Source organism: Chromohalobacter sp. 296-RDG, assembly GCF_029889885.1.
In the GTDB taxonomy this organism is placed as follows: Bacteria; Pseudomonadota; Gammaproteobacteria; order Pseudomonadales; family Halomonadaceae; genus Chromohalobacter.
The window spans coordinates 1-87,207 of record NZ_JARANY010000010.1 but is presented as its reverse complement, the minus strand read 5'-3'; the positions used below and the strand labels follow the sequence as shown (position 1 = coordinate 87,207).

86 protein-coding genes and 1 tRNA gene are annotated in these 87,207 nt (G+C 59.2%); 33 read left to right on the top strand and 54 right to left on the bottom strand.

What is annotated here, in order from left to right; all coding sequences use genetic code 11:
- Positions 1–91: transfer RNA gene (locus OP495_RS06385), tRNA-Ser, on the bottom strand.
- A 171-nt stretch (positions 92–262) separates the two neighbouring features.
- Here OP495_RS06385 and OP495_RS06380 point away from each other — a divergent pair.
- The 6 genes from OP495_RS06380 to OP495_RS06355 all read left to right on the top strand — a co-directional run bounded on the left by OP495_RS06380 (position 263) and on the right by OP495_RS06355 (position 3,581).
- Positions 263–934, top strand: coding sequence for a Bax inhibitor-1/YccA family protein (locus tag OP495_RS06380; RefSeq protein ID WP_280562025.1), 672 nt, complete (start codon positions 263–265; stop codon positions 932–934).
- A 552-nt stretch (positions 935–1,486) separates the two neighbouring features.
- The gene (gene tusD, locus OP495_RS06375; RefSeq protein ID WP_280562024.1) at positions 1,487–1,879 is read left to right on the top strand and encodes a sulfurtransferase complex subunit TusD; all 393 of its coding nucleotides are present in this window, start codon (positions 1,487–1,489) and stop codon (positions 1,877–1,879) included.
- Between the two features lie 36 nt (positions 1,880–1,915).
- Positions 1,916–2,296: a sulfurtransferase complex subunit TusC gene (tusC, locus tag OP495_RS06370; protein ID WP_280562023.1), complete on the top strand. Its 381-nt coding sequence runs from the start codon at positions 1,916–1,918 to the stop codon at positions 2,294–2,296.
- Between the two features lie 53 nt (positions 2,297–2,349).
- A complete protein-coding gene (gene tusB, locus OP495_RS06365; RefSeq protein ID WP_280567924.1) occupies positions 2,350–2,640 on the top strand; it encodes a sulfurtransferase complex subunit TusB in 291 nt (96 codons plus the stop codon).
- Complete coding sequence (locus OP495_RS06360; protein WP_280562021.1) at positions 2,640–2,993, top strand: TusE/DsrC/DsvC family sulfur relay protein; 354 nt, start codon at positions 2,640–2,642, stop codon at positions 2,991–2,993. The genes tusB and OP495_RS06360 overlap by 1 nt, the downstream gene beginning before the upstream one ends.
- A 33-nt stretch (positions 2,994–3,026) precedes the next feature.
- A complete protein-coding gene (locus OP495_RS06355; RefSeq protein WP_280562020.1) occupies positions 3,027–3,581 on the top strand; it encodes an ACP phosphodiesterase in 555 nt (184 codons plus the stop codon).
- 19 nt (positions 3,582–3,600) lie between these two features.
- Here OP495_RS06355 and glp read toward each other — a convergent pair whose 3' ends face one another.
- From glp to OP495_RS06340, 3 genes are read right to left on the bottom strand one after another with little or no spacing between them, the layout of a single operon-like run.
- Complete coding sequence (gene glp / locus OP495_RS06350; RefSeq protein WP_280567922.1) at positions 3,601–4,791, bottom strand: gephyrin-like molybdotransferase Glp; 1,191 nt, start codon at positions 4,789–4,791, stop codon at positions 3,601–3,603.
- A complete protein-coding gene (gene moaB / locus OP495_RS06345) occupies positions 4,784–5,308 on the bottom strand; it encodes a molybdenum cofactor biosynthesis protein B (RefSeq protein ID WP_280567920.1) in 525 nt (174 codons plus the stop codon). Before moaB ends, glp begins: the two co-directional genes overlap by 8 nt.
- Complete coding sequence (locus tag OP495_RS06340; RefSeq protein ID WP_280562015.1) at positions 5,305–5,625, bottom strand: DUF1244 domain-containing protein; 321 nt, start codon at positions 5,623–5,625, stop codon at positions 5,305–5,307. The genes moaB and OP495_RS06340 overlap by 4 nt, the downstream gene beginning before the upstream one ends.
- A gap of 266 nt (positions 5,626–5,891) precedes the next feature.
- On the opposite strand from OP495_RS06340, the gene OP495_RS06335 reads away from it, so the two are divergent.
- Positions 5,892–7,322, top strand: a complete 1,431-nt coding sequence (locus tag OP495_RS06335) for an APC family permease (RefSeq protein WP_280567918.1) — start codon at positions 5,892–5,894, stop codon at positions 7,320–7,322.
- 91 nt (positions 7,323–7,413) lie between these two features.
- Here the strand turns inward: OP495_RS06335 and OP495_RS06330 are convergent, their stop codons facing one another.
- A complete protein-coding gene (locus OP495_RS06330) occupies positions 7,414–8,046 on the bottom strand; it encodes an XRE family transcriptional regulator (RefSeq protein ID WP_280562013.1) in 633 nt (210 codons plus the stop codon).
- A gap of 82 nt (positions 8,047–8,128) precedes the next feature.
- Entirely contained in the window at positions 8,129–9,067 is a 939-nt protein-coding gene (locus tag OP495_RS06325; protein ID WP_280567915.1) for a histone deacetylase family protein, read from the bottom strand.
- 199 nt (positions 9,068–9,266) lie between these two features.
- Between OP495_RS06325 and OP495_RS06320 the strand changes: the two genes are divergently transcribed.
- The 4 genes from OP495_RS06320 to OP495_RS06305 all read left to right on the top strand — a co-directional run bounded on the left by OP495_RS06320 (position 9,267) and on the right by OP495_RS06305 (position 15,397).
- Positions 9,267–12,014 (top strand): bifunctional acetate--CoA ligase family protein/GNAT family N-acetyltransferase, encoded by a 2,748-nt coding sequence (locus tag OP495_RS06320; RefSeq protein ID WP_280567908.1) that lies wholly within the window; start codon positions 9,267–9,269, stop codon positions 12,012–12,014.
- Positions 12,015–12,355: 341 nt separating this feature from the next.
- A complete protein-coding gene (locus OP495_RS06315; RefSeq protein WP_280562010.1) occupies positions 12,356–13,564 on the top strand; it encodes a glycine betaine/L-proline ABC transporter ATP-binding protein in 1,209 nt (402 codons plus the stop codon).
- Positions 13,564–14,409, top strand: coding sequence for a proline/glycine betaine ABC transporter permease (locus OP495_RS06310; protein WP_280562008.1), 846 nt, complete (start codon positions 13,564–13,566; stop codon positions 14,407–14,409). Before OP495_RS06315 ends, OP495_RS06310 begins: the two co-directional genes overlap by 1 nt.
- Positions 14,410–14,512: 103 nt before the next feature.
- Positions 14,513–15,397, top strand: a complete 885-nt coding sequence (locus OP495_RS06305; RefSeq protein ID WP_280562007.1) for a glycine betaine ABC transporter substrate-binding protein — start codon at positions 14,513–14,515, stop codon at positions 15,395–15,397.
- 118 nt (positions 15,398–15,515) lie between these two features.
- Here OP495_RS06305 and pdxH read toward each other — a convergent pair whose 3' ends face one another.
- From pdxH to arsC, 6 genes are read right to left on the bottom strand one after another with little or no spacing between them, the layout of a single operon-like run.
- On the bottom strand, positions 15,516–16,163 hold the full coding sequence (gene pdxH / locus OP495_RS06300; RefSeq protein ID WP_280567906.1) for a pyridoxamine 5'-phosphate oxidase: 648 nt from the start codon (positions 16,161–16,163) through the stop codon (positions 15,516–15,518).
- Complete coding sequence (locus OP495_RS06295) at positions 16,160–16,351, bottom strand: hypothetical protein (protein WP_280562005.1); 192 nt, start codon at positions 16,349–16,351, stop codon at positions 16,160–16,162. Before OP495_RS06295 ends, pdxH begins: the two co-directional genes overlap by 4 nt.
- 26 nt (positions 16,352–16,377) lie before the next feature.
- Positions 16,378–17,646, bottom strand: a complete 1,269-nt coding sequence (locus OP495_RS06290; protein ID WP_280562004.1) for a hypothetical protein — start codon at positions 17,644–17,646, stop codon at positions 16,378–16,380.
- 3 nt (positions 17,647–17,649) lie between these two features.
- Entirely contained in the window at positions 17,650–18,045 is a 396-nt protein-coding gene (locus OP495_RS06285; protein WP_280562003.1) for a DUF2069 domain-containing protein, read from the bottom strand.
- On the bottom strand, positions 18,042–18,671 hold the full coding sequence (gene wrbA, locus OP495_RS06280; RefSeq protein ID WP_280567904.1) for an NAD(P)H:quinone oxidoreductase: 630 nt from the start codon (positions 18,669–18,671) through the stop codon (positions 18,042–18,044). The genes OP495_RS06285 and wrbA overlap by 4 nt, the downstream gene beginning before the upstream one ends.
- 27 nt (positions 18,672–18,698) lie before the next feature.
- A complete protein-coding gene (gene arsC, locus OP495_RS06275) occupies positions 18,699–19,046 on the bottom strand; it encodes an arsenate reductase (glutaredoxin) (protein ID WP_280567902.1) in 348 nt (115 codons plus the stop codon).
- A 63-nt stretch (positions 19,047–19,109) separates the two neighbouring features.
- Between arsC and OP495_RS06270 the strand changes: the two genes are divergently transcribed.
- Positions 19,110–20,330, top strand: coding sequence for a YihY family inner membrane protein (locus OP495_RS06270; protein WP_280567900.1), 1,221 nt, complete (start codon positions 19,110–19,112; stop codon positions 20,328–20,330).
- A gap of 73 nt (positions 20,331–20,403) precedes the next feature.
- On the opposite strand, the gene OP495_RS06265 is transcribed toward OP495_RS06270, so the two are convergent.
- On the bottom strand, positions 20,404–20,826 hold the full coding sequence (locus tag OP495_RS06265; protein WP_280567898.1) for a gamma-glutamylcyclotransferase: 423 nt from the start codon (positions 20,824–20,826) through the stop codon (positions 20,404–20,406).
- A 157-nt stretch (positions 20,827–20,983) separates the two neighbouring features.
- Here OP495_RS06265 and smrA point away from each other — a divergent pair, with 157 nt between their 5' ends.
- Positions 20,984–21,577, top strand: coding sequence for a DNA endonuclease SmrA (smrA, locus tag OP495_RS06260; protein WP_280567895.1), 594 nt, complete (start codon positions 20,984–20,986; stop codon positions 21,575–21,577).
- A gap of 114 nt (positions 21,578–21,691) precedes the next feature.
- Here smrA and OP495_RS06255 read toward each other — a convergent pair whose 3' ends face one another.
- The 3 genes from OP495_RS06255 to metH all read right to left on the bottom strand — a co-directional run bounded on the left by OP495_RS06255 (position 21,692) and on the right by metH (position 27,705).
- Positions 21,692–22,189, bottom strand: a complete 498-nt coding sequence (locus tag OP495_RS06255; RefSeq protein ID WP_280561995.1) for a DUF934 domain-containing protein — start codon at positions 22,187–22,189, stop codon at positions 21,692–21,694.
- A complete protein-coding gene (locus OP495_RS06250; protein ID WP_280567892.1) occupies positions 22,182–23,834 on the bottom strand; it encodes a nitrite/sulfite reductase in 1,653 nt (550 codons plus the stop codon). Before OP495_RS06250 ends, OP495_RS06255 begins: the two co-directional genes overlap by 8 nt.
- 133 nt (positions 23,835–23,967) lie before the next feature.
- The gene (metH, locus tag OP495_RS06245; RefSeq protein WP_280567889.1) at positions 23,968–27,705 is read right to left on the bottom strand and encodes a methionine synthase; all 3,738 of its coding nucleotides are present in this window, start codon (positions 27,703–27,705) and stop codon (positions 23,968–23,970) included.
- Between the two features lie 215 nt (positions 27,706–27,920).
- On the opposite strand from metH, the gene nfuA reads away from it, so the two are divergent.
- Positions 27,921–28,511, top strand: a complete 591-nt coding sequence (gene nfuA, locus OP495_RS06240) for a Fe-S biogenesis protein NfuA (RefSeq protein ID WP_280561989.1) — start codon at positions 27,921–27,923, stop codon at positions 28,509–28,511.
- 118 nt (positions 28,512–28,629) lie between these two features.
- On the opposite strand, the gene OP495_RS06235 is transcribed toward nfuA, so the two are convergent.
- Complete coding sequence (locus OP495_RS06235) at positions 28,630–29,595, bottom strand: DNA-binding protein (RefSeq protein ID WP_280561986.1); 966 nt, start codon at positions 29,593–29,595, stop codon at positions 28,630–28,632.
- 304 nt (positions 29,596–29,899) lie between these two features.
- Here OP495_RS06235 and OP495_RS06230 point away from each other — a divergent pair, with 304 nt between their 5' ends.
- Positions 29,900–31,030: a site-specific integrase gene (locus tag OP495_RS06230; protein WP_280567927.1), complete on the top strand. Its 1,131-nt coding sequence runs from the start codon at positions 29,900–29,902 to the stop codon at positions 31,028–31,030.
- 27 nt (positions 31,031–31,057) lie between these two features.
- The gene (locus OP495_RS06225) at positions 31,058–31,468 is read left to right on the top strand and encodes a SufE family protein (protein ID WP_280561985.1); all 411 of its coding nucleotides are present in this window, start codon (positions 31,058–31,060) and stop codon (positions 31,466–31,468) included.
- 39 nt (positions 31,469–31,507) lie between these two features.
- On the opposite strand, the gene yidD is transcribed toward OP495_RS06225, so the two are convergent.
- The 10 genes from yidD to gorA all read right to left on the bottom strand — a co-directional run bounded on the left by yidD (position 31,508) and on the right by gorA (position 40,541).
- Positions 31,508–31,795, bottom strand: a complete 288-nt coding sequence (gene yidD, locus OP495_RS06220; protein WP_280567887.1) for a membrane protein insertion efficiency factor YidD — start codon at positions 31,793–31,795, stop codon at positions 31,508–31,510.
- Positions 31,796–31,800: 5 nt separating this feature from the next.
- Positions 31,801–32,241, bottom strand: a complete 441-nt coding sequence (hisI, locus tag OP495_RS06215) for a phosphoribosyl-AMP cyclohydrolase (protein ID WP_280561983.1) — start codon at positions 32,239–32,241, stop codon at positions 31,801–31,803.
- Positions 32,242–32,269: 28 nt separating this feature from the next.
- A complete protein-coding gene (locus OP495_RS06210) occupies positions 32,270–32,719 on the bottom strand; it encodes a transcriptional repressor (RefSeq protein WP_280562372.1) in 450 nt (149 codons plus the stop codon).
- A gap of 84 nt (positions 32,720–32,803) precedes the next feature.
- Complete coding sequence (locus tag OP495_RS06205) at positions 32,804–33,766, bottom strand: alpha-L-glutamate ligase-like protein (protein ID WP_280561982.1); 963 nt, start codon at positions 33,764–33,766, stop codon at positions 32,804–32,806.
- Between the two features lies 1 nt (position 33,767).
- Positions 33,768–35,276 carry an inactive transglutaminase family protein gene (locus OP495_RS06200; RefSeq protein ID WP_280567885.1) on the bottom strand — a complete coding sequence of 503 codons (1,509 nt, stop codon included), beginning with the start codon at positions 35,274–35,276 and terminating at the stop codon, positions 33,768–33,770.
- Between the two features lie 81 nt (positions 35,277–35,357).
- Positions 35,358–36,191: an ATP-dependent zinc protease gene (locus OP495_RS06195; RefSeq protein ID WP_280567882.1), complete on the bottom strand. Its 834-nt coding sequence runs from the start codon at positions 36,189–36,191 to the stop codon at positions 35,358–35,360.
- A 326-nt stretch (positions 36,192–36,517) separates the two neighbouring features.
- A complete protein-coding gene (locus OP495_RS06190) occupies positions 36,518–36,913 on the bottom strand; it encodes an ectoine synthase (protein WP_280561975.1) in 396 nt (131 codons plus the stop codon).
- Between the two features lie 113 nt (positions 36,914–37,026).
- The gene (gene ectB / locus OP495_RS06185; RefSeq protein WP_280567880.1) at positions 37,027–38,298 is read right to left on the bottom strand and encodes a diaminobutyrate--2-oxoglutarate transaminase; all 1,272 of its coding nucleotides are present in this window, start codon (positions 38,296–38,298) and stop codon (positions 37,027–37,029) included.
- Between the two features lie 20 nt (positions 38,299–38,318).
- On the bottom strand, positions 38,319–38,897 hold the full coding sequence (ectA, locus tag OP495_RS06180) for a diaminobutyrate acetyltransferase (RefSeq protein ID WP_280561971.1): 579 nt from the start codon (positions 38,895–38,897) through the stop codon (positions 38,319–38,321).
- Positions 38,898–39,176: 279 nt separating this feature from the next.
- Positions 39,177–40,541 (bottom strand): glutathione-disulfide reductase, encoded by a 1,365-nt coding sequence (gene gorA / locus OP495_RS06175; RefSeq protein ID WP_280567878.1) that lies wholly within the window; start codon positions 40,539–40,541, stop codon positions 39,177–39,179.
- A gap of 129 nt (positions 40,542–40,670) precedes the next feature.
- On the opposite strand from gorA, the gene can reads away from it, so the two are divergent.
- The 8 genes from can to OP495_RS06135 all read left to right on the top strand — a co-directional run bounded on the left by can (position 40,671) and on the right by OP495_RS06135 (position 49,374).
- Positions 40,671–41,309, top strand: coding sequence for a carbonate dehydratase (can, locus tag OP495_RS06170; protein WP_280567875.1), 639 nt, complete (start codon positions 40,671–40,673; stop codon positions 41,307–41,309).
- Positions 41,310–41,457: 148 nt separating this feature from the next.
- The gene (locus tag OP495_RS06165; protein ID WP_280567872.1) at positions 41,458–43,044 is read left to right on the top strand and encodes an ABC transporter substrate-binding protein; all 1,587 of its coding nucleotides are present in this window, start codon (positions 41,458–41,460) and stop codon (positions 43,042–43,044) included.
- Between the two features lie 121 nt (positions 43,045–43,165).
- Positions 43,166–44,215 carry an ABC transporter permease gene (locus OP495_RS06160; RefSeq protein WP_280561965.1) on the top strand — a complete coding sequence of 350 codons (1,050 nt, stop codon included), beginning with the start codon at positions 43,166–43,168 and terminating at the stop codon, positions 44,213–44,215.
- On the top strand, positions 44,212–45,153 hold the full coding sequence (locus tag OP495_RS06155) for an ABC transporter permease (RefSeq protein WP_280561963.1): 942 nt from the start codon (positions 44,212–44,214) through the stop codon (positions 45,151–45,153). Before OP495_RS06160 ends, OP495_RS06155 begins: the two co-directional genes overlap by 4 nt.
- Before the next feature lie 5 nt (positions 45,154–45,158).
- A complete protein-coding gene (locus OP495_RS06150; RefSeq protein WP_280567869.1) occupies positions 45,159–46,160 on the top strand; it encodes an ABC transporter ATP-binding protein in 1,002 nt (333 codons plus the stop codon).
- Positions 46,157–47,221: an oligopeptide/dipeptide ABC transporter ATP-binding protein gene (locus OP495_RS06145; RefSeq protein WP_280567866.1), complete on the top strand. Its 1,065-nt coding sequence runs from the start codon at positions 46,157–46,159 to the stop codon at positions 47,219–47,221. The genes OP495_RS06150 and OP495_RS06145 overlap by 4 nt, the downstream gene beginning before the upstream one ends.
- 111 nt (positions 47,222–47,332) lie before the next feature.
- On the top strand, positions 47,333–48,250 hold the full coding sequence (locus tag OP495_RS06140) for a LysR family transcriptional regulator (RefSeq protein ID WP_280561957.1): 918 nt from the start codon (positions 47,333–47,335) through the stop codon (positions 48,248–48,250).
- Positions 48,251–48,345: 95 nt separating this feature from the next.
- Positions 48,346–49,374, top strand: coding sequence for a hydrolase (locus OP495_RS06135; RefSeq protein ID WP_280567863.1), 1,029 nt, complete (start codon positions 48,346–48,348; stop codon positions 49,372–49,374).
- Between the two features lie 46 nt (positions 49,375–49,420).
- Here OP495_RS06135 and msrA read toward each other — a convergent pair whose 3' ends face one another.
- Positions 49,421–50,056, bottom strand: a complete 636-nt coding sequence (gene msrA / locus OP495_RS06130) for a peptide-methionine (S)-S-oxide reductase MsrA (RefSeq protein ID WP_280561952.1) — start codon at positions 50,054–50,056, stop codon at positions 49,421–49,423.
- 14 nt (positions 50,057–50,070) lie between these two features.
- Between msrA and OP495_RS06125 the strand changes: the two genes are divergently transcribed.
- Positions 50,071–50,550 (top strand): YchJ family metal-binding protein, encoded by a 480-nt coding sequence (locus OP495_RS06125; RefSeq protein ID WP_280567860.1) that lies wholly within the window; start codon positions 50,071–50,073, stop codon positions 50,548–50,550.
- Here the strand turns inward: OP495_RS06125 and OP495_RS06120 are convergent.
- The 3 genes from OP495_RS06120 to OP495_RS06110 form a co-directional block, all read right to left on the bottom strand.
- Complete coding sequence (locus tag OP495_RS06120; RefSeq protein WP_280567857.1) at positions 50,519–54,562, bottom strand: translocation/assembly module TamB domain-containing protein; 4,044 nt, start codon at positions 54,560–54,562, stop codon at positions 50,519–50,521. The genes OP495_RS06125 and OP495_RS06120 overlap by 32 nt on opposite strands.
- Positions 54,526–56,352, bottom strand: coding sequence for an autotransporter assembly complex family protein (locus tag OP495_RS06115; protein ID WP_280567855.1), 1,827 nt, complete (start codon positions 56,350–56,352; stop codon positions 54,526–54,528). The genes OP495_RS06120 and OP495_RS06115 overlap by 37 nt, the downstream gene beginning before the upstream one ends.
- Before the next feature lie 135 nt (positions 56,353–56,487).
- A complete protein-coding gene (locus OP495_RS06110; protein ID WP_280567854.1) occupies positions 56,488–57,300 on the bottom strand; it encodes a hypothetical protein in 813 nt (270 codons plus the stop codon).
- Between the two features lie 157 nt (positions 57,301–57,457).
- Between OP495_RS06110 and OP495_RS06105 the strand changes: the two genes are divergently transcribed.
- Positions 57,458–58,039 (top strand): Fe-Mn family superoxide dismutase, encoded by a 582-nt coding sequence (locus OP495_RS06105; protein WP_280561939.1) that lies wholly within the window; start codon positions 57,458–57,460, stop codon positions 58,037–58,039.
- Between the two features lie 70 nt (positions 58,040–58,109).
- Here OP495_RS06105 and OP495_RS06100 read toward each other — a convergent pair whose 3' ends face one another.
- The gene (locus OP495_RS06100) at positions 58,110–59,402 is read right to left on the bottom strand and encodes a nucleotide sugar dehydrogenase (RefSeq protein WP_280567853.1); all 1,293 of its coding nucleotides are present in this window, start codon (positions 59,400–59,402) and stop codon (positions 58,110–58,112) included.
- 4 nt (positions 59,403–59,406) lie between these two features.
- Positions 59,407–60,294: a UTP--glucose-1-phosphate uridylyltransferase GalU gene (gene galU, locus OP495_RS06095; protein ID WP_280561937.1), complete on the bottom strand. Its 888-nt coding sequence runs from the start codon at positions 60,292–60,294 to the stop codon at positions 59,407–59,409.
- A gap of 280 nt (positions 60,295–60,574) precedes the next feature.
- Here galU and ubiG point away from each other — a divergent pair, with 280 nt between their 5' ends.
- Both ubiG and OP495_RS06085 read left to right on the top strand, forming a co-directional pair.
- Positions 60,575–61,312, top strand: coding sequence for a bifunctional 2-polyprenyl-6-hydroxyphenol methylase/3-demethylubiquinol 3-O-methyltransferase UbiG (ubiG, locus tag OP495_RS06090; RefSeq protein ID WP_280567852.1), 738 nt, complete (start codon positions 60,575–60,577; stop codon positions 61,310–61,312).
- Positions 61,309–61,998 (top strand): HAD-IA family hydrolase, encoded by a 690-nt coding sequence (locus OP495_RS06085; protein WP_280567850.1) that lies wholly within the window; start codon positions 61,309–61,311, stop codon positions 61,996–61,998. The genes ubiG and OP495_RS06085 overlap by 4 nt, the downstream gene beginning before the upstream one ends.
- A gap of 85 nt (positions 61,999–62,083) precedes the next feature.
- Here OP495_RS06085 and ybgF read toward each other — a convergent pair whose 3' ends face one another.
- The 13 genes from ybgF to OP495_RS06020 form a co-directional block, all read right to left on the bottom strand.
- Positions 62,084–62,890, bottom strand: a complete 807-nt coding sequence (ybgF, locus tag OP495_RS06080) for a tol-pal system protein YbgF (protein ID WP_280567847.1) — start codon at positions 62,888–62,890, stop codon at positions 62,084–62,086.
- A gap of 18 nt (positions 62,891–62,908) precedes the next feature.
- Positions 62,909–63,442 (bottom strand): peptidoglycan-associated lipoprotein Pal, encoded by a 534-nt coding sequence (pal, locus tag OP495_RS06075; RefSeq protein WP_280561931.1) that lies wholly within the window; start codon positions 63,440–63,442, stop codon positions 62,909–62,911.
- Positions 63,443–63,483: 41 nt separating this feature from the next.
- Complete coding sequence (gene tolB, locus OP495_RS06070; protein WP_280567845.1) at positions 63,484–64,770, bottom strand: Tol-Pal system beta propeller repeat protein TolB; 1,287 nt, start codon at positions 64,768–64,770, stop codon at positions 63,484–63,486.
- Positions 64,767–65,864: a cell envelope integrity protein TolA gene (tolA, locus tag OP495_RS06065; protein ID WP_280567842.1), complete on the bottom strand. Its 1,098-nt coding sequence runs from the start codon at positions 65,862–65,864 to the stop codon at positions 64,767–64,769. Before tolA ends, tolB begins: the two co-directional genes overlap by 4 nt.
- Positions 65,865–65,873: 9 nt before the next feature.
- Positions 65,874–66,314 carry a protein TolR gene (gene tolR / locus OP495_RS06060; RefSeq protein WP_280561927.1) on the bottom strand — a complete coding sequence of 147 codons (441 nt, stop codon included), beginning with the start codon at positions 66,312–66,314 and terminating at the stop codon, positions 65,874–65,876.
- Between the two features lie 10 nt (positions 66,315–66,324).
- Positions 66,325–67,014 carry a protein TolQ gene (gene tolQ, locus OP495_RS06055; protein ID WP_280561926.1) on the bottom strand — a complete coding sequence of 230 codons (690 nt, stop codon included), beginning with the start codon at positions 67,012–67,014 and terminating at the stop codon, positions 66,325–66,327.
- A 39-nt stretch (positions 67,015–67,053) separates the two neighbouring features.
- Complete coding sequence (gene ybgC / locus OP495_RS06050) at positions 67,054–67,449, bottom strand: tol-pal system-associated acyl-CoA thioesterase (protein ID WP_280561925.1); 396 nt, start codon at positions 67,447–67,449, stop codon at positions 67,054–67,056.
- A complete protein-coding gene (gene ruvB, locus OP495_RS06045) occupies positions 67,446–68,501 on the bottom strand; it encodes a Holliday junction branch migration DNA helicase RuvB (RefSeq protein ID WP_280561924.1) in 1,056 nt (351 codons plus the stop codon). The genes ybgC and ruvB overlap by 4 nt, the downstream gene beginning before the upstream one ends.
- Positions 68,502–68,510: 9 nt before the next feature.
- Positions 68,511–69,125, bottom strand: a complete 615-nt coding sequence (gene ruvA / locus OP495_RS06040) for a Holliday junction branch migration protein RuvA (RefSeq protein WP_280561922.1) — start codon at positions 69,123–69,125, stop codon at positions 68,511–68,513.
- 80 nt (positions 69,126–69,205) lie between these two features.
- Positions 69,206–69,745, bottom strand: coding sequence for a crossover junction endodeoxyribonuclease RuvC (ruvC, locus tag OP495_RS06035; protein ID WP_280567840.1), 540 nt, complete (start codon positions 69,743–69,745; stop codon positions 69,206–69,208).
- A gap of 43 nt (positions 69,746–69,788) precedes the next feature.
- A complete protein-coding gene (locus OP495_RS06030; protein WP_280567838.1) occupies positions 69,789–70,538 on the bottom strand; it encodes a YebC/PmpR family DNA-binding transcriptional regulator in 750 nt (249 codons plus the stop codon).
- A 102-nt stretch (positions 70,539–70,640) separates the two neighbouring features.
- Positions 70,641–72,425, bottom strand: coding sequence for an aspartate--tRNA ligase (gene aspS / locus OP495_RS06025; protein ID WP_280567835.1), 1,785 nt, complete (start codon positions 72,423–72,425; stop codon positions 70,641–70,643).
- A 66-nt stretch (positions 72,426–72,491) separates the two neighbouring features.
- Positions 72,492–72,749 carry a zinc ribbon domain-containing protein gene (locus OP495_RS06020; RefSeq protein ID WP_280567833.1) on the bottom strand — a complete coding sequence of 86 codons (258 nt, stop codon included), beginning with the start codon at positions 72,747–72,749 and terminating at the stop codon, positions 72,492–72,494.
- Between the two features lie 215 nt (positions 72,750–72,964).
- Here OP495_RS06020 and OP495_RS06015 point away from each other — a divergent pair, with 215 nt between their 5' ends.
- From OP495_RS06015 to OP495_RS06005, 3 genes are read left to right on the top strand one after another with little or no spacing between them, the layout of a single operon-like run.
- Positions 72,965–73,906, top strand: a complete 942-nt coding sequence (locus tag OP495_RS06015; RefSeq protein ID WP_280567832.1) for a D-2-hydroxyacid dehydrogenase — start codon at positions 72,965–72,967, stop codon at positions 73,904–73,906.
- Positions 73,907–73,934: 28 nt separating this feature from the next.
- The gene (locus OP495_RS06010) at positions 73,935–74,855 is read left to right on the top strand and encodes a ribokinase (RefSeq protein WP_280567829.1); all 921 of its coding nucleotides are present in this window, start codon (positions 73,935–73,937) and stop codon (positions 74,853–74,855) included.
- Positions 74,856–74,909: 54 nt separating this feature from the next.
- Positions 74,910–75,854 (top strand): nucleoside hydrolase, encoded by a 945-nt coding sequence (locus tag OP495_RS06005; RefSeq protein WP_280567828.1) that lies wholly within the window; start codon positions 74,910–74,912, stop codon positions 75,852–75,854.
- A gap of 51 nt (positions 75,855–75,905) precedes the next feature.
- On the opposite strand, the gene yccX is transcribed toward OP495_RS06005, so the two are convergent.
- Positions 75,906–76,178, bottom strand: coding sequence for an acylphosphatase (gene yccX / locus OP495_RS06000; RefSeq protein WP_280567827.1), 273 nt, complete (start codon positions 76,176–76,178; stop codon positions 75,906–75,908).
- A gap of 46 nt (positions 76,179–76,224) precedes the next feature.
- Positions 76,225–77,157 carry a YihY/virulence factor BrkB family protein gene (locus tag OP495_RS05995; protein WP_280567825.1) on the bottom strand — a complete coding sequence of 311 codons (933 nt, stop codon included), beginning with the start codon at positions 77,155–77,157 and terminating at the stop codon, positions 76,225–76,227.
- Between the two features lie 114 nt (positions 77,158–77,271).
- Between OP495_RS05995 and OP495_RS05990 the strand changes: the two genes are divergently transcribed.
- Positions 77,272–78,375 carry a bifunctional nicotinamide-nucleotide adenylyltransferase/Nudix hydroxylase gene (locus OP495_RS05990; RefSeq protein ID WP_280567824.1) on the top strand — a complete coding sequence of 368 codons (1,104 nt, stop codon included), beginning with the start codon at positions 77,272–77,274 and terminating at the stop codon, positions 78,373–78,375.
- Between the two features lie 20 nt (positions 78,376–78,395).
- Here OP495_RS05990 and OP495_RS05985 read toward each other — a convergent pair whose 3' ends face one another.
- From OP495_RS05985 to OP495_RS05970, 4 genes are all read right to left on the bottom strand, one after another.
- Entirely contained in the window at positions 78,396–79,313 is a 918-nt protein-coding gene (locus OP495_RS05985; RefSeq protein WP_280561911.1) for a LysR substrate-binding domain-containing protein, read from the bottom strand.
- Between the two features lie 78 nt (positions 79,314–79,391).
- Positions 79,392–80,816 carry a cardiolipin synthase gene (gene cls, locus OP495_RS05980; protein ID WP_280561910.1) on the bottom strand — a complete coding sequence of 475 codons (1,425 nt, stop codon included), beginning with the start codon at positions 80,814–80,816 and terminating at the stop codon, positions 79,392–79,394.
- Positions 80,817–81,124: 308 nt separating this feature from the next.
- On the bottom strand, positions 81,125–83,155 hold the full coding sequence (gene uvrB, locus OP495_RS05975) for an excinuclease ABC subunit UvrB (protein WP_280561908.1): 2,031 nt from the start codon (positions 83,153–83,155) through the stop codon (positions 81,125–81,127).
- A 117-nt stretch (positions 83,156–83,272) separates the two neighbouring features.
- On the bottom strand, positions 83,273–83,464 hold the full coding sequence (locus OP495_RS05970; protein ID WP_280561907.1) for a hypothetical protein: 192 nt from the start codon (positions 83,462–83,464) through the stop codon (positions 83,273–83,275).
- 158 nt (positions 83,465–83,622) lie between these two features.
- Here OP495_RS05970 and OP495_RS05965 point away from each other — a divergent pair, with 158 nt between their 5' ends.
- Complete coding sequence (locus OP495_RS05965) at positions 83,623–84,669, top strand: folate-binding protein (RefSeq protein WP_280567823.1); 1,047 nt, start codon at positions 83,623–83,625, stop codon at positions 84,667–84,669.
- On the opposite strand, the gene OP495_RS05960 is transcribed toward OP495_RS05965, so the two are convergent.
- Both OP495_RS05960 and OP495_RS05955 read right to left on the bottom strand, forming a co-directional pair.
- Positions 84,660–85,439 (bottom strand): TatD family hydrolase, encoded by a 780-nt coding sequence (locus tag OP495_RS05960; RefSeq protein ID WP_280567822.1) that lies wholly within the window; start codon positions 85,437–85,439, stop codon positions 84,660–84,662. The genes OP495_RS05965 and OP495_RS05960 overlap by 10 nt on opposite strands.
- Positions 85,440–85,477: 38 nt before the next feature.
- Entirely contained in the window at positions 85,478–87,067 is a 1,590-nt protein-coding gene (locus tag OP495_RS05955; RefSeq protein WP_280561903.1) for a peptide chain release factor 3, read from the bottom strand.
- Positions 87,068–87,207 lie beyond the last annotated feature (140 nt).

Genomic DNA, 87,207 nt, shown 5'->3' with positions numbered 1-87,207 from the left:
TGGCGGAGGGACAGGGATTCGAACCCTGGGAAGGCTACAAACCTTCGCCGGTTTTCAAGACCGGTGCATTCAACCGCTCTGCCATCCCTCCGGCTCACGGCGTTGTATACTACCAGCATTCATCGAGTCGTCAAGACTTTTTGTGCTTTCAATGAGTTAAAACAACGCCAGTGCGTTGAATATCCATCTTGCAGTGGGAACTCAAGCGGGGCATCCTAGGTCTTACCTTATAGTTTTCAGCGCCACCGAGGAGAGAAATCCCATGGCATATCGTACTTCTCAGGTTTCTGATCAGCAGACGCGATCGGAAATAAGTACCAACAAGGTGTTGCGCAACACCTATATGCTCCTGGCCATGACGCTGTTGTTCTCCGCTGTGACGGCGGGAACCGCAATGGCCATGGGCATCGGGCAGATGAATATCTTCATCTTCATGATTGGCGCCTACGGCTTGATGTTCCTGGTTCACAAGACCGCGAATTCGGCGGCAGGCATCTTGTCGATCTTCGCCTTCACGGGCTTCATGGGTTTCACGTTGGGTCCGATGTTGAGCCTCTACCTGTCATTGCCCAATGGAGCGCAATTGGTGATGACCGCGTTGGGGATGACGGGCGCGACGTTCATCGGGCTGTCGGCCGTGGCCTTGATTACCCGCAAGGATTTCAGCTTCCTGGGTAACTTCATGATCGCCGGGGCGATCGTGCTGGTGCTGGCGATGGTTGCGGCGATGATTTTCAATATCACCGCGCTGGCGCTGGCAGTCTCCGCAGGCTTCGTGCTGTTTTCTTCGGCTGCGATTCTGTATCAGACCAGCGAGATCATCCACCGCGCGGGGGAAACCAACTACATCTTGGCGACCATTACCCTGTTCGTGTCGATCTACAATATTTTTGTCAGCCTGTTGTCTATTCTGGGCTTCATGTCTAACGACTGATATGGCTAGTGGCGCTGCGGCGCCTGGCTGTCGAAGGCCCGCACCCTGGAGGTGCGGGCCTTTTGCGTAGGGTATCAGCCTATTTCTCACTTGGGCGTCGGGCCCGAGAGGACCGCTCCATCGCTATGAGTGATCGACAGTATCGCTGGCGGGCGTTTGGTCGGGGAAAGCAGGGCAACGGCCATGATCGTAACCTCCACGAATCAGCAGATGTGCCGGTACATTACGACACAGACACTTTCAATTTAGCCGGATTTCGTAACGGTTGAAGAGGATTCGCACAAACCGTGACGGCGCTCATATTAGTCGCTTCTGTGGCGGTGTGACATAAAAAAAGCCGCCTAGAAAGGCGGCCAAGGTTGGGGATATCAACAGATCGTATCGCTAGCTAAAGATATGCTATAAATTAGCTTGTTAAAAATATACTCGCTAACGTAGTTGCCGTCAATGATCGTTTGATGGCATGGCATGTGGCGCATCCATGATTTGCCTGACCTCGTCACGTCGAGGACAATAGCGTCATACACCGCGTCAGTGACGGGAGACTCTTCGATGCGTTACGCCTTACTCGTGCTAGGAGGCCCGTATAGCCATCAGGCAGCGCACTCTGCGTTGCGTTTCGCGCATGCCGCTATCGCACGGGGGCATCGTGTCGAGACGGTGTTCTTCTATCACGATGGGGTTTATAACGCCTCACATCTCGCGGCGCCGCCACAGGATGAGCCACACCTCGTCGATGCCTGGTGTGATTTGCAGCGTACGCAGGGAACCGCCTTGCAGGTCTGCGTGGCAGCGGCGTTGCGCCGTGGCTTGCTGGATGCCCGTGAGGCCGAGCGTCATGGCAAGAGCGGGGCGAGTCTCGAGCCTCCCTTCGAATTGACGGGGCTGGGGCAGTTGCTCGACATCGGCCAGACGCACGAGCGGCTGATTACCTTCGCGCCCTGAATTTGGCGTCGCTCATTCATGTCACGGGGAACTGTCATGTCCGAGATAACCGAGGCACCGCATGGCGATCTTCTGGTGATGTTGCGCCATGCGCCGCACGGCGGTTTATGGCTACGCGAGGCTCTCGATCTAGCATTGGTGGGGGCGGCTTTCGGTCAGTCCGTCTCGTTGTTGCTGATGGGGGACGGCGTCTGGGCATTGCTCCAGGGCCAAGGCCCGGGTCCGTTGGGACAGAAGGGCTCCCAAAGCACCTTCGAGATGCTGGAGATGTACGATATCGAGCGCTTGTATGTCGATGTCGACTCGCTCGAGGCACGTGGGCTGACCCGCGATGATCTGCTCTTGCCGGTGATTGGAGTGTCGACGCCGGAACTGTCGACGGTGCTTGCCGGTCACCGTCAAATCTTCAATTTCTGAACGCTGCCCGTACTGGACGCTAGCTGGGAAGCGCTGTTAGGAGACACCTGCGAATGTTGTTGCACTTGCTCAATCGTGCCCCGAGTTCGAGCTCCGTTCATCAGGACGTATTGCGCGCGATGAGGGAGGAAGATGGGTTGATGCTGATCGAAGATGGCGTGTTTGGCGCGGTGAGTGCACAGGTACAACATTTTCCAGGTCTGGAAGGACGCCTGTTCGCCTTGCGTGAGGATCTAGAATCGCGCGGTCTGGCGGGGCGTTGCGATGCCCGCGTGATCATCGTCGACATGGACGGTTTCGTGGCGCTGACGGAGGACGCGCAACGCACGGTGAGCTGGTTCTGATGGCGACCACGCAAGCGACACGCTATATCGCGGTAGAAGGCCGTGACATCGGGCTCGACCCCGAAGGGTTCGTGGTCGAACTGACGGCCTGGACACCGGCCGTGGCCGAGGCGCTGGCTGCCGAAGAGGGGCGCGAGCTGACGCCTGAACACTGGGAGGTTCTCGAGGTTCTGCGAGCCTTCTATGCGCGTTATGAGAACGCCCCGGCGATGCGGCCTCTGGTCAAGGCCGTCAGCCAGGCGCTGGGGCCTGATAAAGGGCGCTCCCTGCACTTGATGCGGTTGTTTCCCGATAGTCCGGCCAAGGTGGGGGCGCGCCTGGCGGGATTGCCCAAGCCGACCAACTGTCTCTAAGCACTGTCTTCACAAACTGTTTCTAGGCCTTCGATGAACTTTCTTGCGCATGCCTGGCTGGTACGTGGTGGCAACGACGCCTTTCTGTACGGCAATTTGATCGCCGATGGCGTCAAGGGCGACCCCGATGGCGATTGGGCGGCGGATATCGCGCGCGGTATTCGCCATCACCGTCGCGTGGATGCCTGGGTCGACGACCACGTCGTGATCCGTAGCGTGCGAGAACGCGCACCGCGTCCCCAGCGGCGTGTGGTGGGCATTGCTCTGGATCTGGTGTGGGACCATTTCGTGGCGCGCGATCATGCCGACGTCGCCTTGATTACGCGTTGCTACCGGGTGCTCCAGGCTCAGGGGCGAGCCCCTAACCGCTTGGCGCCCATGATTCCCGCCCTGATCGAAGACGACTGGCTGAGTCGTTACGCCGACTTCGACTTCACCTGCCAGGCGATCGCGGGCCTCGGACGCCGTTTGCGTGGCCCCAATCGTCTGGCGGAGTTGGTGCCTTGGTTGCGCACCGACTACCCCGCATTAGAGCACGACTTCCATGTTCTCTGGCCAGCGCTCAATCAGGCGTTGAGTGCTGACTAGGCCCTCGTTTTCAGTGACATTAATCCGTTAGCCATAGGCATTCCACACGCTCGCCTTCATCGAGAGTGGTGTGTTCGGGTACGACCGCGAGGGCATCGGCCTCGAGGCAGGAGGACAGCACGGCCGAGTTCTGGTCGGCGAAGGCGTGGGCGACGATGCCATCGGTAGTGAACTCGAGCCCCACACGCATGTAGTGGCGACGTGCTTGCGTGTGTGTGGTGAAAGCCGCGCGCGCCCACAGGCGAGGCAGCGTGGCCATGCGTGGGCAGCCCAGCAGGGCGCCCATGAGGGGGCGGAGATACACCCAGGCGCCGACGAAGCATGAAACGGGGTTGCCGGGCAGGCCTACCAGTCGCGCCTGGCCGATGCGCCCCAGTGCCAATGGCTTGCCGGGGCGCATGGCCAACTGCCAGAGATCTAGCTGCCCCAGTGATTCCAGCGCGTGCTTGACGTGGTCTTCTTCGCCGACGCTGACGCCCCCCGTGGTGACGATGACATCGGCTTGCTCGGCGGCCTCGCGCAGGAGACGCTGGGTGGTCGCGAAGTCGTCGGCAACGTGTTCGCGCATGACCAGTTCGGCGCCGAAGCGCTCGAGCAGACGCGAGAGCATGGGCCGATTGGAGTTATGGATCTGCCCCGGTGCGAGCGACTGACCAGGCTCGATGATTTCATCGCCGGTAGAGAGCAGCGCCACGCGCGGGCGACGATAAACGCTGACCTGCGTGATGCCCTGGCCGGCCAGATGTCCCAAAGCGGCTGCCTCGAGCCGGGTACCTGCTTCCAGAAGCGGAGTGCCGGCCCTCACGTCGCGCCCACGGCAACGCACGCTATCGCCCAGCGTGATGTCGCCGGGAACATGCGCCTGGGCGTCTTGCGTTTCCACGCGTTCCTGCATCACTACCGTGTCGGCCCCCGGGGGAATTTCACCACCGGTGAAGATGCGTACGCAGGTGCCCGGTGCGAGCGGCTCGGGCGCGTAGCCGGCCGCAATGCGCTGGCTGATGGGCAACCACTGACCGGCATCGGCATGGCGTAGTGCATAGCCATCCATGGCACTGTTATCGGCGGGCGGTACGTCGAGGCGGGCGGTGACCGTTTCGGCGAGCACGCGGCCCGCCGCTGTCTCGCACTCGATCCGCTCGACATCTCCCGCCTTTACATCCTTCAGCAGCGCCTCCAGCGCGCGCTCGACGCTTTGCAGCTCAGCCATGCTGGCCTCTCCCAGGAATCACGAGGTTGGCGAAGTTGCATGGTTGATGGCGGCTGTCGAGCTGTTCGTGAAGGATGCCGTCCCAAGCGGTGCGGCAGGCGCCGGTGGAACCCGGCAAGCAGAACACCACGGTCGCGTTGGCCAGGCCGCCGAGGCAGCGGCTCTGCACGGTGGAACTGCCGATTTCCTGCCACGAAAGATGACGAAACAATTCGCCGAAGCCTTCGATATGCTTGTCGAGCAATACTTCGACCGCCTCGGGGGTGGAATCATGCCCGGTGAAACCGGTACCGCCGGTGGTGAGGATGACTTGCACGTCATCGTCGGCGATCCACTGTGCAACGAGCGCGCGGATACGATAGACGTCATCGACGACGATGCGTTTGTCGGCGAGTTCGTGCCCATCGCGCTTTAGGCGTTCCACTAGCGCGTTGCCCGAGCGGTCGGTTTCCTCCGTGCGGGTATCGGAGACGGTCAGCACGGCGATCTTGAGCGGGATGAAAGCGGCATCGCTCATGCGTGCGTGTCCTTCTTGCGCTGCTGGCGGGCATCCAGCGCCTCGAGTTGCTCGGGCGTGGCAGGGGCTTGGTAGAGCTCTTTCCATTCGCTGTACGGCATGCCGTAGACGTATTCGCGGGCCGTTTCGTAGTCGAGCTCGATATCGCGCTCGCCGGCGGCGGCCACCAGCCATTTAGAGAGGCAATTACGGCAGAAGTCGGCCAGGATCATCAGGTCGATGTTCTGCACGTCCTTGTTGGCGTCGAGGTGATCGAGCAACTGGCGGAAAGCGGCCGCCTCGAGTTCGGTGCGCGTGTCAGCGTCGATGTGTTGCATGGGAAGACTCCTCGCTGGGCATGTCATCATGAGACGAAACTAGCATAACAAAGAGCGACACCGCCCGGGGGCGGTGTCGTTTCGCTAGTAGCGTTTCAGCACTCGTCATGGCGTGGAAAAACGGATATTGCCTCTTGCCCCGGGTTGTCTCGATTCACGTGGTCAACTATCTTGCCGACGAGTGTGCATTATATGAAACAAATGCCGCTTGCTGGACGCAAGATAAGTGCACTCAACAATACCGCTTTCCATAAACGAGTATCGCGATGAACCGAACAACTGCTTCCAATAAAGCAAGCGAACTGACGCGGGTCCTTGCGCGCAAGGAGGTACTCGCGCTGGCGTTTGGCGCCATGGTCGGCTGGGGCTGGATCGTCATGACCGGCAACTGGATCCAGTCGGCAGGGAGCCTAGGGGCCATCCTGGCCTTTGTGGTCGGTGGCATTGCCATCGTATTGGTGGGATTGACGTATTCTGAGCTGGCCTCGGCCATGCCTCAGGTCGGTGGCGAACACGTATACAGCTATCACGCCCTGGGGCACTTCGCCTCGTTTCTCTGCACCTGGACCATCGTGCTGGGTTACATGAGCGTGGTGTCCTTCGAGGCCGTAGCTCTGCCTACGGTATTCGAGAACTTGTTTCCCGGTTATGCCGTCGGCGATCTCTGGACGGTTGCCGGCTGGGACGTCAAGGCCACCTGGGTGGCAGTCGGCGTTGTTGGCTCGCTGGTCATGATGGCGATCAACTACATTGGCATTCGCACGGCGGCGCTGGTGCAGAAACTGGTGACGATTCTGATCCTGGTGGTGGGCGTGATGTTCATCACCGGGGCGTTGTTTACTGGAGAAACGGCTCACATGGAGCCCCTGTTCAACGTTGAGAACGGCCTTGTGGGCGGTATCATGATGGTCATGATCATGGTGCCCTTCATGTTCGTGGGCTTCGATGTGATCCCCCAGGCAGCCGAAGAAATCAATCTGCCATTCCGCGACATCGGCAAGGTGTTGATGATATCGGTCATCCTGGCAGTGTTCTGGTATGCCTTGATCATCCTCGGCACGTCGCTGATGCTCGACCCCCAAGCCTTGAGCGCTTCTCATCTGGCGGTACCGGATGCCATGCAGGCCGTATTCGCGGCTCCTTGGGCCGGTAAGCTAATGGTGCTGGCGGGCATCGCGGGCATCATCACCAGCTGGAACGCCTTTTATATCGGTGGTTCGCGTGCCGTCTATGCTCTAGCCCATGCGGGTATGCTGCCGGCGTTTTTGGGCAAGCTTCACCCACGTTACAAGACCCCAAGCAATGCGATCATCCTGATCGGCACGGTGTCCTGCCTGTCGCCGTTTTTTGGGCGTCCTATGCTGGTCTGGTTGGTCGACGCCGGTGGACTGGGTATCGTCATCGCGTATTTGTTCGTGGCGCTGTCGTTTGTGGTTATGCGTTACAAGAACGCCGATATGGCGCGTCCTTTCAAGGTGCCTTATGGCAAATTAGTCGGCATCGTTGCAGTAGCGTTGTCGCTGGGCTTGGTGAGTCTTTATCTGCCAGGCAGTCCGTCTGCACTGTTACCGATCGAGTGGGTCGTCTTCGGGGCGTGGATGCTGCTCGGACTGGTGATGTACCTGTGGGCACGCAAGCGCTACGGCGTGGCATACAGTGACCGTATGATGGCCCGTGCCGTCAAGGATATCGATTGAAGGTATCGGTAAGGGTGCATGTCTCCCGACATGTCTAGCGTAAATGAAGTAAGCGCCCGGCTCGAGGCCGGGCGCTTTCATGTATCAGGTATCACGCGTTCTCGCCGCGCGTGCATACGGAAAGCACTACGGCGTCCGAGTCGCTGACGGACACCAGGGCGTGGCCCATGTCGCTGTCGAAATAGATGCTGTCGCCGTGGGTCAGGCGTAGCGGCTCGTAGAACTCGGTATAAAGCAGGATGTCGCCGTCGAGCACCATCAGGAATTCCTCGCCGTCATGGCGCACCCACTCCTGGAATTCATCGAAGCTACGGGCGCGGACGATGGTCTTGAAGGGAATCATTCGCTTTTGGGCCATCTGCCACGAGAGAAGTTCGTGCTCATAGGTTGGCGTGGGGTGCTGCTGGCCTTCGCCGACGCGCGTCAGATCGCGGCGACCGAGTGTGCGCGCCTGCGGTTTGGGCGGCGTCAGCAGTTGCGGTAGGTCGATCCCGAGACCGCCGATGAGTTTCTGTACGGCGCTGAAGGTAGGTGAGGTCTGATCGTTCTCGATCTTGGACAGCGTCGAACGTGCCAAACCGGTACGTTGGCTGACATCTTCCAGGGTCCAGTGATTGGACAGGCGAATTTCCTTGAGGCGATCACCCAGACGTAGCGGCTCGACGAACGCTTTGCGTCCAGAGGCGATGCGCAGGGCGGCGTCGCTATCGGTTTGGGCAGTCATGGGGTTCCACGATAGGAAATAAAGTTTCCGTTAGGATACCACAGCCCGATGGGGCGGGGGAGCTAGGCGTCGTTCGGGGTACTCAAGAGTCGCCGAGAGGAAAGCCCAGCAGCGCCTTGAGATGTGCCTCGACACTGGTACCCAAGGCGTCCAGATGGTAGCCCCCCTCGAGCACCGAGACTAAGCGTCCTTCGGCGTATACACGGGCGATATCCAAGGCGAGTTGCGTGACCCAGAAATAATCGGATTCAACAAGATTGAGCTCTGCCATGGGGTCGTTGCGGTGAGCATCGAACCCTGCCGAGAGCATGATCAACTGCGGTTTGAAGGCTTGCAGCGCGGGAAGCCACTGCGTTTCCACGCGGCGGCGAAACTCATTGCCCTTGGCCCCTGCGGCCAAGGGAGTATTGATGACGTTGCCCCACGCGCCATCCTGATAGCGCCAAGGGTAGAAGGGCGATTGAAAGCTCGAACAGACCAGGACACCGGGGTCGTCCTTGAAGATATCGACCGTGCCGTTGCCCTGATGGACATCGAAATCCAGCACGGCGATGCGCTCGATGCCATAACGCTGGCGGGCGTGAGCCACCCCGATGGCAACGTTGTTATAGAAACAAAAGCCCATCGCCGAGCAGCGTTCTGCATGGTGCCCGGGCGGACGCACGGCGCAGAAGACGTTGTCCGCCTGGTGCCGGAAGACCTGATCGACGCCACGTACGACCGCGCCGGCGGCGACGCCTGCGGCGCCGAGCGTGTCCTGGTTCATGTAGGTCTCGCCATCGAGCTCGCTCAAGCCTTCCTGCGGGGCATTGGCCTCGAGCATCTCCAGATACTGCGGACAATGCGCGAGGGCAAGCGTCTGTGCTTTTACCGGCTGTGCCTCGGATTGCATGGTATGCGTCAATACACCGCTCAAGGCCAAGCGAGCGCGTATGGCTTCAAGGCGCTTGGGGCTCTCGGGATGGCTAGGCCCCATGAAATGCCGCATGCAACCGGGGTGAGTAATATACGCAGTGATCATGGGAACTCCATCCAGAGGACGTCTATCGGTTGAGACGATGGGCGCATGCTGTCCGCGTGGGACTTTAAGGCCTGATAGGATGTGAGAACAGTGCCCATAGGTCGAACGGTGTCATCGCGGTTTTGGCGAGAGGCCATGTTGAGACTAGGCCGTCCGCGCCGCGCGATGGTGAGCGGCAAATCAAGCGGGAGAGATTGCTGTGGGAACGCGTTTTCTGCGTCACTTTTTCGCGCCACATAGCGTGGCAGTGATCGGCGCTTCGGAGAAGCCGCATTCGATGGGCGGCATGGTGCTTGGCAACCTGCTCGAAGCGGGGTTTTCCGGCACGCTGTGGGCGGTTAACCCACGTGGTTATGACGCGGTGTATGGCGTGTCCTGCGTAAAGCGCATTGCGGATTTGCCCGCCGTGCCGGACTTGGCGATTCTCTGCAATCCAGTGGAGGGTGTGCCGCGTAGCATCGAAGCGCTGGGCAAGCTGGGGGCACGCGCGGCCTTGGTGCTTTCCGGGGGCTCCTATCTCGACGATCGCACCCAGGATGGCGGCTCGCTGCGAGAGCGTATGCTCAAGGCGGCGCTGCGCTCGGGGATCCGCGTGTTGGGGCCGGAGTGTCTGGGGATCGTGGTGCCCGGCAACAAGCTCAACGCCACTTATGCCAGCCAGCCGATCAAGGCAGGGCGCGTCGCCTATCTGGGGCAATCGGGGATGCTTGGCAATGCCATGATCGACTGGGCGGCGGGGCGAGACATCGGCTTTTCGCACCTGGTAACGCTGGGTGACAGCGTCGATGTGATGCTGTCCGACCTCATGGATTACATCAACCAGTACTCGCCGACACGCGCCTTGCTGCTGCATTTGGAGCGGGTGCACGATGCGCAGCACTTCATGACCGCGCTGCGCGATGCCTCACGACACCGGTTGGTGCTGGCGATCAAGAGCGGACGCTCGGTGCAGTCGACACTGACGCATGAACCGCAGACGCCGGGGATCGATAATCGCGATGTGATATTCGACGCGGCGCTGGCGCGCGCCGGGGTCGTGCGCGTGGACGATTCCGATGAGTTGTTCGATGCACTGGAGACACTGACGCGGATGCGTCCGTTGCGCGGTGATCGCTTGGCTATCGTAGCGAATGGGTTGGGGCCGGCGCTCTTGGCGATCGACAAGCTGGTGCTTGCTGGCGGCAAGCTGGCGGAATTCAACGATGTTACTCGCGATGCGCTGGTGCAGGGGGAGTTCGATGTCAGTTTGCCGGGGCGCAATCCCGTCGATTTGGGCGGTAACGCCTCGCCCGAGCGGTTCGTAGAGGCGCTGGAAATCGTGGCGGCCGATGCCAACGTGGATGCCGTACTGGTGGTGCATGCGCCGACTCGCCTGGCGCCCTCCAAGACCACAGCCGAGGCGCTGATCGCCAATCGCAAACGCTTCAAGCGCAACCTGCTGACTAGTTGGATGGGACTCGAGGAAGCGCTAAAGGCGCGCCATGAGTGCAATCTGGCGGGCATTCCCACCTATATCTCACCAGAGAAAGCCGTCAAGGCTTTCATGCACATGGTTGATTATCAACGTGTGCAGACGCTTTTGCAGGAAACCCCGCCAAGCCTGCCCTTCACGACACACCCCGACATCCGCGCCCGCTGCCATCGTTTGATCGCCTCGGCCAAGCAGCGTGAGCGCGATCTCCTGACGCATCAGGAAACGGCGGAGGTTCTGGCCGCCTATGGCATACCCTCGGCACCGAGCCAGTATATCTTCGGCCCCGAGGAAGCGCTTCAAGCCGCGCGGGATATCGATGGCCCCATGGCACTGAAAATCGTGCATGCCAATAACTGCGTGCCGTTCCGTTATCGCAAGCACCCACATAAGCTCTCTGCGGGATTGATACAAGATCTCGAGACGCCGGAGCAGGTGGCCGATGGTGTGCGGCGTCTGGGTGACAAGGTCCGCGAAAAATTCCCCGAAAGCCCGATTTTCAGCTACTGCCTGCAACGCATGCAGCGCGGCAAGGCGTCGATGCAACTTTGCGCAGGCATCACGCGTGATCCGGTGTTCGGGCCGGTCATTGTCTTCGGCATCGGCGGTTACAAGATCAATGTGCTGGCGGATCGTCAGGTGGCCTTGCCGCCGCTGAACATGACGCTGGCTAACGAGCTGGTATCGCGTACGCATGCGTATCGCCTGATCCGTGAGCACGCCTCTGATCCCGAAAAGGACGTCGAGCGCCTCTGCGAACTGCTGGTCAAACTCTCGCAGATCGCGTCGGATTTGCCTGAACTCCAGGGGTTGGAGCTCAATCCGCTATTGCTCAATCGTGATGGTGTCGTGGCGGTGGACTTTGCCATGGATCTGGGCCAGCCCGCGTACCATGCGATCATGCCGTATCCCGAGGAACTGCGTGAATGGCGCGCGTTAGGCAATGGCATGGATGTTGAAGTGCGCCCGATCCGGGGCGAGGACGCGCCGCTGATCACGCTCTTCCACGAGCGGCTTTCCGAGGAAAGCATTCGCTTTCGTTACTTCCACCACAAGGCAGATCTGACGCAGCGCGATCTGGCCGTGCTGTCGCAGATCAATTACGACCGCCAAATGGCGTTCATCGCCGAGCATGCGCGACCCGATGGCAGTAAGGAAATGCTGGGCGTAGTGCGTGTGTGGAACGATCCGGACAATATCCGCACGGAATTTTCCGTAATCATTCGCGATGATCTCCACGGACATGGTCTCGGTAGCCTGCTGATGGAGAAGATGATCCGCTACTGCAAGGGCCTCGGCATCCTCGAGATGGTCGGCACGGTGATGCTCGACAATCAGCCCATGCGCGCATTGCTGAAACACTTGGGCTTCAGTTTTCGCTATGACATGGAAGAGCAGGTGGTCGAGGCCTCCTTGCGGCTCAACGAGCCGAGCAACGACTGGCAACGCCACCGGCTTGAGAGTCCGACGGAATAAGACCCCTTGGTTGATCTTCCGATGTCGCGACGAAGCTGCTGAAGGTCGCCTCCGTCGCTAGCCGAGCTCGGCTAGCGAGTATGATCGAGATGCTTGGCGGCGCGTGCCGGGTTATTGAACCATAGATCAATCATCAGCTGTTTTTATTTGAAGCGTTATCAATAAGTAGGTATGATTCGGCACGAAACATAACGAAATTTTATCTTCATGATCATCTCTTATCATCTCCATGACCATAATAAGAGCCAGGAACTGACCCGCCAGATACTCGCAACGTGACATTGCCGAGCGCTCTTGCTTCGCAAGGGCATGGCGACGACTTGACCAAAGCAGGCAAGCCTATGACTGAAACAGACGAAACCAACATCAAGATTCAGGTGCGCGGCCTGAGCAAAGTGTTCGGCTCCCAGCCGAAGAAAGCACTTGAGCTGCGTAACCAAGGGAAAAAGCGTCCCGAGATTCTTGAGAAAACCGGCCAGACCCTGGGTCTTTCCAATATCGACTTCGACGTACGTGAAGGCGAACTTCTCGTCATCATGGGTCTGTCGGGTTCCGGGAAATCGACGCTGATCCGCTGTCTAAACCGCCTCATCGAGCCCACCGAGGGCGATATCGTGATTGATGGCCAGAACATTCCCAAGCTCAGCGAGAAAGAGTTGCTGGAATGCCGGCGTCGTCACTTTTCGATGGTTTTTCAGAATTTCGCGCTATTTCCGCATAAAACCGTGCAGGAAAACGCCGAATACGGTCTTGAGGTGCGTGGTGTCGAGAAAGCCTCTCGCGTGGAAAGCGCTCGCAATTCCCTCAAGCAGGTAGGGCTCGATGGGTGGGAAGATGCCTATCCGAGCCAGCTTTCAGGGGGGATGCAGCAGCGTGTCGGTTTGGCTCGTGCGCTGGCCAACGATGCCACCGTGATGCTGATGGACGAGGCGTTTTCGGCGCTTGATCCGCTCATCCGCAAGGATATGCAGCAAGAGCTGATCGAGTTGCAGCATCGCATGAAGAAGACCACCATCTTCATCACTCATGACCTCGACGAGGCGATCAGCATCGGCGATCGCATCATCCTGCTCAAGGATGGCGAGGTCGTGCAAAGTGGTACACCTGAAGAAATTCTGACACGGCCTGCAGACGATTACGTGGCCCGCTTCGTAGAAGGCGTGGATATGTCGCGTATCTTGACGGCAAATAGTGCCTTGCGCCCTGTGCGTGCCACGGCACGTGATAGCGATGGACCGCGCACCGTATTGCGCAAGATGAGCGACAATGGGCTGGACTCCATTTATGTCGTCGGTCGCGACCGCACCCTGATGGGGATCGTGAGTGTCGACGACGTCGATGCCGCCGCCAAGGCGGGTAAGGATACGGTCAGCGAGTTGATCCAGAACGACTTCCCGAAGGCCGGTCCGGATGAACCGATGAACAACCTCTTTGCCATGTTCAATGACAAAAGCTACCCGATTGCCATCGTCGACGATAATCAGCGTCTATTGGGCGTGGTCGTGAAAGGCGCGGTACTCGAACAACTGGCTGAAGCGGGAGAGCACTGATGGCAATTGATATTCCACGCATTCCCCTCGGCGGGGGCATCGAAGACGGACTTAACTTTCTGACATCGCATTACTCCGTGGTGACGCGAGGCATCTCACGGGTCACACAGAGTGGGATCACGGTGCTCAACGAGGGGCTGATGTGGCTACCCGAATGGGCGCTGATGGCGATCATTGCGCTGATCTGCTGGCGAGTTGCCAACCTGCGTCTCGGTATCGGGGCAGTGTTGGGTCTGGCCTTGATCTGGAATCTTGGCCTTTGGGACCCGATGATCGAGACCTTGACGCTGGTGGTGATCGCCACCGTGGTCGCGGTCGTCATTGCCATGCCTGTTGGGGTGCTCGCGGCCATGTCGGATCGCTTCTATAGTGTCATCATGCCGGTTCTGGATTTCATGCAGACCATGCCGGCCTTCGTTTATCTGATTCCGGCCATTCCGTTTTTCGGCATTGGGTCGGTGTCGGCCATTTTTGCCACGGTGATCTTTTCGATGCCGCCGGCGATACGCTTCACGACATTGGGTATTCGACAGGTGCCCAAGGACTTGATAGAAGCGGCGGATGCGTTCGGTGCCACGCGTAGTCAGAAGCTGATCAAGATACAGTTTCCTCTGTCTTTGTCGACGGTCATGGCCGGCATCAATCAGACGATCATGCTAGCGTTGTCGATGGTCGTGATCGCGGCGATGATCGGGGCCGATGGCCTGGGTAGCGAAGTATGGCGTGCTATCCAGCGCCTGCGTCCCGGCGATGGTTTCGAAGCCGGTATTGCAGTGGTAATCCTTGCCATGTTGCTGGATCGCATCACGCAAGCGCTTCGCAAGCCGAAAAAGAAAACTAGCTAGAAGCAAGGCGTAATAAAGCGCCATGTATCGAGCATGTGCTCGAAAAAAACGGTCGTTGGCCGTTCCGGTAGGATCTCCCATCAATAATAGAAGGGGAATAACGATGACACGCACTCCATTGACTAAAGCGGTACGCTATGGCGCCATCATGATAGCTGCCGGTGCAGGGCTCAATGCGGGCATCGCGCAAGCGCAGGATAGCAAGGGTGATATCACGCTCGCCTATGTCGAGTGGTCTTCCGAAGTAGCCTCCACCAACGTGGTTCGAGCAGTGCTCGAAGAGCAAGGCTATAACGTGAAGATGTCGTCACTGTCTGCCGCTGCGATGTGGCAAGCCGTCGCTTATGGCGATGCTGATGGCATGGTGGCGGCATGGTTGCCTTCCACGCATGAGCAGTACCTGAAGGAGGTGGGCGACGAGGTCGAGAACCTGGGGCCGAATCTTGAGGGTACCAAGCTAGGGCTTGTAGTTCCTTCTTATACCGATATCTCATCTATCGGTGAACTTGATGACAAAGCCGATGTCGTCAATGACGAGATCGTGGGGATCGATCCCGGTGCTGGCCTCATGAACCTGACCGAGAAGGCCATTGAAGAGTACAGTCTTGGTGATGCTATCAACCTGCAATCAGGTAGCGGCGCCACCATGACCGCTGCGCTGGATAGCGCCATCAAGAACGATGAAGATATCGTGGTCGCCGGTTGGACGCCGCACTGGATGTTCGCACGTTGGGACCTCAAGTATCTGGACGATCCCAAGAATGCCTACGGTGGCGCCGAGCACATCAATACTGTCGTGCGCCAAGGGCTGAAGGACGATATGCCGGAAGCCTACGCGATTCTCGATAACTTCGAGTGGACCCCGGATCAGATGGGCGAAGTGATGCTCATGAATCAGGAAGAAGGTTCCGATCCGTACGAAAACGCCAAGAAGTGGGTCGACGAGCACCCCGATGTCGTCGATGAGTGGGTGAACGGCGACAGCTGATAAGCGTTACTTTCGACATTATTTGTCGAGGAGCGTTGAACCAGACGCCCGGTCCTTGAAGGACCGGGCGTTTTATATGATGGGCTTAATCAAAACGCTGGATGGTCAAGCCTCAAGATTAAGGCGCCAAGCGCGTTTTGCTCCAGACTGCATCCTGCTCGTGATGGCGATAGCGAATACGATCATGGAGACGATTGGATTGGCCTTGCCAGAACTCCAGAATATACGGTCGAACACGATAGCCTCCCCAATGAGGCGGGCGCTCGACGCTTTGGTCGGAATAGACCTGTTCGAAGCGTTGCTTGCGTTCTTCCAGCCATTCGCGGTCGGGGATTTCCACGCTTTGCTGGGAAATCCAAGCGCCTAGCTGGCTGTCCCGAGGACGGCTGGCGAAATACTCATCTGAAATGCTGGCCTCGGTTTTTTCCACGCGTCCTTCGATACGTATCTGTCGGTGAAGGGTGGGCCACCAGAGCACCAGGGCGGCATGAGGAACATTGGCCAGCTCACTGCCTTTGTGGCTTTGGTAGTTGGTGAAGAATACGAAACCTTGCTCGTCGAAATGCTTGAGCAATACTACGCGGGCGTGAGGGAGCCCTTGACTATCGACGGTGGCCAACGTCATTGCGTTGGGATCTTGCGGTTCATGCTCACGGGCGGCCGAGAACCAGGCCTGAAATAAGTCGATGGGCGATGCCGGCGTGTGTTCGTCGGAGAGCGTCTCGCCGGCGTACTCGCGTCGCAGGTCAGCGATATCGTAATTCATGGTCTTCCTCTCCTAAGTGTGCATTCATCATTATTGGGCGGCGGCATTCGACGGACATTTCCTGTGAATGCCGGCTTATCCAGGCGAACGCAGTCATACCCATCAGGATAGCGCTCCAGGCGGTCGAGATAGGTAAAAGTCGTCGTGTCGATGGCAGAGGCTTCCTCCGTGATGAGCGCACGCAGCATGAGTGTCATCCTTGTGCAGGGTGAGATCAGAGTGTCTGCCACCAGGCATACAAGGCAAATACCGCGCCACATGCCAGCCAGCCGAGTAACGCGTAGGGCAAGTTCCAGCGCATCATGTCCCGGGACTTGATGCCGTAGCGAACGCATAGCGCGAGGTTGCTGCCCGACAAGGGGCTACAGCCGGTCCCTAGCGCCCAACTCATTAGAAACAGCATGCCCAGCAAGGTTGGGTCCGGTCCCAGGGGTTGCACCAGCGGCGCGATCGTGGCGATGCCGACAAGCGGGTGAATACCCACGAACGCCAATATCACGAGAATACCTTGCGTGATCCAGGCGGCGAAACTCCCGAAATGATCAAGCGGAAGGAACTGTCGGTCCGGCGCACTGGCCAGCAGAGCGGCAAGACCGCTTGAGATGAGCCCGGCGGCGAGAAATAATGCGAATTGGGGCCCCAGGCGCGGCAATCCATCGTTGAGTTGTTTATGCAGTCGGTCACGGCGCTCGCGCGAGGGGACCAGCAGCGTTGCGAACAGTGGCGATACGATGCTGATGATCAAGGGAATGGATAAGCTCGGCCAGATGAAATGCGCCACGATGACGCTCAACGCCAGTACGCCGGGGAGTACAAGACTGCTCTTGCCGAGCGGGTAACCGATGAATTCACCGGGTAGGCGCAGCGCATCGATTGTTACCAGCGCCAGCAGGAGCAACGATGCAAAAAGTCCCCACGGGAGCAACGCAAGGAAGTCGATGCCCGGCGCATAGGTCAGGGCGACCCCCATGGCGACGAAGAACGGCGACCAGGCCGCTGCTGCCGGGAAGGCGCGTCCTAGGACGATGGCCTGTTGGCGCGTCAGGCGTCCTTGACGTTGCATGCGATCCCCGAACAGAAACAGCACGGAAAGATTGATGACCGCCCCGAAGAGATGCACGCCCAGCAACGTGCCCCAGAAGCTACCGCGCCGTTCGCTCTGGGTATCATTATCCTCGAGCGGACGCGCCATGGAGAGAAAGCTGACGCCGGCGAACATCATCAGCAAGGGCTGATTGACGCTGAGTCCGGCAACCAGCGAGGCTGGCGTCTCGCGCCATAGAGCGACTCCCCAGATGATCACTCCGACGAGACCCAGCCACATGGCTTGTCGTTGGGAGGCGCGTGGCAGTTGCAAGCTCAGGCGAAATGTGGCGAGCCATCCCAGAATTGCGGCCGGCCATAACGGCAGGTGGAGCAAGGCGCAAGCGATGCTGACGACGAGCATCGCGAGGATGAGGCAGCTCGACGGACGCAGTGGCATTTCTCAGCCTGTCAGCTGTTGTCGGCGCCAGCGTGCATACGCGGCAGCACTAACGAACAAGACGAGGGCCGCAAGTGTTTCCAGCGTCCCCCATGCCAGCCGGCCCGGTAGCTGGGCGATCATCAGCCCCTGCAAGATATACAGCAGGCTGACGAATGCGAGCATGACGTGCCCACGCGGGCGTCGGGTGATTATAGGGGGCAAGAAGAGCACCAGTGGCAAGAGGCGGACGGCGATCGGCATCAGGCCGACCTGACCACTGGCATGTAGTTGCCAGCCGCCGATAAGCTGCAAGATGGCCAGTGCCGCCAAGCTACCCCAGACGCCTCGACGTGCTTGTATCGTGACGTATGCTAGCCCGTGGCGTGTCGCCAGTTGATCGAGCTGTTGACGCATCATGTCGCCTCATGAAGTGAACGCATGGCCAGAGCGAGGCGTCCCAGCCGCTCGCCCTGTGCACGTGCCAGTGCCGTTTCGTCCTCATCCAGGTGGCGATCTGCCTGTGCGCCGGCAAGATGGCTCGTGCCATAGGGTGTACCACCGGAGTGCGTTGTCAGTAGGCGTGTCTCGCGATAGGGCACGCCTGCGTAGACCATGCCGTGATGCAGCAGGGGAATCAGCATGGTCAATAGCGTGGCTTCCTGTCCGCCGTGCAGGCTGGCCGTGGAGGTGAACGCGGTGGCGGGTTTGTCGGCGAGGATGCCGTTCATCCAAAGCTCGCTGGTGGTATCCAGGAAGTATTTGAGGGGCGAGGCCATGTTGCCAAACCGCGTGGGGCTGCCCAACGCCAGGCCATGGCAGTGGCGGAGGTCGTCCAGGGTCGCGTAGACAGCCCCTTCGGCAGGAATTTGCGGGTCGACCGCTTCGCACGTCGTGGAAACGGGGGGAACGGTACGTAGCCGTGCCGCGATGCCGGAGGTGTTTTCTACGCCGGCGGCGAGCTGTTCCGCCATCTCTCGCGTGGCGCCGTTCCGCGAATAGAACAGGACGAGTACATAGGGTGTTTCAGAAGCGGGGCGAGTCATGGTTGGCCTCGTGTCATGGGATATCGATCATTCGATCAAATCGAGAAGAGCTTCCGGGGGACGACCGATGCGGGCGTACGTACCATCGTCGAGTATCGGACGTTGCATGAGCCGAGGATAGTCGGCAATGGCCTGCAAGCGTTCCTCGTCGCTGGGATTCTGGAGCGCCAAGGCTTTCCATTGGGCCTCGTTGGTGCGCATCAGGGCCGGCACGCCACCCTCGAGGCGCTGTGCGAGTCCACGAAGGTGCGAGATGTCGAGTGGCGCATCGAGATAGCGATGCACGTTGACGTCGACGTGGCGGGCCTCGAGCAGGGCCAAGGCCTCTCGCGACTTGGAACAGCGCGGGTTGTGGTAAAGTGTAAAAGTCGTCATGCCTTGACTCCGGCAGTTGGGGGCGACCAATCAAATAATTAGCCAAGCATTGTAGAGTGCCACATGCGACGCCCACAACTCCTCGACCGCCGCTGGCCCGCCTTCATTCTGCGTAGCCTGCGCGAACTGATACAGCGTTTCGATTCTCACGATGGGCTCAAGACTGCCTCGGCGTTGACCTATACCACTTTGTTCGCCGTGGTTCCTTTCATGACCGTCGTTTATGCGATGCTGTCGGCCATCCCCAGCTTTCAGGGAATCAGCGAACAACTTCAGGGCCTGATCTTCAGCCAGTTCGTGCCCGCCACGGGATCGGCGCTGGTCGAGCACCTGCGTGACTTCTCTCGCCAGGCGCGTAGCCTGACGTTGATCGGGCTGATCTTCCTGTTGGTGACGGCCGTCATGATGATGGTGACCGTCGAAAGGGCATTCAACACGATCTGGCATGTGTCGCGTAGTCGGCGGGGAGTGTCCAGCTTTCTGCTCTATTGGGCGGTGTTGACGCTCGGTCCGCTGTTGATCGGTTCGGGGTTTCTGTTGTCTTCCTATCTGGCGTCATTGACGCTGGTACGCGGCGCTGCTGATGTACTGGGCGGGCCGGCAACCTTCTTGCGCTTATTGCCGTTGACGTTGAGTTTCACGGCCTTCGTCTTCATCTACATGGCAGTCCCCAATTGCCGCGTACGATTTCGGCATGCTGTGGCCGGGGCGGGGATGGCGGCACTGGCGCTGGAGCTTGCCAAGGGCGCCTTTTCGCTGTATGTCACCTATTTTCCCTCCTATCAGGTGATCTACGGCACCTTCGCTGCCGTGCCCTTGTTTCTGATATGGGTGTTTCTGTCCTGGACGATTGTCTTGGTCGGAGCCGAGCTGGCCGCTTGGCTGAGTGAGCGGCGACGTGTCGAATGGCGCTATTGGCCGCCGTTCTGGCAAGCTTTTGGGGTAGTGTCCCGGCTTCATGAAGCGCATCAGCATGGACGGTCTCTGGCTGATCGAGAATTGGTGATGTGCCTGGGATCGCGGTACACGCAAGTGATGGTGCCTCTGGAAAAGCTGGGGGTTGCCGCTCAGCTCGACAATGATCGCTGGATGCTGGGGCGCGACCTGGGCGTGCTGACGCTCTGGGAGTTCCAGCGCGCCATGCCGTGGCCGGTGCCACTCGGCGAAAATGCGCCGACGAGTGAAATGACGCTCGTGCATGCTGCACTCCAGGAAGCCGAAGAGCACCGCCAGCAGATATTGACGCAGCCTATGGAGTGCTTACTGCACTCGGCGCGCGAATGATGAAGTTGCATTGCAGCAAAATACTTTTATACCGTTATCTATTATTAATGACTCAAGGCTAAAACTTCTCGGTTCATTGCAAGCGTCGATAGACCCAAGCACTTTGCCCACTAGCGAGTTTGACATTTACGCGTCGATAACGCTCTCCCAAGTGTTCGTATCGGTCCAAGCGTTTGAGCTCATCGCTAGTGACCGAAAGGGTGTATCCATCGACCTGCTGGTTTGGTGCCGGTGAAATATCCAGCTCATCACGCGCATAACCTCGAAGCCTGGAGGGTGTCTTGGGGCCGGCACGTCGCATGACCAGCCAGCGGATCGGCGCATAACGCAGGGTGCCATACACGAACACCGTGTGATGCTCGAGACGACCATCCATGATCGGTGGATTGGTAGGCGCCTCATAGCCATAGGGGCTCTGGAAGGTATACCAGAGGTAGCCGAACACGGAGACGATAACGATCACGGCGGCACCCCCGATTCTATAAACCCAGCGCATTGACATCTCCCGAGTTCTTGAAGTGCGAGGAAGCGGACGAATGAGGTAGGACACCGACGTTTGTACTTGCCGCCAAGGGCGGGGAGTGTGGCATTATCTCGTTAGCTTGGGAATCGTCAAGGCTTCCCGAGATCGTGGGCCATAGGAAAGCAAACCAATGAGCCAGCACATGCGGGACGATCTATTTCGGCAGGCGTTAGGGGAAGACGTTCAGCCCTTGACCAAAGGACGCGACAAGGCGGATGTCGAGCATTCACCCTCCGCCCCTTCCGAGGCTCAATTGACACGCCGTGCTCAGGCCGAGGCCGACGACAAGGAGAGCAATTTCTTATCCGATGAATTCGTCGATCTGATAGGGCCGGCCGACTCCATCGAGTATCGCCGGGATGGCATTCAGATCGGTGTGCTCGAGCGTTTGCGACATGGTGGTTATGCCCCGGAGGCGTATTTGCACGTACAGAAGAGGCCGCTTGAGGTATGCCGCCGCGAACTGTTCCGGTTCATAAGAGACGCGCGCGAGCATGATTTGCGCTGTGTGTTGATCGTGCATGGTCGCAGCAAGGAAGCCGAAGGGCATGCGAATATCGTGCGTTCCTACGTCGGTAAGTGGCTAGCGCAGTTCGACGATGTGCAGGCCTATGCCTCGGCGCATAAAAGTCATGGTGGCTTGGGCGCCACCTATGCCATGTTGCGAAAGTCGGAGCGTGCCCGCGCCAGAAATCGCGAGCGCCAACAGAAACGGCGTGGCTGACTCCCTTTCTGTAGGGGGAGAAAAAGCGGGCTGTCGGAGAGAAAAAACGGGGAAGAAGTGAGGAAAAGGCCGACGACGTTCTCGTGTGAGCGTGTCGGCCAATGCCTGGCCAGATCAGGCGCTTTCGCGCATACGCCGTCTGAACAGAGGCTCCAGCGTGTCAGTGCCAGGCTGATAGCTGAGGCTGAACGTGTCCAGGGCATTGAGTGCGTCCTCGATGACTTGATCCTCGCGTAGCAGGAAGGCATCGAAGCCACAGCGCGACATGTAATAAAGTTGATCGATCAGGACGTCGCCGACTGCGCGAATCTGCCCCTGATACCCATGACGCTCTCGAAGCTGACGCGCAATGCTGTAGCCGCGTCCATCGGTGAATTTGGGAAAGTCGATGGCAATCAGCGGCGCATCGAGCAGTTGCTCGGCGAGTGCGGGTGTGAGCTCGGTATCGCTGGCCAGCAACGGCGCGACGTCGTCGCGGGACATTTCCTGCCATTCCACCAGCGGGACGATGATGCGCTCGTTCTGGGGGCGTGATGCATCTGCCTCGCAAAGTACCCATTCATCGTCCTGGACGCGGCGCTCGGCGATCAGGGTGCGTGACTGATCAGGCATAGACATGCTCCTTGAAGGGTTTCAAGCCGATGCGGCGATAGGTGTCGATGAACGTCTCGTCGGGCGTACGTTCGCCGACATAGACTTGCAACAGTTTGTCGATCACGTTGGTCACGTCTTCCCGGTAGAAAGACGGACCCAGAATCTTGCCCAGTGAAGACTCGTTGCCCTGACTACCACCCAGTGAAATCTGGTAATACTCTTCGCCTTTCTTGTCGACGCCAAGAATGCCGATGTGACCCACGTGGTGATGTCCGCAGGCGTTCATGCAGCCGGAGATATTGAGCTCCAGCGGCCCCAGGTCATACAGGAAGTCGAGGTTCTCGAAGCGCTGCTGGATTTCCTGGGCAACCGGGATCGACTTAGCATTGGCCAGCGAACAGTAATCGCCACCGGGGCAGCAAATCAGGTCGGCCAGGGTACCTACAGTGGGATTGGCCATGCCCAGCGTCTCGAGTCGTTGCCAGAGTGCTTCCATACGATCAACTGGCACATCGGTTAGCACTAGGTTCTGCTCGTGCGTGACGCGCAGCTCGCCATGACCGAATTCGTCGGCCAGGTCCGCGACGGCAGCCATGTCTTCGGAGGTCACGTCGCCGGGCGAATGGTCGTGGCGCTTGAGCGATAGCGTCACGGCTTTGTAACCGGGGACTTTGTGATCGGTGACGTTATTGGTCACGAAACGTGCGAAGCCGCGGTTTTCACCACGCAACCGCTCGTAGGCCTGGATGGCATCCTCAGCCACGGCACGACGTGGCGGCTCGACGAAGTGGTCAGCCACGGCGGAAATCGCCTCGTCGGTCAGCGTCTGAGGACCATCTTTAAGATGCGCCCATTCCGCTTCGGCGCGACGCCGGAATTCGTCGATGCCCAGCGCCTTGACCAGAATCTTGATACGCGCCTTGAATTTGTTGTCGCGCCGTCCGTATTGGTTGTAGACGCGCAGGATGGCTTCGAGATACGTCAGCAGGTGCTGCCACGGCAGGTCTTCACACATCACGGCGCCGATCATCGGCGTGCGGCCCAGCCCGCCACCGGCCAGCACCTTGACGCGGACCTCACCCGCTTCATTGCGCCAGAAGCGAAGACCCACATCGTGTACCTGGATAGCTGCGCGGTCTTCTTCGGCACCGGTGACGGCGATCTTGAACTTGCGTGGCAAGTAGGCGAACTCCGGATGAAAGGTCGACCACTGACGAATCAACTCACACCAAGGGCGGGGATCGACATCTTCGTCGCCGGCGATGCCGGAGAATTGATCGGTCGTGGTGTTGCGGATGTCGTTGCCGCTGGTCTGAATGGCATGCATTTGCACGCTAGCCAGGTCGGCCAGGATGTCCGGTACGTCTTCGAGTTTCGGCCAGTTCAGCTGCAGGTTGGTGCGTGTGGTGAAATGGCCATAGCCGCGATCGTAGCGTGCGGCGATCTCGCCCAGCTTGCGTAGCTGATGGGAGGCCAGCATGCCGTATGGAATGGCAATACGCAGCATCGGCGCATAGCGCTGAACATAAAGACCGTTCTGCACGCGCAGCGGTAGAAATTCCTCGTCGCTGATCTTGCCTTCGAGATAGCGGCGCATCTGGTCGCGGAACTGGGCGACGCGCTCGTCGACGAGCGTTTGGTCGTACGTGTCGTACCGATACATACAGGCGGTGTCCTGCTAGTCACATGGATTGCCGTAGCAGGGCACCTTACCCTGCCTTCTATATTCTTTGAAAGAATAAATAATAATAGCTTATTGCATTTATGTTATTAAAAAGATCATGCGATGACGTCTCTCATTCAGGATCGTAGGACAGCACGGGCGACAGCCAGCGCTCGAGCTCCTTCAACGGCATCTGCTTGCGCATCGACAGCGATTCGACCTGATCCCGCCCGATCTTGCCGGTGGAGAAGTACTTCGAGTGCGGATGCGAGAAATACCAACCGGAGACCGCTGCCGAAGGCCACATGGCGTAGCTGTCGGTCAGCTCGATTCCCGTCTTGGCCGTGGCATCCAATAGCCGGAAGAGCGTCGCCTTTTCGGTATGATCCGGGCAGGCGGGATAGCCGGGAGCAGGACGGATGCCCTGGTATTTCTCGGCGATCAGCGCGTCGTTGTCCAGGGCTTCATTGGGCACATAGCCCCAGAATTCCTTGCGTACACGCTCGTGCATGCGTTCGGCGAAAGCTTCCGCCAAGCGATCGGCCAGGGCCTTGACCATGATGGCGTTGTAGTCGTCGCCGGCCGCTTCGTATTGCTTTGCCAGCTCGTCCGCGCCGTGTCCGGTAGTTACTGCGAAACCGCCGATCCAGTCCTGCTTGTCGCTGGGCTCGCCGTTTTCCAGGTCTCGTGGCGCGATGAAGTCGGCAAGGCTCTGGCAGATACCGTCGCGGTTCTTGGTGGTCTGCTGGCGAATATGATGAAGACGCTCGATCACCTCGCGGCGCGAGGCGTCGGCATAGATCTCGAGGCTGTCGTCATCGACGCTGTTGGCCGGCCACATGCCGATCACGCCACGCGCCGTTATGTGATGCTCATTGATCAGCTTGCGCAGCATCGTCCGAGCATCGGCAAACAGGCTGCGGGCCGCCTCGCCAACCACCTTATCCTCGAGAATCTTGGGATACTTGCCGGATAGCTGCCAGCTCATGAAGAAGGGCGTCCAGTCGATGCGTTCGACCAGCTCTTCCAGCGGATAATCATCGAATATCTTGAGCCCGCTGAAGGTCGGTTCGGGCGGCGTGTAATCGGCCCAATCGAGCGCGGGTTGGCGTTCGCGCGCCTCATTGTAAGCGAGGTCGGCGGCCTTGGGGCGACGCTTGGCGTTGCGCTCGCGGACCTTGTCGTATTCCTCGCGTATTTCCTCGACATAACTCGGCTTGAGGGTCGGCGATAGCAAACGGCTGGCGACGCCGACGGCGCGCGAGGCATCACTGACGTAGATGACCGGTTGTTCGTACTGTGGCGCGATCTTGACTGAGGTGTGGGCCTTGGAGGTCGTCGCGCCGCCGATCAGCAATGGGGTGGTGAATCCCTGGCGTTGCATTTCCTTGGCCACATGGACCATCTCGTCCAGCGACGGCGTAATCAGCCCGGATAGGCCGATGATATCGGCGTTGTGCTCGCGCGCGGCGGCGAAGACTTGCTCCGCCGGCATCATCACTCCGAGGTCGATGACCTCGTAGTTGTTGCACTGTAGAACCACGCCGACGATGTTCTTGCCGATATCATGAACGTCGCCCTTGACCGTGGCCATGACGATCTTGCCCTTGGCCTGGGTTCCCGCGCTCTTCTCGGCTTCGATGTAAGGGATGAGATAGGCGACCGCCTGTTTCATGACCCGCGCCGACTTGACCACCTGGGGCAGGAACATCTTGCCATCGCTGAACAGGTCGCCGACCACGTTCATGCCATCCATCAGGGGGCCTTCGATGACCTCGATCGGGCGCTCGGCACGTTGTCGCGCCAGTTCGGTGTCGTCTTCGATGTACGCGGTAATGCCCTTGATCAAGGCATGCTCGATGCGTTTCTCGACTTCCCAGCTACGCCATTCCAGATCTTCCTTCTTCTCGCCACCGCTGCCGTCGCCCTTGTACTTGTCGGCGATGTCGAGCAAGCGCTCCGTACCGTCGTCGCGACGGTTGAGGACCACGTCTTCGACTGCGTCGCGCAGTTCAGCGGGCAGGTCGTCGTAGACCGCGAGCTGCCCGGCGTTGACGATGCCCATGCTCAGTCCGGCCTTGATGGCATGGTAGAGGAACACCGAGTGGATCGCTTCGCGCACCGCGTTGTTCCCGCGAAACGAGAACGAGACGTTGGACACGCCACCCGAGAGCATGGCATGCGGCAGATGCTCGCGAATCCACTGCGAAGCCTCGATGAAATCGACGGCGTAGTTGTTGTGCTCCTCGATGCCCGTAGCGATGGCGAAGATATTGGGATCGAAGATGATGTCTTCGGCCGGAAAGCCGATGTCGTCGACCAGCAGTCGGTAGGCGCGCTCGCATATCTGCGTCTTGCGCTGGAAGGTGTCCGCCTGGCCTTGCTCGTCGAAGGCCATGACCACGATGGCAGCCCCGTAGCGATGGCAGGCCATGGCCTGTTGGCGAAAGGCGTCTTCGCCTTCCTTGAGCGAGATCGAGTTGACCACCGCCTTGCCCTGGACGCATTTAAGCCCCGCCTCGATGATCTCCCACTTCGAAGAGTCGAGCATGATCGGTACGCGCGAGATATCAGGCTCCGAGGCGATCAGGTTCAAAAAGCGCACCATGGCTTCCTGGGACTCGAGCATGCCCTCGTCCATGTTGATGTCGATGACCTGAGCGCCGTTCTCGACCTGCTCCAGCGCGACTTCGAGAGCGGTGGTGTAGTCTTCTTCCTTGATCAAGCGCTTGAAGCGTGCCGACCCAGTGACGTTGGTACGCTCGCCGACGTTGACGAATAGCGAGTCCGCTTCGATGTTGAATGGCTCCAACCCTGCGAGACGGCAGGCCTTGGGGCGCTCGGCGACGTGACGGGGCGCCAGCTCGCTCACTGCCTCGCGAATGGCGGCAATATGCTCCGGCGCGGTACCGCAACAGCCGCCGATGATATTGACCATGCCGCTTTCGGCGAATTCACGCACGATCGATGCCATTTCCTCGGCGGTCTGGTCGTATTCGCCGAACTCGTTGGGCAGCCCCGCGTTGGGGTGCGCCGAGACAAAGGTATCGGCCTTGTGGGAAAGTTCTTCGAGATAGGGACGCAGTTCTGCCGCGCCAAGGGCGCAATTGAGCCCTACGGACAGCGGTTGAGCGTGACGGATCGAGTTCCAGAGCGCCTCGGTGGTCTGTCCGGAAAGCGTGCGCCCGGAGGCGTCGGTGATGGTGCCCGATATCATCACCGGCCAACGCGCGCCGCGCGCCTCGAATAGCCTTTCGAGCGCATAGATGGCTGCCTTGGCGTTGAGTGTGTCGAAGATGGTCTCGAGCATGAACAGATCGACACCGCCGTCGATCAGGGCGTCGGCCGCCTCGTAGTAGTTGTCGAACAACTGATCGAACGTGACATTGCGCTTGGCGGGATCGTTGACATCCGGCGAGAGTGACGCCGTGCGTGAGGTTGGCCCCAGTACGCCAGCCACATAACGGGGCACGCCGGTTTCCGAGCCCACTGCCTCGCAGACGTCCTTGGCCAGGTGCGCCGCTTCACGGTTGATCTCGGGCACCAGGGCCTGCATGCCGTAATCGGATTGCGACAATTGGGTGCTGTTGAAGGTATTGGTCTCGACGATGTCCGCGCCAGCTTCGAGATAGGCGCGATGAATGTCACGCACCACATCAGGACGCGTCAGCACCAGCAAGTCATTGTTGCCCTTGAGATCGCCCGGCCAGCCGGCGAAGCGTTGTCCCCGAAAGTCGTCTTCATTCAGCTCGTGGCCCTGGAGCATGGTGCCCATGCCGCCATCGAGGATCATGATGCGCCGTGCCAGCTGTTCGTGAAGCGACGAGAACGAAGCGGCGAGTGTCAATGACGAAGCAGTGGCGGCAGGCATGTCGACGTATTTCTCCAGCGGGATCCGAGCGATAGGGCGAACGTCAGCGAGATCGGCACGAGGCCGATGTCACGCAGACAGTATACGAGACGGGAATGGTACCAGAAGCGCCGCAATGTGAGCAGTCGACAAGACCCAGCAAAATACTCGGGATTGTGTCGGGCGATGCTTTTTCATACCATGAAGACAACATCTCAGGTAGAGAGTAACGTTTTATGAGCCAGCCCATCCAAATTACCGACAGCGCTCAAGAGTACCTTGCCGAGCTGTTGGCCAAGCAGAACGTCGAAGGCATCGCGGTGCGCATCTTCATTACCCAGCCGGGGACGCCATACGCCGAAACGTGCCTGGCTTACTGCCGGCCGGGTGAGGAAGAGCCGAGTGACGAAAGGCTCGACCTGGACAAGATCGCGGTGTATCTCGAGAAAAATAGCATTACATTCCTTGAAGAGGCGGTAGTCGACTTCAACTCGGACCGCATGGGTGGTCAGCTGACCATCAAGGCGCCTAATGCCAAGATGCCACAGGTTAACGCCGACAGCCCGCTTGAGGATCGCGTCAACTACGTGCTTTACAGTGAAATCAATCCCGGCTTGGCGGCGCATGGTGGTGAAGTTCGTCTGATGCAGTTGACCGAGGAGAATCTCGCCGTACTGCAGTTCGGCGGGGGTTGCCAAGGGTGCGCGGCGGTCGATATCACCCTTAAAGACGGGGTCGAAAAGACGCTGGTCGAGCGCGTCCCCGAGCTGGTCGGTATCCGTGACGTCACTGACCATACCGATGATACCAACGCCTATTACCGCTGATCGGCGCTGGGCGCGACCACTCCCAAATCGTGGAAGTCCCAAGCCAGTATCGAAAGCCCGCCATGTGCGGGCTTTCTTCATTACTAGCTCTGGCAGCCGGGGAGTGTCCTTATTCGAGCTAGACGACGAAGGGCGGTAGTGGCAGACGCGCCAGCTTTTCGCGCAACTCGCGATTGATGGCGTGCTGCTGCTCGAGCTCACGCTCTGCGCGCCGGTTGTCGCTTTGTGTTTGCTGTAATTGACCTTCGCTCTCCCGCAATTTGCTTTCCAATGCCTGCCGCTGGGAGGTTTCGCTGCGCGCTTTCTCCTCCAGCGTCGTGTACTGACGGCGCTGCTCGGCGAGTTCGGCCTGCACACGCTCGAGTTTCTGTTCCTGGGACGCCGTGCGTTTTTGGGCCTGTTTCTCGATATTCTGGCGCTCTTGGCGCGCGTCATCGAGAAGCCCCATCAAACGTGCTTCCGCCGCTTCGTGGCGCTGTTCTTCTTGTTTCAACTGAGTTTGATGCTCGCGCGAAAGTTCCGCCACGGCGTCGCGATGCTCGCTACGAGCGGTTTCCAGTTGGCGCTGATGTTTCTGGCATTCCTCGTCGAGCTGCTTCACGCGTCGTGCTTGCTGGGTTTCCTGCTGATGGGCCGCTTGCAGTTCGCTTTGTGCGTTGGCCAGCTGCATTGCCTTTTCTTCCAGCCGTGCCTGGGCCTGCTCGAAGTGCGTGTTCAACGCCGCTAGACGTTCTTCGGCGTCCGCTGCCTTGCGAGCGGCGGCTTGGGCCTCGGCTTGCGTTTCTTCGATACGCTGATCGGCTTCCTGGCGGTAATGCGCCAGGGATTCAGCCGCCAGTGACTGGGCTTTTTCCCAGAGATCCGTCATCCATGCCTGTAGCGCCTCAGGCGGGGTATCGCTCGTCGTGACATCCCGGTTCTTCTCTCGTCGTAAACGCCACTCCCGCAAATGATCGCTGATCGTCGTGAAGCTCCCCGTGCCCAGGATGTCGCGGATCTTCTGGACGGTGGGCGCGTCGTTTTGACGTAGCAGCGTATCGATCGCGTGTTGCACGTCCTCGTATTGAATGCCGTTGCGGGCCATGTCGAGTCCTTATGTACCGGCCGCCACACAGGGCGTTTGATTATTCCTTGCAGCATACCTCGTTACTCGGAATTGGCCAATATTACATTAAACATAATACGTAAAATACATTATGAAATTGGCAAAAAATTCAAGATTACGCGCATTATCTTGATTTTTTGAGCGTAACACCGGACACTGTCCGGCAATAGGGATAGAGAAGGCATCAAGCGCCATGCAGCACGAGCGAGGGCAGAAGCCGGAAGAACCTGAGCAGGAAGGACAACTCGAGGCGATCGTCGCGCTCGAAACGGGAACCGTGGCGATGGAGTCAACAGCGAAGGAAGCGGTTGAGGTGCGCGGCACAAGGCGTGGGGCGCACATCTCGGCCCATACCGATGTGGAAGCCGTGGCGTCCTGGTTGCGTGAATTCCAGTCGAGTCCTCAGACCTGGCGCGCGTATCGCAAGGAAGCCGAACGTTTGTTGTTGTGGCTTCAGCGGCGCGGCGAGGCGTTGGTCGACGTCCAACGTGACACCCTGGACACCTATGAGCGATTCCTGGCCGATCCGCAACCGGCGGCACTGTGGCAGGGACCGTCTCGGGCTCGGCATGCGCGGCAGTGGCGGCCGTTTCGTCAGCCGCTATCGGCGGCCAGCCGACGTCAGGCACTGGTCATTCTGCAAGGCATGTTCGCCTGGCTGGTCGAGGCAGGATGGCTCGAGCACAATCCGTTTCGTCTGATGCGCGACAAACGTCGGCGCATGGACAATCGCAGTGAACGTATCGAGCGTTATCTCGAAAGGACGCTGTGGCAACGCTTCTGGGCATGGCTACAAGTGCCGCCATCCCCGCAGGCGGGCGACGGCGCCTATTATCGTTGGGCGCGGCGTCGATTTCTGTTCGGCTTTGCCTATCTGCTGGCGCCGCGCCTTGGCGAAATGTCACAGGCCTGCATGGGAGACTTCATTCAGCGCGAAGGACGCTGGTGGTGGCGGGTCGTGGGGAAGGGCGACAAGCTGGCTGAGGTGCCGGTGCCGCCTGACATGATGACGCTGCTCGCGGATTGGCGAATGACGCTGGGCATGTCGCCGCAGCCTGAGCCCGACGATACCACGCCGCTGCTGCGTGCGCTGGATGGTCGGCGCGGAGTAGGGGGCAACCAGCTCTATCGGCTGATCCGCGAGGCATTTCGCGCAGGTTTCCATGCCCTTGATGATCTTGCCGAAGCCACGCGTGCGCCGTTGAAGCAGGCCACCCCCCATTGGCTGCGCCATACTGCGTTGACGCATCAGGCACAGGCCGGCGTGGAGCTGCGTTATCTGGCGCGTACCGCCCGCCATGCGCGCCTGGATACCACTGCGCGTTATCTGCACGCCGAGGCTGAAGAATGGCATCGTCAATTGGCACATCACCGGCTCACGGACGCCGACACGCATGACGATGGCACGTTATAATGGGCAAACGAATTGCGAGGAGGGCGCATGACAGCACGCGAAGCACAAGCCGAACTAGCCGATGAGTTCGCCATATTCGATAACTGGATGGATCGCTACCAGTACATCATCGACATGGGCAAACAATTGCCGACATTCCCTGAGTCGTTGAAAAGCGATGACACCAAGATTCAGGGTTGTCAGTCCAATGTCTGGATTCACGACCGCCTGGAGGATGGCCGGCTGCATTTCGATGCGACCTCCGATGCTGCCATCGTCTCGGGGCTGATTGCTGTTCTATTGCGGATCTACAACGACCGGCCGCCCAGTGAGATTCAGGCGACGCCGCCGGACTTCCTGGGCGAGCTTGGCCTCGACAAGCATTTGTCACCGACGCGCAGCAACGGGCTACATTCCATGCTGGATCGTATCTATACGGTGGCCAAGCAAGCCGCGTAGCTTGGCTGAATGGTGAGTTGCCGGATACGTGGAAAACCGTCAGTGCGTATCGGGGCGCTCGTGATCGGCGTGAGAGCCACATTCACCTGGTCCGGGCGGCACGGGGTCGACACCGCCGGGGTGGCCAGGATGGCATTTCAAGATTCGCTTGAGCGCCAGCCAGCCACCTTTTAAGGGGCCATGAATCTGGATGGCCTCCACGGCGTATTGCGAGCAACTGGGCCAGAAGCGGCAGCGCGGGCCGAGCAGGGGGCTGATGACGTACTGGTAGCCGCGCAGCAGGCCGATCATGAAACCGGAAAGGCACTTGCGAAGAAGGCGACGCATGGCGACTAGCGCTGGCCGTATAGCTCGGCGGGTTCCATCAGCGGGGCGCTGTCGACTTCCGAGGTTTCCTCGCCCAATGCAATGTAGAAGCAGCTACGCCGCCCGGTATGGCACGCAGGACCTTGCTGATCGACGCTCAGCAATAGAGTGTCACCGTCGCAGTCGAGGTACGCCGCCATTAGCCGCTGAACCTGCCCCGAGGACTCGCCCTTGCGCCACGGCTTGCCGCGTGAACGTGACCAATAACAGACACGTCCGGTGGTGAGCGTTTCCTCCAGCGCGGCCCGATTCATCCACGCCATCATCAATACTTCGCCACTCTCATGCTGCTGCGCAATGGCGGGAATCAGCCCGTCATCATTCCAATGCGCGGCGTCGAGGAGTGTGTTTGTCGGTTCGCGCGTGTCTTGCGGGGCCGGCTCGAGTTGCTTGAAGAGGTCAGTCATGGCATATCGTTGTCTTGGCGTTGATGAGTTAGGCAGAAGCTTGTGCAATGCACGACGCACACACCCCCAGTAGTTCGATAGTCTGCCGCTCGATACGATAGCCCTGTTGATGAGCCTCCTGAGCCAGTTGCTCATTGACGTTATCGAGATGCAATTCTTCCACTCGTCCGCATGCACGGCATATCAGAAGTTGAAAGCCATGCGCGTGTTCGGGACAGGGGCAGGCGACGTAGGCATTGAGCGACTCGATGCGATGTACCAAGCCTTGCTCGATGAGGAATTCCAACGCACGGTAGACAGTTGGAGGGCGCGCCGAGGCATGTTCCGTCGCGAGACGGTCAAGTAGATCATAAGCCTTGAGACCACCAGGCGATGTGGCGATCATTTCCAGAACACGCCGGCGTATCGGGGTGAAGCGCGCACCGTGCTGTTGGCACTGGCGTTCGGCCTGAGTCAGTAGCGCATGGGAATCGAGCATCGCAACACCATCGGTCTCGGTAATGCGGAGCATTCTACGCCGTTGCCTAGGGTGGGGCCAGACGCACCTCATTTTCAGACGTGATCATGCGGAGCTAGCCAGCTCGCCTTCCCGGGCGAAATGCTGCTGCGCGAAAGCGACGCGTGCCTCGATCGAGCGTGTCTCGGTCTGTTTCTCGATCAGGTCCAGCCGCCGCCGAAGTCCTTCGCCATTGGCCATCTGAATGGCTAGTCCCGGGCGTGCGTTGAGCTCGAGGAGCATTGGGCCGTGGTGGCGATCGAGTACCATGTCGGTGCCCAAGTAACCGAGCCCGGTCACTTCATAGCAACTGGCTGCCAGGTGGAGCAGGGCATCCCAGCCTGGAACGTGCAAGGAGGCCAGGCCACGACCGGTATCGGGATGGTCTTCACGGGGGCGATTGAACTGTACGCCTCGCAAGGCCGCCCCCGTGGTAATATCGAGTCCTACGCCGACCGCGCCCTGGTGCAAGTTGGCCTTGCCATCCGATGCCGCCGTGGAAAGGCGCATCATCGCCATGACCGGATATCCGCGGAAAATAATGACGCGGATATCGGGCACGCCTTCGTAGGTATACGCGGCGAAAACTTCATCGAAAGCGATCAATGACTCGATCACGGCGACATCGGATGTGCCGCCCAGCGAATAAAGTCCGGACAGTATATTGGATACGTGGCGTTCCAGGTCCACACGCTCGATACGCGCACCATTGGGCTTGATGTAACCACCATCCTGCTGACGTTCGACGACGAGAATGCCCTTGCCACCACTGCCCTTGGCGGGTTTGATGACGAAGCCGGGCGCGTCTTTCACCATCTCGATGACGTGCTTCACGTCGAACTGCGTGCTCACGGTGCCAATCAAGTCCGGCGTGGTGATTCCGTGGCGTTTGGTCAAGAGCTTGGTCTGCAGCTTGTCGTCGACGAGAGGATAGAGCCGGCGATCGTTATAGCGGCCGATGTAGCGTATGTTGCGGCGGTTCATGCCGATGACGCCCTTGGCTTGCAACCTGGCTGGAGTCGCCCACATGTCAGTCATCCTTCGCCAAGGGTTGGAAGCGTCGCAACTCCAGCAAACGGTACCCGGTATAATTCCCCAGCAGCAGAATCATGGACATGAGAATCAGCTGTACGCCCAGGAAGTTGAAGGTGATATGGCGTACCCAGGGATTGTTCATGGCCAGATAGGCCAGCACGGCGGTCAACAGGCTGCCAAATCCCTGCTTGAAGACTTCCTTGGGACCTTCTTCCTCCCATAGGATCGACATGCGCTCGATGGTCCAGGAGAGAATGATCATCGGGAAAAAGGTAATGGTCAGCCCTGCGTTGAGGCCGAAGCGATAGGCCATGACCGAGAATAACGAAATGATGGCGATGACCGTGATGATCACCGCCGACACTCGCGCCACCAGTAATAGATTGAGTCGCGATAGATAGCTGCGAATCACCAGGCCCACGGCGACGACGAGCAGGAAGCCGACCAAGCCAGTGATCAAGGTCGTCTGGATGAAGGCCAGCGCGATCAATACCGGCATGAAAGTACCGGAGGTCTCGAGCCCCACGAGAACACGCAGCAGCACGACGACCAGCGCTCCGATGGGAATCAAGAGGATCGTCTTGAAGAGTGCCTGTTCCTCGATGGGCAAGCTGTGAATGGAGAAGTTGAGCAGGGTGTCGTCGGCAAACTGATTACGCACCGCGACCGATGCCGGCTCGTTATGACGCAACATCGAGAAAGTCACGCGAGAGTTGCTGCCTCCCTGGACTTCGAGCACGGCATTGCCGTTACGCTCCCACAGCAAGAGATCATCCGGCTTGCCTTGATCGCCCGTCCGGGGGTTGATCAGTACCCATTTGTCGTTTTCGAACACTTGCAGCCACGGGGTCAGCGACTGTCGACGACGGCCGTCTTCCAGCCTCAAGCCATTGACGATCCGAGCGTGAACATCGGCTTGATTGAGCAAGCGGGTCAGCAAGACAGGACGCTCGTATTGAGAGAGCAGGAGTCGGGCGTTTTCTCCCTGACGTTGATCGGTGAATTCCTTGATCAACTCACGCGTGAACGTGAAGGCATCCGCCGAACGCGCATGTGCCTGACCAATGACTTCTCTGGCAGCCGTGTCGTAGGGCCGCTCCCAGCCGATATCGCGTTGCAATGCCGGGGGCTCGGCTAGAAACTCCTCCTCGCCATCGGTCACCAGCAGCTGAGCCGAGTAATAAAGTTGCTGGGGCCCATTGGCTTGCCGGATTGCCCACTGCGCATGGCGTGCCTTGTCGTCACGCAGATATGACAATCCGAATCCCGAGGAGGCAGTGTTTTCCGTCAGCAGACGAAAACCGGGCTGAGTGGAGGGCAGGGCAAGATCGACCCTGACGGGGCCGTTCTCGGCATCGAAATTGACCTGTGCCTCGACTTCCCACACCTGCCGTTGCTCACCCGGCATGAAGGGAACGTCGTAGTGAAAATGCCGGAAGATGGTCAAGACGATACCGATGGCCAGCAAGGTGCCGACCAACAGGTAAAAGGGCACTCGAGACATGCATTATCCTTGTCGATAAGGCGGCGCTGCTGTGACGCCGTCTAAAAACTAGAGGTTATCGAGATGGGCCATGGGGCCGACTCAGCGAGCTTCTTCCTCGCTATCGTTGTCCTGCTGGTCCTTGTCCGCCTCTGCTGCGCTCTTGCCACCGGGAAATTCCGGCCGCGGGTGGATGTAGGCCTGGCTGACGTCGATCAGCGCAATATCCATGAGGAAGCGCCGGCCCAGCAAGACGGGGTAATCGAGATGCGAGCGATCGTTGAGCGTGAACTCGACGCGCTGCTTCAGGGGGCCCAGTGTCATCAGCAAGCTGATCACGGGGCGGCTATCGGTACCCGATGCTTGAATGATCTTGACGCGGCGTGTCACCGGCGCCTCGATGACATCGTCACGCATACCGTCGACGGCTGGCTCATCATCTTCGAGCGCCAGCTTGAAACGCACCCAGCTTTCGCCATCACGTTCGAATTCCGTCACGTCATGCGCCGAAAGTGAGGAAGTATTGGCACCGGAATCTACACGAGCCTTGAGATAGGTGCTGACCGTGGGAAAGCCGACCCATTCATTGCGTCCCAGCATTTCCTTGCTGGCCGTATCGCTTTGCTCGATGGGACACGTGGTCACTACGCGCGGTTCTTGACCGATATTCTCGACATCGGCACGTAAATGACGCAGCAGCTTGCCATTGGCTCGCACATTGTTACCGATGCGCTGCGCACGCTCGGCTTGAACGCGTAACAGCTCGGTTTGGGTCGAGCAGCGTAGTGCCAGGTTGTTTTCTAGTCTTTCCAGGCGTTGGTTGAAAGCCGTCTCGGTCAAGTCGTCGGTGTGATGTGTCGCTTGTGGTGCGACGCAACCTCCGAGTGTCAGCACACCAACGCACAAAGCGGAAAGAAATAACGAGCGGGAGCGCATAGCATATTCCTGTCGAGGGCCATCTTGGCAACGCATTTAAAACGAAACGAGAGGGCGTGAGGCTCAGGCGCCTGAAAAAACGCGCTTGATCATACGGATTCAGTTGCTCAGGTGTCCATTACTGACACGAGATAAAATATAGTATTTAACATAATATATATTATGCGAACCCAGAGGTGTGCCAACACGAACACAATCGCCAACACTATTCATCGTCTATTATCGCCACCTTCCATGACGTTGAACGACGTCCTCACCAACTCATACACAAAAGAAAACGCTGCCATACTCGGCAGCGTTTTTGCGGTCGCACTAGACGCTAGCGCTTATTCGTCGAGCGGCGCGTAGGAGCCGTCTTCGCGGTGTACTTCACGCCCGGTCAAGGCGGGATTGAACACGCATGTGACGGTCATGCCTTTTTCCTTGCCGCGCAGCAGGTGTTCATCGTGCTGGTCGAGCAAATACATGTCACCGGCCTTGATGGGATGGATCTTGCCATCAGCCAGTGTTTCGACTTCACCTTCACCTTCATAGCAAAACACGGCTTCGAAGTGATGCTTGTAGTGGATGTGGGTCTCGGTACCCGGATGAATGCGGGTAATGTTGAATGAGAAACCAACATTGTCGTCGGCCAACACCAGGCGTGTACTGTCCCAGTTGCCGTTGTCGGCTTCGACGAAACGCTCGCTCTTGCGGCACTCTTCCAGGTTACGAATGATCATGTCGCGCATCCTCCATGGGGCTCAATAAAGGGCCCGCGATCTCGCGGGCCACATCCAAAGTCCACTGTAACGTATGTGACGATAACAACTTAGTGGACTAACGAATAGCGCGTTCAGGCTTGACCAATGACTTCCTTGACGCTGCGTTCAAGGATATCCAGACCTCCATTGAGGTCTTCGTCGGAGATGGTCAACGGGCACAGGCATTTGACGACCTGGCCGGAGTGACCTGACGTTTCGATGATCAAGCCGTTCTTGAAGGCTTGAGCGATAATCTTGTCGGCCATATCGCCGTCGACGACATCCAGGCCACGCATCAGGCCACGGCCACGTTCGCTGGCTTCATGCCCTTGCTCGGTCATGAAGGTGGCGATTTTCTGGAAGCGCTCTTCGACGATGCCGCCTTTACGCTGCACATCACGCTCGAAGGTATCGTCGCTCCAGAAGTGGCGCATGGCGGCGGCGGCTGTGACGAGAGCAAGGCTGAACCCACGGAACGTGCCGTTGTATTGACCAGGTTTCCAGATGTCCAGTTCTGGGCGCATCAGCACGTGAGCGAACGGCAGTCCGTAGCCTGACAGCGATTTGGAATTGGTGACGATGTCCGGTTTGATGTCGGCATGCTCGAAGCTGAAAAACTTGCCGGTACGACCGCAGCCTGCCTGAATGTCATCGACGATCAACAGGATGTCGTGGGCGCGGCAGATTTTCTCCAGGTGTTGTAGCCATGGAATGCTGGCCGGATTGATACCGCCCTCGCCCTGCACCGTTTCGACGATCACGGCGGCGGGAATATCGAGACCGCTGGAGTTGTCGCCCAGCAGTTTTTCGAAATAGCTCAGGGTATCGTTGCCTTCGCCCATGTAGCCATCGAAGGGCATGAAGCTTCCGCTCTGCATCGGGATGCCGCCGGTGGCTTCACGGAATTTGCGATTACCCGTAGTGGCCAGCGCCCCCATGGTGACCCCATGGAAACCATTGGTGAAGGCGACGATATTATGACGCCCTTTGGCATTGCGCGCGATGCGAATCGCGGCTTCCACGGCATTGGTACCCGTCGGCCCCGGGAGCTGAACCTTGTAGTCCAGCCCACGCGGTTTGAGGATCACCTCTTCGAGAGTTTCCATATACTCGCGTTTGGCCTGGGTCCACATGTCGAGGCCATGAACGATGCCGTCTGACGCGATGTAATCCACCAGCGCCTGCTTGAGGTGGGGATTGTTGTGGCCGTAGTTCAGCGTGCCGGCGCCCGCGAGGAAGTCGATGTACTGCTTACCGTCTTCAGAGTGCAGACGGGCACCCTTGGCTTCCGTGAAAACGGTGGGAAACGAACGCGAATAGGTCCGAACTTCAGATTCCATACGTTCGAGAATCTCGGTCTGCATAGATTGCCTCTTTAAGCGGGTCAAATTCGTTGCGGCTCGAACGGGCCGATTCGGACGAGATTTTCCGGATCGTGCTCGCCACCCAGTTGCCCTGTGGAGAAATACTCACGGCTGTTCAACGGTGCCTGCCAATGGTTGGCAAGGCGTTTGAACAGACCCCACGATGCCTCATTATCGGGTGTGATGGTAGTTTCGAGATGGCGGACATCGCTCATCCCGGAGCGTAGCAGTACGGCTTCGACGAGACGCCGTGCCAAGCCCGTTCCGCGGGCTTTCTCACCGACGGCCACTTGCCACAGGAAATAGGTATCCGGCGCGTTGCGCTTCACGTAACCGGAGACGAAACCGACGATCTCCCCTTCTTCGTCCGTGGCCACAGCACAGGTGTCGCGAAACTGCGTCGCGAGCAGTAGATAGGCGTATCCTGAGTTGACATCCAAGGGGGGGCACGCTTTGACGAGCTCGTAGATTCCCCACCCATCATCGGTCGTGGGCTTGCGGATAAAAAGAGTCTTCTGTGCACTGCCGATGACGGTGTCGGCGACGCTAGGACGCGCCAGATCGGCGGAAGGCGTGAAGTTCTCGGTCGTGGGTGTCATATCCATTTTCGCTAATGGCGAATGTGCGCTCAATAATAACAGCGACTTATGCATTGATCAAAGTAAGACGTTATCGTTATGTCGCTATCAAATAAGCAAACGTTATAATCGGATATGCGTATATGTAATGCACCGCTATCCTGAGCTTATGTGACCACGACTTTTCTTAGTCTAGTCAATCATGATGCGTATGCATTGCCTGAGACGCCTTTTCGTAGTGTATCAACGCAAACGGGCCACCTCGGTGGCCCGTTTGCTATTCGAAACTTCATCACATCGCTAGTGACGTGACAAGGAGCGCATTGTGACGAACTCCTCGGCACTAGTGGGATGAATGCCCACCGTGGCGTCAAAGTCGGTCTTGGTCAGGCGTGCGCGCACGGCGATGGCGATCCCCTGAATGAGTTCGCCGGCATCGTCGCCCACCATGTGGGCACCGACCACACGGTCGGTCGCGTCGTCGACCACCAGCTTCATCAGGCAACGTTCCTGACTGCCCGAGAGCGTGTGCTTCATGGGCCGGAAGTCGGTGCGGTAGATGCGTACCCCAGCCTCACACTGTTCGCGCGCTTCTTCTTCGCTCAGGCCGACGGTGCCGATATTGGGATGACAGAAGACTGCCGTGGCGATGTCCTGGTAATCCAGAGGCCCCGGCGTCGCATCACCGTAATGGTGCTGAACGAGATGCATGGCCTCGGCGAGCGCCACAGGGGTGAGCTCAGGGGCGCCAGTCACGTCGCCCAGGGCAAGGATCGAGGGTTCGGAGGTCTGATAACGCTCGTCTACCTTCAAAGTGCCATTGGGGTTGAGTTCGACATCGAGCGTATCGAGCCCCAGGCCGGCAAGATTCGGGCGGCGTCCGGTGGCCGCCAGCACGACGTCCACTTCCAGCGTTTCGCCATTGGTCAGACTTACGCGGTAGGCATTGCCGACCGGCTCGATACGCTCGATGGTGGTTTCGAAGTGCAGGTTGACGCCCTTCTTCTGCATCTCGTCACGGGTGAACTCACGCACTTCACGGTCGAAGCCGCGCAGAAACAGCTCGCCGCGATAGACCAGGTGCGCGTCGCTGCCGAGACCATTGAAGATGCTGGCGAACTCGACCGCGATATAACCACCGCCGAGTACCAGGAAACGTTCGGGAAAGGTCTCTAAATCGAAGACGCGGTTGGAATCCACAGCATGTTCCGCGCCCTCGATATCGGGCACCCAGGGCCAGCCGCCGGTCGCGACCAGGATCTTCTCGGCGGCGACCGTTTCGCCGTTGATCTCGACGCTATGCGGCCCGGTAATCCGAGCGCGACCATTGATCAACGTGACATCGGCGCCATCGAGCAAGCGCTCGTAAATACCGTTGAGGCGCTTGATCTCCTCGATCTTGTTGTCGCGCAACGTGGCCCAGTCAAAGCGTGGTGCCTCGGGCAGTGTCCAGCCGAAGCCGGCACTATCCTCGAAGGCATCGTGGAAATGCGCTGCATAGGAATAGAGCTTCTTGGGCACACACCCGACATTCACACAGGTGCCACCGAGATAGCGGTCTTCGGCGATGGCGACGCGCGCCCCTGTGGCGGCCGCCGTGCGTGCGGCGCGTACACCACCGGAGCCCGCGCCGATGACAAATAGGTCGTAATCGTACTGAGCCACGTCGATCTCCTGACTTTTCAATGACGCAGATGATAACAGTCCGGCGAACGCTGAGGGAGGGGCTAGATTGACGCTTGCTAGCACAGGAGGTAAAAGTTGTTGGAATACCCTCTGCATGAAGAGAATTACATGAGCGATATCAAGAAGCTGCTGGAACAAAATCGTGAGTGGGCGGCTAGTGTTCGCGAACGTGACCCGGAATTCTTCGAGCGCTTGTCGCATCAGCAGAATCCCGACTATCTGTGGATCGGGTGCTCGGACAGCCGCGTGCCGGCAAACCAGATCATCGATTTGCCACCGGGCGAAGTCTTCGTGCATCGCAACGTGGCCAATCTGCTGTATCACAATGACATGAATGCGCTGTCGGTGGTGCAATTCGCGGTTGATGTGCTGCAGGTCGAGCACATCATGGTGGTCGGCCACTATGGCTGCGGTGGCGTGCGGGCCGCAATCACCGACGGCGATAACGGCATGATCGACTACTGGCTGCACAGCGTTCGCGAATTGTACAGCATCAACCGTGAGGTGCTGGCGCCGCTATCGTTCGACGAAAAGGTCGATCGGATGTGCGAACTCAACGTACGCGCACAAGTCGCCAACCTATGTCGTACCAAGGTCGTGCAGCGTGCCTGGCAGCGAGGACAAAAACTATCGGTGCATGGTTGGGTCTACGGCTTGGCCGACGGCTGTGTGAACGATCTAGAGTGCACGGTATCGCAACTCGACGAAGCCGCACACATTCATCGTTTCGATCAAGTCGTGCGCTGATACCCATCACGCGCAGGAAGCTGCCAGGACGGCGTTATTCATCTAACGAATGGCGACCATCAAGATTTCGATTGTCGTGGTTACATAAAGCTCTTTATGTTGAAGCTGACGATTCTCGTCGCATAACAATACACAATAGGGCTTCAACATGATCGATAAGAAGACTCTCCTGGCCTCGTTGCTCGGCGCTTTCGTCGTGCTTCCACTGCCAGCGCTGGCGCAAGATTCGTCCAGCGATAGTGATCCCGTGACATTACGCATGGCGTACGATGCCGACCCGGTGTCGTTGGATATCCACGAACAACTTTCCGGCGGCATTCTTCAGCTTTCGCATCTGACGCACGATCCCCTCGTGCGCTGGACCAAGGACGTCAAGTTCGAGCCGCGCCTGGCGGCGAACTGGGAACGCATCGACGACAAGACGATGCGCTTCACGCTACGTGATGGCGTCAAATTCCATACCGGTAACGACTTCACGGCCGAGGACGTGGTCTGGACCATCAACCGTCTGAAGCGCAGTGCCGATTTCAAGGCGATCTTCGATCCCATCGCTTCGGCAAACGCCATCGACGAACACACCGTCGAAATAAAGACGCATAAGCCCTACCCACTCGTTCTCAACCTCGCAACCTATATCTTCCCCATGGATAGCGAGTACTACTCCGGCAAGACGGAAGACGGCGATCCCAAGGACGAAATCGTCAAGAATGGCGATTCCTTCGCATCGCGGCACTCGTCGGGCACTGGCCCCTATGAGGTCGTGTCGCGACAACAAGGCGTCAAGGTCGAGTTCGAGCGCTTCGATGATTACTGGGACAAAGATTCCCCGGGCAATGTCGAACGTCTCGTGCTGACGCCGATCGGCGAGAACGCCACCCGTGTGTCGGCATTGTTGTCCGGTGATGTCGATTTCATCGCCCCTGTGCCGCCCAATGACCTGGAACGCGTTAAAGCCGACAAGAATGTCGAGCTGACCACCATGTCAGGGACGCGCATTATCCTCATGCAGCTCAATCAAAAGCGTGTAGAAGCGTTCGAGGACCCACGTGTCCGCAAGGCCTTCAACTACGCGGTCAATCAGCAAGCCATCGCCGACCGTCTGATGAAAGGCTTCGCGACCCCAGCAGCGCAACTCTCTCCCAAGGGCTACGACGGTTACAACGATAGCCTGGAACCGCGCTATGACGTCGAGAAAGCCAAGGAGTTGATGAAGGAAGCGGGCTACGAAGATGGCTTCTCGGTCACTATGATGGCGCCCAACAACCGCTACGTGAACGACGCCAAGATCGCCCAGGCGGTGGCCACGATGCTATCGCGCATTAATATCGACGTGGACCTCAAGACCTTGCCCAAAGCGCAGTATTGGGGTGAATACGACGATCGCGCTGCCGACATCATGATGATCGGTTGGCATGCCGATACTGAAGACTCCGCCAACTTGTATCAGTACCTCACCGAGTGCCCGGACCCCGAAACAGGGGCTGGCCAGTACAACGCGGCCAACTACTGCAACCCGGAAATCGACGAGAAAGTCGCGCAGGCGAATATCGAAACCGATCGTGACAAGCGCGCGAAGATGTTGCAGGCGGTCGAGAAGGCGCTGTATGACGACGCCGCCTTCATGCCGCTGCACTGGCAGGATCTTGCCTGGGCGGCGAAGAAGAACGTCAAGCTCGAGCCCGTGGTGAATGTCATGAACTTCCCATATCTCGGGGATCTCGTGGTCGAACAGTAAGAACGCGACCATGCAATGCCGCCATCGGGCGGCATTGCCCTATTCCCATTCATGATGTTTCTCCGGCCCAGCCCATTCAGGGCATGGGACGGAGATGCCCGTTTAACAGGACACGCCATCCATGATCGCTTTTCTGATCAAGCGACTGATGCATGCCTTCGTGGTCATGTTCGTCATCAGCGTTATCAGTTTCGCCATCCAGAGCAATCTGGGCGATCCCATCCAGCAGATGGTGGGACAGTCCGTGCCGGAGAGCCAACGGGCCGAACTGCGAGAGGAGCTGGGGCTCAACGACTCTTTCCTCGTGCAGTACGGTCGCTTCGCGACCAACGCCCTGCAAGGCGATTTCGGTTACTCGTACTTTTTCAACGAGCCGACGACAGAGGTCATCCAGCGCCATTTACCGGCGACGCTGGAACTGGTGATTGCCGCGACACTCATTATCGTAGTGTTCTCGGTGCCCATTGGGGTCTACTGTGCCATACGCCCACGATCGGCCCTGTCACGCTTTTTCATGAGCGTGTCCATCATCGGTATTTCGATCCCCGTTTTCCTGACGGCCATCATGTTGATTCAACTCTTCGCAATTGGCGTCGATTTCTCGCCGTTTCCGGTGGATACGGGCTGGGGACAGTGGCTCAACGGTGTGCTGTCCACCGAAGGCGGGATGCCGTCATACGGTCGCGGCAACGACTTGACGCATCTCTTCGGCACCTGGGATAGCAACTTCTTCTCCCTTGATGGCCTGACATACTTGGTATTGCCCGCCGTTTCGTTGGCGTCGATCATGCTACCACTGTTCATTCGTCTGATACGTGCCGAAATGCTCGAGGTCCTGCAGTCGGAATACGTCAAGTTCGCCACGGCCAAAGGGATCTCGCTCAAGCGCATCTACTTCGTGCATGCACTCAAGAACACCATGTTGCCAGTCATTACCGTCGGTGGCGTTCAGCTCGGCACCATGGTGGCTTACACCATCCTGACCGAGACCGTCTTCCAGTGGCCGGGCATGGGGCTCATGTTCCTCGAAGCCATCCAGCGCTCGGATATCCCGCTCATCGTGACCTACTTGATGATTGTCGGCTTGATCTTCGTGGTTACCAACACGCTGGTTGATTTGGTCTACGGACTGATCAATCCGACAGTGAAACTGACAGGGAAGCCGGCATGACGACACCGACTGCAACAACGCCTTCCCGCTGGAAGCGTTTCCGTAATTCTTATCTGGTCTACAGCTTCAAGCGTGATTGGATCGCGCAATTCTGTCTGGCTATCTTCTTGTGTCTACTGCTGGGGGCGATCTTCGCGCCGTGGCTTGCGCCGATGAACCCCTACGATCTTACCCAGATCAGCATTCTCGACTCCGAGCTGCCACCCTTGTGGATCGATGGCGCCGACCCGCTCTTTCCCCTGGGGACCGATGCCCAGGGGCGTGATTTGCTGTCGACGATTCTCTATGGTGCACGCGTCTCGCTGATCATTGGCTTCGGGGCAGTGATGCTCCAGGCGCTGATCGGTGTCACCGTAGGACTGATGGCCGGCTACTTGGGTGGCCGGATCGATGCGTTTCTGATGCGTCTGGCGGACATTCAGCTATCGTTCTCCACATTGATGGTCGCCATCATCGTCGGGGCGTTGATCAAGGCTGTCTTCGGCGGTGCCGTGTATAGCGACTATGCCGTCTGGCTGTTGGTGTTGATCATCGGGCTTGCTGAATGGCCGCAATACGCCCGCACGGTGCGTGCTTCGGTGCTGGCCGAGCGTTCCAAGGAATACGTGGATGCCGCCCGTGTCATGGGGTATCGCGACCGGCGCATCATGTTCCGCCACATCTTGCCCAACACGCTCTCACCGATTTTCGTCATCTCGACCGTGCAGATCGCCAATGCCATCATTTCCGAGGCCGCCCTCTCCTTCTTGGGCCTGGGCATGCCGGAAACCCAGCCTTCTCTAGGCTCATTGATCAAGTCTGGCTTCGATTACCTGCAATCCGGGTCCTGGTGGATCACGTTGATTCCCGGCGCGGTCCTCGTGGTGCTGGTACTGGTGGTCAACTTGCTTGGCGATTGGCTGCGCGACGTCATGAATCCTCGGCTCTACAAGGGGTAACGCATATGGCCTTACTCGAAGTTTCCAATCTCGATGTGCGCTTCGCCTTGCGCCTAGGTGAGGTGCGCGCCTTGCGTGACGTCAGCTTTACGCTGGATCGCGGCGAGCGCCTGGGCATTGTCGGCGAATCCGGCGCGGGCAAATCGGTGGCCGCGTTCACCTTGCTCAATCTTATCGCCAAGCCGGGGTATATCGCCGACGGCAGCATTCGCTTCGAGGGAAACGACTTGGCGCGAATGTCGGCGCGCGATCTGCGTCGTGTGCGCGGCAACCGGATCTCGATGATCTTTCAGGATCCGATGATGACGCTCAACCCCGTGCTTTCCATTGGCGAGCAAATGGTCGAGAGCCTGAAGGCGCATCGGCGCATCTCGACACGCGAAGCGCGCGCCATTGCCCTACACAAGCTCAAGCAGGTTTATATTCCATCGCCGGAAACGCGTCTGGATCAGTATCCTCACGAGCTCTCCGGGGGCATGCGCCAGCGCATCATCATTGCGATCGCGCTCCTGCTGGATCCGGATATCATCGTCGCCGACGAGCCCACCACGGCGTTGGATGTGACGATTCAAGCCGAAATCATGACGCTCCTGCGTGAGCTATGCGAGAAGCACAACGTGGGACTGGTGTTGATCACTCATGATTTGGGAGTGGTCAGCCAGATGACCCAGCGTACGCTGGTCATGTACGCAGGGCGCGTCATCGAGCAAGGACCGACGCGCGAAATCATCAACGATGCCCAGCACCCCTACACGCAGGGGTTGCTCAATGCCCTGCCCCAGATGACCACGCCCGGTAGCCGGCTCAATCAAATCCCCGGCTCGATGCCATCACTCGCCAATACGCCGAGCGGTTGCGCATTTCATCCGCGTTGCCAATATCGTTACGACGCTTCGGGACAGCCGCGCCGCGATTGCCTTGAAGAGGTCCCCGAGTTCGTCACCTCGGGGAATTGCGAGGTCGCGTGCCACATGGTGCGTGACATGCTCGCCAAGGAGGCCTCATGAACGCCGTTACCGCCCAAGCATCACCCGTGATCGCGTCTCAGTCCCACGCCGAGGCCGAGTCCCTGCTGGAGATTCGCGGGATGTACAAGTATTTCCCGCTAGCCGACGGATTTCTCGAACAGTTGCACTTCGAAAAAGGCCGCCTGGTGCGACGCAATGAGCAGGTGCATGCCATCAACGGCGTGGACCTCAGCGTTCACCGAGGCGAAGCCTTGTGCGTGGTCGGCGAGTCCGGCTGTGGCAAGTCTACCGTGGCGCGCCTGGTCATGGGGCTACTGTCCCCCAGCGCCGGGGAGATTACGTACGACGGTCAGCGTATCGATAACATGCGTGGCAAGCGGCTACTGCCCTATCGCCAGCGTATGCAGATGATCTTCCAGAATCCGTATGCCTCGCTTAACCCGCGCATGACGATTCAACAGACGCTGGAAGAACCTCTGCGCTTTCATCACCCGAACTGGACGACACCGCAGGTTCAGGACAAGGTGGCCGACGTGATGGCGTCGGTGGGCATCGACCCGGAATGGGGCAAGCGTTTCGGGCACGAGTTTTCCGGTGGTCAGCGCCAACGGATCGCGATTGCCCGAGCGTTGGCCGTCGACCCTGAGTTCATCGTCGCTGACGAGCCGATCTCGGCGCTCGATGTGTCGATCCAGGCACAGGTGCTCAACCTGCTGATGGACGCGCAGGCCGAACGTCATCTGACGTATCTCTTCATCACCCATGACTTGGCGGTCGTGGAGCATTTCGGCACGCGCGTAGCGGTCATGTACCTGGGCACGGTGTGTGAGCTGGCCGATACGCGTTCGCTGTTCGCGAGCCCCAAGCATCCCTATACGCAAGCGCTGCTCTCGGCGATTCCCCGTCTCGAAGATGACCGCCCCGAGCATGTACGCCTTTCCGGCGAAGTGCCCACGCCGGTTCACCTTCCTTCGGGGTGTGTCTTTCATGGCCGGTGTTCGCACGCCATGGAGCGCTGTCGCCAGGAGGTACCCCAGCTCATCGTCACCGACGATGGCAACCAGGTGGCGTGTCATGCGGTCGAGGAAGGCCGACTCTGAGCGTATTGTGGAGCAAAATACTTGCGGTGCCCCGTTTACCTGAGCGTAACGGGGCGACGCCGTGCGCCTCGGCTGGCGTGCGGCGTCAACGATGATGGATGGCGTCTGAAGATGGAAATTCGCTGGCTCGAAGACTTCATCGTGCTGGCCAGGGAACGCCATTTTTCCCGGGCCGCCGATGCCCAGAATGTGACCCAACCGACTTTTTCGCGGCGTATCAAGCTGCTCGAGGAGGAAATGGGGACCACCTTGATCAACCGCCAAACGCTGCCGTTGAGTCTGACGCCCGCCGGCGAGGAGTTTCTAGCGCTTTGCGAGCAGATCACCGAGCGCGTGCGATTGACGCGTGACCGTTTGCAGTCGATTGCAGCCGATGAAGCCAGGCGCATCCTGCTGGCCGCGCCGCAGAGCTTGGTGTCGAACTTCCTGCCCGGTTGGCTCGATCAGCACGGCCTGACACCGGCGATATCGCCTTACTTGCGCGCCACGAGCTGGTTGATCGGTGATTATCTGCATGGACTGGAACGCGGCGAATGTGATTTAGCACTTTTTTACTGGCCGCATGGACGTATCGCTCTCGATATTGAGATGAGTGAGCTTGAATATCTGAGTCTGGGCGAAGAGCGACTCGTTCCGGTGAGCGCTCCCGATACCGAGGGGCGTTCACGCTTTTCGTTGCCAGGAACGCGCCGCCAGCCCCAACCGCTGATTGCCTTTCATCCACGCGGATTGATGGCGGCCGCGCTCGAGGCGCACCTTGGCCGCCAGCCGGATGCCGTCTACCTGAATACGCTCAATGAAAGTGTGCAAGCCACTAATATTCGCGAGCTGGTAGTACAAGGCTACGGGCTTGGATGGCTGCCGCAGCGCAGCGTGATTACGCCGATGGCCAATGGCGAATTGGTGCGCGCCGGCGATGAGCGTTGGGATGTCCCGCTGGATCTGCGTTTGTACGTCCGCAAGGATTCACGTCACCCCGGTGTGCCCGGTTTATGGCAACAACTCGAGGCAACGTACGGTAATGCCTGAATGTACTTGCCGAGCAAGCGCAACGCGTTAGGCATTCGCTCGCCGACTTTGCAGACAGCGCCTAAGCTACAGATAGATTCGCAAGAGCAACGCCGATGTCACGCACGCTGTTTTGCGCCGATTTTTGCGCGCCACGAGGGCTGGGTAATCGCCATGTGCAGACCCTGCTGCCTCGCTTTCTCCGTTTGCCCTCGCTTGAGCGTGAAACGGAAATCATCAACTTGCCCGATGGCGACTTCGTCGAGCTGGCCTGGGCCCTGCCGGCCCCTACGCGAGCGGACGCACCGGTGTTCGTACTGTTTCATGGCTTGGAAGGCTCGTTCGACTCACCGTATGCACGCGAGCTGATGCGCGCGGCGAGTGAAATGGGCTGGCGGGCGGTTCTGATGCACTTTCGTGGCTGTGGGCAGGCGCCCAACCGGCTTGCCCGGGCCTATCATTCGGGTGATACGGCGGATGCCTATTGGGTCATTGGGCAGTTGGCGCTACGTTATCCACGCGCCATCAAGGTCGCGGCCGGTGTCTCGCTGGGCGGCAACATGCTTCTCAAATTGGTCGCCGAGCAAGGTGGCGACGGCCTCGATCTGGCCGGGGCCATTGCCATTAGTGCGCCACTCGATCTGGCAGCCAGCGCCGATGCGCTCAACCGCGGCTTTTCTCGCGTCTATCAGCGTCACCTGCTCCACGCCCTCAAACGCAAGGTTATCACCAAACTGGCGGCCGGCCCCCTGCCGATCACGCTCAGCGCACGACAGCTCGCAGGCCTGGAGACGTTCTGGGCGTACGACAACGCCGTCACGGCGCCTTTACACGGTTTTCAGTCGGCCAGTGACTATTATCGGCGCGCTTCCGCCGGTCGTCTGCTGGGCGACATAGAACTGCCGACCTTGATCCTGCATGCCGCAGACGATCCCTTCATGCCCGCCGACCTGTTCTCTCGGCTGCCGGCTCCAGCCGATGCCGTAGGCCTGGAAATCGCCCGCCAAGGCGGGCATGTCGGCTTTGTCGAGTCACGCCAGGGCCGACTCGGCTCCTGGCTGGCACGGCGTGTCGCATGGCAATTGGAATGTTGGGCCGCGCATTTGGCTCCCCACCGCTCGCTGGCGGCGGGTCCCGACGGTTGATGCTCGTCAAGCTTTCAGGAGAGGGGCGGGTAAGAGGCCTGGCCCTTCACGTCACCGGGCAAGCCACTCCTGTGCCCTTGAGGCCGCAATATCCCGCCGGATTCTTGGCCAGATACTGCTGGTGGTACTCTTCCGCATAATAAAAGACCTCGAGCGGTGCGACTTCCGTGGTGACATTCCCCAACCCTTGCTGACGAAGGGCCTGGTCGTATTCTTGCCAGCTCTTGTCGACCAGTGGGCGCTGTAGCTCATCCGTGGTGTAGATGACGCTCCGGTACTGGCTGCCGATGTCATTGCCTTGGCGCATGCCTTGCGTCGGATCGTGCGCTTCCCAGAAAGCACGCAGCAATTCGGGTAATCCGATTTCGGTGGGGTCGAACACGACATGGACTACCTCGGCGTGTCCGGTATGCCCAGTGCAGGCTTCCTCGTAGGTCGGGTTGGGCGTATAGCCGCCAGCGTAACCCACCGCTGTCACGTAAACACCCGGCATTTCCCAGAACAGACGCTCTGCACCCCAGAAACAACCAAGCCCTAGCACGATTTCCTCATGCCCTTCCGGGAACGGCGACAACATCGAGCGACCGTTGACATAATGAGTGCCGCTGATACGTATAGGCGTATCACGCCCCTCGAGTGCCGTTTCCGGCGTGGGAAGCTCGAGCGATTCTTGTGGCCACATAGGGAAAATCTCGCATGACGATGAGTAAAAAAGCGTCCAACACCTGCCCCTGTGGGCAGCCACGGCGCTTCGATGAATGCTGCGCGCCGATCCATGAGGACCCGCGCCGCGCCAGGACACCCGAGGCGCTGATGCGAGCACGCTATAGCGCTTTCGCGCGCGATGCGTACGACGCGTTGATCGCTACCTGGGATCCCGCCACATGCCCTACCCGCGACTCTCTGGCCACGAACACAGCACGTTGGCTGAAGCTGATCATCCATGACAGCACCCAACAAGGCGAGAAAGGCACGGTAACGTTTAGTGCCGATTTCATCGACACCGATGGCTTTCAGCGCCTTACCGAAACTAGCCGCTTTCGGTTCGTCACTCATGCCGACCAGTGGTTCTATGTCGACGGCGACACCCAGTGGCGTCGCCGTGACATCGGCCGCAATGCCGCGTGTCCCTGCGGCAGTGGCCTCAAGGCGAAGCGCTGCTGCGCCCGAGGCTGAAGGTATAGATCAAGTCGAGTGCTTGAGCCGCGCCGGATACCGCTTCCAGATACAGGTTCTGAATCAGTCGATAGCGCAGTGTCAACTCGGCAATGGGAGAGAAAATGCCAACGCCGTAGCTAACTTTCAAGTCATCGAAGACATAGCCACTGACGACGACCTGACTATCCTCGCCCGAGCCCGAGGTGTCGAGACTTAAATCATCGACCCCGAATGCCTGGCCGAGTTGGCCCACGGCGCGCCCACTTTGCGACAGCGAGAGCCCGATCAGCGCTGAGGTCAGCGCCCCATCGCCGCCGTCGTCACCCGGGGCTCGGCCTCTAAGCAGATAGGAAAGAGCCCGGCTTTCCGACATCGCGGGTTCCGAGAAAATGCTCAATTGCGGGCTTTCCGCCCGGCCCGTGACGCGTAGACCTGCGGTCACGTCGTCCTCGATGGTGTCGGGATTGCGAATCGCCTCGAATTGCAGACGCGGTTGGGATGCCGGCCCGCTGAAGAGAATCTGCCCCTGGCGAATGATCAGATCCTGTCCGAATGCGGTATAACTACCGTCGACCAAGTTGACATCGCCGAACAACTGTACCGGCCCGCTGCCCTGGCGCACTTCGAGTTGGCCTTCCAATTGTGACTCGAGGCCATAAGCTTCCAGGCTCATGTCCGGACCGAGATGCAGCATGACGCTGATATCTAACGCCATGCCGGCATCTGAGAGCGCTTGGGCCGTGGCTTCGCCCTGCTCACCCGACGCTTCGGCTTCTTGCTGGGCAGCATCCTCCTCACGCGTGATGATGACCTCGTCGCTGCTCGGTGCCACGGCGGAGGGTGGAATCTTGCCCACCTCAAGGCGCGCCCAGGGCACATCGACATTACCGCGTACTTGTAAGCGGTCTGGATTGGCGTCGACACGTAAGTCCGGGGCGACACGCAAGCGCCCGAAATCCGGCAGACTGACCTCCAGCGGGTTGTCCTGCCCCTCAATGCCTAAACGTGCCTGCCAGGCTGATGGGGCCTGCCAGTCGGCCTCGCCATCCAGGTTAAGCTGCCCTTTCTCACCGGCCACAAACCCTTCGACGTCGGCGCGTTGTCCAGCGAAGTCAATGCCCAGACGGGCATCGCGTATCGCCACGGGAATGGCCGCGCCACGTGCTTTTACGCCCTCGACAGTCAGTTCGCCATCGAGCGCGGGCTCACGCAACGTTCCAGCGAAGGTGACATCACCGGCGAGTGCCCCTTCGAGGTTGGATAAACCTTCGACGAGTGCGCGATACGGCGCGAAGGCAACATCATCGACCTGCAGGCGCCCTTCCAAGGCGGCGTCACCCAGCGGATCGTCGATACCCAGCGTCAGCGCCAATTGCCCGGTATCGCCCTGATCGAGTGTCAGCCGTGTATCGGCGCGAGATGGCGTGGCATCGAACCTCACCGCGAGGCGGCTGTCCGGCAGTTCCCAGGGGTTGCCACGCGCATCTTCGCCGGTGACGTCCAGCTGGCTATCGATCTGACCCTCGGCGTGCCACTGTTGGCCCGCCTGTTGCCAACTCAGATTGGCCTCGCCTTGGGTATCACCGTCCACGTGCCAGCCGGACGGCAGCTTGTCGGCAAGCAGGTCCATGGGAATGTCGCGCAAGGCCAGCGACGCGTCGCCAGTATCGGCGGAGAGTCGCGCTCGGTCGACGAGACACGCCTCGCCGCCCTGCTGGCGAACCAGACAGAACGGTGAGAGTGTCACGCGTTGGGCGGCAATATCGGCATTGAATTCCAGAGCGTCATCGAGCGCGATATCGCCGTATTGAGTCGCCAGCTCGAGGGGCGCCAGCGACCCGCGATAGCGCTGAGCGTCTGCGTCGTACTGACCGTCGAGCGTGAGACCCGCCTGTGAGAGCGGCAGGCCGCTTCCCAGTTGAGCATCGAGTTTCAGCGTGTGCTGGGAAAGATGCCCACCCAGCGCGAGGCTCAGGGCATCGACACGTTGGCCGCCGGCCTCGAGTCCTTCGATAGACACGTCGACATTCACACGCGGGTCGTCGATCCCTTCGCTATGCGCCTTCAGCGACAAGGACTGGACTTGTTGCGTCTGATAGCGCAGCGCTTCTCCAGACATGTCGAGATCGAGACGTGGCGATTCGAGCGAGCCTTGGGCGTCGAGATCGCCCTGCAAGGTGCCACCGAGCCCGGGCCAAAGCGTAGAGAGCTGCGGCGCCTCAATGCGACTGCGCAGGTCCAGACGCTCCCCGATGTTGCCTTCCGCAGTGATGCGATTATCGCCTTGGCGAAGGTCGAGCTGGTCGATCGCCCATTGCATCTGGCTATTGCCACTGAGTTTGGCATTCAAACGTAGGGCTCTGTCTTGCAAGGTCCCGTCGATGGCCAACTGCGGTATGCGCAGCCGCCAGCCTTGAGGCTGCATGTCGAAGCCGACGCGCGCCTTACCGTTGAGCATCCCCTCGACGGCCTCAGTGAAGGCGCCCACGGGCAGCTTGTCGAGTTGGAGATCGCTTTCCACCGATAGCGCCGAGGACCAGTCCACTTGGCCACGACCGCTCAAGGTGCCGCCTTCGGCCTGGAGCGTGAGCGGTGACCAGGCAAAGTGCGCGGCGTCGCCACGGCCATCGAGCGTCAACCGGCTTTCGGGAAGGCCGTCCCCGCGCGCCGTCAAGTCGAGTGCGACGCGATAATCCTCCAGCGAGCCATCGGCGTCGAGTTGGAGCGTGTCGAGCCGATAGTCTGCCTTGCCTGCGCCTACGTGCTGCGCTGCCGACACAGCGGCGGCGTCGAGACGACTTCGCGCCGTGAGCTCAGGCGCGGTGAGCGTGCCCGCCAGCGGCCAAGTGATATCGTTGGCATCGAGCGATAGATTGAATGGCAAGGTCGGAGCGAGCGCATCGACCGTGCCCTTCAGCGTGGCCGTGACGGGGCCGCTGGCGTCGAGGTCGAGCGCCAGATCGGCCAGGGAGCCATCCAACGTCAACTCGGCCCGCTGACCGGCCAGCGGGGCACGCGCGATGTGCGCGTCCAAGCTGCCATGGAGGGGGTAGTCGCCGCTCAGAGTCGTCTGCAGGGCAAGTTCCGCCTCACCGTCATCGCTGAGCACGTGCAGCCGATGAATGGCGACATCGCTGCCTTCGCTGGAAATCGACAGCGTGGCTCGCGTCAGATGGTAGGACGTTGCGCCACGCAACTGGAAGTCGTCGACCACTAGACTTGGAGCGCGAATATCGAGTGGCAAGTCGATCTCGGGCAATGCCAAGCGGCGTTGTTCGTCATCGGTATCGGCTGTCTTGTTATCAACCGCAGACGCTTCATTGGTCGCAGACGCGTCATGGGAGGCGTTTTCCTCGGCAGAGCTGCCCACCGCCGCCTGTGAGGCCGCATCGATAGTACCTGCAGGAATGCTCGGCGATGCCATCCCTTGGGTCAGGCGCTGCCCCTCGCTCAAAGGCAGGTATAGTTGTGCCCCCTCCAGGCGGGTGGGCAGTAATGTGAGGTCTTTGCCGGAGACGCGCGCACCGGTGGTGAAGTCATCCCAGTGCACTTGCGTGCCATCGGCCAGATCGACGCGTACGTCCTCGAGCCCGAGGGCGCGTATCTCGATGGGAAACGGAAACCACAGCGCCGGCATTCCCCCGTCGGACGATGCATCGGCTTGGGCGTCATCGCCGGACTCGCCAGATGCCAAGGCAACGTGCGCACCTTCGACTTGCAGCCCTTGAAGGCAGAGTTTGCCGTCCAGCAGACAATCGTCGGCCCAGCTCAGATGCAAGCGCTCGACATCGAGGATGAGAGAGCCGATATCGAGGTGCAGGCCACGTAACGTCAGCGTGTCCAGCGGTGCCCCTTCTACCCCATCGACTTCGTACCAGCCGCGTGACTGACCCTGATCGGCCAGCCACGCGGTCCCCCAGGGCGACAAGGCCGCCCCGAGCAACAACAACACCAGTCCCAAGAGCCACAGCGGTACATAAATCAGTGCACGGATCAGAATTCCGGTCCGATGGCGAAGTGCAGACGCCACGCGTCCTCCTCATTGTCGAAAGGATGGGCGATATCGAAACGTACGGGGCCCACAGGCGAAATCCATCGCACACCGATACCCGCACCGGTCTTGAGTTCCTCGGGCCACCATTCATCGAAGGCGTTGCCGGTGTCGATGAACGTTGCTCCCCACCAGTTGCCGGTAACCCGTCGCTGGTACTCGGCGCTGGCGGTCAGCATGTGCTGGCCCCCGAGTAGTTCGCCGTCGTCATTCTCCGGCGACAGGCTCTCGTAGCTGTAGCCGCGCACGCTTTGATCGCCCCCGGCAAAGAAACGCAGTGACGGAGGGATCTTGTCGAAGGTGTCGGTCGCCATGGCGCCACCGCCCACGCGGCCGACGAAGCGATTGTTCTGGCCCAGCGAGCGAATCCACTGTGAGTCGAACGTCGTGCGTACAAAGCGCGCGTCCGACCCCCACTTGGGATCGGAGACTTCCAGCGCCAACCGCTGCCGATCACCCCACATGGGAAAATTGGGTTGCCGCGTTCGATTACGGGTCCAACTGATCCCGGGATAAAGCAGCAGGACTTGTTCGTCCTGATCCGCCTGGGTGAAATCCTCGTATGTGGTACGAAAATAGAGCTCTTGCACCCAGTCGTCATCGAATTTCCAACGGCGTGCCAACTCGACCGAACTCTCGAAACTTTGTGTGTCCTCGTTGTCGAGTTTGCGCAGACCGTAGCCTAGACGGTAGTTATCGCGTAGCGGGTCTGCCAGCGGTATCAGATACTCACCGTCGAAGCGCTGTTCGGGACCCGAGAGGTACAAGGCATTCGAGAGGCTGTGGCCACGATCATTGAGCCAAGGCATGTCCCAACTGAATTGAACGCGTGGCCCCACATCAGTGGCGTAGCCGATCCCGGTTTCGAACTGATGGCGGTCGGCGGGAATCACAGAGACATCGACCGGCACATCGGTGCGCTGCTGGCCATGCAGTCGGCGCACGGCGGCAAACCCTGGGCCACTCGTCAAAGGCGGTCTGCGCCCGGTGGCTTCTTGCCACCATTGTCCGCTATTCGCGCCACGCCCGCCGCTGTCGATACGAGGACGCACGGCAATGCCGCGAAACCAGTCGGTTTTCCCCAGACGCTGGTTGTACTCGGCCAGTTGCCCGGCCAGGTAGGGATCACCGTCCTCGAACGGTAACATGCGGCGCAGGCGATCTTCTTCGATCTGGTTCCCCGAGAAACGGATATTGCCGAAATGATAACGCGGCCCGCTATTCATCCTCAGGAAGATACGAGCGCTTGACTCCCAGGGGCGCACTTCCATCCGCCGTTGGGTAAAACCGGCATCGAAATAGCCGCGCGCGAGCGCCAATGTGGAGAAGCGGCTCTTGGCGCTTTCGTAGCGATCATGGCGTAATGCATCGCCTTCCTTGAGCGCCACTTGATCGAGTGCGCGCTGAAAGGCGCTGTCATCGTGGGCCTCGCCATCGATGCCCACGTCGAGCTGAGTGATATGTGTCTGTGGACCGGGGTCGATGGTAATAACGGCATCGGCATCGAACGTTCCGTCGGGATACACTGTTTCGATCTGGGGTGAGTAATAGCCGAAGGCACGCAATGCCCGTTGGGTGCGATCGCGGACCTCGCTGTCCAGACGATCCTCGCTGATGTTCTGGGTATCGATCGCGCGCAGGAAGGTGACGATATTGTCAGCAGCGGGGCCTTCGAGTCCCTCAACGGACGCGTCCAGCGCATAAGCGCCGGACGTGACGATACTCAATGCCGCTCCCCACAGGATGCGCCGTGTCATGGAATGGCGCATCGAGGTCAGCCTCTCCAGCGTTGTTGATCGACAACGTCCATCCGTGGAGGGGCGATAACTCCCGGGCATTGATCTCGGCTGATTTCCAATGACTCAATCCTTGTCGTGAGATCGCGTAATTAGTCGACGGCGGCATTACTGAGAAGCGGAAAGTGCTTCCACATTGGCATTGAGAGCCAATTGTCCCTGGCGAAGTTCCCGTAAGTCGTCCTGAATGCTAGCGACCTCATTGGCGACTTCATCGTGGTCACCTGATAGTGATGCGAGCCGAGCGCTCAGATCGTCGAGGTTGTCTTGCAGGTCGTCAAGCGTTTCGCCACGGGCCTGCCGTGTGTCGGCCAGTCCCTCGAGACGCTGTGTCAGCGTCTCGAGCCCACTGCCCTGCTCTTCCTGACGCGAGGAGAGTGACTCCAGGCGTGACGACAAGGTAGCGCGCGCATCCTCGCCGGTGCTTTCCAGGGCCTTGAGTGAGGCTTGCTGGGCGGCAATGAGCGTTTGCTGCGTGCCTTGCGTCTCGCGTAAATTCTTCAGGGCGCTGCTCGATCCCGTGCCTTCCTCCAGTTCGCTAACCTTGTTTTCCAGATTGCCGATCACGGCACGGGAGGAATCCAATTCGGAGCGCAGCCGGTCCAGTTCATCGCGCAGGCTGTCGCCGGAGGCATCCAGTGAACTGCCCGTGGCGTCGAGGCGATCGGTCAAGGTGTTTTGACGTGCTTCGAGGTTGGAAAACCGCGCCTGCCAGGCTTGACGCTCTTGCCAGTAAAAGCTCGCGATCCCCGCCAGGGCGACGATGAGAAGTAACGTCAGACACCACAGTGGCCAGACGCGTGAGCGTCGACGCCGCGTACCTTTGCCGGCAGGGCGTGGACGGCTGTCGGCGATGGGATCGGTATCGCGCTCGGGTACGATACGCGGTTCCTGACGTGTTCCTTCCGGTCGTTCAGACATGCTCGGCTCTCGTCTCGACTACGTTATGTATCAATACCCTGGCGCATCCACGGGTGTGGCGAAATTGGCGCTTACCGGGGCCGGTGCTAAGATGCCGGGCGCCGTTGAGAACGCAGATGCTTGGTATTGTAAGGTTTTTTAGCAAAAGGAGAACACCATGGCCTTTGAACTACCCGCCCTGCCGTATGAAAAAAACGCGCTCGAACCGTATATCTCCGCCGAAACACTGGAGTATCACTACGCTAAGCATCATCAAGCCTACGTGAACAAGCTCAACGAGCTGACCCAGGGCACCGCCGACGACGACAAGTCGCTCGAAGAGATCATTCAATCGGCTTCCGGCGTCCTGTTCAATCAGGCGGCCCAAGTATGGAACCATACTTTTTACTGGCACTGTCTCTCTCCGCACGGTGGTGGCGAACCCAAGGGCGCGCTAGGCGATGCGATCAAGGTGACGTTCGGCTCCTTCGAGCAGTTCAAGGAGGCGTTCAATGCCAAGGCGGCAGGTAATTTCGGCTCTGGCTGGACCTGGCTGATCAAGACCGCCGACGGCGGGGTGGACATCAGCAACACCGACGATGCCGACTGCCCCATCGTGCACGGCCAGACGCCGCTGATGACCATCGATGTCTGGGAGCATGCTTACTACATCGATTATCGCAATGCGCGTCCCAAATACCTGGATGCCGTTTGGAATGTCATCAACTGGGATTTCATCGCCCAGAACTTCAATGATTGATCACCCAGCGAGATAAGCTCTGACGTCGACGCGTATCATGCACGCCCCGCGTTGAGGGGGCGTATGTCCTTCAGGCGTTGACCGGATCCGCTCGCCGACCGATCCCCCGATAGATCAAGCCACGTGCCGCAACATAATCGGGATCGTAAATATTGCGGCCATCAAGAATCAATGGCGTGATCATGAGTTCGCTCAGGCGGCGCCAATTGGGGTTCCAGTAGCATTTCCACTCGGTGACCAGCATCAGAGCATCCGCTCCCTCGCAAGCGGCGTAGAAATCATCGTCGCAAAAGCGTACGCGAGGATGCTGCTCGTAGAGCTCACACAGTGCCGGCAACGCCTCGGGGTCGTGAATGCTGACGTTAACGCCCTGCGCCAACAGCGCATCGATCAAGGTGAGCACCGGCGCTTGGTCGATGCGGGTGGTCCCGGGCTTGAACGCCGCTCCCCAGATGGCGACGCGCCGCTCGTAGAGCTGTCCATGGAAGTAGTGCCAGAATTTGCGGAACAGCGTCTCCTTCTTCTGCTCGTTGATGTCGAGGACATGCTCGAGCAGTAACGACTCGCGACCGGAGGCATGTTGAACATCGGCCAGCCGCATGAGATCACGCGAGAAGCTGGGACCGCCAAAGCCACAGCCGGGATATAGGTACTCGAAACCGATACGGCTATCGGCGCCCATTCCCAGGCGGACGTGTTCGACATCGACATCCAGGGAGTCGGCCAGGCCTGCCAACTCGTTCATATAACTGATGCGTGTCGCCAACATGCCGATGATCGCCAGTTTGGCGAGCTCCGCAGCGCGGCGCGGCATGAGCTGGAAGACGTCCTGGCGCCGGTTGAAGGCACGCAGCAGCTCGCGTACCTGGGCAGTGGCCTGGCTATCTTCGCTACCTAGCAACCAGCGTGCCGGGCGGGTGAAGGTTTCCCAGGCACGGCCTTCTTCCAGCATGTCCGGCAAGGCGACTGCCGCTTGGCCGGTATGGCCAAGCAACGCCTCGAGGCGTTCGGTGTGCCCGACCGGAAACGTCGAATTATTGACGATCACCAGCGGAGTGCTTTGCGCTGCGGGGATATCGGCCACATAGGCTTCCGCAGATTCACGTTGGTCCGGAGCCAGCGCCAGCCAATGAATCTCGATATCTTCCCGCGCGGGCGTATCGACCAGGCGTAGCAGGCCCGAGCGACACCCTGCATCGATCTGGGACTTGAGTCCCGGTTCGCGAAGCAACCATTCGGCATGCTCCAGACGTTGCCAGGGCAATTCGGGATGCGGGCACCAGTCGACCTGGTGCCCCACCGAGGAAAGCGCTGCCGCTGCCACGCCCGCCGATAGCTCGCTTCCATACACGTTCACGCGCATGGCATCAGCCCTCGTTTGCGTAACGGCTCAATAGGGAGCGGAAGCCTTCGCCATACTGGGGATGACGCTTGGCGAGTGCCAGTGTGGCTTCCAGGTAGCCTAGTTGATGCCCGCAATCGTAGGTATTGCCACGCATGCGATAAGCTTCGGCGCCCTGCTGCTGGCGAAGGACCTCGAGGGCATCGGTAAGCTGGATCTCATTCCCCGCACCGGGTTTGGTTTCAGCCAGCAATGGGAAGATGGCGGCCGGCAACAGATAACGCCCGATCACCGCCAGGCTGGAAGGTGCTTCCTCCACCTTGGGTTTTTCGACCATGCCCGTCAGCGGTGCGCTATCACCGGGGGCTGGTGTCTCGCCCTCGAGCGCGACGATCCCATATTTGTGGGTCATCTCTTGTGGCACGTTTTCGACCATGATCTGTGCCTGACCGCTCTTGTCGTAAGCCGCGATCATGCCGGCCAGATCGTTCTGCGATAGATTGCCGGCATCTACCAGCACGTCGGGCAGCAGCACGGCAAACGGATCGTCGCCAATCACTGACTGCGCGCATAGTACGGCGTGCCCAAGCCCCAGGGCGACCGACTGGCGCACGGCGATGATGCTCACATCCTCGGGGACGATGTTGCGCACTTCGGCGAGTAATTCATCCTTGCCCTTGGCCTCGAGCATCGCCTCGAGCTCGAAGTTCTTGTCGAAGTGGTTCTCGATGGCGCTTTTACTGGAGTGCGTCACCAGCACGATTTCCTTGATGCCGGCGGCCACCGCCTCTTCGACGACGTACTGAATGACCGGCTTGTCGACGATAGTGATCATTTCCTTGGGAATGGCCTTGGAGGCAGGTAGGCAACGCGTACCGAGTCCAGCGACGGGTAGTACGGCCTTCTTGATCATGAGGGGTCCTTCCTTAGCGTTCTAGGGTCGAGTGTCGGCAGTATGCCATAGTGAAAAGCGTGGCGGCGCCACCGATTCGGCATTCTTTTGATGGTATTCAGACAAAGAGGTTCGCACTGTCTAGCATTTCGAGGTTGGCGGAATGCGCCCCTCAACATCCGCGCGTAACATTGTAGAATGTGCGTTATTGGCGTGCCGGCACGTGACGACATATATAAACATTCGATTTCGATACGTATGCCGCGGCATCGGTTCGATCATTTCTCCAAGAGGAAGCCCCATGAGCGAAACGTTCGGTAACAACGTGGATCACGCCGAGATCGCCAAGTTCGAAGCGCTTGCCAGCCGCTGGTGGGATCCTGAAAGCGAGTTCAAACCGCTGCATGAGATCAACCCGCTGCGCCTGAACTTCATCGATGAGCAGGCCAATCTGGCGGGCAAGACCGCCATCGATGTGGGATGCGGTGGCGGCATTCTCAGCGAGGCGATGGCGCATCGCGGCGCTCGGGTCACGGGCATCGACATGGGAGAAGCACCGCTCGCCGTCGCGCGTCTGCACCAGCAGGAAAGCGAGGTCGCAGTCGACTACCACCAGATCAGCGCCGAGGAAATGGCCGCCCAGCACCCTGGTGAATTCGATGTCGTCACCTGCCTGGAAATGCTCGAGCATGTTCCCGATCCAGCGGCGGTCGTGCGAGCATGCGCGACGCTGGTCAAACCCGGCGGCCACTTATTTTTCTCGACCATCAACCGCAATCCCAAGGCGTATATGTTCGCCATTCTAGGTGCCGAGTACGTGTTACAGCTATTGCCCCGGGGGACGCACACCTACAACAAGTTCATTCGCCCGGCGGAGTTGTCGGCCTGGTGCCGTGACGCCGGCCTACGCGTGCGTCGTCAGACTGGCCTGACCTACAACCCGGTGACCAAGCGCTATCGCCTGGTGGCCAACGATGTGTCCGTGAATTACATGGTGCATTGCACGCCGGAATGGACGGGCACAGGAGAGGCGCAATGAGTTACACCCAGCCGGCGGCGCTGCTTTTCGATCTCGACGGCACGCTCGTCGACACGGCGCCCGATCTGGCACAAGCCACTAATGCCTTGCGAACACATCACGGCCTCGCGCCATTGCCTTATGCGACTATCCGCCCTCAGGTCTCGAACGGCGGCAGCGCTCTAGTAGAACTGGCGCTGGGATTGGCACCTACGCATGCCGATCATGATGAGGCGAGGCGCTTTCTGCTTGAGGTCTACGGGCGCGATGTTGCGCAGCACAGCCGCGTGTTTCCTGGGCTGGAGCCGTTGCTGACAGCATGGGACAGCGCACATCGACCCTGGGGAATCGTAACCAACAAACCGCGCGCCTATGCTGCGCCGCTGGTCGAAGCACTGAATCTGACGCACGGCGTATTGCTGGCTGCAGATGACTTACCGCTCAAGAAGCCCGACCCTGCGCCGCTACTCGAGGCGGCGCGGCGTTTGGGCATTGCACCCGGCGATTGCTGGTACATCGGTGACCATCTACGTGACATGCAGGCGGCACGGGCGGCAGGCATGCAGGCCATCGCGGTACGTTATGGCTATATCGGCGACGAGGAGGCCCCGAGCACCTGGCCGGTGGATCGTTGGTTCGAAACGCCGGAAAGCTTGACGCAGGCACTTTGGCCCGGCGAAAACGACATGGCTGTGCATTCGGGCTGACGACACCGCCTATGCGAAAGCGGACGCTGCTCCCCTTGTGAGCGGCGCCCTGAGCACTTGGCGTTGCTCTAGCATTCTTGCTCTATCAGTCGTTCGATTGATTGAGAAAGTCCTCGGCCATTTCAGCGGCGTTGCTATCAGGATAGTCGTCGCGAACGCGATTCAGAAGTTCCTCGCTCTCATCGGGATGGCCTTGACGCGCCTTGAGCAATCCCAGCTTGTAGAGAGCATCCGCGACCTTGTTGCTGTCGGGATAGTCATCGATGACTGTCTGGAAAGAATCGGCGGCTGTGTCCAACTGCGATTGCGCGGAATACAACTCGCCTAGCCAATAATGCGCGTTGGGACGTAAATCGGAATTCGGGTAGTCGCCGATGAAATCCTCGAAGGCCTGAATTGCCGCATCGAACTTGCGCGCCTGAACCTTCTTGAAAGCCGCCTGATAATCTTCGCGTCCCTGGTCGGCTGACGTGCCCTCTTGAGCGCTATCGGCTTGCGATGCGTTGGTACCGGCGTTTCCGGTGACCGACTCGGCTGCATCGCTATCGACGCCGGCAGAAGCCCCGGAGGCGTCAGAGCGCGACGCGATATTATCGACGCGTTTTTCAAGATCCAGAAAACGTTCTTGCGAAAGTTTCTTTTGCTGTTCGAGCTGGTAGCGCAACTCTTCGAGCTGTCCACGCAATTGCTTGATCTCGCGCTGGCTGTCCTGCAGTTGATTGAACAAGGCCAGATTTCCGCCACCGCCGCTGGATTCTTCACGCGCGGCAGTCTGGCTATAGATACTGCTACTGGACTGGTCGTTCAAATCATCGACCGAGGGTTGAGCCCATACGGACAGCGGGAGCACCAGGGCTCCCGCGCCGCACAGTCTTTTCAGACCGTGTTTCATACCTGACTCCGGCGACGTTTAGTAGGAAAAGACGACGCGGCGATTCTGGGCGTACGATTCTTCATCGTGGCCGCGTGCCGCCGGACGCTCTTCGCCATAGCTGACGATTTCGATCTGTGAGGATGAGACCCCTTCCACGCTGAGATACTGCTCGACGGCTTGTGCACGGCGCTCACCGAGCCCCAGGTTGTACTCGCGAGTGCCACGTTCGTCAGTATGCCCTTCCAGGACGACGTCGGTATTGGGATGATTCTTGAGATATTGAGCATGCGCTTCGAGTACCGATTCGAATTCCGGACGAATGGTGTCGCGATCGAAAGCGAAGTAGATGGTGCGCTCTTCGGGGATGGCATCGCGGTCGCTCATCTCGCTTCCCGAAGTGCCTTGCCCACTTTCCATGCCTTGGCTGGAGGCGGAGCCTGAACCAGCGGTACCTGTTCCAGACGTACCATCCATGCTGCCATCCTGGGTGCCTCCGGTGCTGGAGCAACCCGCAAGGACGGCGAGTGAAATGGCGACAGCGAAACCTTGGGCATATGGTTTGAGTTGCATTGTTTTCTCCTTGCTTGGAAGTCTGATGACTCTAACGCGGTTTAGTCTAAAAAGGGTGACCATGCGGGTTCACGCACGTCTCCTTGCGGCGATGGCAGTCGGAAGGAAGCACTGCCATCGTCCGATACGGCCCCCAATACACCGCGGGTCCCTTCTTGCGTGGCGAAGATTACCATGGTGCCATTCGGCGCGACACTGGGAGATTCATCCCAGTTGGAATCGGTGAGGACCGTCATGCGATCGGTATCCAGATCCTGGCGAGCAATGTGGAAACCGTCGTCGTCACGGGTCACCATAAATATCGCATCACCGTCCGGGTTGAAACGACCACGTGAATTATAGCTGCCGGTGAAGGTGATCCGCTGGGCCTGCTCATCACCCAGGTTGTAACGATAAATTTGCGGGTTGCCACTCCGGTCGGAGGTGAAAATCAGGCTACGACCGTTCGGTGCCCACTCGGGTTCGGTGTCGATCGCGTCGCTATGCGTCAGGCGCGTGAGATCACGCGAGCCGACATCCATGACGTAGATCTCCGGCTGGCCATCCTTGGAAAGGGACATCGCTAGCTTGCGTCCGTCCGGTGACCACGCCGGTGCGCCGTTGATCCCTTCGAAAGAGGTCAACTGGATACGCTGCCCTGTCGAAAGATTCTGGACATAGATGGCAGGCCGCCCTGTCTCAAACGAAACATAGGCCAACTTGCGACCGTCGGGCGACCATGCCGGCGACATGATGGGCTCATCCGAGGAGAGGATCTCCTGGTTGTTGTGCCCGTCGGAATCGGCGATATTCAAAGCATATTTGATATTGTCATCGACGCCATTGGACGTGACATAGGCGATGCTCGTCGAGAAAGCGCCACGAATGCCGGTGATCTCTTCAAAGATCTGATCGCTGATATAGTGTGCGCTGTCGCGCAACTGATCGCGGCTGGAGGTCACGACTTCGCCTAGCATGCGATCTTCACCATTGACGTCCAGAAGCTCGTACTGAATGCGGTACTGGCCATCCTGGTTCTCGACCTTGCCCACCACCAGGTACTCGCTATCTAACTGCTGCCAATCCTGATAGTGAACATCATCGCTGTTGCTGGGCCGGGAGATCAGTGAATCTCGCGACAATGGCTTGAAACGACCGCTGCGTTCCAGGTCATTGCCGACGATGCGCGAGACCTCTTCCGGCAGTTCATCTCCACCTTCCATCGGCACGATGGCAATGGGAATGGCCTGGTCGCTGCCCTTGGTGATTTCGATGGTCAGCTCGGCATGCGCCATTCCGGCACACAACGTCAGCAGCAGCGCGGCTGCCCAAAGATTGAGTCGTTTCATCGGCGGATGTCCTCTGGGTTGAAGTCCAGATTGAATTCACGGAACTGACCTTTTACCGAAGCATCGAGTTCGCGCATCTCACGAAATGGTGCCGCCTTTTCGACGGCATTGATCACGGAATGGTCGAAAACGGAATTGCCACTACTTTGTGTAATCGTGGCGCTTACCAGCTCGCCAGTGGGTAGTAATTGGATTCGCACGATGGCGCGTAACTCCGACGACGCATTGGAAGGTATATTCCAGTTTTGTTCGACGTAGCGGCGAACCAGGTTCTTGAAGCCATTGGCGGCTTCGCTGGCCTGCTTGGCGTTAGCAATAGATTGTTCTTCATCACTGATCATGCTGTCCAGTGACGAGTCATTAGCCTGAGCCGCCCGCTCGGCAAGTTCTTCCTGACGCTTCCGCTCGGCTTCTGCTTCTTCCTGACGCTTCCGCTCGGCTTCTGCTTCTTCCTGACGCTTCCGCTCGGCTTCTGCTTCTGCCTGACGCTTCCGCTCGGCTTCGGCTTCTGCCTGGCGCATCCGCTCGGCTTCGGCTTCTGCCTGGCGCTTCCGCTCGGCTTCGGCTTCTGCCTGGCGTTTCCGTTCGGCTTCTGCTTCTGCCTGACGCTTCCGTTCGGCTTCTGCTTCTGCCTGACGCTTCCGCTCGGCTTCGGCTTCTGCCTGGCGCTTCCGCTCGGCTTCGGCTTCTGCCTGGCGTTTCCGCTCGGCTTCGGCTCGCTGCTCCTCTGCGCGTTGCGCTTCTTCCTGCAAGCGCTGCGCTTCGGCCTGGGCTTCCTCCACTGCGCTATCCGTTACCTCGGCGTCACTATCGGACGCTGGCTCTTCGGACGATTCCGAAGGCGCCGGTTCTTCGGGTTCCTGCACATCCTCTTCTTCCGGCTGAGAAGCGGGTGGAGTGGAATCTTCGGTCTGCTGGGGTTGATCAGTCGCCGTTTCAGCGCGCACTAGCGTCGCCTGGACCACCGATGAAGAGGTCGGGTCGGACTCGCTTTCAGGCCATTTAACGATAGTGAGCATCAGCGCTGCGATATGCACGCCAGTGGCCAGCAGCACTGGCCAGCCATAGCCTACACGGCGTTCACGTTTCGCCATGTCGATGCCTCACTCTTCACCACCGGAAGGGGGTTCGGAGATCAGCCCGACGTTGCCCACTCCCGACCCTTGCAGCGTACTCATCAATGTCACGATCTGACCATAGGCGACATTACGATCGCCACGCACCATGACCGGCGTATTCGCGTTGCGGCTCAACATGGCCTTGACCTTTTCGCCGAGTTCATCAAGCGCGACGGAGGTCTCTTCGTCTCCCAGGGAAATGTAGTACTGCCCTTCACGATCCACCGACACGATCAGTGGCTCTTGCTCCTCGGTATCGATGGGATCGGACGACACTTGTGGCAGTTCGACATCGACGCCTTGATTGAGCATGGGGGCGGTGATCATGAAGATCACCAGCAGCACCAACATCACATCGATGAACGGCACGACATTGATCTCGCCCATCGGCTTGCGCCGCTGGCGATGATGATAGGATCCGTACATGCTTCCTCCCTCAGGATGCCTCGCGTTCGCTACGCCCTTGCAGATTACGGTGCAGGATGGCGTGGAATTCCTCGGCAAAGTTTTCGTATTTGCCGAGCAAGCGTCCCGCATGGGCGGATAGTCGGTTATAGAAGATCACCGCAGGAATCGCTGCAAACAACCCCATGGCCGTGGCGACCAACGCTTCTGCGATCCAGGGCGCCACGGTGGACAGCGTCGCCTGCTGTGCCATCGACAAGCTCTGGAACGATCCCATGATGCCCCATACGGTACCGAACAGGCCGATATAAGGGCTCGCCGAAGCGACCGTGGCGAGGAAAGTGAGATGCAACTGCAGGCGGTCTTCTTCACGCGAAAGCGCGACGCGCTGGCCCCGTTGCACGCCTTCGAGCACCGCATCGGTGCTTTGGGTCTTGGGCATCAGACGATTGAATTCGCGAAAGCCGGAGCGGAAAACGTGCTCTGCGCCCACTGACTCCTGTTCAGCGGGCAGGTCGCGATAGAGCTCGTTGAGATCGACGCCGGACCAGAAATGGTCCTCGAAATCCCGATACGCCTTTTCGGCGCGACGCAATGCGATGCTGCGCTGGAAAATGATGATCCATGAGGCTATTGAGGCAGCCAGGAGCAGGAGCATGACCAGTTGAACGATCAGGCTGGCGTTCATGATCAGATGCGGAATGGACATGGAGTCGTTCACGGCAGTCCTCGTGTCGCTTGAGAGTTCGTTTCGCTTGGTTTATCCGTGCATTAGCGGTTGCAGCGCATCCGGCCAACGTACGGGTTTAAGCCGAGAAGCCTCAAGGCAGACGATGTCTACCCGGGCTTCGCACAGTCGTTCCCCGCGACGTGTCACTGTCTGGGCAAAGGTCGCTCGGCAGGCAGTGGATTCGACGACGTCTGCCGTGATGTGCAGTTCGTCGTCGAGGTGGGCGGGCTTGGCATAACGGCATTCCAGTTGATGCACGACCAGCTGGATACCCTGTGCGAGCAAATCGCGCTGGGTCAGGCCGTGGTGGTTTAACCACTCGCTGCGTGCCCGCTCCATGTATTTGAGATAATTGACGTAATAGACGATGCCGCCGGCATCGGTGTCTTCGATGTAAACTTTGACCGTATGCGTGAAAGCGCTCATGCACCACCCTCCTGTCGCTTATCGTCAAGCGACGGCGCCGCGACAACGGCATCGGTCGGCGTCAGGCCGAAGTGTTCGTAAGCCAAACGTGTCACCACACGTCCACGCGCGGTGCGCATCATGAACCCCTGTTGGATCAGGTACGGTTCTAGGACATCCTCGATCGTGTCGCGTTCCTCGCTGATAGCGGCTGCTAGGCTGTCGACGCCGACCGGGCCGCCATCGAATTTCTCGATCATCGCCATCAACAGGCGTCGGTCCATATGGTCGAGGCCATGCCGGTCGACATGCAGCATGTTCAGCGCTTGATCGGCTATTTCTTCGTTCAGGCGACCGTCGCCACGCACTTCGGTGAAATCACGCACGCGTCGCAGCAGGCGATTGGCGATGCGCGGCGTGCCGCGTGCTCGACGGGCGATTTCGGCCGCACCGTCACGGTCGGCCTCCACTCCCAGCAACTGCGCTGAACGCACGACGATCTCGGTCAACTCATCGACCGCGTAGAATTCCAGGCGTTGCACGATACCGAACCGATCGCGCAATGGTGACGTGAGCAATCCTGCGCGTGTGGTCGCACCCACCAGCGTGAATGCGGGCAGGTCGAGTTTAATGGAGCGTGCGGCCGGTCCCTCGCCGATCATGATGTCGAGCTTATAATCCTCCATCGCCGGATACAGCACCTCTTCCACCGAAGCGGGAAGGCGATGGATCTCGTCGATGAACAGCACATCACCGGCTTGCAGGTTGGTGAGCATGGCAGCGAGGTCACCGGCGCGCTCTAGCGCGGGGCCGGAGGTCGATTTGATATCGACCTCCATCTCGGCGGCGATGATGTTAGCCAACGTGGTCTTGCCAAGGCCGGGTGGCCCGAAGATCAGGGTATGATCGAGGCTGTCGCCGCGCTGACGGGCCGCGCTGATGAAGATATCCATCTGCTCGCGCACACGGGGCTGACCGATGTACTCGGCAAGCCGCTGCGGCCGGATGGCATGGTCCACGTGCACCTCGCTTCCCTGAGGTTGTGCCGCAATCAGACGGTCGGTATCGATCATTCGTGGTCCTTAACCTGCCATCTTGCGTGTCAAGGCGGCTTTGATCAGGCCTTCCGTGGAGAGGCTTTCGTCCAGCCCGGACAGCATGCGCGAGGCTTCAGTAGATTTGTAGCCCAGAGCGACGAGGGCCGATTCTGCATCGGCGAAAGGATCGGCTGCAGGCGCTTCGGGTGAGGCACCCAGCTCAAGCGCATGCAGTCCGTTTTCTTGCTCGAGCTGCCAATGCGGGAAGCGGTCACGCATTTCCACGACCAAGCGATCGGCGGTTTTCTTGCCGACCCCGGGTAGACGTGTCAGCGCCTTGCTGTCGTCTTCCATGACGCAGCGGATGAAGGCTTCCTGATCCATACCAGAGAGAATCGCCAAGGCGAGCTTGGGCCCTACCCCGTTGACCTTGATCAGGGCGCGAAACAATTGGCGTTCCTCGCCACGTGCAAAGCCATACAGCAGATGCGCGTCCTCGCGCACCGCCATATGCGTGTGGAGCTGAACCTCTTCGCCCACCGCCGGCAATGCCAGCAGGGTGGTCATGGAGGTCTCCAGTTCATAACCGATGCCGCCGACATCGACGACGATCCACGGCGGTTGCTTTTCCAGCAGGGTGCCACGCAAGCGTCCAATCATGCACATCGAGTCCTTCGATTGACTGGGTTGACACTATACTGATCCGCCTCGCGACTGACCAGCACTCCACATGCAATGCCTCAGTCGGGGCGGAAGTCCCGCCAACGCTGACGAGAACCGCTTCGCCGCCGTCCACGTCCCGCTTGCGGCGTCCGCCCTTGTCGGGCGTAGGCATGGGTCAGGGCGATGGCCAGGGCGTCGGCGGCATCGGCCTGTGGCGTGCCGTCGAGCCCTAGCATCGCCGTCACCATATGCTGTACTTGCTCCTTGGTTCCCGCGCCGGTACCGGTGACGGCCTGTTTGATCTGGGTGGGGGCGTACTCGAAGACTTCGAGGCCGTGATTGGCGGCGCAGACGATGGCCGTGCCGCGTGCCTGCCCCAGCTTGAGTGCGGAGTCGGCATTCTTGGACATGAACACCTGCTCGATGGCGACTTCATACGGACCATGCACGCCGATCAACTCGGCGATGCCGGCATACACTTGGGCGAGCTTCTGGGCCAGTGGGTCGCTCTTGATGCGGATGCAGCCGCTGGCAATGTAACGTGGCGTCGCCGAGGCGACATCGACGACGCCGTAACCGGTGATGCGCGACCCGGGATCGATTCCCAGCAGGATCATCGACTCACCATCTCCGTGGCGCTACTGACTCGCGTCACGTCACTCACTCGAGTGCCGCCATGACCGCATCGGAGAAATCGGCGTTGGAATAAACGTTCTGCACGTCGTCGAGGTCTTCGAGCCTGTCGAACAACTTGAGAACCTTGCGCGCCGTGTCGACGTCGTCGATGGAGGAATAGTTATCGGGATAGGACCCGACATCGCTCGCGGAGGGCTCGATGCCCGCTTCGATGAGCGCATCCTTGACCGCACCAAAGCCTTCCACGGACGTCACGATCTCGAGCGTACCATCATCTTGAGTGACGATGTCCTCGGGCTCGGCGGCTAGCGTTGCCTCCATGGCGGCCTCCTCGGAGACACCTGTCGGCAGCGTCAAACGCCCTTGCTTATGGAACATGAAGGCGACGGACCCAGATGTACCCAAATTACCGCCGTTCTTATTGAAGGCGTGGCGCACTTCGGAAACCGTGCGATTGCGGTTGTCGGTCATGCACTCGACCATTACGGCGACGCCTTCGGGACCGTAGCCCTCGTAGACGGTTTCCTCCATCTCGTCGCCATCGGTATTGCCGGCGCCGCGCTCGATGGCACGCTGGATGGTGTCCTTGGTCATGTTGTTGGCCAGCGCCTTGTCGATGGCGGCGCGCAGGCGAGGATTATCGGCCACCTCGCCGCCACCCTGGCGGGAAGCAACGGTCAGCTCACGAATGAGCTTGCTGAAGATCTTGCCGCGTTTGGCATCCTGGGCGGCCTTGCGGTGCTTGATATTCGCCCATTTACTATGGCCTGCCATATCGACGTCACTCCTTGAAAAAACAGGCATTCGCGTTTGCAGCACACCCGACGCCGAGGGCGACGCCGGGAAAACGAGAAGAAAGTGAGACCAACGGGCCCATCAGGCCTCGCCGTTGCCACCTTGCTGTGCCTTCTGGCGCAAGCGAATGTTGAGCTCCTTGAGCTGCTCGGCGCTGACCTCGCCCGGCGCATCGGTCATCAGGCAAGCGGCGCTTTGCGTCTTGGGGAAGGCGATCACTTCACGAATCATCTTGGCACCGCTCATCAACATGACCAGACGGTCGAGACCGAAGGCCAGTCCACCGTGGGGGGGAGCGCCGAAGCGGAGGGCGTCGAGCAAAAAGCCGAACTTCTCTTCTGCTTCGGCCTCGCCGATGCCGAGCACCTCGAAGACCGCACGCTGCATGGATTGATCGTGGATACGAATCGAACCACCGCCCAGTTCGGTACCGTTCAAGACCATGTCGTAGGCGCGCGACAACGCATTGGCGGGATCCGCCTTGAACGCCTCCGGCGTGCACGACGGCGCGGTGAACGGATGGTGCAAGGCGGCCAGGCGACCGGCGTCGTCAGTTTCGAACATGGGGAAGTCCACGACCCACAGTGGCGCCCACGCTTGGGTATAAAGATCGAGATCCTCGCCGAGCTTGACGCGCAACGCGCCTAGCGCCTCATTGACGACGCGAGTCTTGTCGGCGCCGAAGAAGATGATGTCGCCATCCTCGGCGCCAACGCGGTCGAGCAACGGCTCGATGATGCCGTCCATGAACTTGACGATGGGCGACTGCAGCCCTTCAATGCCTTTGGCACGCTCGTTGACCTTGATCCAGGCCAGCCCCTTTGCGCCATAGATGTCCACGAAATCGGTATAGGCATCGATTTCCTTGCGTGACAGCTTGGCACCATCGGTGACCTTGAGCGCTGCAACGCGCCCGTCATCAGCCTTGGCTGGGCCGGAGAATACCTTGAAATCGACATCACGCATCAGATCGTTGACATCGACCAGCTCGAGGGGGATACGCAGATCGGGCTTGTCCGAGCCGTAACGGTTCATCGCTTCGCTGTACGGCATCTTGGGGAATGCCGGCAGGCTGACATCGAGCACGTTCTGGAACAGTTGACGGATCATGTCTTCGGCCAAGGACATGATGTCGTCTTCTTCGACGAACGAGGCTTCCAGATCGATCTGGGTGAACTCGGGCTGACGATCGGCACGCAGGTCTTCGTCACGGAAGCACTTGGCGATCTGGTAGTAACGGTCGAAGCCCGACACCATCAACAGTTGCTTGAACAGCTGCGGTGACTGCGGCAGAGCGAAGAAGTCCCCCGGATGCGTACGGCTCGGCACCAGGTAATCGCGAGCTCCTTCCGGCGTGGCACGCGTCAGAATCGGCGTCTCGATGTCCAGAAAGCCCTGGGCTTCGAGATAGGCTCGCACGCTATGCGTGATCCGCGAACGCAATCGCAACTTGTCGATCATCTCCGGGCGGCGCAGATCGATGTAACGATGCTTGAGGCGGATTTCCTCACCGACCTTGCCATGCTCGTCGAGCTGGAATGGCGGCGTCGCTGCCGTGTTGAGCACCTCGACGTCTGATGCCAGCACCTCGATCATGCCGGTGGGCATATTGGGGTTCTGGGTACCTTCGGGGCGCAGGCGAATGCGTCCGCGAATGCGCAGTACAAACTCGTTGCGGGCACGATCGGCATTGGCGAATGCCTCGGGAGTATCGGGATCGACCACCACCTGGGCGATACCATCGCGGTCGCGCAAATCAAGGAAGATCACTCCCCCGTGGTCGCGACGACGATGTACCCAGCCACAGAGTGCGACTTCCTGATCCACCTGGTTTTCGTTCAATTGACCGCAATAGTGACTGCGCATGTCTTATCCTGTTTCGTTGCGTATTTCATGGGGCGATTTGGCGCCGCCCGAACGGCACCGAACGCGTCAGGCGGACGTCTTGCCGCCGGTCTCGGTAGACGTGGAGGGCGCGGAAGCCTCTCCCGCGAGATTGCGTTTTTGCCCCGATTTGAAGTCAGTTTCATACCACCCGCCGCCGGCCAGGCGAAAGCCCGCTGCGGAGACCAGACGTGATAATTCTGCGCGCTCGCAGCGTGGACAATCGGTCAACGCTGCCGCGTTGACTTTTTGCAGCTTTTCCAGGCGATGGCCGCAGGCCTTGCACTCATACTCGTAGATGGGCATGGTTCTCACCATTCATGTCATCAAGAAGCGCCCGCGCGACGCTCGCGCGGTGGCAGGGATATAGGGCCGGAGATCGCACTTTCCAAGCCTTTTCCGAAAGTCGCTCATTATAGCGCGTTGCGCCACCCAGCGGGCAAGCGTATCGGAGCTCGATCATGTAGCTTGCCGCCACGATGCTAGACTCACTTGATTCCGTTAAAAGAAAAGGATCTCGCATGAAAGCCGTGATTCTCGATGCCGCCAGCCTCGGCGACGATATTGACCTTTCGCCGTTACACGCGGCGGTCGACACCCTCGAGGTCCATGCGCATACCGCCCTCGATGAGCGCCAGGCGCGTCTCGACAACGCGGATATCGCCATCACCAATAAAGTCGTGCTCGACGGCGAACTGCTCGCTTCACTGCCCACCCTCAAGTTGATCTGTGTGTTGGCGACAGGTACCAACAATATCGACATGGAGACGGCTCGAGCCCGTGGCATCGAGGTGCGCAACGTCTCTGCCTACGGCACGGCGAGCGTGGCGCAGCATACGTTGATGCTGATGCTGGCTCTGGCCAACCGCCTTCCCCTTTACATGCGCGATGTCGCTGCCGGTCGCTGGAACGATAGCCCCATGTTCTGCCTGCTCGACCATCGCACCCTGCAACTGGCCGGCAAGCACCTTGTCATCGTCGGGCACGGTGAACTCGGGCGTGCGGTGGCCCACTTGGCCGAGGCTTTCGGTATGCGCGTCACGTTCGCCGCACGCCCCGGCAACGAAACGCAGGATTCACGCCCTTCCCTCGCGTCGCTGGCAAGTGAGCTCGATATATTGAGCCTGCACTGCCCGCTGACCGATCACACGCGGCATCTCGTCGACACCGAGATGCTGGCCCGTTTCAAACCCGGTGCCTTGCTGATCAATTGTGCGCGGGGCGGTATCATAGATGAAAACGCCGCGTTGGACGCGCTTCGGGACGGATCGATCGGCGGACTCGGCGTCGATAGCCTACCTCAAGAGCCACCACGCAAGGGACATGCGCTCATCGATGCCATGGACGAGGCGCTCAATCTCATCGTCACGCCGCACAGCGCTTGGATCTCGCCGGAAGCTCGCGCCAACGTCGTCAGTCTGACGCGTGACAACCTGCGCGACTGGCTCGCCTCGCGTGCTTAATACATAAGCTTTGAAGCCGGGAGCTTGCATGCTTTACAACTACGGTTCCATCAATATCGACCACGTCTACCGTGTCAGTCATCTGGTGCGCCCCGGCGAGACATTGTCCAGCCAGAGCTTTACGCAGGTACTGGGGGGTAAAGGCGCCAATCAGTCATTGGCCATGGCGCGTGCAAGCGGTGACGTGACGCATTGGGGGCGAGTGTCGCAGAAGGATCGCTGGGTGCTGGAAATCCTGGCCCAGGCGGGCGTCAACACGTCTCTGATCGAACTCACCGCCGACGCTAGCGGGCACGCCATCATTCAGGTCGACGATCACGCCGAGAACGCCATCATTCTCAGCCCCGGGGCTAACCACGGCTTCAGCGAGCGTCACCTCGACGCCCTCATGACTTCGGTGAGTCCTGACGATTGGCTGCTGCTGCAAAACGAGTGCAATGCACTCGAGAGTGTCATGACGCTTGCCGCGCGACATGGCATGCGGATCGCTTTCAACCCTGCCCCCCTAGGGGACAATGTGCATGCGTTACCGCTTGAATTGTGCCAGATACTCTTCCTCAATCGTGGCGAAGCTGCGGCACTGGCGGGGCTCGACGAACACGCTGGGGTCGCCGAACTCATGGATGCCCTCTATCAACGCCTGCCCGAGGTCGAGCAGGTATTGACGCTGGGACGCGATGGCGTGCGTTATCAGCATGGCGCTCAGCGCCTCGAGCTTCCTGCCTTCCCTGTCGAAGCCGTGGATACGACCGCGGCCGGCGATACTTTCATCGGTTACTTCATGGCCGCACGCCAGCGCAACGAGCCCATCGAGACTTGTCTGCATGAAGCGAGCACCGCCGCGGCCTTGTGCGTGCAATGCAGCGGCGCGGCGCCAAGCATTCCGCTTGCCAGCGAGGTAGCAGCGTCCTCTCGTGATTGGCTAGCGCGCGACATCTTGCGTCATTGATTTACCGGCGCCTCCTTTTGGGATTACTTGGACATTATTTGAAACAGGATTCTCATGACGACACCTCTGATTTTCGATACCGACCCTGGCGTAGACGACGCCCAAGCCATTGCCATTGCCCTGGCGCATCCCGAGATCGAATTGCTCGGCATGACCACGACCTACGGCAATGTCGATATCGATACCGCCACCACCAATGCGCTGCTGCTCGCGGAACTCGCCGACCAGCGTATCCCTGTAGCGCAAGGCGCGGCGGCGCCTCTGGTCAAGCGCAAGCATCCGGCGCCCACCCATATACACGGTGACAACGGGCTGGGCAACCATCCCTTGCCTACTCCGAACCATCGCGCCGAAACGACCAGTGCGCCACAGTTCATCGTCGAACAGGTCAATGCCCGCCCCGGCGAGATCTCGCTGGTCGCCGTGGGCCCACTGGGCAATCTGGCTGCCGCACTACAGCTCGACCCGGGTATCGTCGACCGCGTCAAGCAGGTCGTCGTCATGGGCGGATCGATTCGCGAGGGTGGCAACGTAACGCCCGTTGCCGAGGCCAATATCTTCAATGATCCGCATGCCGCCGCACGGGTATTGACGGCAGGCTGGCCACTGACGTTGGTGGGGCTCGATGCCACGCATCGCTGCGTGCTGGGCCCTGCGCAGATGGACAAGATTGCCGCGGCCCAAGGCAAGCTGGGCGAGGTATTGGCGGGTAGCTATTCGTTTTATCGTGCGTTCTACCGGACCGCGCTGGATATCGATGGCTGCTGCCCGCACGACAGCTGTGCCTTGGCGTGGTTGATGCGTCCGGAACTCTTCACCACCGCACGCGGGCACTTGAATGTCGTCACCGAGGGCGACGCCGAAGGTCAGACGCTGTTCGCACCACAAGAGCGGACCTTCATCGATCCGCGTTGGGCGCGTTCGCCGCTCGTCGATGTGTGCATGGACGCCGAAGGTAAAGCCGTCGTGGATTGGATCGTCGAGATACTGACCCGTTGAGGATCACTGCCCCCGCTTGCACGATCATACTGGAACGTTTCGGGGGCAGTTTTAACCGAGCTCGAAGGCACTCGGGGACGCAACGTCGACCTTTTCGCACTCGACATGCGTAACGCGCGACGCCGGTGGCCCTTGCCATAACCAGCGTACGACACGGTCGACGGCCGCCTGTTCGCCGCACAGCAGCACTTCGACACGGCCGTCGCCGAGATTCCTGGCGTGCCCCGTGAGTCCTTCCCGCAACGCTTGAGCGCGTGACGCGGCGCGAAATCCGACGCCTTGCACGCGGCCGGTGACCCAGGCCTTGAGACAATATTCATTCATGGCCCTCTCCTTTGCTTGGGGGTGTCGCGTTGTGTGCAGCATAACGTTACGAATCCACGAACTCGCGCTTGACCAAGACCGCAGAATTGCGAGGCACGATACGCTTGCCACGCGCTTCGAGATGGGTGCGGGTGAAAGCGGCGCCATACAGTAGTATCAGCGAACTGTAGTAAACCCATAGCAATACCAAAACGACCGAGCCTGCTGCGCCATACGTCGATGCCGTGGCGGTATACGCGAGGTAGGCAGCGATAGCGTAGCGCCCGATCGCAAACAGCACCGCCGTCACGATCGCGCCGACCATAACATCTCGCCAACTCACCACGACATCCGGCAACACCTTGAAAATAGCGGCGAAAAACAATGCAATCACCGCCAGTGAGACGAGAAATTCGGCACTGCCCAAGAGCGCGTTGGCCCCCGGCAGCCAGTCGCTTGCATACCTGAAGAAGGCGCGCAGCATCACGCTCAGCGCCAACGACACCATGAGGATGAAGCCCACCGCCAGCACCACGGTCAGCGACAGCAGCCGCTTTTTGATGAACAGCCAAAGCCCGTTACGATCGGGACGCGCCGTCACGCCCCACAGCGTATTGAGGGAAAATTGCATCTGCGCGAAGACGGTCGTTGCCCCCACCACCAGCGCGCCGATGCCCAGTAAAGTCGGCAAGATACCGGAGCTTTCGATGCGCGACTGGGCCACCGCTTGCTGTATCGCTGTAGCGGCGTCTTGACCCATGGTGTCTTGCAACTGCGCCACGATCTGGCCTTGCGCGGCGTCTTCCCCCAGTACCAGCCCAATCACGGTGACGGCGATGATGATCGTCGGCGCCAGTGAAAACAGAGTGTAAAACGCCAGGGAACCCGCGAAGCTGAAAGCATTGTGTTCAAGCCATAAGGTAACGGCGTTGACGACGATTCGATACCAATAGCGCGGCGAGAGATTGATCACGGACACTCCTTGTCGGAAATGATACATGCCGGGCATAGCGAAGCTTGGTCTCAGGATAGCGCAAATACCCCGGGCCACTGCTTATATTGCAGAGCCCCTTGAGGCTGCCCATAATGTCTCGGCCTTGCTGACGGAGCTTTCATGTCCAACGCCACGACGCCCATTCCCGCCTCTGATACATCCTATGCTTTCGATTGCCTGGTCTTCATTGGGCGTTTCCAACCGCCGCATCTCGGGCATATTAGTGTCATACGCGAGGCGTTGCGGCAGGCACGGCAGGTGGTCGTCATGGTGGGATCCGCCTGGCAGGCTCGCTCACTGCGCAACCCCTGGCGCTTCGAAGAGCGCCGAGACATGCTGCGCGAATGCTTCGACGCCGATGACAACGCGCGTCTCGAAATCACGCCGTTACTGGATGCACTCTACAATAACGATGTTTGGGTACGCGATGTGCAGCGTCGGGTGCGTGATGTGGCCGTTCCCCAACAAGGTCGGTTACCCCGAATCGGTTTGATTGGCGCCGGTCGCGGTCAATCGAGCTACTATCTCACCCTGTTTCCGCAGTGGGAGTCTGTCAGCGTCCCGCTGGTCAGTGATGTCTCGGCCAGTCGAATTCGCGAGGCGTTGTTTGGCCAACCGGCATTGGCAGGTGATTACTTGGCACGCGAGGAAAGCAGCGGACTGTCGGCACCGGTACGCGATGTGTTGCGGCGCTTTATCGAAACGCCTGAATGTGCGCAACTGTGGGAAGAACAGCGCCTGCTCGAGCAGTATCGTGAGGCTTGGTCGCAGGCACCCTATCCGCCGATGTTCGTGACTGTCGATGCTGTCGTGGTGCAATCCGGGCATGTGCTGCTGGTCGAGCGTCGAGCCGCGCCAGGCAAAGGGTTGCTCGCTTTGCCGGGAGGCTTCATTCAGCCCCAGGAGCGCTTGCTGGATGCCTGCTTGCGCGAGCTGCGTGAGAGGGTACGACTCAAGATTCCCGAAGCCGTTCTCAAAGGCTCTTTACGTGGCCAGCGCTTGTTCGATGCTCCCCATCGCAGTTGGCGCGGACGCACCTTGGCGCAAGCCTTCTATTTCGCCCTGCGGCCCGAACAGCAACTCCCCCAGCTCAAGCCCTCACGCAGTGGCGAGCAAGCGCATTGGGTGGCATTGGCTGATCTCGACCCCGAAGCGTTGTTCGAAGACCATTTCTTCATCATTCAGAACTTTCTAGGCTTGCCGGCCGGCATGGCCACACCGTGACGCGACTCGCTGTCAGATGTTCATGCCTGCAAGAAGTCGCGCGGTAACTTCATCATCTGTCGCCAGAGCTTCTCGACGCCGGGCTTATGCACCAGCGAACACCGGTACAAGCGAATCTCGAGCGGAATGTCCCATTGCGAGTCTCCCGCGCGGATCAAACGCCCTGCGGTGAGTTCTTCGCGTATGCAGAAATCGGGAATCCATGCCATGCCGACCCCCTGCAGAGCCATACCTTTGAGGCCTTCCGCCATGGCGGTCTCATAAACGGTATTGAGGCGCATGCGTAGTGGATCATTCTTGAGCAGCATGCGTACGCTACGTCCCAGAAAAGCGCCTTGTGTATAGGCGAGAAAGGGGATCCCCGCCTCGTCGTCCAGCGCAAAGCGTGGCGTACCATCACTATTGGGCACACAGACCGGCAGCATTTTCACTTGCCCGATGGAAAACGATGGAAAGGCCTCGGCGTCGAGTTGCATGCTGGCGTAGGGATCGTAATACGCCAGCATCAGATCGCAGTTGCCCTCGCGCAACACATGAATGGCATCCCCGACATTCATGGCCACCAGCCGGGTCGGAAGTTCACCCACGCCCTTTTGCAAGCGCGAAATCCAACGCGGGAAAAACGTCAACGCCAGCGAATGCGCGGCGACGATATCGAGCGCTTCGTTGGCCATCGACAGGCCGCGCAAATGGGCAAGGCATTCACTCAGCTGCTCGACCATGCTGCGGGCCGTAACCAGGAACAACTGCCCTTCCGGCGTCAGCCCGATAGGGGTCGTGGAACGGTCGACCAAGGTAGCCCCCACGGCTTGTTCCAGGGAGCGGATGCGTCGGCTGAAAGCAGGCTGGGTGACGTGCCGTTGCCTCGCCGACGCGGAAAAACTGCGTGTATTGGCGAGGGCAACGAAATCTTCGAGCCACTTGGTTTCAAGATTCACCGGTACTCCTGGTAGTCACACAGTAGATGTACGACAGTCGCCAGCATGTGGATCTGACGTCTCGACACCCAAAGGATGTCATTGTATGGGGGCTAGCAGGTACGCTGCCCGAGACACGAGTTTACGCCAGATGGGACGATTGTTGAGTTCGTTCAGCGATACCTCGCGGCATGCGGCAAAATCCCGACGTAGCATGTCCTCTACCTGACTAGCAAACATCGCATTGGGAACATACGCGGTAATCTCGAAATTGAGTCGAAACGAGCGGTTATCGAGATTGACCGAGCCGACCAGCGCCGTCTCGTCATCGACCAGAACGACTTTCTGGTGCAAGAATCCCGGCTGATAGCGAAAAATACGCACGCCGTGGCGAATCATCTCGGGCAAGAAGGAAAAAGCCGAGAGGAAGACCAGCAAGTGATCGGGACGCTCAGGGATCATCACGCGCACATCGACACCGCGCAGCGCGGCAAGCTTCAAGGCATCTTGCACCCCCTGGTCCGGGACGAAGTATGGGCTGGTCACCCAAAGTCGTTCATGAGCCCCATGAATGGTATGCTGAATCAGCAGGCTTGCTGTCTCGCAGTTATCAGCCGGCCCGGAGGGTACGACCACCACGTGCTGGCATTCATCGCAGGTAATCGACGGTTCCCAGTTCAGGGACAGGATCTCTTCAGTGGCCCAGTACCAATCCTCCCAGAAGGCTTCCTGCAAACCCATGACGCTCGGCCCGGTAAGCTTGAGATGAGTATCGCGCCAGGGGCCATAGCGCGCCACCCGCCCTAGATATTCATCGGCCACGTTGAAGCCGCCGGTCCAACCCTCTCGACCGTCGACGACCACGATCTTGCGATGATTGCGGAAGTTGATCTGGAAACGGTGCCGCCACCCGCGCGACGAGTTGAAGGCCGTGACCTCGATGCCTGCATCCGACAACTCGTGCAAGTAGTCACTGGGTAAACTGCGGCTGCCGATTTCGTCATACAGCAGGCAAACCCGCACGCCCTGCTCTGCCCGACGCATCAAGTGCTGCTTGAACAAGGTACCTATTTCATCGGCCCGAAGAATGAAGAACTGCATGAGGATATATTCGCGTGCGGCATCGATTCCCTCTAGCAAGCTCTGGAAGGTTTCGTCCCCATCGATGAGCAGTTCGGCTCGATTGCCTGTGCTCATGGGCATCATGGCCAAGCGCTCGACGGCTTGAATGCGCGTGGTGTCAAACGAAGGACGGGAAAAGAAAGGTTCGAGCCGAGGCCTGAAACGCAATAGGACCTGGCGTAGTACGGTATCGCGTTCGCCACGTGCGGAGGTGTATCCGTAGAAACGTGGGCGCCCAAAGATCCAGTAGATGGGAACGGCCAGATAGGGAAAGGTCAGAAGCGTAACGATCCAGGCAACCGCCCCTTGAGAGGTACGACTCGACATCAATGCCATGATGGCGGACAACGCACCCAGTACATGGATCGTCACGATCAGGATACCGATCAGTCCGGATGTCATGTCGGCTCCTCCCTGAAACCTTCGAAGCGCACACTGGTTAAAAATCAGGCCCCGCGTGGACGGGGCCTGAGTCGACGATCATCGCATGATCATGCACTCGCGGCGATAATCTCTTTCCATTTCGCCGGACCGATCTGCTGGGCCGATTCGCCTTGACTGTCAACGGCATGTCTTCGACATCGAACTCATAAATTCCACCATACTGATAGCCTCGATGGCGACTATACGGGGCTTCTTCACGCCTAAAGTCTTTCTTTTGTTGTCGGGTATTTATTACAAGGTAACGGTATAAAATTTAGTTTTGGATATTAACCCAACTCGATTAACCGTGCCTTCAGGGTTTGCAACTGATCGCGTAGCCGTGTGGCTTCTTCGAATTCCAGATTTTTAGCGGCTTCGTGCATGGCATCCTCGAGCTTGCCGATTTCCCGGGTCAGGCCCGCAGCATCCATCTGATTGAGCTGCTCGGCACTGTAATCGCCGGGAGCTTCGGCAACACGCTTGTCGGGGCGCTGGTGACCTACTTTCTTACCCGGTGTCTGCGCCCCTTCCATGATGTCGGCAACCGACTTCGTCACTGTCTTGGGCGTGATGCCATGCTCTTCGTTGAACGCAATCTGCTTAGCACGACGGCGCTCGGTTTCATCCATCGCCCGACGCATCGAATCCGTTATCCGGTCACCATAGAGAATCGCCTTGCCGTGTGCGTTACGTGCTGTACGCCCGATCGTCTGGACCAGTGAGCGCTCGGCGCGCAGAAAGCCTTCCTTATCGGCATCGAGAATCGCTACCAACGAGACTTCCGGTATATCCAGTCCCTCGCGCAGCAAGTTGATGCCTACGAGGACGTCGAATTTCCCCAATCGCAGATCGCGAATGATCTCTATGCGCTCGACGGTATCGATATCGGAGTGCAGATAGCGAACGCGGATATCGTGCTCGCCGAGATATTCGGTGAGGTCCTCGGCCATGCGCTTGGTCAACGTGGTTACCAGAACGCGCTCTCCCACGTCGGTACGCAACCGAATCTCGGAGAGCAAATCGTCTACCTGCGTCCCCGCCGACCGCACTTCGATTTCGGGGTCAACCAAGCCGGTGGGACGCACGACCTGTTCGACGACCTGACCGGCATGTTCGGCCTCATACTTGCCCGGCGTCGCGGAGACGAAGGTAGCCTGCGGACAAATACGCTCCCACTCCTCGAACTTCATGGGACGATTGTCCAGTGCCGAAGGCAATCGGAAGCCGTATTCGACCAGCGTTTCCTTGCGTGAACGGTCCCCCTTGTACATGCCGCCCACTTGGGGAACGCTGACATGGGATTCATCGATGAACAACAGCGCGTCATCCGGAAGGTAATCGAAGAACGTCGGGGGCGCCTCGCCCGGCGCGCGGCCCGATAGATAACGTGAGTAGTTTTCGATGCCGTTGCAATAGCCCAGTTCGAGCATCATCTCGATGTCATAAAGCGTACGCTGCTCAAGACGCTGGGCTTCGACGAGCTTATCGTTCTTGCGCAACCAATCCAACCGCTCGGCCAGCTCGGCCTTGATGTCATCCACAGCGCTGAGTATCGTCTCGCGCGGTGTCACGTAGTGGCTTTTAGGGTAGATCGTCATACGCGGCACCTTGCCACGCACTTCGCCGGTCAGCGGATCGAACAAGCTGATGGTCTCGATCTCGTCATCGAATAGCTCCACTCGCACCGCTTCATCTTCCGCATCCGCCGGAAAAACGTCGATGACATCGCCACGAACGCGATAAGTACCGCGGCGGAAATCCATATCGTTGCGGGTATATTGTAGTTCGGCGAGGCGCCGCAGGAAGGTGCGCTGATCGATCAACTCGCCACGGTTGAAGTGCAGGCGCATCTTCAGGTATTGATCGGGGTCCCCCAAGCCGTAAATGGCCGAGACGGACACCACGATCAACGCATCACGACGCTCGAGCAGCGCTTTGGTTGCCGAGAGACGCATCTGCTCGATATGGTCGTTGACCGAGGCATCTTTCTCGATGAATGTGTCCGATGACGGCACATAGGCTTCCGGCTGATAGTAGTCGTAATACGAAACGAAATACTCGACCGCATTATCAGGAAAGAAGCTCTTGAACTCGCCGTAAAGCTGGGCGGCCAGCGTTTTGTTCGGCGCCATGACGATGGTCGGACGCTGTAAGCGTTCCACCACGTTGGCCATGGTGAACGTTTTCCCCGACCCGGTGACACCGAGCAGCGTTTGATGCGCAAGCCCGGCGTTGTAGCCATGTATCAAGCCTTCAATGGCCGTTGGCTGATCGCCCGCAGGCTGGAATTGCGACTGAATGCGAAAGGGTTTGCTCATGAGTCTCACATAAGGGCGAGGTAAGGGCTGTTCAAGCCTCGAGCCGTACCCGCGGTCAGGCCGGCCGCGTAGCGATATCCACGTCGCTGACAATCATTAGTTGTTCCCGTATGGCAGTCAGTGTGCCTTGTACCCCAATGCCTGGACGGTTCTCAGCAACGCCTCGCGCCGCACGCGCCCTTCCACTTCGGCACCATGACGACCGACTTCGGCCTCTTCGACGCCGTCCATCTCCATAAGAGCCGTGGTGATGCGATTGACATCCTCGGTACTATCGACCTGCTCGAAGGTCAGTGGTATACGCGCCATGGGGTTTCTCCATCTATTCATTCGTTTGCAGGTGGAAGTTTATCATGGCACGACGGCAGCGCCGCGGTGGTTGGAAAATCTCTTGCCCGCCCTGATATTCATGGGTGACATTCGAATACGGTCGAGTGACCGTCGCGTTCGCGATACGGAGTTATTCCATGAACGATTGGATCAGGCATCTTGAAACGCAAGGGCTAGTGCGCGCAGCGGAGAATGAGTGGCACTTCGGCGAGGCCGTGTCCCAGGCTCGCGTGCCCTTGTCGTCCACGGCAATTGCGCCGCTGCCGCAGTACTCGATCATGGAAATTGCCGGTCCCGATGCCGAACGTTTTCTCCAGGGCCAGACCAGCGCCCAGGTAGCGCTTGCCGATGGTGAGTTCGCACCTTTGACGGCGTTTTGTTCTCCCAAGGGGCGCATGCTGGCCAACGGCCAATTGATGCGCGTGGACGAGACACGCTATTGGCTGGTGCTGGATATCGGCGCGGCCGATCCGCTGCACACGCATCTGGCGAAATATGCGCCCTTTTACAAGGTCGAGATCACGCAGCCGGCAACGCAGATATTCGGTGTGCTAGGCGAGGACGCGGCAGCTCAGGTCGAGGCGCAACTCGATGTCGCGACCCCTGCCACATGGGCCATGGCTCAAAGCGATGCAGCGGCCATCCTTCACCATCCCGGCCCGACTCCAAGGTTCATGGTCGTCGTCCCGGAGGATGCAGCCCTGCCCGCATGGAAGGCTTTCGAGAGCTTCGCTACGCCCGTCGGGAACTCAGTATGGCGCCTGCATGACATCCAGGCCGGTCTCGCCTGGCTGGGAGATGCGCAACGTGACAGTTATCTTCCCCAGATGATCAATTGGGAAGCGTTGGGCGGAATCAGTTTTCGCAAAGGCTGCTACACCGGACAAGAAGTGGTTGCGCGGGCGCATTTCCGCGGTCAGGTCAAGAAGCGTCTGCTGCGTGCTCAGTTGGAAAACGACACGCTACCGGCGCCGGGGACGCCCGTCCACGATGCTAACGGCAAGTCTCAAGGCGATGTCGTATGCGCCGCCTTGAACGCGGATGGAAAGGCCGAGGTACTCGCCATCATCACTCAGCGCGACGAACCCCGCGATCTCAACGTCGATGGCGTGCCGCTCGAGCGCCTGGCGTTGCCCTATGCAATCGAACGTGTCGATCCGGAAAGCATGCCCCTTCAGGCCTGATGTGCCACCAATCCGAATAGGCGGCGCACGGTGGCGGTGCTCTGCGTCGCCACCGTGGCATAGGACTGTTCTCGGAGCTCGGCTAGCGTTGTACAGATAGCATGAACACGAGATGGCTCATTGCGGTGTCCCTGCGCGCCGGAAAGCGGCATGTCGGGGCTATCGGTCTCGAGTACATAACCGTCGTCGGGCAGCGAACGTATAGTACGGCGCAGGCGCTTGGCGCGTGTGTAGGTCGCCCCCCCGCCGAGCCCCAGAACGAATCCCAACTCCAGAAAGCCCCGAGCTTGCTCCGGGCTTCCCGAAAACGCGTGTATCAGGCCACCGGCGGGCAATGCGAGCTGACGCAAGCGCTTTACCACCTGGTCGTTGGCTTGGACACAGTGAATCACGGCTGGCAGATGACGGCGCTTCGCAACGCGCAATTGCGCATCGAAAAGTTGCCATTGACGATCGAGGTCATCAAGACGCGCATCAATGCCACATTCGCCGAGAGCGACGGTCTCGGGGTGAGCGTCGAGTTGGGTTTCCAAAGCATCGATATCTCCCGACGCGTGCACTGAAAGAAAGTAAGGGTGCAGCCCATAGCAGACGCTGATCTCTTGACGTCGCCCAAGATCGGCTACCTGTGGCCAACGCTCACGCGTCGTCCCCGGGACGATGTAGTGCCCCACTCCGGCGTTGGCCGCACGTGCCAGTACAGCGTCGCGGTCTTCATCGAAGACATCGAAGTCAAGATGACAATGGGCATCGATCAGCGTTGCGGACATGCGTCCCTCTCTAGCCGACTTCAGACAGAGCTTAGGCCTCAGTGTTCACGTGTGGCACGGAATTTGACTTCTGGCCAACGCTCTTGCGTCATCTGCAGGTTGACGCGCGTCGGTGCCAGATAAGTGAGGTAGTCTCCGCCGTCCCAGGCAAGATTGGTGCTAGCCTTGCGCTTTAGATCATCAAGCATCTTGGCGTCGTTGCAATACACCCACCGTGCCGTTTGCACATTGACCGGCTCGTACAGGCAGTCGACCTTGTATTCCTGCTTTAGGCGATGCGAGACGACATCGAACTGTAGCGACCCTACGGCACCGACAATCAAGTCATTGTTGTCCATGGGCATGAACACCTGTGTCGCCCCCTCCTCCGAAAGCTGCTTCAATCCTTTTTGCAGGGCCTTCATCTTGAGTGGATCACGCAATCGCACACGCTTGAACAGTTCGGGCGCAAAGTGCGGAATGCCCGTGAAGCGCATGTTCTCGTTCAGGGTGAACGTATCGCCGATCTGAATCGTGCCATGATTGTGCAGGCCGATGATGTCACCGGGCCAGGCTTCTTCGACATGCGAGCGGTCGGATGCCATGAAAGTCAGCGCATCGGCAATCTTGACGTCCTTGCCAATGCGCACGTGGCGCATCTTCATGTTCTTGTCGTATTTGCCCGAACATACACGCAGGAAAGCAACACGGTCACGGTGCTTGGGATCCATGTTGGCCTGGATCTTGAAGACGAAACCGGTAAAACGTTCGTCACTTGCTTCTACGGTACGCTTATCGGTATCGCGCGCTAACGGCGAGGGGGCATATTCGACGAAACCATCGAGCATTTCCCGCACCCCGAAATTCCCCATCGCCGTGCCGAAATACACAGGGGTAAGTTCACCTCGGCGATAGGCATCAAGATCAAAAGTATGAGACGCGCCGCGGACCAGCTCGACTTCCGCTCGCAATTCCTCCGCAGCCTCTTTGCCCAACGTTTCCTCTACCTCGGGGCTATCGAGCCCTTCGATACGCAGATCTTCCGGAATCCGGTTGCCCTGGCCCTGCTTGTAAAGGTGAATGACGTCATTGTAGAGATGGTAGACACCCCGAAAATGGCGTCCCATCCCCACCGGCCAAGTCATCGGTGCACACTGAATGTTCAGTACCGTTTCGACTTCATCCATCACCTCGACCGGATCACGGACATCACGATCCATCTTGTTGATGAATGTCAGGATTGGCGTCGTCCGCAAACGACAGACGTCCATCAGCTTGATGGTACGGTCCTCGACTCCTTTGGCGCCATCTATCACCATCAGCGCCGAATCCACGGCTGTCAGCGTACGGTAGGTATCCTCGGAAAAGTCTTCGTGGCCAGGTGTATCGAGCAGATTGACGATCCGTCCGTTGTACGGGAACTGCATCACCGAAGTCGTCACCGAGATACCACGATCCTGCTCCATCTTCATCCAATCGGAGGTCGCATGGCGTTCATCGCGCTTGCTCTTGACCGAGCCGGCGAGCTGAATCGCGTTGCCGAACAGCAGCATCTTTTCGGTAATGGTGGTCTTGCCAGCGTCGGGGTGCGAGATGATGGCGAATGTCCGGCGTAATTCTGCTTCTTTAGCCACTTGTGTGTCTGACATCGATATACTTCGCTGATTTGCGGCAGTCGATGCTGATCAAGCATCTGACTGAACAGAATGGATTCTTGCCGCGAATTGTACTGCTTAGATGTGCATGTGGGTAGAGCCCCATATAGACATAAAAAAACCCCCGCCTCTTT

Bases quoted from the DNA above. Each gene is read 5' to 3' on its own strand.
- OP495_RS06160 (WP_280561965.1), top strand. From the start codon at position 43,166: ATGATCGCTTTTCTGATCAAGCGACTGATGCATGCCTTCGTGGTCATG.
- OP495_RS05955 (WP_280561903.1), bottom strand. From the start codon at position 87,067: ATGTCAGACACACAAGTGGCTAAAGAAGCAGAATTACGCCGGACATTC.
- OP495_RS06250 (WP_280567892.1), bottom strand. From the start codon at position 23,834: ATGTATCGGTACGACACGTACGACCAAACGCTCGTCGACGAGCGCGTC.
- OP495_RS06145 (WP_280567866.1), top strand. From the start codon at position 46,157: ATGAACGCCGTTACCGCCCAAGCATCACCCGTGATCGCGTCTCAGTCC.
- pdxH (WP_280567906.1), bottom strand. From the start codon at position 16,163: ATGAATTACGATATCGCTGACCTGCGACGCGAGTACGCCGGCGAGACG.
- tusB (WP_280567924.1), top strand. From the start codon at position 2,350: ATGTTGTTGCACTTGCTCAATCGTGCCCCGAGTTCGAGCTCCGTTCAT.
- OP495_RS06290 (WP_280562004.1), bottom strand. From the start codon at position 17,646: ATGCCACTGCGTCCGTCGAGCTGCCTCATCCTCGCGATGCTCGTCGTC.
- OP495_RS06010 (WP_280567829.1), top strand. From the start codon at position 73,935: ATGCTTTACAACTACGGTTCCATCAATATCGACCACGTCTACCGTGTC.
- OP495_RS06335 (WP_280567918.1), top strand. From the start codon at position 5,892: ATGAACCGAACAACTGCTTCCAATAAAGCAAGCGAACTGACGCGGGTC.
- OP495_RS05960 (WP_280567822.1), bottom strand. From the start codon at position 85,439: ATGTCCGCAACGCTGATCGATGCCCATTGTCATCTTGACTTCGATGTC.
- OP495_RS06270 (WP_280567900.1), top strand. From the start codon at position 19,110: ATGCGACGCCCACAACTCCTCGACCGCCGCTGGCCCGCCTTCATTCTG.
- ruvA (WP_280561922.1), bottom strand. From the start codon at position 69,125: ATGATTGGACGCTTGCGTGGCACCCTGCTGGAAAAGCAACCGCCGTGG.
- OP495_RS06115 (WP_280567855.1), bottom strand. From the start codon at position 56,352: ATGCGCCATTCCATGACACGGCGCATCCTGTGGGGAGCGGCATTGAGT.
- nfuA (WP_280561989.1), top strand. From the start codon at position 27,921: ATGAGCCAGCCCATCCAAATTACCGACAGCGCTCAAGAGTACCTTGCC.
- OP495_RS06355 (WP_280562020.1), top strand. From the start codon at position 3,027: ATGAACTTTCTTGCGCATGCCTGGCTGGTACGTGGTGGCAACGACGCC.
- OP495_RS06265 (WP_280567898.1), bottom strand. From the start codon at position 20,826: ATGCGCTGGGTTTATAGAATCGGGGGTGCCGCCGTGATCGTTATCGTC.
- OP495_RS06230 (WP_280567927.1), top strand. From the start codon at position 29,900: ATGGAGTCAACAGCGAAGGAAGCGGTTGAGGTGCGCGGCACAAGGCGT.
- OP495_RS06315 (WP_280562010.1), top strand. From the start codon at position 12,356: ATGACTGAAACAGACGAAACCAACATCAAGATTCAGGTGCGCGGCCTG.
- OP495_RS06135 (WP_280567863.1), top strand. From the start codon at position 48,346: ATGTCACGCACGCTGTTTTGCGCCGATTTTTGCGCGCCACGAGGGCTG.
- OP495_RS06200 (WP_280567885.1), bottom strand. From the start codon at position 35,276: ATGTCTCGAGTGCCCTTTTACCTGTTGGTCGGCACCTTGCTGGCCATC.
- can (WP_280567875.1), top strand. From the start codon at position 40,671: ATGAGCGATATCAAGAAGCTGCTGGAACAAAATCGTGAGTGGGCGGCT.
- cls (WP_280561910.1), bottom strand. From the start codon at position 80,816: ATGACATCCGGACTGATCGGTATCCTGATCGTGACGATCCATGTACTG.
- tolR (WP_280561927.1), bottom strand. From the start codon at position 66,314: ATGTACGGATCCTATCATCATCGCCAGCGGCGCAAGCCGATGGGCGAG.
- yidD (WP_280567887.1), bottom strand. From the start codon at position 31,795: ATGCGTCGCCTTCTTCGCAAGTGCCTTTCCGGTTTCATGATCGGCCTG.
- metH (WP_280567889.1), bottom strand. From the start codon at position 27,705: ATGCCTGCCGCCACTGCTTCGTCATTGACACTCGCCGCTTCGTTCTCG.
- OP495_RS06110 (WP_280567854.1), bottom strand. From the start codon at position 57,300: ATGTCTGAACGACCGGAAGGAACACGTCAGGAACCGCGTATCGTACCC.
- OP495_RS06005 (WP_280567828.1), top strand. From the start codon at position 74,910: ATGACGACACCTCTGATTTTCGATACCGACCCTGGCGTAGACGACGCC.
- OP495_RS06125 (WP_280567860.1), top strand. From the start codon at position 50,071: ATGACGATGAGTAAAAAAGCGTCCAACACCTGCCCCTGTGGGCAGCCA.
- OP495_RS06285 (WP_280562003.1), bottom strand. From the start codon at position 18,045: ATGATGCGTCAACAGCTCGATCAACTGGCGACACGCCACGGGCTAGCA.
- smrA (WP_280567895.1), top strand. From the start codon at position 20,984: ATGAGCCAGCACATGCGGGACGATCTATTTCGGCAGGCGTTAGGGGAA.
- tusC (WP_280562023.1), top strand. From the start codon at position 1,916: ATGTCCGAGATAACCGAGGCACCGCATGGCGATCTTCTGGTGATGTTG.
- ybgF (WP_280567847.1), bottom strand. From the start codon at position 62,890: ATGAAACACGGTCTGAAAAGACTGTGCGGCGCGGGAGCCCTGGTGCTC.
- wrbA (WP_280567904.1), bottom strand. From the start codon at position 18,671: ATGACTCGCCCCGCTTCTGAAACACCCTATGTACTCGTCCTGTTCTAT.
- ectB (WP_280567880.1), bottom strand. From the start codon at position 38,298: ATGCAGACCGAGATTCTCGAACGTATGGAATCTGAAGTTCGGACCTAT.
- OP495_RS06150 (WP_280567869.1), top strand. From the start codon at position 45,159: ATGGCCTTACTCGAAGTTTCCAATCTCGATGTGCGCTTCGCCTTGCGC.
- OP495_RS06340 (WP_280562015.1), bottom strand. From the start codon at position 5,625: ATGCAACACATCGACGCTGACACGCGCACCGAACTCGAGGCGGCCGCT.
- OP495_RS05970 (WP_280561907.1), bottom strand. From the start codon at position 83,464: ATGGCGCGTATACCACTGACCTTCGAGCAGGTCGATAGTACCGAGGAT.
- OP495_RS06165 (WP_280567872.1), top strand. From the start codon at position 41,458: ATGATCGATAAGAAGACTCTCCTGGCCTCGTTGCTCGGCGCTTTCGTC.
- OP495_RS05990 (WP_280567824.1), top strand. From the start codon at position 77,272: ATGTCCAACGCCACGACGCCCATTCCCGCCTCTGATACATCCTATGCT.
- hisI (WP_280561983.1), bottom strand. From the start codon at position 32,241: ATGACTGACCTCTTCAAGCAACTCGAGCCGGCCCCGCAAGACACGCGC.
- OP495_RS06330 (WP_280562013.1), bottom strand. From the start codon at position 8,046: ATGACTGCCCAAACCGATAGCGACGCCGCCCTGCGCATCGCCTCTGGA.
- OP495_RS06210 (WP_280562372.1), bottom strand. From the start codon at position 32,719: ATGCTCGATTCCCATGCGCTACTGACTCAGGCCGAACGCCAGTGCCAA.
- OP495_RS06015 (WP_280567832.1), top strand. From the start codon at position 72,965: ATGAAAGCCGTGATTCTCGATGCCGCCAGCCTCGGCGACGATATTGAC.
- OP495_RS06310 (WP_280562008.1), top strand. From the start codon at position 13,564: ATGGCAATTGATATTCCACGCATTCCCCTCGGCGGGGGCATCGAAGAC.
- moaB (WP_280567920.1), bottom strand. From the start codon at position 5,308: ATGAGCGATGCCGCTTTCATCCCGCTCAAGATCGCCGTGCTGACCGTC.
- OP495_RS06155 (WP_280561963.1), top strand. From the start codon at position 44,212: ATGACGACACCGACTGCAACAACGCCTTCCCGCTGGAAGCGTTTCCGT.
- OP495_RS06105 (WP_280561939.1), top strand. From the start codon at position 57,458: ATGGCCTTTGAACTACCCGCCCTGCCGTATGAAAAAAACGCGCTCGAA.
- ubiG (WP_280567852.1), top strand. From the start codon at position 60,575: ATGAGCGAAACGTTCGGTAACAACGTGGATCACGCCGAGATCGCCAAG.
- galU (WP_280561937.1), bottom strand. From the start codon at position 60,294: ATGATCAAGAAGGCCGTACTACCCGTCGCTGGACTCGGTACGCGTTGC.
- uvrB (WP_280561908.1), bottom strand. From the start codon at position 83,155: ATGAGCAAACCCTTTCGCATTCAGTCGCAATTCCAGCCTGCGGGCGAT.
- tusD (WP_280562024.1), top strand. From the start codon at position 1,487: ATGCGTTACGCCTTACTCGTGCTAGGAGGCCCGTATAGCCATCAGGCA.
- OP495_RS06190 (WP_280561975.1), bottom strand. From the start codon at position 36,913: ATGATCATTCGTAACCTGGAAGAGTGCCGCAAGAGCGAGCGTTTCGTC.
- OP495_RS05965 (WP_280567823.1), top strand. From the start codon at position 83,623: ATGAACGATTGGATCAGGCATCTTGAAACGCAAGGGCTAGTGCGCGCA.
- OP495_RS06305 (WP_280562007.1), top strand. From the start codon at position 14,513: ATGACACGCACTCCATTGACTAAAGCGGTACGCTATGGCGCCATCATG.
- tolA (WP_280567842.1), bottom strand. From the start codon at position 65,864: ATGGCGAAACGTGAACGCCGTGTAGGCTATGGCTGGCCAGTGCTGCTG.
- OP495_RS06235 (WP_280561986.1), bottom strand. From the start codon at position 29,595: ATGGCCCGCAACGGCATTCAATACGAGGACGTGCAACACGCGATCGAT.
- OP495_RS06295 (WP_280562005.1), bottom strand. From the start codon at position 16,351: ATGCTGCGTGCGCTCATCACGGAGGAAGCCTCTGCCATCGACACGACG.
- OP495_RS06100 (WP_280567853.1), bottom strand. From the start codon at position 59,402: ATGCGCGTGAACGTGTATGGAAGCGAGCTATCGGCGGGCGTGGCAGCG.
- glp (WP_280567922.1), bottom strand. From the start codon at position 4,791: ATGGCTGAGCTGCAAAGCGTCGAGCGCGCGCTGGAGGCGCTGCTGAAG.
- OP495_RS06225 (WP_280561985.1), top strand. From the start codon at position 31,058: ATGACAGCACGCGAAGCACAAGCCGAACTAGCCGATGAGTTCGCCATA.
- pal (WP_280561931.1), bottom strand. From the start codon at position 63,442: ATGCAACTCAAACCATATGCCCAAGGTTTCGCTGTCGCCATTTCACTC.
- msrA (WP_280561952.1), bottom strand. From the start codon at position 50,056: ATGTGGCCACAAGAATCGCTCGAGCTTCCCACGCCGGAAACGGCACTC.
- OP495_RS06205 (WP_280561982.1), bottom strand. From the start codon at position 33,766: ATGTGGGCGACTCCAGCCAGGTTGCAAGCCAAGGGCGTCATCGGCATG.
- OP495_RS06360 (WP_280562021.1), top strand. From the start codon at position 2,640: ATGGCGACCACGCAAGCGACACGCTATATCGCGGTAGAAGGCCGTGAC.
- aspS (WP_280567835.1), bottom strand. From the start codon at position 72,425: ATGCGCAGTCACTATTGCGGTCAATTGAACGAAAACCAGGTGGATCAG.
- yccX (WP_280567827.1), bottom strand. From the start codon at position 76,178: ATGAATGAATATTGTCTCAAGGCCTGGGTCACCGGCCGCGTGCAAGGC.
- OP495_RS06255 (WP_280561995.1), bottom strand. From the start codon at position 22,189: ATGCCTGATCAGTCACGCACCCTGATCGCCGAGCGCCGCGTCCAGGAC.
- OP495_RS06020 (WP_280567833.1), bottom strand. From the start codon at position 72,749: ATGCCCATCTACGAGTATGAGTGCAAGGCCTGCGGCCATCGCCTGGAA.
- OP495_RS06030 (WP_280567838.1), bottom strand. From the start codon at position 70,538: ATGGCAGGCCATAGTAAATGGGCGAATATCAAGCACCGCAAGGCCGCC.
- ruvC (WP_280567840.1), bottom strand. From the start codon at position 69,745: ATGATCCTGCTGGGAATCGATCCCGGGTCGCGCATCACCGGTTACGGC.
- ectA (WP_280561971.1), bottom strand. From the start codon at position 38,897: ATGACACCCACGACCGAGAACTTCACGCCTTCCGCCGATCTGGCGCGT.
- OP495_RS05995 (WP_280567825.1), bottom strand. From the start codon at position 77,157: ATGTATCATTTCCGACAAGGAGTGTCCGTGATCAATCTCTCGCCGCGC.
- OP495_RS06380 (WP_280562025.1), top strand. From the start codon at position 263: ATGGCATATCGTACTTCTCAGGTTTCTGATCAGCAGACGCGATCGGAA.
- OP495_RS06195 (WP_280567882.1), bottom strand. From the start codon at position 36,191: ATGCGCTCCCGCTCGTTATTTCTTTCCGCTTTGTGCGTTGGTGTGCTG.
- ruvB (WP_280561924.1), bottom strand. From the start codon at position 68,501: ATGATCGATACCGACCGTCTGATTGCGGCACAACCTCAGGGAAGCGAG.
- OP495_RS06140 (WP_280561957.1), top strand. From the start codon at position 47,333: ATGGAAATTCGCTGGCTCGAAGACTTCATCGTGCTGGCCAGGGAACGC.
- OP495_RS06085 (WP_280567850.1), top strand. From the start codon at position 61,309: ATGAGTTACACCCAGCCGGCGGCGCTGCTTTTCGATCTCGACGGCACG.
- tolB (WP_280567845.1), bottom strand. From the start codon at position 64,770: ATGAAACGACTCAATCTTTGGGCAGCCGCGCTGCTGCTGACGTTGTGT.
- arsC (WP_280567902.1), bottom strand. From the start codon at position 19,046: ATGACGACTTTTACACTTTACCACAACCCGCGCTGTTCCAAGTCGCGA.
- ybgC (WP_280561925.1), bottom strand. From the start codon at position 67,449: ATGAGCGCTTTCACGCATACGGTCAAAGTTTACATCGAAGACACCGAT.
- OP495_RS06325 (WP_280567915.1), bottom strand. From the start codon at position 9,067: ATGATCACTGCGTATATTACTCACCCCGGTTGCATGCGGCATTTCATG.